Raw genomic sequence first — 113,363 nt, forward strand, 5'->3', positions numbered from 1 at the left:
GTCCCACCCGCTTCACCGACGAACTCGGCGGTCACCAGGCCCTGCTCCGCGCCCACCTGGGACTGTCGATCACCGAGGAGCAGCGCCTGCGCTGGATGGAACTGATGACCGGCGCCGTCGGGAGGGAACTGCCCGACGACGAGCTGTTGCGCCGCCGTGTCATCGAGTACTTCGAGTGGGGCACCCGGATCGCCCGCGACGTCTCCGCCGAGCCGGTGGGCGAGGACCTCGGCGACCCGGGGCCCACTCCCCGCTGGGGCTGGAACGGCCTGGTCAGAGCCGAGGACCGGCCCTGATCCGGAAACACGTGTGCTCCGCCCCGGGCCAGGCCGGGGGCGGAGCACACGTTTCGGTCGTCAGCTGTCGTCAGCTGTCGCTGGCTGTCGCTGGCTGTCGCTGGCTGTCGCTCAGCTGTCGCTCAGGTCAGCGACCGATCCGCTTCCAGTCGCGGACCACCACGTAGGCGAAGGCGAGCGTCGCCACGGAGTAGAGCGCCGCGTCGCCGTACTGCCCGGCGGCCGCCAGCGTCACGCTCTGGTAGCAGCCGTACAGGTCCAGCAGGGCGACCGTGCCGAGGGCGGCACGCTGGACGCGCGGGGATTTCAGCGGATTGCTCATTCGAACTTGTACCAGAGCCAGAGGATGCCCCACTGTACCCAGGACCAGAGCTGGTTGAGAAGCCATCTGGTCGGGCCCCACTTCATCATCCACTTGCCGGTGATGCCGCCGCCGAGCGCGCCCCAGAAGGCCGCACCGATGTAGGTCATCGGGTTGCCGCGGTTGCTGTCGGCGAAGAAGGCCGCGGAGAGAGCGCCGCCCACGGCGCCGCCGATGTATCCGCAGTAGGCGTCGAACCACTCCTCCTGGAAGAAGGTGGCGGCGCTGCCGCAGGTGCCGCCCACCAGGGAGCCGGCGGCCAGGCCGAACAGCTGCGACTTGTGCCGCTGGTACCAGTTGCAGGCCCACGACCACCAGCACTGGCCGTTGAGGTCGTAGCGGGTGATCGGGTTCTGCCCCGCGTAGTCGTAGGCGTTGGCGGGGCTGCCCGCGACCGGGTCGGTCTGCAGGAAGCGGCCCAGGGTCGGGTTGTACAGGCGCACGCCCATCTGGATGTCCCCGGTCGGGGTCTGCGCGGAGCGCTGGTCGCCGCCCAGCCAGCCGTAGCGGCCGGGGGTGGTGGCGGCGATCGGGTTGCCGTACTCGTCGGCGGCCTGGACGGTCACCGGCGTGTTGGCGTCGTTGGTCGGCAGGCTCATCGTGACGTCGCCGTGCAGGTCGGTGAGCTGCAGGACGACGTCGCCGTTGCCGGAGCTGTAGCTGGCTCCGAGCAGCCCGCCGAGATCGGTGATGTTGCGGGTGTACGCCTTGGTCGTGGTGTTCTCCACGATCCAGGCGGGCGAGTCGGTCGGGCCGTCGTAGTGGTTGAGCTGGGACGCGCTCTGGACCCAGTTCCCGGAGGAGCTGGTCTCCGTGGTGAAGCCGCGGACCCGGCCGGCCGGGTCGAGGCCCCAGGTGTCCCGGGTGTTGCCGTAGACCTGCTGGTAGGCGCGGTCGTTGGTGTAGTAGGAGGTGGTGGTGCCGTTCGGCTCGGCGGTGGTGCGGCCGAAGGCGTCGTAGCTGTAACCGGTGTCGACCAGGCGGTCGGCGGTGTCGTAGCTGTGGGTGGTGCTCTGGCCGCCGGAGCTCGGGCAGGTCGCGGCGTTGCCGCCGGTGGCGGTGGTGCCGGCGTTGGTGTTCAGGCTGGTCCGGTTGGAGTCCCGGTCGAAGCCGTAGCTGCGCACGGTGCAGGTCTGGTTCTGCCCCTGGATCACGGTCTCGGTGGTGGTCGCCAGCCGCTGGTCGGTGTCGTAGGCGTAGGCGTCGTTGATGCCCAGGCCGCCCGAGGTGGAGAGCTGACGGGCCGTCTCCAGGCCCTGGCCCGAGAAGCCGGCCTGGTCGGAGACCAGGATGTTGCCGGTGGAGTCGGTGTAGGTCCGCTGGGTGTTCTGGCCGGCCTCGTCGATCGTCTCGGCCATGGTGACCGAGCCGGGCAGGGACTCGGTGACCAGCCGGCCGTTGGCGTCGTAGGTCCCGCTGAACGTCCCGGCGTTGGAGTCGGTCTGGGAGGTGACCAGGCCGCGCGGGTCCTTGGTGGTGTCGTAGGTGTAGGTGATGGTGGACGGCGCCGAGTCGGTGGTCTGGGTCGGCCGGTCCAGCGCGTCGTACTGGGTCCGGGTGGTGTTGCCGTCGGGGTCGGCGTAGCTGATCTGCCGGCCGAGCGTGTCGTAGGTGGAGGTGAGGGTCGCCCCGTCCGGAGTGGAGGTGGTGGCCACCAGGCCGGTCGAGGGGTCGTAGCCGGTCGTGGTCGTCTGCACCGCCTGGCCGGCCCCGCCGGAGACCGCCACGGTCGACTTGCGGCCGGCGGCGTCGTACGTGGTCGTGGTGGTGCGGGTGCTGCCGTTGGCGGTCTCGGTCACCGTGGCCGGGGCGCCGTACAGGCTGTACGTCGTGGTGGTGGTGACCTTCTGCGACGGGTTGGACCCGCCGCCGGTGATCGCCGCGGCCGGCGCGGTCTGGCAGACCAGGTCGGCCCACTGCGGCTGGCCGCCGCACGGCGCCGAGCCGGTGGCCGTGTAGTAGGTGGTGGTGGTCGTGCCGGCGTCCGAGCCGTTGGAGGCGGCCTGGGAGGCCGAGGTGACCTGGCCGGCGGCGTTGTAGGCGGTCACCGAGGTGATCGCCAGACCGGCCGGGTCGGTCACGGTCTTGACCGGCTTGCCGAGCGTCCAGTTGTAGGCGGTCGTGCTGGTGCGGGTGTCGGCGTCGGCGGGGTAGCCGGTGATGCTGGTGCCGTCCACCGCGGTGGTGACCTCGTTGGACACGCTCGCCGAGCCGTCGGTGGGACGGTTCTCGTCGAAGGTGTTGTGGGTGTGCGCGCGGCCCACCACGGTGGCCCCGGCGGCGAGCGCGCCGGCCGTGCCGGAGGCGGCCACCGCGTGTTCGAGCGTCACCCGGTGCAGCGGACCGTAGGTGTCGGTCAGCCGCAGGCCGGTGGAGTCGTACACGTTCTGCGTGGACAGCAGGACGGCCCGCTGCGCGGTGCTGTCGGAGGCGATGCCGAGCGCCGTCAGCTCCTGGCTGCCGGAGAGCGCCAGTTCGCGGTTGGCGGCGGTCAGCTGGCGGACGATGTTGCCGTTGCCGTCCGACTCGGTGGTGGCGATGTGCCCGCCGGGGGTGGCGATGTTGGTCTCACGGCCGTTGACGTCCAGGTAGTGGACGGTCGCCCGGGTGTAGGAGCCGCTGGTCAGGTTGCCCGCGCCGGTGTTGGACGAGGGCACCTGGTCGGTGGGGAAGAGCGCGGTGGCGTCGGTGGGCACGTTGCTCTGCGCCCAGCCGGCCACGTCGGAGTTGCCCATGGCGTACGGGCCGCCGGAGCCGGTGGTCAGCGGGACGTCGTACACCACGCTGGTGGTCGCCGTGCCGTTGGTCTGGGTCGCCGAGCCGGGGGTGAGGGTGGCGCGGGAGACGTTCAGCAGGCGTCCGGCGTTGGTGTCACCGCTGGTGCCGGCCGTGCCGTAGGAGAAGTTCCACGGCTGCTGCCCGGGCGGGGTGAGGGAGGTGACCCGGCCGGCCGAGTCGTACGTGTAGGACGTCACCTGGGCCGGGCTGATCCGCGGGTCCCACTCCTGCCGCAGCAGGCCGGTGTTGTCGTAGGCGTACTGCGCGACCACCGTCGAGGTCTCGACACCCGTGGCGGGGTCGGTCAGCCAGAGCACGACCTGGTTGACCTGGCCGGTGAAGCTGCCGAAGGTGCCCGCCGTGGTGCCGGTGGCCGTGGTCGCGGAGGCGTAGTCGAGCTCCAGGACGCGGCAGCCGACGGCCGGGGTGGCCGGGGTGAGGCAGGAGGTCGCCAGGTTGGACACCGCGCTGGTGGGCGCCGCCAGGCGGGCCGGCCGGACCAGGGTGGTGCTGCCCGAGGTGACCGTGTCGAAGCGGTACTGGGTGCTGTTCCCGGTGCCGCTCGGGCTGGTCGACTGGACCGTCCAGACGCCCGCGCTGCTGCCCGAGTTGGCGAACACCGTCACGGTGCCGCTGGTGTCGGTCAGGGTGTACTGGTTCGCGGTGGCGTTGTAGCCGAGGGTGTACGCGGCCGCGCCGGGCTCGGGGGTCCAGGAGCCGTCGGCGTTCTCCGTGAAGAAGACCTGGCTGCCGTCGGCGAGCACCAGCTCCACCGAGGTGGTGGTGACCGGACGGATCTCGGTGTAACCGGCGGACGCGGTCGTGGCGATGCCGCCGACGCTCCACTGCGGACCGAACGGCGCGATCTGACCGCTTGGCGCACCGCCCGCGGGGTTGCGCGAGGAGGCGCTGCGGCTCAGTGCCAGGCCGAAGGCCGAAGCGTCGCTGGCCGAGAGCGCGAAGTCGCCCGAGGACAGGTTGACGTTGCCCGGGCCGACCTGTGCGGTGGCCGACAGCGAGGAGACCCGGTCGAGCGTGAGGGTGACCGACGAGGAGTCGTACACGTTCGAGGAGCTGTCGGTGAACTCACCGCGCACCTGCGCCGAACCGTCGTCGCCCAGCGTCGAGGCGACGTCCCAGACCAGCGAGGGCGAGGCGCCGCTGGTCAGGTTCACCGGCCAGGCCGACAGCGTGGTGCCGCCGTTGGTCACGTAGCCGACCGGGATGTCGGTCCAGGTGTCCGAACTGGCCCGCCGGTACTGGAACTTGACCGTCTGGGCGGTGCTCGGCCCGGATGCCGCGAGGGTGACCCGCTTGTCGGTGCGCTGACCGGTGGTCGGCGAGGTGACCGCGCCGCTGCCGGAGTCGAAGGCGTACGTGGCGGCCGCGGACAGGTTGCCCGCCAGGTCGCGGGTGTAGGCGGTGAGGGTGTGCGGGCCGTCGGCGGTGGGCGTGGCCGAGACGGTCACGGCCGAGCCGGTGGTCGCGGTGAAGGTCTGCGTGCTGTTGTCCAGCTGCCAGACGATTCCGGCCAGGTTGGCGCCACCCGAGGGCGGGGTGAGGGTGAAGGTGCCGGCCTGGCCCGCGCCCTTGGCCCAGCTCCCGCTCGGGTAGTCCGTCGAACCGACCGTCGGGGTGCCCGGGTTGTGCGCGAGCACGGTGAAGGTGAGACCGTTCGGCACGGTCTGCCGGGACCACAGCGTGCTGTCGTAGCCCCACGGCCAGGCGGTGTAGGTGTGGCCGTCCTGCAGCTTGCCGGCGGGCACGGTCGCGCTGGAGATGCCGCCGGAGGCGGTCCAGGAGCCGTTGAGGTTGGCGATGACCTGCGTGCCCGGTGAGCCGCTCGTGGTGTCGTAGACGTTCCACTGCGCCATCACGTTGCCGCCGTCGCCGTCGGTGACCGTGGCCTGCAGCTGCGGCGTGGTGCTGTTGCTGTAGAGCGTCGTCGTCGACCCCGAGACCGACGACACCCCCGGAGCGGTCGTGGGCGCGGAGACCATCGGGTACGACTTGTACGTCACCGACATGTACGGCACGTTGCTGGAGGCATTGGGCGAGTTGAACCGCTTCCAGCTGTTGGAGTCGGTCTCGCTGCTCGCCTTCAGGCCCACGTTCAGGTAGCTGTAGCCGTGGTCACCGGCGTACTGCAGGAACGACGACGGGTCGATCGAGACCCAGCCCGGGGCAATCGAGCCGCCGCAGGAGGACGGGTAGCCGGCGGTCGCGGTGCTGGTGGCGTACTTGGTGTTCCAGGTCGGCTGGTTGGTCCACACCGTGCCGGTGCCGGCCGGCTGGGTCTGCCACAGCTCCCACTGGTTCTGGACGCAGTTGGCGGACCAGTACTCCCACAGGTTCAGCGAGGCGGACTGGACCTTCGTGTTGTACAGCTTCGCGACCGGGAACTGCAGGAACGAGCGCGCCACGTCCCCACCGGCGTTGTACGTGCCCACCTTCAGGTCGGTGGAGGTGTACTGCGGCGTGCTGTAGCTGATCTGCGCGAAGGTGCTGAACACCGGGGACAGCGTGGTGGACGGGTCCACCGTGACCGGGTACTGCGTCGCCGGGTCGGACAGGAACGCCTGGTCCGGGGTGAGGGTCAGCAGCACGGTGTCGCCCTGCTGGGCGACGGACATCTTCACCGGTGCGCGGTGGGTGTGCTCCAGCGAGGTGGGGTCGACCTTGGCGTCCCACATCACCGGCGCCGGGATCGCGCCGGCCTGCTTGCCGGAGGCGTCCGTGAAGGCGACCGACCCGTCCGGGCTCTGCTTGGCGGTCAGGCCCTTGGCGGTGACCGGGATCGTCAGCCGGTAGCCGGCGGCGGGCTGTGACTTGAGGACCACGTTCTCCTCGAAGCCGGTGCGGGTCGCCTGCATCGTCACGTCCGCGCCCGGCGTGACGTCCTTGTAGGTGGCCGTGTCGCCCTGGAGCGACGGCGTCGGCAGGTCGCCCTGCCAGCCGATCGCCACCTGCTGACCGTTCGAGCCCTGCTCGGAGGCGAGCACCGGGTTGTGGCCGCTGCCGGTGAGCTTCAGGCCCTGCCCGTGCGCCTTGGGCGCCACGCTGCCGTCCGCCGTGGTCTGCAGCGTGGTGTCGATGTCGACCCACTGGCCGTTCCGCTGGAAGCGGACCGGCAGCGCGTAGGACTGGGTGGTGACGGTGCCGTCCGGGTTGGCGAAGACCTTCAGCTGCTCGGTGCCCATCCCGAGCACCTCGACCTTGGCCTTGCGCAGCCGCGCGGTCGCGACGGCCGACGGCAGATCGGGAGCACTGAGCGGCCCGGCCGGCGCCTTTGCCTGTGCCACGGGCGCAGGGGCCTTCGGCGGCGTGACGGCAACCGCCTGCCCGGAACCCAGCAGCAGAGCGGTTTCGGCAGCCATGACCAGCGCCACTGTGCCGGCTATCGCCCTGAATGCACTGCCGGCCGCGCTACGCGGCGAGGCCGGTGCTGACGGTGCTGACGCACGGCGCCAAATCCGTCTCATTCCTCGATTCACCGATGGTTCCTCCGTGAATGGCCGAGGCGTTGCTCGCCCCGACGATTCGGCACTTCTATCGCCTGTCACCGCGTGGGTCCAGTAGTGCCGATCATGGGTGCTGACCTGCAGGTACATCGGTGTTTTACTCGGATAACTGAGACAGTGTGAGTAAATTCCGGTCATCTCTTGGCTGTTGATCCGGGCGCACCGGACGTCGCGTCAGACGGCACATCCGATCCACTGGATCTCCACATCAATCCGCTGCGAAAACGTGATCAAGCGGCCGGGAAATCGGGATTTCCTCGGAAATGACAGGGAGTCAGCTGAATAAACGGTCTCGCTGCGAAACGATGTGTCAGCAAGGAACGGTGATTCCGTTTCCGGGTGTCTTGCGGACCGGTCCAGGTACGCCGCGTTCGGGGCCGGCGCTGTCACGCCGCTGTCCTGGTCGTGTCACAGCACGGGAACTGCCGGAACTGCCGGAACCGCCGGGGAGCGAACGGATGTCGGGACGGGTGGAGAAACTCTGGTCCGGAGGTAGGGAACTGATGCGAATTCACCAGCTCGTGACGGCGGTGGCGGCCGTTGCGACGGCCGGGGCCATGCTCACGGCGTGCGACCCCACGGGCTCGGCCGGTTCGGCCGGTTCGGCCGGTTCGGCCGGTTCCTCCGGGGCCGCCGCCGCAGTGCCGCCCTCCCACGTGACCACGGTCGCCCCCGTAGGTGCGGGCACCCCGACCGTGGCACCGCCGATCACCGGCGCTCCCACCGGCCGCAGCACCCACACCGGCAACCCGATAACCAGCACCGCCACCGCCACCGCCACCGCCACCGCTACCGCTACCGCCACCGCCACCACCAGCGCCCCACCCGGCAACCGCTGTCACAGTGCCGACCTCACCCTGTACGCCATCCTGGGCCCGCAGGAGCCCGAGCAGGGCACCGGCGACTTCTACATCGAACTCGTCAACACCTCCACCCGCACCTGCACCCTCTACGGCTACCCGGGCGTGGAACTGTTCGACCAGGCCACCGGCCGGCCGCTGGGCATGAAGAACGTGCGCAGCACCGAGAACGGCAAGCCGGTCGTCCAGACGCTCGCCCCGATGTCGAGCCCCGCCCCGGTGTTCCCGACCGTGAGCGCCGCCCACATCGCGTTCGACACCAAGTCGCCGGGCGCCACCGCCGGTTACCCGCGCGCGACCAAGGTCCAGGTGATCCCGCCGGACGAGACCCAGCCGCTGGTCGCGACCCTCAAGGACGTGGACAAGACCGTGGGCCTCAACGGCACGATCATGCTCACTTCCAGCACGCTCACCGTCGACCCCATGGACGGCGACGGCGTGCCGCACGGCTGCGGTGCGAGCTGCCAGTGACCGGCCAACCCTCGGGTGACGGGTTGGCACGGCCGCTCCCCGGGAGGCCGACGGCGGGGCCTTACAGCCAGCCCCGCTTGGCGGCTTTGATGCCGGCTTCGAAGCGGCTGGTGGCTTCCAGGCGGTTCATCAGGTCCTCCATGCGACGCCGGACCGTGCGCAGGGAGATGCCCAGCCGTTTCGCGGCGGCGGCGTCGGTCATCCCGGAGGCGATCATCTTGAGCAGTTCCTGCTCGGAGGTGGTGATCTTGCCAGGGTCCGGCTCGGCAGCGGGGTCGGCGGCCGCCAGATCGCCGGCGGCCTGCCAGTTCTGCTCGAAGAGCGCGATCAGGCTGGCCAGTACGCCGGGCTCCCGCAGAATCACGGCGCCACGGCTGGCGTCCTCGGGCTCGACGGGCACCACGGCGATCCGCCGGTCGATCAGGATCATGCGGGGCGGCACGACGGGTGCGGTGCGGATCTGCACGCCCAGTTCCCGCAGCCAGAGCGCATAGTTCAGGTTGAGCCGGTCCTTGCGCATGCTGTCCTGGTACAGGCTGCGCAGGATCAGCCCGCGGGAGGCGAGGTCCTGGTTGAGCTGGCGGGCCGCGGTCAGCGTCTCGGCGGGCAGCGGCCCGCCCGGCAGGACGTTCATGACCTCGGTGGCGGCGGCGGTCATCAGCTCCTCCAGCCGGGTCTGGATCGCGTCCAGGCCCAGCAGCCGCTCGATGCCCTGCTCCTGGGCGGGGGAGGGGGCCGCGTGCTGAGCCAGACGGTCCGCCACCGCCTGCCGGCCTGCCTCCAACCGTGCACGCCGTGCGTCGAGTTCGGTGGCCTGGCGCTCCAGCAGGATCGCCATCGCCCGTTGCTCGCTGACCGGCCGCAGCGCCCCGGTCCGCTCCCGGGAGGCGCGCAGGAGTGCCAGGTCACCCAGCACGTCCAGCCCGTTGCGCACCTGCTGCTCGGTCAGCAGCGTGGCCTCGGCGAGTTCCCGGACACCGACATCGGGAAAGGCGAGCAACGCCCGGTAGACCTTCTCCGCCGCAGGATCCAACCCCAGTGCTGACAGCACGTCCCCGACCCCCCGGTCAGCCCCTGATTCCCCCGTGAGATACCGCAGTGCCGATGATGTCAGACGAGCGGGCCGGCGGCCACAAGGTGTCAGGCCACTGGGTGCCACCCCCGCACGCTTCCGTGCGCCCCGCGCCGGCGGCCAGACTCTTCTCCAGCAGCCGGGACCACAGCTCAGCCAGCACACCGCCGAACGGGGATACCGCCATGTCTTCCTGCGCCCGCACCGCCGCGCTACGCACCGCCGCCGTCGTCCTCGCCCTGATCGGGGCGGCTTGCGGCGCGGCAGGCCCGGCAGCCGCGCAGACCCGGCCGGCGGCGACGGCCGTGATCACGCAGAACACCGACACGACCTCGGCCGCACCCCAGGGCTTGGCGTGCCCGGCGTGCTGGGGGTGACGGCATGGAGCTGGTCCTCATCCGGCTGACAGCCGGCGCGCAACCCTCCGGCACCGCGCCCGCCCCCGTGTCCCCGGAAGTCGTCGTGGACATCGTGTGGGCCAACGCCACCCCCGCGGACCGACTGGAGCACATCCGAGCCCGCCACGGCCCGGCCTCCACCGGCATCGAAGCCGGCATCGAGCTGGCCCTCTTCCACCGCGGCGGCTGCCCGAGTCCGCCCCAGACCTCGCTGCGCCTCATCGAGCGGGCGATCGCCACCTCCTCGCAGCTGACCCACTGGACGGCCGAACTGGTCACGTCCGCCGCACCCGTTGCCCTCGACACCTTGTTCGATCCCGCCGGCAACAACTGAACCCCGCGCGACCGGCTCCTTCACGGTCGGCGCAATGCCGCACGGGCGGTGGACCAGCCGGTCCGCCGCCCGTGCGGCATTTGCGCGCGGCCCGAGCGCCTGCCACTTCCTTTTGGGAAGTATGCGCCCTTGCAGGTAACCGCCGCCTCGGGGCTACGGTCGCAACCGCGACGGGACGAGCCCCGCGGATCAGGTCCCCGGGCCTCCGTCGCGCTATCCAACTGTTCGTTTCATGCAGGGAGATGACGCATGTCCACATCCACGATGCGCGCGGTGGTGCAGCACGGCTTCGGCGGCGCGGAGGTGCTGCGGGTGGCGCAGGTGGCCCGTCCGGTGCCGCTGCCGACCGAGGTCCTGGTGCGGGTGCACGCGGCCGGGATCAACCCGGTCGACTGGAAGACCCGCGGTGGTTCGGGCATGGCCGGGGTGCTGGGGGAGCCGCCGTTCACCCTGGGCTGGGACGTCTCCGGTGTCGTCGCGGAGGTCGGCTTCGGCGTGACCACCCTCAAGCCCGGTGACGAGGTCTACGGGATGCCGTGGTTCCCCCGCGCGGCCGGCGGCTACGCCGAGTACGTGACCGCGCCCGCCCGGCAGTTCGCCCGCAAGTCCGCGACCATCGACCACGAGCAGGCCGCCGCCGTGCCGTTGGCCGCCCTCACGGCCTGGCAGGCCCTGGTCGACACCGCCGACGTCCGCCCCGGCCAGCGCGTGCTGATCCACGCCGCCGCCGGTGGCGTCGGACACCTGGCCGTCCAGTTCGCCAAGCACCTGGGCGCCCACGTCATCGGCACCGCCCGCGGCGCTCGCCACGACTGGCTCACCGGGCTCGGCGCCGACGAGGTCGTCGACTACACCGCCGTCCGCTTCGAGGAAGCCGTCAAGGACATCGACGTGGTCATCGACCTGGTCGGCGACGGACACGAGAACACCAGCACCCGCTCGCTCGGCGTCCTGCGCCCCGGCGGTCTGCTCGTCGCCATCCCCGGCGCCGCACCCGAACTGGCCGAGGCGGCCCGCTCCCTGGGAGTGCGCTCGACGACCTTCCTGGTCGAGCCGGACGGCCTGGCGCTGACCCGGATCGCCGAACTCATCGACGCCGGCCGGGTGCGGGTGGAGGTCGAGGAGGTCTTCCCGCTGGAGCAGGCCGCCCAGGCCCACGCCCGGGTCGAGACCGGCCGCACCCGCGGCAAGCTCGTCCTGCGCGTCACCGCCTGAAGTACCCCCGGGAAAGGCTCACATCGCGCAAGGCGCGCACGCCACGCACGCCCACGCGTACCCACGCACGCACAGCTCAGAGAAGGCAGTCATGATCGACACACCCCTCATCAAGTCCACCTCCGCCGCCTCCGTCACCCTCGCCGCCGCCAACGCCCTGATCGACGCGGTGCGCAGCGCCGCGCAGGAGATCGGCTTCGAGGCCGCCGTCGCCGTCACCGACGCCGGTGGTCACCTCCGGGCCTTCCAGCGCACCGACGCCACGCCGTTCCTCGCCAGTGAGGTCGCGATCGACAAGGCCTGGACGTCGGCGGCCTTCGGCTACGCCACCCACACCTGGAACGACTACGTGGCAGACCCCAGGATCGCCCCCCTCGCCGGTCACCCCCGCCTGATGGCTGTCGGCGGTGGCTACCCGATCCTCGAGGACGGCAGGCTCATCGGCGGCCTCGGCATCTCCGGTGGCAGCGCCGAGCAGGACCAGCAGGCCGCCGAGACCGCCCTCACGGCACTCGGCTTCCAACTCCCCGCCTAGAGCCAGCCCGTCCGGCGGCTACTTCGACGCAGACGCCGAAGCCGACGCCTCCGTCCCCGGGCGGCTCGGCACACTCGCGACGGCGTCGATGTTCTCCTCGACCCAGGTCCGCAGCAGCCGCAGCGGTACGGCCGCGCTGAGGCCGAGATCCGTCAGGGCGTACTCCACATGCAGCGGCACCGCGGGGTAGACGGTGCGGTCCACGAGTCCCGCGTCCTCCAGGCGCCGTAGCGTCTGGGTGAGCACCTTGGGGCTGACACCCTGCAGGAGCCGTTGCAGGGCGCCGAAACGCAGCGGGCCTTCTTCCAGCGCTCCGATGGCCAGGGCCGACCACTTGTTCGCGAGCAGGTCCAGCATGGCCCGGCAGGGGCACTGGGCAGCGTAGACGTCGTGGTGGGTGTGCTGCCCGGTCAGGCAGTTGGTGGCCATCGACAAGCTCCTCAACAGGACACTTCCCGATGGGAAGTGAAATTCCGTTGATGATAACAACTGCTCCACACCGTCAGTTCGCGGGACTGCGGGCCGCTCACCGGTGGTAGGCGGCGGTGGCGAGCTGGACGAAGGAGCGGATCAGTGGATTCGTGTCGCCCTCGTTCCATGCCGCGACCAGCCGGCTCGGCGGCATGTCGGTCAGCGGCACCACGGCCAGCCCCGCCCCCGGCGCGTGGTCCAGGAGGGTCATGCCGACCGTGCCGTTCCACAGGACGGCCTGCCGGCATTCCTGGACGGCGCGCACCACCGGGCCCTCGCGGGGCTCCCCGCCGTGCCAGTACGCCTGCCAGATCGGGTCGGTGCCCTGCGGGAACCGGAACCAGCGGCGGTCGGCCAGGTCGGCGAGGCGCAGGCTGTCACGGCGGGCCAGCGGATCGTCCGCGCGCAGCAGGGCTCCCACCGGGTCGGCGCGCAAGGCGCGCACGGTCAGGCCGGTCTCGTCGAACGGCGCGTGGGTCAGGGCGATGTCGACCAGTCCGGCGTGCAGCCCGCAGGTGGGGTCGGTCAGGTCGGTCTCGCGGATCCGGACCTCGACGCCGGGGTGCCGGCGGCGGTAGGCGTCGGCGAGCCGGGTTGCGCCTGGGTCGGTGCTGTCGCCCAGGATGCCGACCGTGATCGTCGCGGTGCCCGCCGCCGCGGCCGTGCGCACGAGCACCCGGTCGGCGTGCTCGAGCAGCGCACGCGCCTCGTCCAGCAGCACCGCCCCGACCGGGGTGAGCGTCACGCCGGCGGAGGAGCGGTCGAACAGCGGGGCGCCGAGCTCGGTCTCCAGCTGCTTGATCGACCGGCTCAGCGGTGGCTGACTCATGTGCAGCCGGGCGGCGGCCCGGCCGAAGTGGAGTTCCTCGGCGACCGCCACGAAGTAGCGCAGCGTGCGTAGCTCCATGGCGCAACGATACCCGTGGGGTATCGGCCGCACAGAACAGGTCTTGGACGGCCGCCGCGCCCCGGCGGTGGAATCGAGGCATGAACGACGAACCGGAAACCACTGATCCGATGCCCGACCCCGCCGTCTCGGTGGTCGGTCCGCACGACGGCGAGACGATCGTGCTGGGCACCACCCGGCTGCGCATCCTCGAAGACGGCAGCAACACCGGGCACCGCCTCGGGCTCGCCGAGTCCGTCCTCGCGCCGCACACGCCCGGACCACCGCAGCACCGTCACGCCCAGCACGACGAGGGCTTCTACGTCATCTCCGGCACGGTGCGTTTCACGGTCGGCGAGCAGCACCACGACGCGACGGCCGGCACGCTGGTGATGGTCCCGCCCGGCGCTCCGCACACCTTCGCCAACCTGACCGACCAACCGGCCGTCATGCTCAGCACGTTCACACCCGATCTGTACGTGCAGTACTTCCGCGACCTGCAGGACATGATCGCCGGTGGTCAGGCGCTGACCCCGCAGGCGAGCATCCGGGCGATGAGCCGCTACGCCACCGAGCCCGCGACCGACTTCACCGCATCGTGAACGTCGCGTACTGGATCGTTGCCGGTCTGCTCGCCCTCTTCTACCTCTACGGGGGCGGGCTGAAGGTGGCCCGGAGCCGTGAACAGCTCCGGCCGATGATGGCCTGGGTGGACCACACCCCGATGCCGGCCGTCAGGGCCATCGGGGCCGTCGAACTGCTCGGCGCGATCGGGCTGCTGCTCCCGCCGCTGACCGGCATCGCGCCGTGGCTGGCCTTGGCCGCCGCCCTCGGATTCGTGGTCCTGCAGATCGCCGCGACCGGGGTTCACCTGCGGCTGGGCGACCGGCAGGTGGCCCTCAACGTCACGCTCGTGCTCGCCGCGGCCGTGACGGTCTGGTTGGCGACGGAGTGGATCTGACGTCCGCGTGAGGAGTCTGCTTCGGGGCGGGGCGGGGCCGTCTTGCCGATTCGGCAACGAATCTCGCCCTGCCCGCACGATGCTCGCGACGATCGTCAGTACGGGTCGCATCGGGCGGTATTGATGGGTTCGGGCTACGGGTTACGGGAGATCAAGATCCCAGGAGGATCCATGTCACAGCAGGTCACAGGTATCACCCACCGTTTGGTGCGCTCGCCCGCCGGCCGGATCCACCTGGTGGAGCAGGGCAGTGGACCGCTGGTCCTGCTCGTGCACGGGTTCCCGGAGTCCTGGTACTCCTGGCGCCGCCAGCTGCCGGCACTGGCCGCAGCCGGGTATCGCGCGGTCGCCATCGATGTTCGTGGGTACGGGCGCTCCTCCAGGCCCGGGGATGCGACCGGGTACCGGATGCTCGACCTGATCGAGGACAACGCGGCGGTCGTGCGCGCCCTGGGCGAGGAGTCCGCGGTGGTCGTCGGCCACGACTGGGGCTCGGTCATCGCCGCCAACTCCGCCCTGGTCCGGCCGGACGTCTTCCGCGCGGTGGGACTGCTGAGCGTCCCCTACAACCCGCGTGGCGGACCGAGGCCCAGCGAGATCTTCGCGCGGATGGGCGGGGAGGAGGAGATCTACGTCTCCTACTTCCAGGACCCGGGCCGGGCCGAAGCCGAGATCGAACCGGACGTGCGCGGCTGGCTCGCGGGCTTCTACGCCGCCTTCTCCGCCGGCACCATGCCCGCAGCGGGTGCGCCGGATCCGCACTTCGTCGGCCGGGGCGGGTCACTGCGTGACCGGTTTCCCACGGCACGGCCCGACTGGCTCACCGACCACGACCTCGACGTCTACGCCGGTGAGTTCGAGCGCACCGGCCTGACCGGGGCACTCAACCGTTACCGGAACATGGACCGCGACTGGGAGGACCTCGCCGCCTTCGACGGCGCCCCCATCGCCCAGCCCTCCCTGTTCATCGGGGGAGCTCTGGACGCCTCCACCACCTGGCTGGCCGACGCGATCGCGGCCTACCCCGCGACCCTGCCCGGCCTGCTCTCCTGCCACATCCTCGACGGCTGCGGGCACTGGATCCAGCAGGAACGCCCCACCGAGGTCAACCGGCTCCTGATCGACTGGCTCGGATCCCTGCCCTCCTGATCAGCGCAGAGAGCGTCAGCTGCCCGGGTGGGAGGCCGCCCAGCCGTGTTCGAGCAGGGCGAAGGCCTCGTCGGCGGCTCGGCGCGGGTCGGCGTGCCGCAGGATGAGGCCGCGGGCCTCCAGCGCGAACCGGGCCAGGGCGGCGCAGCCGACGTCGCCGTCGGGCGCGCCGACAGCTTCGGCGATGGCCCGCGCCAGGGCCGCCTCGTGGCGCGTCCACATGCGGTGGGCGTAGTCGCGCAGCGCGGGGGTCTCCTGCACCATGCGCGTGAAGTCGGCGAACCGCGGGTCCGTGGCATGGACGGCGAACCGGGTCTGCGTCAGCAGGATGTGCTCGCGCAAGGCCTGCGGGATCGACTGGCCCGGGACGCGCTCGCGCACGGCGGCGACGAGTGCTGCTTCGAGGTCGTCCTCCTGGTCGAAGACCAGGGCTTCCTTGCCGGAGAAGTGCTTGAACAGGGTGGTCACCGAGACGTCGGCGGAGTCGGCGACGTCCTTGACGCCGACCTGGTCGTAGCCGCGCTCGAGGAAGAGCTCGAGCGCGGCGTCGGCCAGGGACTGGCGGGTCTGGGCCTTTTTGCGCTCGCGGCGCCCGGTCGGTTCGGTCACTCGCCCACCATAGCCTGAGGTGCATCGGATTCGAAAGTGTAGTCATTGCACTTATTTAGCGAGTGTGCTTTCGTGGTGACGCCGGACAGCGGACGCTGGCCGCCGGCTCCTCACCCACCTCCCGAAGGGCACTCCCATGAACTCTGCTCGTGATCCCCGCATCGCGATCGTCGGCGCCGGCCTCGGCGGCCTCACCTGCGCCCGGGTCCTGCAGCAACACGGCCGCTCCGTCACCGTCTTCGAACGCGAGGCCTCCGCCGACGCCCGCCCGCAGGGCGGCACCCTCGACATGCATCCCGACACCGGACAGGCCGCGCTGCGTTCGGCGGGGCTCCTGGACCGATTCCACGCCCTCGCCCGCCCCGAAGGAGACGAGTGGCGCGTGCTCGACTTCGCCACCGCCGCCCTCCTGGCGCAGCACGGGCCGTCCGCCACCGGCGGCCGGCCTGAGATCGACCGGGGCCAACTGCGCGGCCTGCTGCTGGACTCGCTCGCCGAGGGCACGGTGCGGTGGAACCGCGCGGTCACCGGGGTCACCCCACTGCCGGACGGCACCTGCCGGCTGCTCTTCGGCGACGGCACCGCCGAGGACTTCGACCTGGTGGTCGGCGCCGACGGCGCCTGGTCACGCGTCCGTCCGGCCCTGTCGCCCGCCGCACCGGGCTACACCGGCGTCTCCTTCGTCGAGACCGGATTCGACCAGTGCGACACCCGCCATCCCGAGCTCGCGCGGCTGGTCGGCAACGGATCGCTGCTGGTGAAGGACGCCGGCAGGTCCCTGGTCGCCCAGCGCAACAGCAACGGCCACATCCGCGCATACCTCGCGCTCCGCGCACCGGAGGACTGGCACGTGGCCGCCGGCATCGACCTCGCCGACCAGCAGGCCGTGCGGACGCACCTGCTGAGGACGTTCGCCGGTTGGGACGAGAGCCTGCGCTACGTCGTGAGCAACGGCGACACCGGCTTCGTCAACCGCTCCCTCTTCGTCCTGCCCACCCCGCACACCTGGGAGCACGTTCCCGGCGTCACACTGCTCGGCGATGCCGCACACCTGATGCCCCCGGTCGGGCTCGGCGCCAACCTCGCCATGCTCGACGGCTCCGACCTCGCCCACGCCCTCGTCACCGAAGCCGGCGTCGACGCCGCCGTCCGCGCCTACGAGAGCATCATGCTGCCGCGCTCGATCGAGGCCGCGACGGGCAGCGCACAGGGACTCGACCACCTCGTCCCCGCGACGGCGTCCTGATCCGGCCTCAAAATCAGGTCATGACGCGTGGATCCGATCACTATGGTGTGAGGCCAGACGAGTTCGAGCCCGCAGCACGATGTCTGTCACGGAGTTGCCATGCCCCTCCAGATGAAGCTGACCGCGATAACACTCGACTGCGCCGATCCCGAGGCGCTGGCCGCGTTCTATCGGCAAGCCACCGGCTTCGAGCTTCACCCGAAGTCCGACGGTGACTTCGCCGGCCTCACCCGCGAGGACGGGCTCTTCATCGGCTTCCAGCGGGTTGACGACTACCGGCCCCCACACTGGCCGCACCAGAGCGCGGCGCAGCAAATGCACCTCGACTTCGCGGTCGACGACCTCGACGAGGCCGAGGCTCTGCTGCTGGAGCTGGGCGCGGTCAAGCCGGAGTACCAACCGGGCGGCGACAGGTGGCGGGTTCTCGCCGACCCGGCCGGGCATCCCTTCTGCCTGACCAGGAGTCGTGCCGTGCCGTAGCCCACGCTCAAGGACGTGGCGCAGGCACGGCTCGGTCACATGTCCAGGACCACGTCGGCCGGGGGTGTCGAACAGCAGATGAGCGCGCTTCCTCCGGCGGGAGGCTCCAGGGGCTGTGGGGCGTACTCGACGTGGCCGGAGAGAAGCGCGGTCTCGCAGGTGTGACAGATTCCGGTGCGGCAGGACCAGCGCACGGGTACGTCGCAGGCCTCGGCGAGCTCGAGCAGCGTTCCGTAGTCAGGGTGCCAGGGGACGACCAGCCCGCTGCGTGCGAAGGCTACGGATACGGCGACGGAGGGGTCCGGGCGGGCGTCGGGAGGAGCGGCCGGCTGGTGCGGTGCCCGGGCGGATCCGGTCACCACGCCGGGGGTGATGGCGGAGGTGGCCCCGAAGACCTCGGTGTGGATCCGGGAGGGCGGCAGGCCGCAGGCCTCCAGGGCTCCGGTCATGTCCCGCATGAAGGCGTTCGGCCCGCAGATGTAGGCGTCTGCGTCCGGAGGCGGGGCCAGACTGCGGATCCGCTCGGGACTGAGACGCCCACTGACCGTGTAGTCGGTGCCCGGGCGGTCGGCGCCGGACGGATGGCTGTAGGCGACGAACGACCGGCCTGCGGGCAACTGGGAGAGCAGTGCGCGCACTTCGTCGGCGAACGGGTGGTTCTCGCCGTCCCGGGCCGCGTGCAGCCACCACACCACGCGCTGCGAGCCCTGCGCGGCCAGAGCGTGCAGCATGGCCAGGACCGGGGTGGCACCGACACCGGCGGACAGCAGCAGGACCGGCGTGTCCGCGTCCGCGAGCAGGAACGTGCCGCGCGGAGCAGCGACGTCGAGAACGTCACCCGCCTTCACGCGCTGACGCAGGTAGACGCTGGCGAGGCCGTGTGGCTCCTGCTTGACGCTGATGCGGTACGTTTCGGCGCCCGGTCGGCCGGAGAGCGAGTAGCTGCGGATGACCGGGGAGGTCTGTGGGTCCGGCTGCAGGCGGACGGTGAGGAACTGCCCCGGCAGCGCGGCCGGGAGCGGCTCACCGTCGGCTGCCGCCAGAGTGAGCGAGAAGATGCTCGCGCTCTCCGGCTCGACGCGGGCGACTTCGAGCCGGCGGAACCCGGGCCAGGCCGGCGGCGGGCTGCTGGTGGTCAGCCCGCGGTTTCCGCCGGTGGCGCCGGAGTCGCGATCCGCGTCGTCGAGCAGTGCTTGCAGCGACGTCTTCCAGCCGGGGCTCAACGCGGGGATGCGCAGGGCCCGTTCGAGCTGCGGCCGGGCGTGGCCGGGCAGGTAGAGCAGAGCGTCGATCTCCGCGACGGTCATCTCCTCGGGGCCCGAGGCGATCTTCACGATCTCGTCCCCGGCCCGCACCAGCCCCTCGGACAGCACCCGCATGTAGAAGCCCGGGCGGTGATGGGACACCAGCAGGGCGGCCATCTGCGGCTCGCCGAGCCGCAACCCCACGCGGTAGCAGGTCACCCGGGGTTGGGTGACCTCGAAGACCGCACCGCCGATCCCGTAGCGGTCGCCGATGCACACCTCGTCGTCGGCGAGTCCGTCCACGGTGAGGTTCTCGCCGAACTGGCCGTACGTGAAGTCGTCCCGCTTCAGATGCTCCTGCCAGTGGCGATAGGAGCTCAACTGGTAGACCAGCACGGCACGCTGCTCGCCGCCGTGCCCGGCGAGGTCGCCCTGCCCGTCGCCGTCCAGGTCGAGCCGGCGCGCCATCACGGGCCCGGCGACGGGGTGCTTCCAGATGCCGGTGTGGGTGGTCCTGCCGCGCCAGGGGACGTCCTTGGGCATGCCGACGTTCACGGCGATCAGAGCGGCCATGAGCGGTACTCCTCCCGCGCTCGACAGGCCGGTGCCTCCAGCGTCGTACGGCCGGTGGCCGACCGCACCCCGTACGGCTCCGGGCGGCGCCGGGCTGCGGTGACACGTAGAGTGGGAGCCGGTGGGCGCCGTCGCCGCGCGCGGCGACCCGAGCCGGGCCCGGTACCGGTGCGCAGCTCGTCGAGCGGGCGCTTGGGGCTTCCGGTGGGGCCTTCTGAGAACGGGGATCGGGAGTGTGATCGACCCATGCGCACTCGCAAGCAGCTGACTCCGCTCGGCGCCGTCGGTGCGGGGCTGGCGGCAGGAGCGATCGGCACCGTCTGCATGGACACCGTGCGGTTCCTGCGCCAGCGCCGGGACGGTGGCGAACGCAACGCCCTGCACTGGGAGTTCGCCCCGGTCCGCAGTTGGCAGGAGGCGCCGGATCCAGGGCAGGTCGGCAAGCGCCTGGTCGAGGCCTTCACCCGGCGCGAGCTGCCGGACAGCGCGGCGTTCCCCGTCAGCACGTTCATGCACTGGGCCTATGGAGTGGGCAACGCGGCCTGCTACGGCATCGTCAGTGCCTCGCTGCGCAAACCCCACGTCCTGTACGGGCTCCCGTACGGTGCGCTCGTGTGGCTCAGTGGATACGTGGTGCTTCCGATCGCGGGACTCTACGAACCCATCTGGACGTACGACGCCAAGACGCTGGGTGATGATCTCACCGCCCACCTCGCCTACGGCATCGGCACGAGCAGCGCTTTCTGGTTGCTGAGCAGGGGGCGGTGGGGGTGCGTCCGCCCAGGTGAACTCCCGGGCGGCCGCCGTCGTTGAACGGGGTGCTGCTCAGAGGCCGAAGCGGCTGCGCTGGGCCTCGGGCACCAGGTCTACGTACTCCGGGTGCTTGGTCAGCCAGCCCCTGATGAAGGGGCAGTAGGGGAGCACGTCCGCGCCCTGCTCCCGGGCGGCGTCGAGCGCGGCGCGGGCCAGGACCCCGGCGAGGCCGCGGCCCGCGAAGGCGGGGTCGATCTCGGTGTGGATGAAGGCGATCTCGTTCTCGTGCCGGAAGTACTCGGCGAAGCCGGCGAGTTCACCGTCGTCCGTGATCTCGAACCGGGAGCGGTCGGGGTTGTCCGTCACGGTGGTCGTCATCGTTCCTCCTGGTGCTGGGCGGCGGGCGGTCGGCCTGCTGCCCAGTTAGTTTATCATTCAACGATCTTCGGCTCAAGAGAGCGAACTCTAGCCGATCAGGATCGTCGAATTGCAGACTTCTGCAATTCTCAAAACCGTGTGCTCTGCGGCGTCCTACGGTCGGGGCATGGCAGAGACAGAGATCGCATTGAAGGAAGCCATGATGATCGAGGGTGCCCTGGGTGTGGCACTCGTCGACTACGGAAGCGGCATGGCGTTGGGCACCCTCGGCGGCGGGCGCGACTTCGACCTCATGGTCGCGGCGGCCGGCAACACCGACCTGGTGCGGGCGAAGCTGCGCACCATGGAGATGCTCGGCCTGACCGGCGGCATCGAGGACATCCTGGTGACGCTGACCAACCAGTACCACCTGATCCGGCTGCTGAACTCGCGCAGTGGCCAGGGGCTGTTCCTCTACCTCGTCCTGGACCGGAGCCGGGCGAACCTGGCGATGGCCAGGCACCGGCTGAAGCAGGTCGAGAGCACGCTGGAGCTCTGATGCAACAGCCGCTCTACCAGGTCAAGGCGGAGTTCTTCCGGATGCTGGGCCACCCGGTGCGGATCAGGGTGCTGGAGCTCCTCCAGGGCGGCCCGCTCCCGGTGCGCGATCTGCTGGCCGACCTCCGGATCGAGCCGTCCAGCCTCTCCCAGCAACTCGCGGTGCTCAAACGCTCGGGCCTCGTGATCGCCACCCGGGAGCGGGGCGTGGTGCTGTACGCGCTGGCCGGTGCGGACGTCTCCGAGCTGCTCAAGTCGGCCCGCCGGATCCTGACCGTCCTGCTCACCGACCGCGAGGCAGTCCTGGAGCAACTACGCAGGGCGGAACAGGAGTCGGAGGCGGTGGCGGCCTCGCCGGACAGCGAACCCGCCGGACAGTGAACCCGCCGGACAGTGAACCCGCCGGACAGTGAAGCCGTGGGGGCCGGCCGCGCGCCGGCCCCCACCGGTGCGACCAGGCCGCTCAGTGCTCGCCGAAGAAGATCTCCTTCACCTCGCGCACCGCGTAGTAGACGAGCACGAAGCCGGCCAGCGGATCGGCCCACCACCACCCGAGCGTGCTGTTCAGGACCAGGCCCACCAGCACCGCGGCGGCGAGCAGCCCGTCGATCAGGGTGACCCGGCCCTCGGTCTTCAGTACCGGGTTGTCCAGCGCCGCGCCGGTACGCGCCTTGCCGGCGGCCAGGGCGAACATCACCACGGCGGTGACGGCGGTCCAGACGATGCCCCGCGGCGAGTGGTGCGGGTGGAAGCCGCTGGCCAGCACCCACGTGGACTGCGCCAGCAGGTATCCGGCCAGCAGCGCGAAGCCCACGCCGATCAGGCGCAGCGCGCGACGCTGCCGCTCCTCACCGGTGCCGCTCAGCTCCCACACCACGACGGTCGAGGCGCCGATCTCGATCAGCGAGTCCAGCCCGAACCCGGCCAGCGCCACGGACCGCGCGGAGATCGCGGCCACGGCAAGGACCACGATGCCCACGACGTTCCACGCCAGCGTCGTGTATTCCAGGGCGAACCCCCGGCGGAGCAGGGTCGCGCGAGCAGCATCGTTCGAGGTAGTCACCGGGCGAGTGTCGCAGACGGACATAACGGACCCGTCACACCTGGGCCATCGACCTGTCATACCGCCGGCTCTGCACGGCGACGTACCGTCCGTATCGGGACCCACCAACCGGTTCGGCCCGCTGCCGGACGGATGTGGTCAGCGGCGGCCGAAGGAGCGGACGAAGTCCGCTGTGGGGGAGCCGATCCCGGTCACGTCGTCGTAGCCGGGTGTGGTCTTCAGCGAGGTGTCCTGGTCGAGGGTGAGCAGCCAGGGCGAGTAGCCGCTCGGGGCGGAGTAGTCGCGCTCCCACTGGACCGCCATCGGGGCCGGGCCGGCCGGGGCGGGCAGGACGTCGTGGATCGCCGGGGTGCCGCTGAGCGAGTAGAGCAGCGGGTTGGCGAAGCCGAGGGCGCGGCCGCGGGCCTGGGCCGCGTCCACCTCCAGGCCGGCCACCAGGGGCGCCGAGCCGCTGGTGCCGGCCTCGGTGACCTCGCTGTAGGTGCCGCCGGCGCTGTAGCCGATCAGCCACCCGGTCACGCCGTCGCCGTCGGCGGCGATGTCCGGCACCTCGCGGTGCGCCGGGGCGGTGCCGTCGGCCGTCGCCAGGGACTGCGGCACGACGCCCTTCTGGTACCAGGGCTGGGCGTAGAGCGCGCTGCGGCCGCCCGTGGAGCCCTCGTCGAAGCGGCCGGGCGGCGGGGTCAGGTAGCCGGTGCCGTCCGCGGTCAGCTTGGTCTGGTCGTGGCCCCAGCCGAGTTCGCCGACCACCTCGCCCTGCCGGCCGATCTGCAGGGTGGTGCCGCCCACCGCGGTCGCCCACGGGTCCGAGGCGGGGAAGCTGACGGCGGCCGGGATGCCGAACTGCGGGTAGGCCGCGTCGCCGCCGTCGCCGGAGTCGAAGTTGAAGCCGATGCCCTCCAGCGCGCCCTGCTGGAACATCTGATCCCAGGCCGCGACGACGCTCGCCGGGCTGCCGCCCTCGGTGGTGCTGAACGAGTCGGTCGCCACGTCGGCGAGGTGCTGGTCCACGATCCGGGTCTCGGCGTCCAGGAACGGCAGGTTGCCGCCGCCGCGCTGGCCCGTGGTGCAGTCGGCGCCCACGTAGACCACCTTGGCGTCCGGTGCGGTGATGTGGATCGACTCGACGTCCAGCGGCTCCTCCGGCAGGTCGGCGTAACCCTGGCAGCTGGCCGCGAAGTTGGGGCCGAAGTTCTCGCTGTACTGGCCGGGCGCGAAGCCCGGCAGGCCGTGGGCGGCGAAGAAGCGGTTCGCGTCCGCCGCCATGGTGGGCAGCGCGCCGTCCAGCACCACGGCCACGGTGCGGCCCTTGCCGGTGTACGGGCCGTCCGTCACGCCGTAGGCGTCGCGCAGCTGCTGGGGGGTGTAGCCGCAGATCGCGTCGACGGCGCTCGTCTGTCCGTTGACGGGCGGGATCGCCGAGCTGTGCTGTCCCCACCACTGCGAGCACGTCGCCGGGGCGGGGGTGGAAGCGGGGGTGGGGGTGGCTGTGGGTGCGGCTTGGGCATGGGAGGCGGCCGTGGCGCCCGGCCGGATGTCGAGCCCGATCACCGTGCTGATGTCGCGGCCCAGCGCCTTCGGCACCGAGATCCCGCTCACGGGTGCGACGCCTGGGCCGGCCGGATCCGACTTCCAGTCGAAGGCGTGCAGCGAGGTGGCGAAGGCCTTCTGCGCCTCGGCCACGCTCGCGCTGACGGTCAGGTAGTGGGCGTTCGCATCCGTGACGCTCATGCCGAAGCCGGTCAGCCAGGAGCGCACGGTGGCGCTCTGCGCCGCGTCGGTGCCGAAGCGGTCGGTGAACTGGGCGGGCGTCAGGTAGTGGGCGTAGCCGGAGTCGCCGGGCGTCGAGACCCGCCGGGCCGCCGCGACCATGCCCACCGGGTCCTTCCCCGCCAGGTAGACCCGCAGCGACAGGCTCCGGTCGGCGGGTGCGGCTCCCAGGTCCTGGATGTAGGTCGGATCGCTGCTCCAGGCCGGCAGCGGGGACGGCAGGTCGGCGCGGCTCGCCGTCGCCGCACTCGCGGTCGGCACCGACACCCCCACCAGCAGAGCGGCCGCGGCGGCCGCGGCGCCCAGCACGGCCCCCCGCCCGGACCGCCCGGACCGGCCAGACCGGCGGCCTCCCGCGTCGGCGTCGCCCGAGAAGAACATCTGTCGAGTCAAGATCCCACACTCCGTCAACTTGTCGGCATCGCAAGGGCCCTCCCGGGATCGCCCGGATCGGCGACCCGCCCCTGCGCACTACTCAGGACGGGTCGGGGCGCCGATCCGGTCGCTGCGGCCCGCCGACCCGCCGGGGGCCGTTCGCCCCTGGCGTGTCCGTCACCGGCGCGCGTCGGCTCCGGCGCGTTCGCCCCGCAGGGTTCACCCCCGGCGTGCGGAACGATGTGCGGGTTTCCCTGTCGTCACCCCCTGACGCCCTGTTACCTGGTGTAGAGCAGTAGTGGACATCCGGCTGACCGGCCGACAGAAGGAGGACTCATGGGGATGCGGACAGGCACGTCGGGCGACCGCCACGGGAAGGCCGTGGTGATCGGCGGCGGGTACGCCGGTCTGGTGACGGCCCGGGTGCTGACCGACCATTTCCGCGAAGTCGTCATCCTGGAACGGGATCCGATCGACGGGGACACCGGTGCCCATCCGCATGCGCCGCAGGGGTATCACGCCCACGCCATGCTGGCCAAGGGCGCGCAGGTCCTCGAGACGCTCTTCCCCGGCCTGCGTGCCGAACTGCACGAGCTCGGTGCGCCGGTCTTCGACTACGGCGAGCGGGTCAGCTTCCTGCAGCCCGCCGGGTACGCCCCGCGCGCCCGCACGGGTGTGCTGATCCAGTCGTTCACCCGGGACGAGCTGGAACGCCGCCTGCGGCAGCGGGTGCTGGCCCTGCCCGGCGTGACGCCGGTGGCCTCCGCGCGGTGTGAGGCCCTTGTGATGGGGCGGGCCGGGGTCGTGACCGGGGTGGTGTACCGCGCGGACGGCGCCGAGGAGCCCGTCCGGCTGGAGGCGGACCTGGTGGTCGACGCCTCGGGGCGCACCAGCGGCCTGGACGGCTGGCTCGGTGAGCTGGGCGTGTCCGTGCCCGCGCGGCGCGTGGTGAAAGCGAAGATCACGTACACCTCGATGGCCTTCGCCCGTCCGGAGCAGGACGAGGTGGACTTCGACGGCGCCTACCAGATGACGTCCGCGCCCGACGTCCCCCGGGGCGGCGTGATCCTGGCCGTCGAGCGCAACCGCTGGATGTGCTCACTGATCGGCTTCGGCGACCAGGCGCCGCCGGTCGACGACCAGGGCTATCTGGACTTCGCCAAGGGCCTGGGGAACCCGCTGCTGGGCGAGCTGATCGAGCGCCGTACCGATGCGGAACCCACCCGCCGCTACGTCAACGTCAACAACCAGTGGAACCAGTACCACAAGGTCAAGGCCTGGCCGGAGCGCTTGGTCGCGGTCGGCGACTCGGTCTGCGTGTTCAACCCGGTGTACGGCCAGGGGCTGACCGTGGCGGCGCTGGAGGCCGACCTGCTCCACCGGATGCTGGCCGTGTCGCGAACGGCGGGCGGCGGACTCGACGGACTGAGCGGCAGGTTCCAGCGCCGGGTCGCGCGCGTGCTGCTGGTCCCGTGGACGCTGTCGAGCAACTCGGACCTCATGTGGAACCCCCACGGCCGGCCGCTCGGGGCCAGGATCGCCCACTGGTACAACAAGCAGATCTTCGCCGTCTCCGTTCACGACGCGCAGGTCTGGTCCCGTTTCGCCAGGGTCGCCAACATGGTGGCTCCGCCCAGCGTGCTCTTCCACCCCTCGGTGCTGCGGAAGGTCATCGGCGCCGCGCTCTCCCAGCGCCGCGCCTCCCCGGCGCCCCGCTCGGGCGGCCCGCTGCCGGCGCACACCGCCTCCGCCGCGGCCCGGGGAAGCGATACCGCCTGATCAGGCGGGATCACCCGGTGCGCGGTCACCTGCGGATCGCGGCGACGACCCCGGCGAACCGATGGGTGAAGGCCCGCCAGGTGGCCGACGACACCGGCTCGTCGGCCACCGCCCGCTCGTACATCCGATCCGGGTCGAAGCCCTGCGCACCCAGCCGCTCCCGGTCCCAGGAGCGGATCCGTTCGGCCGGCGCCTCCGGGTGGAACTGCACGCCCCAGGCGCGTTCCCCCACCCGGAACGCCTGGTGCGGGCACCGTTCGCTCTCCGCCAGCCACACCGCGGCCGGCGGGAGCTCGGTGACGGCGTCCACGTGGTTCTCGATGGCGGGCACCACCGCCGGCAGCGCCCCGAAGAGCGGATCCTCCTGCGCAGCGGCACGCAGCCGGATCGGCGTGCTCCCGTACTCGGGCTCGCCGTAGCCGTCCTTCACGGTGCCGCCCGCGACGTGTGCCAGCAGCTGGCCGCCCAGACAGATGCCCAGCACGGGATTGCCGTCCCGCAGTGCCTGCCCGGTGAGATCGCGTACGCCGGCGAGCCAGGGTGCGCGGGCGTCCTCCCAGGGCAGGAAGCCCCCGCCGAGCACCACCAGCGCCCGGCCCCCCAGCACCGCGGGCAGCGGCTCGCCCTGGTACGCGTGCACCACCGCCGCCCCGAGCCCGGCCTCCCGCAACCAGCCGGCCACCCGGCCGGGACCACTGGAGGCCGAGTTCTGCACGACGAGCACGGCCTCGTCCTCCGCCCCCTCCCCCCACCGCGAGCCGGGGCCCTGCACCCTGACCTCACCCTCCGGCACACATGCCCGATCGACAGCGAAACGCACCTCCCGGCAGTTTCCCAGCAGCACGGACTCCCCGCTCGGCAACCCGCCCGCCGCCGTCGCGGCCGGCCTCGCACCCACCCGTCAGCTGCACGACGGCGAGACCGGCCCGCACACCGAACCCGCCGGCCCTCGTGGGCTACGATCAGGGCCTTTCGACCAGCGATCAGGAGCGCGCCCATGCGGGTGGACCGATTCCGTGGGCCCCGCCGACTCCGGGCCCGGCACGGGGGTTGGCGGGCCGTGGCGGCGCTGGCGGCCGTGGCCGGCGCGGCGGCCGGCTGCGGACCCAACACGGACGCCTACGCGGCTCTGCAGAACGTGATGAAGTCGCACATCACCACGCACGACAAGCGGCCGGTCGCCTCCGTCTCGTGCACCCCGCACGTCCACGACACCGAGCGCGGCGCGACCGCCCACCTGCGCTGCCTGGTGACGTTCACCAACGGGACCTCGTACACCGCCAACGCGGCCATCCACAACGAGAACTCCGGCGGCGCGCACAACCTGCCCGACTCCTACTCCTGGGACAGCCCACCCCCGAGCTGACCCCGGCGCCGCAGCCGGCGGACCGCGACCGACCCGGCCGTCGGGCGGCGCGCGGCGCGTGGCTTGGATGTGGGCGTGGGCGCTACTCCTCGACCTCGGTGTGGTAGACGCGCAGGCCCCTGCGCGTGTAGTTGAGGAGCGCGCTCGGGTGGTCGTCGGAGTTGGTGTGCAGCCACACCCTGCGGACGGCCGCTGCCTCCAGTGGTTCGGTCGCCCATGCCTGATGCAGCGCCAGCGTCAGCGCATGCCCGCCGAGTCCCCGGCCGACGTACTCCGGCAGGAGTCCGAAGGTGCGGATCTCCACGTCCCCGCCGGGCTGGGGTTCCAACGCGGCGATCCCGGCCGTCTCGCTCGCGAGCCGGATCAGCCAGTACTGGCGATGCGGGTGCGCCAGCGCCAGTTCCCGCCACTCCTGGTCGGAGCGCGTCGAACTGCGCCATCCGTAGGCCGCACCGACCCGGGCCTGCACCGAGCAGGCGAGCGCCGACAGCCCCTCCTCGCGTCGAAGCTCCAACGCGGGCTCGGGCCGGCCCGGCTTCAGCTCTCCGGGCCCGGTCATCTCCAGATACGTGACAGTCTTTCCCATCCCGGCACGCTACCCGAGGCCACCGACACCAGCCCGATCGCCCGACCGCCCGACCGGCACCGTCGCATCTGAGCTGATCGGAGAGCCTGGCCGTGCTGAAGTATCTGCCGTGAGCGACCGCGAGCCCTGCAAGAGCGAAGCCCTCGGCCTGCACTGGGACGACGTCCACCTCGACGACAGCGCCCTGTGCCGTCGGTACAGCGGTGGACGCCGAGGGCGAGGGCCGGATGACGTTGGTGCCGCGAAGGCGCGAGCAGGCCCAACGGTTCGTGGCCGACTGGGAGTTGTCGGAGCCTGGTATCGCTCCCGTGATGGCCTGGCGCCCGGACGGTGAACCGGCGGTGAATCCTGAGGCCGCCTTCTACTGGGCCGCCGTGGCGCGGAGGAGTTGACCTATCTTGTGACCCATGGCAGCTTCAAGTCCCGATCCGCTGGCGAAAGTTCTCTCCCGGTCGGCTGACGGCTGGTGGCGGCTGGAGTTCGTGCCCGACCGGGGGGCCGAGGTGCACGCCATGCTCAAGAGGAGCAGCGTGCTGCCGATCCAGCTGGCGATCGGCTTCCTGCCGGCTATTCTGGTGATGGGCGTTCTCCTCCGGCTGCTGCCCGTCGGGGGTGCTCTGCTGGCGCTGGTCCTGATCCTCCTGGTCGGTCTGATCGTCCTGCTGGTGAGAGTGCTCATCACCGCCGACGCCGAGATGGTGCGGTGGATCGATTTCTGTCCGCCGGACTTTCCGGATCGGATGGTGCTCGGCCGGATGCGGGAGAAGAAGATCGAGACCGTAGGCGAGCTGCGCGGGGTCTCCGTGGTCGAGAAGTTGAGGCTGGGGGACCGGAAGTCGATCAAAGTGGTGCTCCACGCGCACCGGACGGTGGAGTGCGTGCCTACTGTGCAGTCCCCGATGGCCCGGGTCGACGCACCGGCGCTCATCGCCTGGTTGACCGAGCAGCTCGCCCCGTTCGAGATCCCGGTGGAGTATCTGACCGATATCGACAGGAACTTCGAATGTCCGGAGGAGTGGTGGCCGGGGCGCGAAATCGCCCAGTTGATCTGGCGGGTGCCTGAGCAGGAGTTCGAGCAGCTGGCCGCAGAGCACGGCCTCGAGGGGTATCTCTTCACCTTTCCCAATGAGGGGAAGAACACTCCCGAGCCGGTCCTGCTCTACAACCCGGGTGTGGCCCACGACCTGATCGAGGCGGTCCGCGCGAGCCGAAACTGACCGTCTCTCAGAGGACGGCGTGTGACGTGATGTCGCTTCTGTCGTCACCGGATCCTGTGGCACCGATGAGCGCTGGGCCCTGATCGATCCCGTCATCGCCTCCTGGAAGGCCCAGCACCCCTCCGTCAGCGGCCACCGGGGCAACTATGAGATGCGGGAGATCGTCAACGCCCTGCTCTACTCCCTTCCCGCGCTACCGCTGCCACGTCCCGCCATGGTCAGCCCCGGATCCAGGCGATCGCCTTCGACGAGCCGAACCCCCCGATGATGGCCGCCGAGACCGCTATGCCGAGCAGGCCCGGCACCACCCCGCCGAGCAGTGTGAGGACCACGCCGCTCAGGATGTTCACCACCTGCAGCGTGATCACGGTGACCCGCGCCCAGTTCCGGCGCATCGCCGTCCCCACCGCACAGGCCGCCAGGAGCACCGCCGTCCCCATCGTCACCCACGCGAACGCGACGGCCAGGCCGCTGCCGTCGGTGTAGCCGTGGTCGATGTCGGTCTGGTTCGCATGGAACATGACTATGGCTACCACGAAGTTGACGACCGCCTGGAGCCAGACCACCACCAGCGCGCCCTTGAGACCACCCGGCATCCGGTCGGTCGAGTACGACTGCACCATCTCTCCACCCCCTGCTCGGCTTCCCACCCCGCTGCGAGGTGGGTCGGCGGACGCCGCGGCGGTGTCCGTGCTCCAGGTCACTCCACGTCCCCCTCCTCGGCGCTGCCTGGGTTCAGCAAGAAGGCCGTGATCCGGTGGACTTGGGTCTGCAACTGCAGGCCCATGACGGCGGCGGCCAGCACGCCGGCCAGTGATTTCCGCAGGGCGCCCCAACCGCCCGTCCTCAGCCCGAAGTACGCCCCGCTCGACGAGGTCGACGATCACGGCGTCCACCATGCCGCCCGGTCCGCCGGCGAGTAGACCCAGCAGTGCCAGGGTCCAGTCCGTCCCGCCTGTGTCGTGGGCCCGAGCAACGCGTCAGCTCAAATTAATTCACGTACCGCCTTCATTCACAATGACTTTGACTAGTCATCAGTTGGGGACGGCACGGGGGTGCCGTCGGTTGTCCGTGGCGTGCTGATGTCGGACGGCCTCCAGCGCTGCGGTGATGATGTGAGGCCGCCCGCCATGTGCCGGCCGGTCCAAGGCCTCCGCCACAGCCGACGGGCCGGATCGTACGACCTCAGGGGGATTGATTCCTCCTCAGGCGCACGACGGGCCTGTCGGCCAGTGCCTGCTGGACGCGGGCTGCCAGCTCGTCGGCCGGAGGCATGCCGGGCGGGGCGGTCCAGGGCCCGTCGGGGCAGTCCAGCGAGGTCGGCGGTGGTACCCGTGGTGGCAGGTCCTCACGACGGGCGGCACAGCACAGTGAGTACCGGACGTAGGAGAGGTAGGCAGCCACCTCGGCGGGCAGCTCGCCGACGTCCTCCTGACCACTGCGGGTATATCCCCAGGCCAGCAGCAGTCGGCGCAGCACCCGGCAGCGGGACGTGAGTTCCGCATCGCCCAGCAGTCTGACCAGGGAACCGTCGAAGAACAGCTGTCCGGTGCCGGGTGGCTCGGCGGGGGCGGCCGCCAGCAGGAGCGACAGGCTGCGGCGGGCCTCCGGATCGCTCACGTCACCGAGCAGAGCGCCGTCCCAGGGAATCCTCGGAGTGCTGGACCGGCCGTGAAAGGAGAGCGCGATCGGCTCGCCGGGCGCGCCGACGCGCGCCAGCTGTGCCAACAGGACCGAGACGGCGTATCGGGCGACCGTGCCGTCCGCGAACTGCTCGGCGACCATCCTCACCGCGTAGGGTTCGTACACCGTCACGCCCACGTCATAGGCATGACCGCTGCTGATGGTGGAACGGCGAACGTGCAGGCGCAGCGCGAGAGCCAGGGTGTCAGCGGTTGAGAGGTTCCAGGTCTCGGCGACCTGTTCGACACGCCACCAGGATTTGCGCTCCTGCTCGATCCGGGGGCGACTACGAGCGGAGTACTCGGTCCGCCTTCCCGCGGTGATGCCGCTGGGCAGGAGCGCGTCCAACTCGTCGCCTGCCGCCTGCAGGCTGGTCTGCAGATGGCGCGGGGATGTCACCGAACCACGCCCGGTGCGGAGTCGGACCTCCACACCGACGGAGCGCTCAGGCTCCGGATCGCACTCGTCGTAGGGCGTCTCGACGTGCTCGACGACTGTGGCCTCCCGCAGTTCCCCGATGGGTATGCGGCTGCTCCCGACCATCCGGACGATCCTCAGATCGGTAGGCCGGCCCGCGGGGAGGAACTCGACCCGGTGAACGTCGTGGCGGCGTCCCACGGCGCGGGCGAAGCCGACAGTGAGGCCGAGCACGACGAACAGGAAGACATCGATCAACGCGCCGGTCGTGAGAGCATCCCGGCCGGCGACTCCCAACAGCCCCACCAGTGGAAGCGTGAGAACCCCGAGCGTCAGAGCACCCGTCAGTCCGGCCCACACGGGGGAGCCGAGGTAACCCGGACGGCTCTGCGGTACGAGTACCAGACGGGATGATCGAGGCGCTCGTGCCGAATCCGTCGTCATAGCTGCCACCGTAGGACGGCCACCGATCCCTGGATACCCCACGGATGCACCGGCTGACCACCGACGTCAACGACGTCACCCTCCGCAAGACCTCGCGCTCCCGGCGGGGGTCGTCGTCGAGCCGATCGCCACGTCGGCCGGCCCTGCCGGGCCGTTCCTCCCGATCGGGAGGAACGGCCTCACTCGGCCGAGTACACCAACGCACCCCCCGTATAGGTCTGGAGGACCCGGGCCGCGCAGATCTCCTCCACCGGTGCGGCGAAGATGTCGCGGTCGAGCACCACCAGGTCCGCCAGCAGGCCGGTGCGCAGGCTCCCGGCGTCGTCGAGTCCGTTGACGTGGGCCGAGCCGGCCGTGTAGGCGGCGAGGGCGGTGGCCAGGTCGAGGCGCTGCTCGGGCAGGAAGATCCGGCCGTCGGTGGATTCGGGCTCCATCCGGTTGACCGCGACGTGCAGGCCCGCGATCGGGTCGGGGCTGCTGACCGGCCAGTCGCTGCCGGCCGCGAGCGTGGCACCGGCCCGCAGCAGTGAGCCGAACGGGTACTGCCAGGCGGCGCGTTCGGGGCCGAGGAAGGGGATGGTCAGTTCGTCCATCTGCGGCTCGTGGGCGGCCCACAGCGGCTGGATGTTGGCGATCGCACCGACCCGGGCGAAGCGTGGCACGTCATCGGGGTGGACCACCTGCAGATGGGCGAGATGGTGGCGGGTGGCCCGCCGGCCGTTGGCGGCCCGAGCCGCCTCGACGGCGTCCAGCGCCTCGCGCACCGCGCGGTCGCCGAGCGCGTGGAAGTGCACCTGGAAGTCGAGCCGGTCCAGTTCGGTCACATGGGACCGCAGCGCCATCGGATCGACGAAGCTCAGACCGGAGTTGGCGGTGGCGCAGCCGCAGGCGTCCAGGTACGGACTGCCCAGGGCCGCGGTGAAGTTCTCCGCGATTCCGTCCTGCATGATCTTGACCGAGTCCGCCCGGAAGCGGCCGTGGCGCAGCGCCGCCCGCCGGGCGACCAGCTCGGGGATCTGCTCGGCGCCCCGGTCGCGTTCCCACCAGAGGGCGCCGTTGACCCTGGCGGTGAGGGAGCCGTCGCGGGCGGCGGCGAGGTAGGCGTCCGAGGGGTCGGGCTGGCCGTTGAACTCGCCGAGCAGGGCGTCCTGCCAGCCGGTGATGCCGAGCGAGTGCAGCAGCGCCTGGGCCCGCAACAGCCCGGCCAGCCGGTCGGCCGTGCTCGTCGGCGGGACGAGCCGGGCGACCAGGCCGGTGGCGCCCTCCTGGAGGACGCCGCTGGGCGTGCCGTCGTGCTCGCGCTCGATCCGGCCGTCGGCCGGGTCGAGGCTGTGCCGGGTGAGACCGGCGAGTTCGAGCGCGCGGGTGTTGGCCCAGGCGCCGTGGTGGTCGCGGTTCATGAGGTAGACCGGGCGGTCCGGGACCACGGAGTCGAGCAACTGGCGGGTGGGCAGGCCACCGTCGAAGCTCTCCATCGACCAGCCGCCACCGGTGATCCACGCCCGCTCGGGGTGGCCGGCGGCGAACTCGCGGATCCGGCGCAGGTATTCGTCCACGCCGGTGGTGCCGGTGAGATCGCACTGGGCGAGCTCCACGCCGCCGTAGACGGCGTGGATGTGCGCGTCCTGGAATCCCGGAAGCAGCAACTTGCCGCGCAGGTCGATGACTTCGGTCCTCGGGCCGATCAGCTCCCGTACCTCGTCGTGGCCGACGGCCGTGATCCGTGCTCCCGTCACGGCCAGACTGCTCGCACGGGTTCGGGCGGCGTCCGTGGTGTGGACGGGACCGTTGGTGAATACCAGGTCGGCCTGGTGCATGGTCGGGCTCCAACAGGGTCGGCGGGACTTCAGGGATCGGGGATTGCGGGGGAGGGGCGGCGCGGGCTGCGCGCCGCCCGTCAGACAGTGTGCGGCGAACTGCCGGTGCCAGGCGCGGTGTCGGCGGTGAAGTACGGTGAGTGGCGGTGCCAGCGGGCCCAGGCGGCGGCCAGCAGGCCGGAGGCGATCATCAGCACCGGGATGAGCAGTTCGAACCAGCCGTTGTCCGCCGAGAGTTCGAAGTGGTCGGCCGAGTCGTAGAAGCTCCAGGCGAGGTATCCGCCGACGGCGAGCAGGGTGGCAGCGCCGAGCAGCGGGGCGACGACCGCCCGCAGCGCCTCGAGCGGCGAGGTCCGCAGCAGGGAGCGGAAGCGGACGGCGGCGGCGACGGCCGTGAGGGCGTAGTAGAGGGCGACGACGATGCCGATCGCGTTGACGGTCGCGGAGATCAGCGAGCTGACGGTGGGTATGACCAGCGACAGCAGCGCGAGGACGATCGCGAGCGCCGTGACCAGCAAGGTGCCCGCGGCGGGGGTCTGGTGGCGGGGGTGCAGGCGGGTCCAGACGGGTCCGAGCGTGCCGTCGCGTCCCATGGCGAACATGCCGCGCGCGGTGGGCACGACGGAGGCCTGCAGCGAGGCCGCGGCCGAGAAGGTCAGGGCGATCAGCGGCAGTGCGGCGAGCGGCTGGCGGGCGAGCCGGTTGCCGAAGTACGTCAGGCCCTGTGCCCCGTTGCCGACCAACTCGTCGATGGGGAGCACGCGTTGGAAGGCGGTGCCGGCGAGGACGAAGAGCAGCATCATCACCGTGAGGGCGATGAAGCCGCCGCGGGAGGCGTCGCGCGGCTCGCGGACCTCCTCGCCCACGCTGAAGACCGACTCGAAGCCCCAGTAGCAGAACACCGCGAGCACCATGCCCTGGGCGACGGCGTGGAAGGAGGGGATGCCGAGCGGATCGAACCAGTCGAGCGAGAAGGGCTGGTCGCCGGCGAACAGACCGTATCCGCAGAAGCCGAGCAGGACGGCGTACTCGAAGACCAGCAGGTACTTCTGCAGCCGGGCGGCGAGCTCGACCCCGCGTACCGCGACCAGCGCCGAGGCGACCAGGACGACCATGCCGATGGCGGTGCACTGGAGCGTGGAGTCCGGACTCAGGGACAGGCCCGCGACCCGGTGCACGCCGGCCGCGCCGAGCAACTGGATCACCGCCGAGCCGGTCACCGTGGTGGTGTAGGCCATGAACACGACCGTGCCGAGGATGTTGACCCAGCCGGTCAGGAAGCCCAGCCAGGGGTTGAGGGTCGCGCCCACCCACCGGTAGCTGCTGCCGGCGTCGGGGTCGACCCGGTTGAGCCGCCCGTAGCCGCCCGCGATGGCGAGGACGGGCAGGAAGGCCAGCAGCATGATCGCCGGCAGGTGCAGGCCGACGACGCCTGCCATCAGACCGAGCCCGATGCCGATACTGCTGGTGGCCGCCGTACTCGAGGCGGCGAGTGCCACGGCGCCGCCGAGGCCGAGCGATCGGTGCAGCGCGGGGCCGGTGGCCCCGGTGGTTCCGGTGGCCCCGGTGCTCCCCGTCGTCTCGGTGGTTCCAGTCGTCTCGGTGGTTCCGGTGGTTCCGGTGGTCCGGGTTCTCGGTCCGGAGCCTTCGTTGTCGAGCGTGTCTGCCAACGCGTCACCGCCGTCTTCGTGGGGGTTCCGGCCGAGGGGGCGGCCGGTGGCTGGCCATGCAACCCGCAAGCTCTTCACACGTCAATGCTGTTGTCATAAGGTCGCCCCATGGCCGAGCGAGTGATCCCCGAGCCGCAGCGACGGCGCAGAAGGCCCACCAAGCAGGGCACGGTCCTGTCCGAACGCGTCATCGTCGACACCGCGCTCCGGCTGGTCGGCCTGCACGGTGCGCAGGCGCTCACGGTCCGGCGCCTCGGCGCCGCACTCGGCGCCGACCCGAGCGCGATCTACCGGTACTTCCACAGCACCGACGACCTGCTGCTCGCCATCGCCGACGAACTGATCGGCCACGCACAGCACGGCTGGCGGCCCACCGGCGACTGGCGGGCCGACCTTCGCGACATCGGCCTGCGCATTCACGCCGCCTACCAGGCGCACCCCCAGGCGGCCATGCTGGCGGCCCACCGGACCACGGGACGCGACAACGAGACCCGAGCCGTCGAGGCGATCCTGGGCGTGCTGCGTTCGGCCGGCTTCCCGGACCGGGAGGCGGTGCGGGCCTACCACGCCCTGGTGGACCAGGGCCTCGCGTTCGCGGCCCTCGACGCGGCCGCCCTGGCCCTGCCCGCCCCCGCCCTGGCCGCCGACCTGAACGTCTGGCAGGCCCGCTACGCCCGTCTGGACCCCGAAACCCACCCCAACATCGCCGCCACCGCCGCACTGCTGGCCGCCGACATGCGGCTGAGCGGCTACCCGTTCGCGCTGGACCTGCTGCTGGAGGCGATCGCCGCCCGACTGCCCCACCACAGCGCGGGGCAGCGCCATGCCTGATCCCGTCCGCCGCCATGATCCCGTCCGCGACCACCACGACGCGCGCCGGCCCCACCCGCTGCGCAGCGGGTGGGGCCGGCCGTGTTGCCGCTTGGCGGTGGACGGTGTCTACCAGGTCGTGCTGGTGTTCGCGTAGTAGAAGTAGGGCTGCGGACCCCACCAGTGCCACCAGACCCCGTAGCGGAAGTTCACCCACATCGTGCGGGGCAGGTACTGCCGGGGGATGACCTGCCGGAGGATCCCGGCGACGTAGTTGCCGGCCCAGGAGCAGATCGGTTTGGCCACCCCGTCGGTGAAGTAGTTGCAGGCCTGGGTGAAGATGGCGCCACCCGCCTTGGCCAGCACGTTCACCATCTGCTGCCGGCTCATGCCGACGGAGAGACCGCCCCCGCCGCCGCAGAAGCTGGCGTACGCGGCAACCGTGTAGCACCAGTTCCCGGTCGTGTCGGCGTTGGTGAGCGGGTTCTGGTCGCCGTAGTCGTAGGCGTTCGCGCTGCCGCCGGCGACCGGGTCGGTCTGCAGGAAGCGGCCGGTGTTCGGGTTGTAGCCGCGGACGCCCATGAGCAGCGTGCCGCCGGGGCCGGTGGTCGAGCGCTGGTCCCCGCCGAGCCAGCCGTAGCGACCCGGGGCGCCGGTCTCCACGGAGCCGAACTCGCTGTAGGTGAACGTCGCGGTGGGGGCCGCCGCGCCGGTGGGCGCGGTGGTGGCCAGCACGTCGCCGTGCAGGCTGGTCAGGCAGAGCGTGCCGCCCGCCGGTGTGAAGGATCCCGCCAACTGGCCGTCGAGGCCGGGCACGTAGCGGCTCCAGCCGCCACTGCTGTCGCCCGACCAGCTCGGACTGTCCGAGCCGCCGGTGTAGTGGTCGGTGGTGGTCAGGCCGGTGACGCTGTCGGTCGTGGTGCGCACGCGGTTCTGCTGCGGGTCGAGCGTGTAGGTCTGGACATCCGTGCCCTGGGTCTGACCGGCGGTCAGGCCGTTGGCGAAGTAGCTCGTGGCGAGGTCACCGGCGCCGCCCGCGTCGGCGGAGGGCGTGGTGGTGGTGCGGCCGAGCGCGTCGTAGGCGTAACCGGTGTTGATCAGCCGATCCGCGCTGTCGTAACTGCTGGCGACCGTGGTGCCGTTGGCGCTCTGGCAGGCGCCGGTGGCGGTCGGCGGGGCGGTCGTCACCGAGGTGCGGTTGCTGTCCACGTCGTAGCCGTAGCTGCGCGTGGTGCACTGGCTGCTCTGACTGCCCTGGCTGCCCTGACTACCCTGGCCGCTCTGACCGCTCTGACCGCTCTGGCTGTCCGTGACGCCGACCAGCCGGTCGGCCGCGTCGTAGCCGTACGTCTGGGAGCTGTTGAGCGTGGCCCGTGAAGCCCAGTCGCCATGTGCGCTGGGCACCACCGAGTCCACCAGCGGGCCGGACCAGCCGGAGTTGGTGTAGCCGAGCCGGACGGCCTGCCCGGTCGCGTCGTAGCCGTGGGTGCCGGTGGTGCCGTCGGGGTAGGTCTGGGTGGCCAGTTGGCCGTTGGCGTCGTAGCTGCCGCTGAAGGTGCCGGCCTGGGTGTCGGACTCTCCGGTGGCCAGGCCGCGGTGCTCACCGCCGCCGTTGTAGGTCAGCGTGGTGGTGCCCTTGCCGTCGGAGCGGCTGACCAGCCGGCCCGCGACGTCGTAGCCGGTGCCGGAGACCGCGCCGTCGGCGTCGGTGTAGGAGACGCCCTGGCCCCAGTCGTCGTAGCCGGCCTTGGTGTCGGCCGTAACGTTGTTGTTCGCGTCCACCGACTCGACGTCGGTGATCAGGCCGGTGGCGGGGGAGTACACCGTGACCGTGTCCGGAACCGGCGCGCCCATGCCGCTGCCGGTCGTGGTGATCGAGGTGCGGACCGACCGGCCGGCCGAGTCGAAGGAGGTGCTGGTGGTCCGGGTGTTGCCCGATCCGAAGTCCTCGGTCTTGCTCATCGTCTCCAGGTACGCGTTGTACGTGTACGTGGTCACGGGGAGGTTCGGCAGGCCGGCCGTCCCGGGCTGTGCGGTCGGCTCGGTCCTGCAGATCTGGTTGGCCCAGTTCGGCTGGCCGCCGCAGGCCGGGTCGATGGTGTTCGCGCCGGCGGTGTAGTAGACCACCTTCTGGGTCCCGGCCCCGCTGCCCGCCGTGTCCGAGGGCTGGGAGCTCGACAGCGAGAGTGGATCGCCGCCGTACTGCGCCGGGTCGGTGTTGTAGTGGGTCGTCTTGGTGATGGCGAGGCCGGTCGGGTCCGTGATCGTCTGCAGCGGGGTCCGCAGGGTCCAGCCGGAGGTGTCCGACCCGATCGCGTAGGCGTTCTTCGTCGTCCGCGCGTCGGTGTCCGAGGTGCCGGGCACCGCACCGCCGAGGCTCGCCGACTCGGTCACCGTGGTGGCCAGCCGGTACGGGTTGCCGTTGGCGTCCTTGTCCGCGCCGGGCGCGCCCTCGTCGTACGCGTAGTGCGTGTGTGTGCGGGCCTGCTGCGGGGCGGTGTATCCGGCCACGGACACCGAGCGCATCGGACCGTAGGTGTCCAGCAGCTCCATCCCGTCCGCCGAGTAACTGCTCTCCGTGTCAAGCTGCTTGGCGATCGCGGCGGTGTTCACGCCCGCGCGCAGGGTCACCACCGCGGCCATCCACGCGTGGGTGGCGGTGCCGGTCGCGGCGTAGCCGCCGGCCGTCGAGACGGTCCGGTACCCGGTCGCGAGCTGGTCGCTGGAGACCAGCAGCGTGGGCAGCGCGGTGAAGCCGCCGGTCCACGAGGTGGTCGGGCCGCCCTGGATGCCGGCCACGCCGAACACCAGCTCGTTCGCCGAGGTGGTGGCCGGGGTCGTGCCGGAGTTGAAGGCGGTTCCGGCGGCTCCCGTCGCCGCGGACTTCACGTCCACGCCGCTGGCGCCCGTGATCTCGTCGACGGCGGCGTGGTACTCGGCGGTCGAGGGGAAGGTGAGGGTCACCGTGTCGGAGGTGGACAGCGCGTGCGCGCCGAAGGCGGCCAGCAGCAGCGTCCGGTCCTTGGCGGAGCCGTCGTTGACGTCGGAGACCACGGCGAAGGTGTCGCCCTGGCTGTCGGTGGCGGTGACGTTGCCGGGCACCGTGTTGCTCACGCTGTCGGTCAGCATCGCCGACACCAGCAGGGCGTCGCCCGCCTTGACGGCGGCCGTGACCGGGACGGTGACCGAGGTCAGCCCGGTGCCGGTGCCGGTCTTGGAGCCGGCGCGGCCGACGTAGCCCGGCGGCGCCGTCGACGGGCCCGAGGCAAGTGCGCTCTCGCGGTCGGCGGCGGTCAGCTGGCGGACGGCGTTGCCGTTGCCGTCGTACTCGGTGGTGGCGATGTGCCAACCGTTGCCGTACGTGGCCGTGTTGGTCTCGCGGCCGTTGGTGTCGTAGTAGTGCAGCGTCGCCCAGGTGTAGTCGACGGGCGAGCCCGGCGTGTGGTCGGCCGGGAACTCCGCGACCGCGGAGACCGGCGTGTCGCTCTGGCCCCAGGTGGCGACGGTGGCCGCGTCCATGTCGAGCGGTCCGCCCGCCGCCTTGGTGACCGGCACGTGGTACAGCACGGACTGCACCGCCGCCGTGCCGTCGCCGTGCGTGCGGGTGACGTTGAGCAGCTTGCCGTAGTCGACGTCGCCGGCGGTGTTGTCGTAGGTGAAGGTGTACGGCTTGAGGTTGCCGGTGGCGGGGTCCTGGGCCGGGGTGACGGAGGCGAGGCGTCCGTTGCCGTCGTAGCCGTACTGGTTCTTCAACGCCGGGCTGGTGCGCGGGTCCCACTCGGCGACCAGCCGGCCGGAGCCGTCGTAGGCGTAGTCGGCGACGGCGACCTGCTGGAAGCCCACCGAGTTGCAGACCCCGACGAAGTCGACCTCGGCCAGGTTGCCGGTGGTCGCGTCGTAGCGCAGCGCCAGGCCGCGGCAGCCGCCGGACCAGGACGTCGCGGTGACGGGGTACGGGCAGGCCGCGGTCGTCGCGCTGTTGTTGCTGACCACCGGGTCGGGCGCGGTGACCAGGACGAGTTTGCCGTTGGCATAGGTGAAGCTGACCGACTTGTCGGCGCCCGACTCGGTCACCAGGGACGGCGCGTAGACGGTCGGCTTGGTGGCGTCCGGGGCGGTGAAGTTCACCAGGGTGGCGGAGCCGTCCACCAGCAGGAAGCCGTTGGCGGATTTGGTGAGCACGAGGCCGGAGGTGGCGGTCACGCCCTGCCCGGTGTAGGAGGTGATGCCGTTGCTGGTGCTGCCGGCCAGGAAGGTCCGTACGGCGCCGTCGGCGCCGGTCAGTTGGGCGTAGCTGCCGTCGTCCACCAGCCCGGACCAGGCCGCCGAGGTGCCGAGCACCGGCAGCGATGCCGTCCAGCCCGGCCCGAAGATCGACGGGGTGTTCGGTGCAAGGGAGTTGAAGGTGCGGGAGACGCCGAGACCGGCCTGGTAGGAGGCGATCGACACGTCGGTGGCCGACAGCGAGGCGTTGCCCGACTGCAGGCCGACGGTCACCGGGCCGAGCGTGCTGGAGGCGAAGTCCGAGCCGACGCCGTTGCGTTGCAGGGTGACCGTCACCGCGGGCGTCGTGGTGCCGCCGGCGAACACGGCCTGGAGCTGTAGCGGGCCGTCGCCGGGGAGCGTGCTGGTGGCCTTCCAGAGGAGTTCGGGGGAGGTCACCCCGCCACTGGTCGCGGTGGTCGCCACCGGCCAGCTGACGGCGGCGCCGGCGTTGCTGACGTCACCCGCCGGAACCGTGGTGAACGTGCCGCTGGTCCCGATCCGGTACTGGAAGGTGACCCCGGTGGCGCCGCTCGGGGCGGTGGCCCTGAGGTTGAACGTCGAGGAGCCGGTGGACCCGTCGGCGGGCTCGGCGATGCCGGAGGTGCCCACGCCGAAGGTGTAGGAGGTGATCCCGGAGCGGTTGCCGGAGCCGTTCTGCGCCTGCGCGTAGAGCGTGTGCAGCCCTGGGCCCGGGTTCAGCGTGACCGAGGGCGCGGTCGTGTAGCCGGACGGCGGGTTCTGGTCCAGGCCGTAGACGTATCCGGTCACGCCCGAGGAGGTGTCGGCGAAGCCGAACGAGGCGCCGGCGGGGTTCTGGGCGGTCCAGCTGTTCGCCGGGTAGCCGGCCGAGGAGACGGTCGGCGCGGCGGCGATGTCGGTGTCGACGGTGAACGCCTGCGCCGCCGACCAGGGCCCGTAGTCCGTGCCGTCATAGGCGCGGGCCTGCCAGGTGTAGGCGCCGTTGGCCAGCGAGGACGTGGTCCAGGAGGCCGTGCCGCCCGAGGCGACCGGGGAGGCGGTGCCGGTGGCGACGACGGTGCTGCCGGACAGCACCTGGAAGGTGTCCGTCAGGGTCCCGCCGTCGGCGTCGGTGTCGGTGGCCGACAGGGTCGGCGTCGGCGTGTTGCTGTACAGCGTGCCGCCGGTGGTGACCGAGGGGCTGACCGTCTGTGAGGTCGGCGTGCCCGGATAGGAGTTGTAGGTCACCGAGATCGACGGGTTGTTGTCGAACCACTTCCACTGCGTGGAGTCGGTCTCGCTGGGCGCCCGTAGCGCCATCGTCCCGACCGCCGTACTGGCGGTCGCCCAGCCCTGCACCTCGCTCGTGACGTCCCAGGGGACGTTGGCGGCGGGGCAGGTGGAGTCGTATCCGCTGGCGATGGTCTGGCTGCCCAGCCTGGTGTTCCAGGCCGGCTGGTTCGACCAGTTGGAGGCGGAGGTGAACGACCCCGTGTCCCACAGCTCCACGGGAGTGGCGGCGCAGGTCCACGCGTGCGTCTCGTTGGTGTTGAGCGTCGCCGACAGGACGTGCTTGCCCCACAGCGAGGTCGGGTCGAACGAGAAGAACGACCGGTAGACGTGGGTGCCGCCGTCAGGGGTGCCGACGTCCGCATTGTCGTCGGAGTCGAAGTAGGTGCGCGTGGGTTCGTAGCCGGAGGCGAGCAGCCAGTGGTTGCGGCCCAGCGAGGCGGCCGGATCGACGGTCACCGGATACTGGGCCCGGGCGAGGAACCCGGCGTCCGGGGTGTAGCTGAGGTAGGTGACATCACCCCTGGAGACCGCGGAGAGCGACACCGCGGCCGTGTGGGCCGGCATCCCGGTGCTGCGGTCGATCTGGCTGTCCCACATGGTCGGCGCCGGCATCGAACCGGCGATCTGCCCCGAGCCGTCGCGGAAGTCCACGCCACCGTTCTTGTCGTCCACCGCCTTGAGTCCCTTGGTACTCAGCGGGAGGGTGAAGTCGAACGCGCCGCTCGGTGGCGAGCGCAGCACGAGGAAGGTCTCGAATCCCGTGCGAGTGGCCTGGATCTTCAGATCGACGCCGGGCAGCGCGTCGGCGTAGCTTGCGGTGTCGCCGGAGAGCGTGGGCTTGGGCAGCCTGCCGTGCCAGGACAGGGTGACCGCCGAGCTGCCGGTGCCGAGCGTCACCAGCGCCTGGTCGCCGTCCTTCCCCGAGCCCCCGGACAGCTTGAGCCCGGCCGGCTGCGCGGTGGGGGAGACGCTCCCGTCGGGATTGGCGACGAGCGTGGTGTTGACCGGCACCCAGCCGGAGGCCGTCCTGACGCGGACCGGCTGCTCCGACTGCTCCATGGTGAAGGTGCCGTCGGGGTTGGCGAAGGTCGTCGTCGTCTCGGTGCGGTCGCCGGTGACCTCGACGCGGTGGTGCTGCTCGCGCGCGGCCATCGCGGCGGAGAACGCGTCGGGGCGGTCGACGATGGGAGCCGCCGGTCTGGCCGTGGACGGTGCGGCGGCGGCTGCCGGGCCGGCGAGGGCGCCGGCGCCGATGCTGGTGGCGACTATGCCGGCCAGGGCGAGCGGCACGGCTCGCCGTAGCAGCGTTCGGTGATGCCTGCCGCCGAACGGACTGACTGATGCCACGTGAGTCCCTCTCTGTGGAGGTCAGACGACCCACGCGAAAGGGCGCGGGCCGACCGGTCCGAGCGGCGTCGCTTGCCCGTGCTCGGAACCGGGGCGATCAGGCGGCATGATCGGTCCCCCTCCTGATCACCAGCGCTCACAGTGGCGCCCAACCGGGTGGGCCCGGGCGTCAAGCTCCGCTCCAGCGCGGCATAAGGCAACATTCACCTCGTCTTTACGTGTCGTCCAACAGCCGAACCGGCGATCGTGGCGCAGTCCCGCGCCGGTGCCCCGATCAGTTACCGCCGCCTTCGGCGAGGGTATGGGCGACGAGGGCGTTGGCGTGCCCGTGGCCGAGGCCGTGCTCGGACTTGAGCCAGGCGACGAGCTCCATGTGCTTGGTCAGGGGTGAGGTGCCGATCAGCTCCTTCCACTGCTCGATCGGGCGGCCGTACTTCTTCTCGATCGACGGGAAGTAGCTGGCGGGGCCTTTCACCGGTGTGGTCATGACGTGGCGTCCTGTCTGTCTGAGTGCGATGGTCTCGGGTTGTTGCCGGGTGCGGAGCACCCGCTGCGCCCGACTCCGGCACGATAAAACGGGGGTACGACACACCGGGCGCTCCAGTTCGCGGGGCAGCGGATCAATCGGGTGAGGTTCGCGGCCAGGACGGAGTGTCCCGGGATGCCGTTGCGGGGCGTCACTAGCCTGTGGCAGCGGGCCCCGAGGGCTGTTTCCGTAACAAGGCGGCTGGGAGGCCCGGCCGTCCGAAGCCTCGTGCCTGTGGTGGCCCTCCTACCCGTGGTGGCGAAAGGGATGGTCTTGGATCTCAGCTCCCCGACTGCGGTCACGCCGACCGCAGTCACATCGACCGGGTCGACGCGCAGGACGGTGCTCCGGGCGCTGGTGGCAGGTGGGTTGGTGCTCGGGCCGGGCTCCTGGCCATCGTCGGCGCGAGCAGCGGGTGCAGCGCGAGCGGTGGGTGCGGCCGACGGATGGCAGTCGTTCGCCGACCAGGTGAAGGCCGAGTTCGCCGCGATGGGCCTGGTCGGCGCGGCAGTTGCCGTGGTCAGCAGCGACCGCGTGCTGCTCACCCTGCCTCTCGGCGTACGCGACACGGGCACCGGCGCCCCGGTCACGCCCTCGACACGGTTCCTGGTCGCCTCGACGACCAAGTCCATGACCTCGCTGCTCGTGGCAACCCATGTCGACCAGGGACGACTGGCGTGGGACCAGCGGGTCATCGACGCCTGGCCGGGCTTCCGGGCACCCACCGACGAGCTGACACACACCCTGAGGGTCCGCGACCTCCTGGGCATGGCGACCGGGATCGCCGAGCCCCCGGCGTTGTCCGGCCTCCACGAAGGCGACCCGACAGCCCCTCAGCTGCTCCAGTCCCTGGCCACGCTCCCGGTCGCGGCTCCTCCCGACACCACGTTCATCTACAACAACACCGTGTACTCCGCCGCCGGTTACCTGCCGCTGCTCGGCTCGGGCGGGTCCGGTGACGGACTGACCGCGGCGTTCGCCAACGACCTGCGGGACCGGGTGTACGGGCCGGTCGGCATGGCCGGCGCCAGGATCGCCGACGATCCCCGCGGGCTGGTCACCGACTTCATGCGGGGCTACGGGCCCGACCTCACCGGCACGAACGCACCGCTCGCCTACGGGCCGGTCGGCAGCTACGCCCCCGCCGGCGGCACCCTCGCCTCACTCGACGACATGGCTGCCTACGTCCGCCTGCAGCTGCGGCGCGGCGTCTCCGTGAACGGCCACCGGGTGGTGTCGGCCGGGAACCTCGCCGAGTGCTGGAAACCGCACATCCCGGTCCCCGTCTCACCGGAACTCGACCCCGACGCCACCGAATCCGGGTACGCGATGGGCTGGATCCACAACCGGTACTGCGACGGCACCTCGCTGATCTGGCACAACGGCGGCATCGACGGCTTCACCTCGTTCATCGGCTTCCTTCCGGAGCACGACCTCGGGCTGGTCGTGCTCAACGCGATGAACCCGTCCCCGACCGGCACGTTCTTCTACCTCTACGTCCTCAACCTGCTGCTCGGCGAGAGGCTCGGCCTCAACAAGGGTGTCCCGGCCAAGGCCCACGCCCAGTACCTGGCCGCCGTCGAGGCCCTGCGCGCCCTCGGCGGCCGGACCCGCCCGACCGACCCCACGACCACCGCGCCGTACCTGGGCTGCTACGAAGGCGGCTACCGACTGACCCAGGACGGCCCCACCCTCAACCTCCGCCTCGGCCCACGCACCATGCCCCTGGGCGTCCTCCCGGACGGCACCTACGTGATGACCGGCGGCCTGCTGGTGCAGAACACGGTCCGCCTGACCCGGGACGCGGACGACACGCCACGCATCGAGGTGGTCCAGTTCGAGACCGTCCGCCGGACGGTCGGGCTACCGTAACCGGCCCTCACGGCGTCATGTGTGCCCCCGTGCCCCGTGCCGTCAGAGCGCGCGTAGCAGCCAGGTCAACCCCAACTCACGGGCGGTCAGACCGGCCGCCTCGCGGAGCTGGTCGGCTTCGGCTCCGGGCGGCAGTTCGCCGGCGAGGGTGAGGGCCGCCGCGGCCGTCTGTGGACGGGCGCCGAGGGACGCCCGCAGGTGGTAGGACCGGCGAAGGTGGGCGATGCCCTGCTCGCGGTCCTGCTCCAGCAGGTGGTCGCCGATGTGGCGTGCGGCGTAGGACTCCAGCAGTGCGTCCCCCTGCTCCCGGGCGTGCTCCAAGGCCTGCTGGTAGGCCGCACCCGCGGCGTGGGGGTCCTCGTCGATGTTGTCGGCGAGCACGCCGAGCCAGAAGGCGGCCCAGCCCGCCAGCCGCGCGTCGGCCCCGGCGGCGGCGAAGCCCTGGCGGGCCCGCTGGAGGTCGTCGGGGAGCGGGCTCAGATCGAACAGCAGCCGGGTGTAGCGGATTTGCGCGCCGAGGTACCCCGCGAGGACCGGCTCGGACTGCAGCAGCGCGCCGACGGCTTCCTCGGCCGCCGCGGCGCCGTTCAGCCGCCACCAGAAGCTGTCCACCGAGATCTCGGCCCGCTCCGCCACGGCGTCCGCCGGCAGCGCGGCGAGTGCCTCGTCCCACCGGCCCGCGCAGTGCAGCATTCGCGCGACGGCCGTTCCGCGGTCCATCATGTAGGTGGCATCAGTAGTCATGATGCCTACTCTCCAGGTCGAACAGGTAGGTGGTCAAGTGCGTTACATCGACTACATCGGGAACCTCGCCCGAGTCGCGGTCGAGATCGTGAACGGCGACGGCCCGAGCGAGCTGCGCCGGGAGATGTTCCGCCAGCACCGGATCGCCGAGCCGGGCGCCAAGCAGCTCGCCGCGTTCCTGCCCCACCTGCGCGCCGCGGTGGAGGCCGCCTCGCAGGGCGGTCCGATCGGTCCCGTCAACGCCCTGCTGGAGCAGTACCCTGCGCTGGTCCGGGTCGACGACCACGACGGTGAGGGGGCGCCCCACCTGCACTTCGCTCCGAACGGTGAGGACGCCGTGAGCTGGCTCGGGCGCAGCTGCTCCGCTGCACTCGCCCATGTCGTCTGCGGCGACCCGGCGGTCACCATCGGCCGCTGCCACGCCGTCGGCTGCGAACGCTTCTACGTCGACGACTCCCGCAACCGCACCCGGCGGTTCTGCTCCAACGCCTGCGCCAGCCGGACCACCGTCGCCGCCTACCGCGCCCGTCGCAAGGCAACGGACTGACCCACGGCTGCGCGTGCGCGGCCGGCTGGACGGCACGGCTCGGGGGTGCGGATATCCGCTCGTCCTCGGATCGGGACGGCCGCTACGGTGGGCAGTCGATCAGATGAACGAGGAGTGCATGATGGTGCAGGTGTCTTCGACGACGCTGTGGCGTCCGACCGGCCCGGAGGAGCTCGCGCTGGTCGAGGCGTCCGGGTGGCGGGCCTGGCCGCCGCGCCTGCCCGAGCAGCCCATCTTCCGGCCGCCGGCGTGAACACGGCCACGACGCCGGTTCTCCTGACGTCGGCTCAGCCGACCAGCACGACCGTGCTGCTTGCCGAAGCCGCCGCGCGCCGTGGCCTGGAGGTCGCGACGCTGGACGGGCAGCTGCTCCCGGGGTCGCTGGCCGGCCGACACGTGCACTGGTACGGCGGGCCGTTCGCCGCCGACCGGATCCGTGGCCGGCTGGATCTGGCGTTGCTGGAGCCCGCCGACGACTGGCTCGTCGGGCTGGCGGAGGAGTTCACCGGCCGGCGCATCGAGCTGACCACGTTGTCGGAAGCCTGGAGCGTGCGCCGCCCGCTGTTCGCGAAGCCGCCCAGCGACAAGCAGTTCCCCGCCGCGGTCTACGCCGACGGCAGCCGGATTCCCCGAGCGGGCGACCGGATCGGCCCCGACACGTCGGTGCTGCTCTCCGAGGTGGTGACGTTCGCCGCTGAGTACCGGTTGTTCGTGCTGGACGGGCGGATCGCCACCGGCAGCCGCTATGCCAGGTACGGCCGGCTGGACACCGCCCGGCTGGACGGGGATCGCAACGAGACCCAGGTGCGCGCCTTCGCCGAGACGCTGCTGGCCGAGGCGCGCGATTCGTTGCCGAGTGCCGTGGCCGTCGACGTCGGGCTCATCCAGGACCCGGACACCGGACGGGAGCAGTGGGCGGTCGTGGAGGCGAACATGCCGTGGTTCGCCCACAGCTACGCCGCCGACCCGGACGCGGTCCTCGATGTCGTCCTGCGCGCGACCGGGCCACACGGTCAAGTCGCCGCACGTGACCGTCAGTTCATCAGGCGGCAGGGAGCGTTCGGTGGCGGGCACGAGACCGGATCTCTGACCTGACGCTGTGGCAGTGGCTGCTCGTCACTCACCTCATGCTCGCCCGCGGAAGTGACGCACGTCACCGGAACCCGTGCCCGGTGCCGGACAGCCAACAGGAGTGACCACAGAAATGCGAACCCGGGTACGGGCCGGGGACCCTCACGTCTTCGCGGAGCTGTTCGACCTCTACGCCCGGACCGTCTACAACCACGCCTTCCACCTGACCGCGGACTGGTCGGTCGCCGAAGACGTCATGTCGGCGACCTTCATGGAGGCATGGCGGCTGCGCGGCAAGGTGACCCCCGAAGGAGGTTCACTGCGGCCGTGGTTGCTGGGCATCGCCACCAACCTCGCCCGCAACCACTGCCGCAGCAACCGCCGCTACCGTGCCGCGGCCGCGGCCCTGGCCGCGACGGGGCCCTCGGCGATGGAAGCGCCGGACCACGCCGAGGAAGTGGCCGGCCAGGTGGACGACCGGCGCCGGATCGCCGCCGCGCTCGCCGCCATGGGCTCGCTGCGCCGGCCCGAACGCGAGGTCCTGGTGTTGTGCCTGTGGGAGGGCTTCGAGTACGCCGAGGCGGCCGAGGCCCTCGGCATTCCGCTCGGTACCGTCCGCTCCCGGCTGTCCCGGGCCCGTACGAGGCTGCGCAAGCTCGCGAGTGCGCAACTGGCGGCGGACGGACGGGAACTCGCGCGCCGCCCCCGACAGATAAACGGCGACCGCGCAATCGCGGTCCGGTCCGCACAGGAAGGAAACCGATGAACGCCAGCCCCTTCCAGCCGCACCCGGCTGAGTGGCAGGAGACCGAGAAGCTCCAGCCGACCGTGGAGCGGGATCTGCCGGCGGGCCGCCACCAGTTCCACAAGGAGCGCCTGATGGCCCAGATCCACAACGACCTCGACAACTCCGTCCCCGTCTCCAGCTCCGTCCCCGTCCCTGTCCCCGTCTCCGGCTCGGCCCGCGCCCGTGCCGCCGGGCCGCGCAACCCGTTCCTGCGCCGCGCGATCGTCCTGCCGGTGGCGGCGTGCGCCCTGGCGGCCGCCGGCCTGGCCGGAGTCCGGCTGATCGGCGGCTCGGACCACGGCACCGGCCTGGCCACCGGCCCCGCCCTGACCACCTCGATCGGTGCCGCCGACGTACACGGAGTCACCCAGCTGCTGGACCGGATCTCGCTGGCCGCCCAGGAGACTCCCGCCCCGCAGGCGAGTGCGGGACAGTTCATCTACATCGAGTCGACGACCGCCAACACCTACGTGCGCACGGTCGGCGACAAGAGCTCGGTGGTCAGCGAGGCCCTGCACACCCGCCAGGCCTGGCAGTCACCCGACGGCCACAAGGGCTGGCTGATCGACGCGGGTGACTCCAAGGGCACGTCCCTGGACTCGAAGGTCGAGCCGTACCTCAACGCACCGTCGTACGACTACCTGGCCACTCTGCCCACCGACCCCGACACCCTGCTGAAGAAGATCTACACGGAGACCGCGGGCCACGGCTCCGGCCCGGACGCGGAGGCGTTCACCACGATCGGCGACCTGCTGAGCCAGAGCTACCCCTCCGCCCAGCTCTCGTCCGCGCTCTACCGGGCCGCGGCCAAGATCCCCGGCGTGGTCAAGGTGGACGACGCGGTCGACGCCGCGAGCCGCCACGGGGTCGCGGTGGCCCGGCTCGACGAGACCACCGGTCAGCGCACCGAGTGGATCTTCGACAACAAGTCGTTCACCTTCCTCGGCGAGCGCACCGTCCAGGTCCAGGGCACCTCCGGTGACCAGGGCCTGATCAAGCCCGGCATGATCGTCGACACCGAGGCCATCACGGCGCGCGCGATCGTCAACGGCATGAAGCAGACCCCTTCCTCCGCCCGCCCGGCCTGAACGGCCCGATGGCACCTGCCATCGAGGTTCTTCGGGCGACACCGCCCGGGACGTCCCGGGCGACTTCGGTGAGTAGCCGGCCGGGGGAGTCCCGGGAACCCGCGGCTTCGCACGGGCGAGGTCGCCGGTGATCCCCTGGTTGCCACCGCCGTCCGGGGGCGGATCCAGCACCCGCCGGCACGGAAGGCGATGGGCGGCGGCCGGCAGCACGGCCGCCGCCCACGGCGCGGGATCGCCGGTGCCCGCCGGCGCCACCAGACGGCTTCACGACCGCCGACCCCGTATGGCCATTGCGGGCAACGACTTCTGACGCCGCCGCACATCGAGACGCACTCCGACGAGATGTCGCTTGCGTACGCCCGGAGATCCGCCGGGCATCCCGGCCCGCTCAGCAGGTGCCGCCCAGTGCCGCGCCCACGGCGGCGTGCAACTGTGCGTAGGTGGGCGCGAGGTCCCGCAGCTGCGCTGCCGCGGCCCGGTCGTCGCCGTGCACCGGCGGATACTGCAGGCCGCCCAGGTGCCGCATTGCCTCGGCGACCGGGATCACACCAGCCATACCAAGATCATGACAGGCGAAGATCGCGCCCTTCCCCAGGCCGGGAAGCCTCCAGGGCTGGGGGAAGGTTCGCGCTCGTGTAGGCGTCAGAGATGCTGAATGCACTCGCGCAAGCCGGGCACTCGGCACGGCCGAAGAGGTGCCTGATGCCCTCCGCTAGGCGTTGTTGCCCGTACCGGACTGCCGTGGCGTGCATCCAGCGGCCAGGGTCGTGAAGCTCCTCGGCCGGGGCAGGCAGCAGCTCACGCCGCTCGACGTCGCCCGCATCCCAGTCGCGGATGGCCGAGTAGAAGCCGTAGTCCCCGATCGCGATGGTCACCTCTACCCCGCAGTGCGGGCAGGACACCGTGTAGAAGTCGTCGGTGAAGCCCTCCAGTGCGGCGCTCCAGTGGTACTGCCCAGCGAGCGCGAGCAGATCACCGAAGACCCGGTCGTACTCGGCAGGGTGGCTCCGCAGTTGCTGGTCCACCAGGTCCCGCAGTCGGCGGAGCACGTCCGGACAGCCCGCGAGCAGGACTTCGCCGTCTGGGTGCTGCAAGGTACCGCGCACAATGGCGCCGGCCAGTTCAAGGGCCTGGGCAGTCGTGGCGGCCAGGACCACCAGCCGCGGCAGAGCGGCAAGGCTTGCCGGAGAGACGGTCTCACCGTGCAGGCACAGACGGTCCCAAAGCTCCTCCCACACTTCGGGAGCTTCCTCGCGCTCGACCAAATCAAGGAGCACCGGCACTCGCTCAGTCTCCCTGTGGGTGTCCGCCACCTGCGTCCAGTCCGTCACCGCGGAATTTAACCGCCCCCGGGGCGCCGGCGCCAACCAGCTGGAGGACGGAGCCGCCGGGTTCCTTGATTGCGGGACAGCCCTTAGTCTGCGGCCGAGCAGGAAAAGCGATCGCGAGCGCCATGCCGGGATCAAGGTCTGAACAGCTTCGGGTCATCAGCGTCACCGCCGCCCACCTGGCAGTGCGCATGACCGATCGGCCTGGTGGCGCTGGTGACCGATCCACACGCCCGCCTGCTGCTGCTCCTGCCGTTGTTGGGCGACACCGGGGCACCGGCGGAAGCCGTGGACGTGGTCGTCGAAGCTCTGCTCGCTCAGGGTGCTCCTGAAGAGTGCGAGCCACTGGCCCGGCGCCTGGTGGAAGGCCACCCGATGTGGGGTGCTCGGCCGTGGTCCTTCGACACGGACGGGCGGAGCTGGATCTGCGACGGCGAGCACAGTCCGCGACAGAGCCCGCTCGGTGACCACTTGCCCCGTGACCTGCGAGCCGTGCTGGATGCCTGCCTCACCCCTGTGGACCTGGATGCCTGAAGCGTCCGCCGCCGGCCCCACGTTGACCGGGAGCGACACGGCACGGGCCGCCTGACGCAGCCCCTGCGACCACACCAACAGGTGCCGCTGCGACCGATCGCCTCCTGAACGAGAGGCTCCGCGCACGCTCGGCCGCAGGCACCCGGACTCACTACGGCACTGCCAACTGTTATCCCGCTCCCGCCGCGTGGCTGGGGAGCATCGGATACTGACTGTCGTGATCACCCAAGCCCCACAACCACCCGTCAATGACCCAGCCGACTTCGGGACCCGTCTGGCCGCGGCCGAGGACTGGACCCACGCCGCCCTGGAAGCTCAGCAGGAGGGCCTGTGGGTACTGACCGAGACGGAACACCGGATCCTGGCTGACGTGGTGGCGGCGACCAATCCTCTGCACGGCGGCCACCTGCCACCGCACAACTCCGAGTCGGTGTACGTGCGGCTCGGACGCATCAGGAACTGGGCTGGTGTGCTGCGGCTTGCGGCGCTGGCCGGGGCCTGGGAACTTCGCCCTGTCGTAGGCGAGGATCCCTCGTCCCTCACCCGCCCCATCGGCATGGTCGACCTGCTCTCCGGCATCTACGCGCTCGCCGAGCAGGGCGAGCGCTGGCAGCAGCTGATGCTCGCGACCATCGCCGACCTCAACGCCACGGCCCGCGAGCAGCCCGCGCAGCAGCGCCAGGACCTCGAGCAGGCGCTCGCCGAGCGCGAGCCCCGATTCGCGATGAACCTAGCCGCCGCTGAGAGGTTCTTCGGCGGACCCGGCTCGCTGGAAGACCTGTCCCACTTCTTCTACTGACCCGTATCCGGAGGGAGCATCCCCACGCGCCAGCGGCCACGGCAGCCGTGAGCCGGTAGCTGGCCCGGCCCGGTCGGGCCTGTCCCGTCTCAGTGGATCTTGCCGGTAGCCGAGCCTGTGACCAGGAGTGATGCAAGGTCGGGTGAGACATGCCTTCGGCGGAGTCTCACTTGACGTTGCCTCTCAGCAACACCGCCGCATGGCAGTCTCAGTTGATGTCGCCGGTCGGCTTCCGAACACGACGACGGATTCTCACGTCTGATTCGCCGTGGTTGGTTCGTCGTACCGCAGCCATGCGAGCGCTTCCTCTCGCTCCATGCGGGGTGCCCCCATGAGCCACTCCTCGCGGGGGTCCCACACTCTGGTCGCCGCCCAGTCGAGCATTCGCTGTACGGGCTCCGTATCGCCCGGGTTGGGCACCGCGAGGGAGCTGATGCCGGTCTCCCAGGTCGTCCCGAGCACGGCGACGGTGCTGTCCAAGGAGAGCATTGCGAACTCCGGGCGTCCGGCACGTGAGCCGAGCAGGTGCTCGGGGTAGCCGTGCTCGCTCATCCCCAAGCGGATCGCGCAAGCGGCGCCCATGATGTCCCAGTCGTCGAGCAGGCGGACCCGGCGCCAGACAGAACGCCGGTGTCGGGAGGCCGCCTTCGCGCTGTAGAGGTTGGCAGGCAGGGCGAGCAGGAACTCGCGGTCGGTGCCGAAGAGGCCGGAGGACATGGCCAGCTCGTACCAGGCCTGGTTGGCATGCTCGATGAGGTTCGGGGTGTCGTAGTCGAAGTAGGCGTCCCGCCGACCCGTCTCAGGGCCGCAGCTGATTGCCGTGCCCACCACGAACGCCGGCAGTTGAGTCTCCGGAACCCCTCCCTCAAGCACCTTCAGGCCTGCGCTCCGCAGCGGCGCATATACCTTGCGTCGCATCTCCTGCCTGCCCAACTACCACTCCCACTCTGCCGCTCGACCGTTGGTCGAGTCTATGGCCGGTCCGCAGGCGGCCCACCCCCAGGAGAGAGCCAAGGCGATCGGGCTGGCTACAAGGTCGCTGGTCAACGGTCATGGAAGGCTGATCGGCGGCGGTGATCGGCCTGCCGACAGCGCCCCGAGCAGAAGCGAGCGTCGGCACGACGCTCCAACCCCGCCAGCCAGGTGACCCCGCAGACCGGACACTCCCTCGTCTGCATCCGGGAGGCCGCATCACGGTGCGCGCGGTCGGACGTCGAACACTGATGGCCGGCCCCCTCGCGCTGGGATCGCGAGGGGGCCGGCCATCAACCTATGTGGGTGGAGGAGGCTGGTGACCGAAGGTCAGCAGGCACGGTGGTCCTCACATGACTCGGCTGAATCACGGGTCTGGATCTTCGTAGCGGTGCGGCCGCCGATCGCCGTGCACGGCACCGCTGGATCAGGTGGGCCACCAAGCTGCCACCGCCGACGAGCGTGCCCAGCGCTGCCAGGACTTGGGGCGACAGATACAGGCTGAGGTCCATGTGATTGCCGATCTGGATGCGAAGGCACGTGTTGCTCCTGCGCGGAGACGAAGGTGAACTGCTCGTGCGATGCGTGCTCATGGAAGGCTCCGAAGGCTGAAGAAGTACGGCTTGGACGGCGGGGCGTCCCCCGCCAGCGAGCTCGATTCGGATCCTGCCGTCGCCTGCAGTCACTCCCAACCCCCGGTTTTCCGGCTTGCGGTTCCCACCCACAGCGGCCTGGACACCAACCGACGGCAGCCGGGGAAAGAGGGGGTTGGGTGGTGGTTCCCCCTATGCTAGGTCGGCGGCTGGCAAGGGCATCAGCCTGCGCGAGCAGTTGGCCGTGAATGTGAGCTCGAAGGGCTTCGCCGTACCGGAAGCCGGTGTCAGGCTGGGGGAGCTCTCCCGTTGACTTCCTGGAGCCGTGTTGTGAACGAGCCGTCCCGCATCGCCCGCCGCGTGGTGTGGACCGCCGTCGCGGTGGTGAGTGTGGCTGCCGCGGCCGTGGGCTGGATCGTGCTGGACAGCCCACGCACGACGCAAGCGCCGGTGCCGGGCGATCTCCTGCTCGGCGCCGACGGTCGGCAGCTGACGGCAGCGGTCTCCTGGACCTCCTGCGAGGACCGGCCCCAGCTGGTCATCCACGAAGACACCCAGGGCGTCACCGTCGCCCTGGCCCGCACCCGGCACGCCGACGCCGGCAGCGTCTGCGACGGCTGGCAGGACCACCTTGTCACCGCCACCCTCCACACGCCCCTCGGCGGACGCACGGTCAGCGACGCGGTCACCAAGGCCACCATCACGCCCTTCGACGCCCGCGTCGTGCGCACGGCCCAGAACCTGCCGGCCGGCTATACGCCGGCCGACGTCCCGCTCGTCGCCGACCACAGCTTGTCGCCGTACACCCGCGGCCGGGCCCCGGCCTGGACGACCACCTACATTCGCAACCCCGACACCGGCGGTGACGCCGGCTCCGTCAGCATCACCCAGACCGTCGGCGAACAGCCCGCCCCCTCACCCGCACCGGTCACCGTCGGAGATCACCCCGCCGCCCTCACCCTCGCCCCGGGCAACCGCTACACACTCACCTGGTCCGCTGACGGCTCCACCTTCACCCTGCACACAGCCGACCGTCTGATGAACCAGAGCGACGTCCTGCACATCGCGGAACAACTGCACACGTGACACGGACCGTCGCGAGCAGCTAACGCCGTGGGGGCCGCGCGCCGGCCTCCGGCGCGGGCGGTCCGGGCCTGCGAGAGGCCGATCCGTTGCACCGTGGGAGTGCCCTGCCCGGCCTGGTGCTGTCAGAGAAGGAAGTCGTGGACGGGAACCGTGCCGTGGGCGGTGGCGGCGAGGTAGAGGGGCCAGGCGAGGGCCAGGTCCTGCCAGGGCAGGCCGATGGGCGCGTACACGGTCGGCCGGTCGCCCGTGCGGGCGGGACGGGCATCGAGGAGGACGTCGGTCAGGGTCGCGTCGGTGTCGTCGGCGTGGAGCCCGGCGTTGTGCAGTACGCCGGACTGCGCGGCGAGGACGGCGTCGTCCACGACGAGACGGGCCGCGCGCAGCAGCGCGGGGGAGAGTTCCGCCTTGCCCGGCTCGTCCGAGCCGAGGCTGGTGATGTGCAGGCCGGGGCGAAGGTCGCCGCTGTCGAGGAGTGGTGTGCGCGCCCAGGTCGCCATGAGGACGATGTCGGCGGCGCGGGCGGCGGCGGCCGCGCTGGGCAGCCAGGCTTCCGCGAAGGCAGGCGGAGCCGGGTGCCCGGAGAGGCCCTCGGGCCGGCAACCGGAGGCCGCCGGCCCCCGCCCGGCAGCGGCGACCGCGACTTGCCAGCCGAGCCGGGCCCGTCGCGCACCCACGCCTTCGGCTGGCCTTGACGTCAACGTCAAGGCGTAGCTTCGGGAAAGCCGCTGCCGCACACCCGTGGCAGTCGCCCCCTCACGGAGCGGACGGACCATACGATCATGCCCACATTGACCGACTCCCGTGATCGCGCGGCCCTGGTCGAGCACGACCAGCGCTTCTTCGACGCCCTGGTCGCCGCCGACACCGCCGCCCTGGGCGAGCTGCTGGCAGACGACTTCATCCTGGTCAGCGTCGAGGACGGTTCGGTCGTCTCCCGGTCCACGCTGCTCGACGCGCTCTCCTGCGGGATCGTCTCCTTCCCCGCCATCCGGTCCTTCCCCGAGGAGACCGTTGTCCGCCGCTTCGGCGATGTCGGCATCGTCGTCGGGCGGACCAGCATGAATGTCGTCAACTCCGATGGCACCACCTTCGCTGCCGGAAGCCGCTACACCCACGTCTTCACGGCGGACTCCGCCACCGGATGGCGCCTCGTCTCCGCCCAGGGCACCCGGATCACGCTCGCCGACCAGTGAAAGCGCACCGGCGGCCGGCCCGGCTCTGGACGTCGCCGACCCTCGCATCTCCTCGTCGTGCCGACCCAGGCGGTTTGCCGCCGGGCGGGGTCCGCTCGAACCCCGCCCGCTCGACCGTCAGTGCCGGTCGGGGACCACCGAGAGAAGCAGGTCGACCAGTCGCTCGGCCGCGTCCGGGCGGCCGTGGGCGCGGGCCTGGTGCGCCATGGCGTGGCGCCGGGCGGGGTCGGTGAGCAGCGGGGCCACGGCCTCCTGGAGATGGGCGGGGCTGACCTCGCCGAGCAGCGCGACGGCGGCTCCGGCCTCCTCCAGGTGGCGGGCGTTGTGCGCCTGCTCGTTGCCGGCCGAGGAGGCCAGCGGGACGAAGACGGCGGCCTTGCCCAGCGCGGTCAGTTCGGCGATCGTGCCGGCCCCGCTGCGGGCGATCACCAGCTCCGCGAGGTCGAGGACGTCCGGCAGTTCGGGGCCGACGAAACCGGCCACCAGGTACCGCTGTGCCAGCTGCCAGGGCAGCGAGGCTGCGGCCTGGCGCAGGTCCGCCTCGTGGTTCGGCCCGCACTGGTGGATCACGTTGGCGCGTTGCAGCAGCCAGGGCAGGATCCCGCGCACCAGGTCGTTGATCTGCTGGCTGCCCTGGGCGCCGCCGGTCACGTAGACGGTCGGCAGCGAGCGGTCGAACTGCCACAGCCCGAGCGCCGCGACCGCCTTCTCCGCCTGACCGGCCAGCACCTCGGGACGTACCGGGTTGCCGGTCACCACCGCGGCCGGGCGCACCGACTCGGCCAGCAGCGGCAGCGTCGAGTCGGAGGAGACCGCGATCCGCGTCGCGCGCCCGGCGAGCGTGCGGTTGGCGAGCCCCAGGCGGACCGTCTGCTCGTGGATGACCAGCGGACGCCGGCACATGCTCGCCGCCACGCCTACCGGCACCGCGACGTAGCCGCCGGTGGCCAGCACCACATCGGGGGCGAAGCCCTTGACCAGCCGCCGGGCCTGGAGGATGCCCAGCGGCACCCGCGCCATGTCCTTGATGTTCGCCGGCGAGAGCATCTTCAACGGGTTGGCGCTGCGACGGATCTTGCCGGTGGCCACGGTGGTGAACGCGATGCCCTCGTTGGCCGCGACCTTGGCCTCCAGCCCGGCGGCGGTGCCGACCCACAGGACGTCCAGCGCCTGCCCGTGCGCCGCCAGCCTGGCCCGCAGGGTACGGATCGCGGTGAGCGCGGGATAGGTGTGGCCGCCGGTGCCACCACCGGTGACCATCAGCCGCAGGGGCCGATCCGGAACGCTGGTGCCGATGTTCACCGAGGTAACTCCCAACCTGGCAAAGCCGATGAGCCCCCGTCAGCGAGGGGCGAGCCCTACGCTCCCGAGGGCAGTGGAACCATAGCAGGAGATGATCAATGCCGACATTCAGGCATTTGCCCGCCGGTAACGGTGGCCGGCCGCTCCGGGCGGCGACGGTGGCCGTCAGGGGTTCATCAGGGAACGGCGATGGCGCGTCTCGGACGCGTCAAGAAGTGGGGGAGGCCCGTTCCGGCAGGGTTCCATGGATCAGCGGGACGGAAGACCACGAGTCGACTGTTTCAAAGGTCCAGTTCGCAGTGCGCCTGGAAAGCGAAGGCCCCTCCTGGGGCCTGAAGATCGAGGAAGTGGCAGCACCATGGCCGAGACCAGCCGGGTTGTCGTCGGAGTCAGTGGATCGAAGCGGAGCGCGGCGGTCCTGCGGCGCGCCCTGGACGAGGCGACCAGGCTCGGTGCCGTCCTCGTCCCCGTCATCGCCTGGACCCCGGTCGGCGGGGAGCGGGCCCACCCCTGCCCGCCGCTGGAGGCGCTCTGGGAGCAGACGGCCCGAACCCGTCTCGAGGACGCCCTCACCGACGCCCTCGGCGGCCACCCCGCAGGTCTGCGGATCGAACCGGTGGTGATCCGCGGCGAGGCCGGCCCCGCCCTCCTGCGGATCGCCGACCGTCCGGGCGACGTCCTCGTGGTCGGCGCCGGCCGCCGGGGGCCGCTGCCCCGGCTGCTGCACGGCATGGTCAGCCGCCACTGCGTCGCCCGCGCCCTGTGCACCGTGATCGCGGTGCCGTCCACCGCGGTCGTCGCGAGCGTGGCACCTGCGTCTGCCGACTCGCCGAGGCTGATCGCCGCGTAGCGCCAGGAGGCCGAGTCCGGCTGCCGGCGGCGGCTGACGGGCCCGTCAGCCGCCGCCCCGACGGACCGACTGCGCTGGCAACCACAGGACCCCGGAAAAAAGGTCAGTCCTGTGCGCGGCTCAGGATCCAGACGCCGTAGGCGTCGTTCGCGGGATGCAGCTGATAGGTGCCCGCCCGTAGGTCGACCCGCAGTCCGGCGGCGGCCAGGTCGGCTTCGAACTCCGCCACCGGGTAGCTCCGGGCGTGTGGCGGCGCGTCCTGAAGGTGGAAGCCGACCAGGATCCGGCCGTTCTCCCCGAGCACCTCGCGCATCACGCCCAGCGCCTGGCGCTCCGTGCCCTCGGCCAGGTAGAGGAGGACGTTGCCCACGCAGACGACCAGGTCGAACGGCCCGTCGCCGGGGCCGAGGTCGAGGAGGTCACGCTCCTCGATCGGCAGCCCGGGGTAGGTCTCCCGCGCCTGCCGGACCAGTGCCTCGTCGGGCTCGATCGCCACCACGTCGTGCCCTCGCCCGACGAGCGCCGCGGTCACCCGTCCCATGCCGGCGCCGGCATCGAGCACCCGAGCACCGCGCGGCAGGAGCGTGTCGGCGAGCCGGGCCTCACCGTCGACGTCCTCGCCGGCGGCGATGAGCTCGGCGAACCGCTTGCCGAAGTTCCCGCCCTGTCCCGCCTCCTGCCAGCGGGTTCGCCGCTTTGTCGTCGGTGTGAGCTCTCCACGAGGCAGCATGATCCCGTCCATGTCCTGCATCCTAGGCATCGCCGACTGTTACAGGTCACACCCGGTGGGATCGCTGGGGCGGGATGGTCGGGACGCGGGGGTGTTCGCAGCAGCATCCTGACGCGTTCCGGTGCTGCGGGTCACCTTGGAGCACCACCCCGGTTTCGTCCGAGGCCGCTTCACCACCCGCCGGTGACCGGCCGTTCGGCGCGGGAGGTCGGGCGGGCCGGGCGGGCCGGGCGGGCCGCGGCTCAGACGATCAGGACCCGGCGCCCCCGGGTGTGGCCGGCGCGGCTGTCCGTGTGTGCCGCGGCTGCCTCGGTGAGTGGGTACGACTTCTCGACCGGGATGTGGAGCCTGCCCCGGGAGATGAGGTCGACGGCCTCGGCGAGCGCGTCCGGCACGCTTCCGGCCACGCCGGAGAACCGCACGCCCAGCTGCGGCGCACCGAGGTCGGCGATGGAGACGACCCGGCGCGGATCCCCGGTCAGCTCGACGAGTTCGCGGATCACGCCCGAGCCGGCCAGGTCGAGGGCCGCGTCGACCCGGCCCAGGTGCCGCACCCGTTCGACCCAGCCCTCGTGGTAGGTCGTGGCGAGGGCGCCCAGGCCGCGCAGGTAGTCCTGGTTCGCCGCCCCGGCGGTGCCGATCACCGTGATGCCGCGCGCGCGGGCGATCTGCAGCACCGCCGACCCGACGCCGCCGGACGCACCGCTGACCAGCAGCGTCTGCCCGGGCCGCACGCCGACCTCGCGGATGATGCGCAGCGCGGTCTCCACCACCGACGGGTACCCGGCCGCCTCCTCGAAGGACAGTCCCTCGGGCATCCGGGTCCAGGCCGACAGCACGGCGAATTCGGCGTACGTGTCGGCGCCTTCGCCGAACACGCGGTCGCCGATCTTGACCCCCTCGACGCCCTCGCCGACCTCGTCCACCACCCCGGCGGCGTCCTGTCCGACCCCGGCGGGCAGCTCGACCGGATGGGCTCCCAGGACCTGGCCCTCCCGGATCCTCCAGTCGACGGGGTTGACACCCGCAGCCCTTACGGCGATGCGTATGTGACCGGGGCCTGCGTGGGGCTGCTCGGCTTCCACCAGTTGCAGGACCTCGGGACCGCCGAACTCGGCGAAACTGATTTTCCTCATGCGGCCGAAGATAGGCCTAACCGTTAGTGTTTTGCAACGGTTAGGTATTCATACCTGGTAGTGTCAGGGCATGACCGAGCCGTCCGGACGCCGCGAACGCAAGAAGGCCGCGACCCGTCAGAAGATCGCCGACACCGCACTGAGCCTCTTCCTGGAGCGCGGGTACGACGCCGTGGGCATCCGTGACGTGGCAGCCGAGGCCGACGTGGCCGTCACCACCGTCTTCGCCCACTTCGCCTCGAAGGAGGCCCTGGTGTTCGAGCGCGACCAGGACTTCGAGCAGCGCCTCACGCGGGCGGTGACCGACCGGCCTCCGCACGAGCCGCTCATCCCGGCGCTGCACCGCGAGGTCCAGGCCCTGGTGCGGCACTGCACGGCGGAGGGCAGTGCCCCCGTCCGGCGCATGATCGAGGAATCACCCGCCCTGCGGGAATACGAGGAGTCGATGAGCCTGCGTCACGCGCAGGCGCTGGCAGCGGCGCTGGCCGCCGACTCCCACCTGGCCCGGAGCGCGACGGCCTGCCGGGCGACCGCGCGGTTCACCATCGACGCCTACGCGCTGGCCTGCCGGGCGGACGATCCCGGGGCCACGGTGGACGAGGTCTTCCGGATGATCGAGGCGGCCTGGGAAGCCACCGCGCCCTGAGCCCGGGGATGCCGGCGCGCTGCGGCCGGCGAGGCCACCAGCACCTTGTGGTCGCGTGTACCCGCGCTGACGGGCAGGAGCAGGCAGGTCGGGCGGCTGGCCGGGAGTCGCACCGGTGCTCCGAGGCGCCGACAATGGAGGCAGTCTGCCGGCACGACCAGGAGCACCCTCGGGAGGACTCCATGACCTCTGTTGCCGCCTACGCCGCACCCGCCGCCAAGGCCCCGCTGGAGCGGACGACCATCGAGCGCCGCACGGTCGGTGAGCGAGATGTGCAGATCGACATCGCGTTCGTGGGTATCTGCCATTCCGACATCCACCAGGTCCGCGAGGGCTGGGGCAAGGCGATCTTCCCGATGGTGCCCGGCCACGAGATCGCGGGGGTGGTCTCCGCGGTCGGGCCCGGGGTGAGCGGGTTCCAGGTGGGGGATCGGGTGGGCGTGGGCTGCATGGTCGATTCCTGCCGCGAGTGTGACAACTGCAAGGCGGGCCTGGAGCAGTACTGCGCCGACGGCCCGATCTGGACCTACAACGCGGTCGGCAAGGACGGGCAGCCCACCTACGGTGGCTACTCGCAGCAGGTCGTCGTCGACGAGAACTACGTCGTCCGCATCCCGCAGGGCCTGTCCCTGGACGTGGCCGCCCCGTTGCTCTGTGCCGGCATCACCACCTACTCACCGTTGCGGCACTGGAACGCCGGCCCCGGCACGAGGGTCGCGATCGTCGGACTCGGCGGCCTGGGGCACTTGGGCGTGCGGATCGCGCACGAGCTCGGTGCCGAGGTCACCGTCCTGTCCCAGTCCCTGCGCAAGAAGAGTGACGGCCTGCGGCTGGGCGCCGACCATTACCACGCCACCAGCGACCCGGGGACCTTCGAGGAGCTGGCGGGCAGGTTCGACATCATCCTCAACACCGTCTCCGCCCCGCTGGACTTCGCCGCCTACACCTCACTGCTGCGCACCGACGGGACCATGGTGAACCTCGGTCTTCCGGAGGAGCCGGTGCAGATCGTGCTCCAGTCGCTGTTCGGCGACCGGCGCAGCATGAGCAGTTCGGGGATCGGCGGCATCGCGGAGACCCAGGAGATGCTGGACTTCTGCGCCGAGCACACCGTGGCGGCCGAGATCGAGCTGATCCGCGCGGACGAGATCAACGACGCCTACGAGCGGGTCCTCGCGAGCGACGTCCGCTACCGATTCGTCATCGACACGGCCACTCTGTGACATCGGTGTGGTGCCGCTGGTTGCATGCTTTGCATGCTATCTTGTGATGCATGGTACCTGGCATCGCAAGCCATAAGGGCGGCGCCGACGGCGCTGCGGATGGGCCGGTGGCGACGCAACTTCGCAAGGGCGTACTGGAGTACTGCGTGCTCGCGCTGCTGCGCGACGAGCCGCGGTACGGCGTCGAGTTGTTGCAGGAGCTCGGGCGGTTCCCGGCGCTGGCGACCAGTCAGGGCACGATCTACCCGCTGCTGTCGCGGCTGCGGCGGGCCGGGCTCGCCGACACGTTCCTGCGCGACTCGGCCAGTGGGCCGTCTCGCCGTTACTACACCCTCACCGACGCCGGGCACAGCGCGCTCAAGGAGTTCGCCACGCTGTGGCCCGCCTTCCGCGAAACCGTCGATCACGTACTCGCCCCGGGAGACACCCCGTGAACAACCCCACCGAGCACCCCCTGGTCCGTGCCCACCTCGACGCCGTCGAGCGGTACACCGCGCCGCTGCCCGCCGAACGCCGACGCGAACTGCTCGCCGACCTGCGTGAGCACGTCGAGGTCGCGCTCGCCGAGAGCGAGAGCGACGCAGCCGACGCAGCCGACGCAGCCGACGCAGCCGACGGCGCCGACGACGACGCCGTCCGCCGCGTCCTCGAAGAGCTCGGCAGCCCCCGGCGGATCGCCGACGCCGCGCTCGCCGAGGAGGGTCGCGCCCGGCCCGAGCCGCAGACCGGCCGCCACACCACGACGACCCTGGCCCTCGCCGTCCTGGCGATGCCGTTGCTCCTCGTCCCGGCGGTCGGGCCCGGCCTCGCGCTGTTCAGCGCCGTCGTCGCGGCCGTCCGGCTCGCGAAGTCCCCGCAGTGGACCGGACGGGAGAAGAAGCAGGCCACGCTGCTCCTGCTCAGCCCGATCCTGCTCACGCCCCTGGCGGCCCTCGCCGTCGCCTCCTCCGCGGGGCTGACCCCGGCCGGCCTCCTCGTGGCCTGCGCGATCGGGTTCTGCCCGACACTCCTCGCCGCGTTCCGCCTCGCCCGCTCCGCCGCCCGGCTGCGCTCCGCCGCTTCGGCCGCCTGAGCCGCGACGGCCGTCGCGCAGCGGAGGCCGTCGCATGGACGGCGGTCAGCCGCTGGGCGTGGGGGTGTTCTCGCCTTGGGTGCACACGATGCGGATGGTGAGGTTCGCGGGCCTGGACTCGCCGCCCCGCGGCGGGGTGTCGTTCTTGCGCACGGTGATGATCCAGCCGGTGGCGTCCTCGTTGGCGCGGCTCTCCAGCAGGTCGGCCGGCTCTCGGTCAAAAATCCTTCCTGCAGCGGGAGTTACCGAGAAGCCACCGCTGAGGACGTTCTCGTCGGGCGGGCAGAGCAGCAGGTGGGGCTTGCCGTCGGCGCCGCCCTCGATGACGGGACTGGTCACGGTCTGAGGCTGGACGGCGCGCGGGGCCGCCAGGGCGGTGCCGCTCGTGGTCGCGAGGATCGTGGCTCCCGCCGCGGCGGCCACGGCGATCCGGGTCTTGCTGAGCACGTGTCACTCCTGTTGCTCCGGTGGGGATTCCCGGCTACTTGGCGTCACCCGCGTCGACGCCTTCCTCCCCGTCCCCGGCCGGGACGACCCGAACGGCGGCCAGCACTGGTACTGGGTCTTCCACGAGGACCAGTACCGCGTCATCATGGTCGCCCACGGCGGGGACCACCAGGACGACCTGCTCCGGGAGGACCGCCCGACCGCCGTCTGGTCCCGCCAGGCGGCCACCGGCTGACCCTCACCGCCTGAAGGCTGTTATAGAAGGCTGTGGGCGACGGCCTGCACCGTGTGGTGCGGGCCGTCGCCGGGCTATGACGCCGACCGCTACGAGGAGAGTGCGGGCCTACAGCCAGCGGTCGTACCAGGCGCGGATGCGCCGGAGGGCGTCGAGTTGATGGGCGCGCTCGTGGAGCCCGTGGCCCTCTCGGGGGTAGACGACGAACTCCTGCTCGACGCCGAAGTGTCGCAGTGCGCGATGGAAGTGGACCGCCTGGCCGAGTGGGACGTTGGTGTCCTCCTCGCCGTGCAGGATCAGGATCGGGGTGCGGATCCGGGGCACGTAGGAGATCGGGCTGTTCCGGTCGTGGAGGTGCGGTCCCGGCCCGTCCCAGCCGGTGCTGCCGCCGAGTGCCGCGTCCATGATTCCCCACGCGCCGGTCCCGGCCTGCATGCCCCAGTCGCTGATGCCGGCGCCCATCACTGCGGCCTTGAACCGCTCGGTCCGGCCGATGGCCCAGGCCGCCATGAAACCGCCGTGGCTCCAGCCGGAGATGCCCAGGCGTTCGGGATCGGCGACTCCCTCGGCGACCAGCAGGTCGATCCCGGCGAGGATGTCGGTCCACTCGTCGCCGCCCACCGCGCCCGCCACCACGGCGGCGAATTCGTGGCCGTGGCCCGATCCGCCCCGGGGATTGGCCAGGAAGACCGCGTATCCGGCGGTCGCCAGCCACTGGCCGCAGTCGACCACAGTGAGCGTGAACTCGTCGGCATGGCGGAAGTAAGGGCCGCCGTGGACCAGGGTGACGAGCGGGAACGGACCTTCGTCCCGAGTCCGCCCGGCCGGCAGGATCAGCAGGCCGTCCAACTGGAGCCCGTCGGCCGTCTGGTAGCTGAGCCGCTCCTGAACACCCCAGCGGATCCTGCGCAGTTCGGGAGAGGTGTCGCTGAGCCGGAGCAGTGGCCCGCCGGTGGGTCCCGCGTGGACGTTCCTGGGCTCGCGCGCGGTGCTCATCAGCACGGCGAGGGTCTCTCCGGAGTGGCTCGCAGTGAGCCCGGCGAGCATGCCGGGCGTGCAGGACAGCCGGTGGAACCGCAGTGACTGTGGATCGAGCCGGTGCAGCGCGGTGTCCAGCCCGTCGGCGAACAGCGCCAGCGGCGGCCCGTCGGCGACCTGCACCAGTTCGGTGGGGCAGGCGGACATGCCGAGCGTGAGGTTGCGCTGTTCGACGGCCGGGCCGGTCGCCGGTGGGACCGTGTCGATCACGGCGAGCGCGCCCACCAAGTGCCCAGGGGTCACCGCCAGATGGGCCAGATGCCAGTCACCGTCGTGATTCCACCAGACCGGGGACTGGGCCTCGACTCCGACCGGGCCCAGGTCCTGGATGGCTCCCGTCTCCGGGGCGACCAGATGCAGTCCTGCCGTCGTGACGCCGGGGTCGAGCTCGGGGGTGGCCCAGCTCAGCACGGCCAGCGGGCCGCCGTCCGGACGCTGGGTCACCTCCACGACATGGCGGTCCCCGAGGCCGTCCACGGTGCGGACCACGCCGGTCGCCAGGTCGAGCAGGCGCAGCCGGGTGACCGGGAGGTGTCGGCCCCAGACCTTCGCGTCGTCGCCTTCGGCCTCCCGGCGTTCGTCCTCCGCGGTGGGCTCGTCCTCGGCGAGCAGCGCGACGGTGCGGCCGTCGGCGAGCGGGTAGTGGTCGCCGATGCCCCCGCGCCAGCTGGTCAGGGACTCTGCCTCGGTGATGTCCTCGCTGCCGTCCAGGGGGATCCGCCGGAGTTGAGCGGTGCCCGGCTCCTCGCGGTCGGAGCTGAAAAACTCGGAGCTGAAAAACAGCGAAGCCGAGTCCGGCGCCCACTTCGGGGCGGCGTCGCGGGCGGTGCCGTCGGTCAGCCTGCGCGGGGCTGCGCTGCCATCGGCGGCGGCGACCCAGATGGAGCTGTGCGGACGTCCGTTTCTTCCGCTGTTCGCGACCACGCCATAGGCGACCAGGCGACCGTCCGGCGAGATGGCCGGCGTGACGGGGGCGGCCACGTCCGCCACCAGTTCCGCGGTGAGCAGGTCGGTCGAGTCGGGAATCGGTCGCGGTGCAGGGTGCGGCATGCGGACTGCCTTTCACTCGCCTGGACGACAGACGGACATCGTGTCGCACTGACGAGCCTGTGTCAGTCGGGTTTCGGAGACTTACCGGGCCGACTTGGCCGCGGTGCCGGGATCGTGGACGTGCTGAGTGAGGAAGAGGGCTGCGCGGTCCAGCGCTTGGTCTGCCTCGTCGAGCACGCCGGCGAAGGACTGGAACACGTGGGGTACGTCGGCGGTGATGTCGAGGATCACGTCCACTCCGGCCGCGCGGGCGCGGGTGGCCATGCGGGTGGAGTCGTCCAGGAGCATTTCGTCGGTGCCCGCCTGGAGGAGCATCGGCGGGAAGCCTGTCAGGTCGGCGAGGAGGGCGGGGCTGAGCATGGGCTGGTGCGGGTCGGCTCCCGCCAGGTACATGGCCCCGGTGCGTCCCAGGCCCTCGTGGGTGAAGAACGGGTCGATGCCGGCCTTGGTGTCCATGCTCTCGCCCGTCCGGGTGGCGTCGAGGCCGGGGGAGAAGGCCACGATCGCGGCGGGCATCGGGAGACCGGCCTCGCGTGCCGCGAGGCAGGTGGTGACGCTGAGGCCGCCGCCGGCGGAGTCCCCGGCGAACGCGATGGTCGAAGGGTCCTCGCCGCTGTCGAGGAGGGCGCGGTAGGCGCTCAGCGCGTCCTCGATCGCGGCCGGGAACGGGTGCTCGGGGGCGAGCCGGTAGTCCAGCGAGTACGCCGTGAACCCGGTCCTGGCCACGAGGTTGCCCGTCAGCGACAGCGCGGTCTCGGGGGAGCCGAACACCCAGCCGCCGCCGTGGAAGTACAGGATCGTCCCGTTGCGCGTTCCGTTGCGCGTTCCGTTGCCCGGCTCGACGTACAGCGCCGGTCGGCCGCCGAGCGCCGTCTCGGTGGTGCGGAGGCCGTCCGGGACGATCATCTGCGCCATCATCGCCTTGAATCCGGCTCGGATCGCCTCGACCGACTGCGGGCCGTCGGGCCGGGGCTGCCGCAGCATCGCGCTGAGCTGCGTGCGCTGTTCCCTGCTCATGAAGTGTGCTCCTGTCGCAAGTAGCTTCTTCGGAACTATATGCCGTGGCATCTAACGTAGACTATATGCCATGGCATCCAAAGTGAGCGGTGAGACGGTCGACCTCCCGAGCTTCTTCGCCGACCTCGTCCGATGCGAGACGCGGCTGTACAACGCCCTCAACGACCGTCTTCGCGAGCGGCACGGGATCGTCACCTCGCAGTTCGAGTTCCTGCGCCACCTCCGCGACCACCCCGGGGCCCGGGTGGCGGATCTGGCGGCCGAGTTCGCTATCGGCATCGGGGCCACCAGCAAGGGGGTCGATCGCCTGGAGCGGCAGGGATGGGTCACCCGCATGCCGAACCCGTCGGACCGCCGGTCGTCACTGCTGGAACTGACCGACGACGGCCTGCAGTTGGTCAACGCGGCAGAAGGGACCTTTACCGAGCGGCTGGCCGAGCTGATCGTAGGCGCACTCGAGGCGTCCCCCATGGCGGCCGCCGCGCAGGCCCTCTCGGACCTGCGTTCCGTCCTGGAGCGCGACCAGATCGGCACACCCACGGGCTGACGCGCGGCCAGTATTTAGGCAAGGCTAAGCTAATATCTCGACGTGAACGCTCCGACTCCCCACCACTGCTGCGCTGACGCCGACCCCCTGCAGAGAACCATCTGGCGTGTTGCCGCGGTCTGCATCGGCTGGTACGCCGTCATCCTCGCGTCCAGGCACATGAATCCCGGGCCGGGCGCTCGAGCGGTGGCGCTCGACGTCCACCTCCTGAGCCTGGCGGTCGGATTCGGCGCGGTGCTCGCCGTGGACGGGATGGGCCTCGCGGTACTGGCGGGCCGCACCAGGCTGTCGACCCTGCTCGCGTTCTCCGCCCGTGCGGAGTGGCTGATCTGGACCGGATTCCTCGGCCTCGCTGTCTCCGGCACGGCCCTGCAGCCGGACTTCAGCGACCGATGGACGGATGTCAACCTGACCGCGGCTCTGGTCGCGGCACTGAACGGCGTCTTCGCCAACCGGCTGCGCAACACGCTCCCCGCTGTGACCACGGCGAGCCGCTGGCGGGACCTGCCCATGTCCTACCTGTGGCGGGCCGGCTGCGCAGCGATCGTGTCACAGGTCGCCTGGTGGACCTCGATCCTGATAGGGACGTTCACGAGCTGACGCCGTTGCCCGTTCCAGTGACCTTGCGCCTCGACAGAGCCGGATGATTCCCTACCGGCCGATCGCCGCGAGGACCGTGTTGCGTGTCGGATTGGGGGAGTCGTCGCGTTCGGCGAAGACGGCATCGAGGTCCGACAGCGGCGCGAAGGCTGCCAAGGCACGGGCGCCGAAGACCGCGGACTCGGCCAGGAGGACTCGCCGGCCGGCTGAGCGGAACAGCCGGCGGCGTAACTCCGCCTCGGCGAGGTCGTCGACCGTCAGTCCTGCGTCGGGATCGGCACCGGCGCAGTCCACGAACACCGTGTCCACCCGGACGCTCGTCAGTGCTCCGATGGCGATCGGCCCGGCGAGCAGCCCGCCTCGTCCGCGCTGACCACCGCTCAGGATCAGCTTGGGCGAGGTGCGGCTCGTGCTGTGGAGGAGGGCGGCGACTCCGAGTGAATTGGTCACCACGGTGATGCCCTGGTGCTCCGTCAGTTCGGCTGCCAGCAGTTCTATCGCCGGTCCGCCGCACAGGGCCACGGTCATGCCCGGTCGTACGGTGCCCGCCGCCGCGACCGCGATCGCCCGCAGTCCCGCGCGCTGTTCGCCGGCTCGATCGGGGACCGGTTGCGGCGCGTGCGCCGCAACCGGCCCCTTGAGCGCTCCGCCGTGCACCCGCGCCGCGTGCCCTGCGGCCTCCAGGGCAGTCAGGTCGCGGCGGATCGTCACGATCGAGACGTCCCACCGAGTGCTCAACTCCATGCTGCGGACCGCACCGGAGGACTGTAGCTCGGCGCGGATGAGGTCCCGGCGCTCCCGCGTGAGCATCGCGGCATCAGGTGCTTGACGGGGCATCGTGCCTCCTGCTCCTCGGGTCGATCGATCGGTGCCCGGCACCATGGGCCGGGGCGGCTACTTGACGGCGCCGGCGGTCAGGCCCTTGCGCCAGAACCGCTGGAGGCTGATGAAGGCGACGAGCAGGGGGATCAGCGACAGGAAGGCACCGGTGATCGGCAGCAGCGGTGGCACGCCGTTGGCGAACTCCGACCGCCACTGCACCAGGCCGACCGTCACCGGCAGTCGCGAGGCGGAGTTGAGCATGAGTGAAGGCAGCAGGTAGTTGTTCCAGATGGCGACGAACTGGAACAGGAAGACGGTCACCAGCGCCGGGGCCATCAGCGGCAGCGCGATCCTGAAGAAGGTGCGCGCCTCGCCCGCTCCGTCGATCCGCGCGGCTTCCAGCAGTTCGTCCGGGACGGACGACCCGGCGAAGGTCCGGCACAGGTAGACGCCGAACGGGCTGACGCAGCTGGGGAGCAGCACCGACCAGTAGGAGTCGGTGAGGTTGAGCTTGGCCATGAGCAGGAACAGCGGCAGGGCGAACATCGGCGCCGGTATGAGGACCGAGGCGAGGATGACGTTGAAGACGCCCTCGCGGCCGCGGAAGCTGAACTTGGTCAGCGCGTAGCCGGCCATCGCGGACAGCAGGGTGCTGACGGTCGCGCCGACGAGGCTGTACAGCGCGCTGTTGGCGAGCCAGGTGGAGAAGACGCCGCCGTCGAAACTCAGCACGCTCCTGATGTTGGTGATCAGGTCGAAGTGGGAGAACCACAGTGGCGTACCGGTGTAGAGGTAACCCGAGCCCCTGGTCGCGGAGACGAACAGCCACCACAGCGGGATCAGCGTGTAGAGGGCCATCAGGCCGAGCACGCCGTTGACGACGACCCTGCTCGCGGTCTCGCTGCCGCGGCGGGCCGGTCGAGCCGGTCGGGCGGGTCGGGTCGATCGGGCCGGTCGGCTGCCCAGGACCACGCTCATGCCATCGCTCCCTTGCGCTGGTTGTACTTCAGGAATCCGAACGAGAGCACGAGGGTGACCAGGGCGAGCACGACGGACTCGGCGGCGGCCAGGTTCTGGCCGCCCACGTCCATGCCCAGGGTGGTGTTCATGATCGGGGAGAACTTCGGCGAGACGCCCGGAATGCGCGCGCCGACCAGCACCGCCGGCTCGGTGTACAGCTGCGCCGTCCCGATGATGGAGAAGATCGTGGTCATCACCAGCGCAGGGCGCACCAGCGGGATCTTCACGTGCCACGCCAGGCGCCATCCGGTGCAGCCGTCGAGCGCGGCGGCCTCCACCACCTCGCCGGGGACCGTCTGCAGCGCGGAGTAGATGATCAGCATGTTGTAGCCGGTCCAGCCCCAGGTGATCATGTTCCCGATCGAGACCGGGACCCATGACGGTGACAGGAAGTCGGTGGAGATCCCGATGTGGGACAGCGGGCCGGTGAACGGCGAAAGGCTCTTCACCAGGAGGAAGGACCACATCACCGCGGCGATCGCCCCCGGCAGCGCGTACGGCAGGAAGTAGACGAACCGGAAGGTCTTCCGCAGCCGGGCCGAGTGGGAGTCCAGCAGCAGCGCGAGCAGCAGGGCCAGGCCGAGCATGACCGGGACCTGGACGCAGCCCAGCAGCACGACCCGGACGATCGACGCCATGAAGTCGTGGTCGCGGAAGGCCGCGAGGTAGTTGGACAGTCCCGCGAACCGGGTGGACTGCGTGCCGCCGAACAGCCCGGCGCGCTTGACGGTGAAGAAGCTCTCGTAGACCGCGTAGCCGATCGGCGCGACCATCATGGTGAGGAACAGCGCCGCGAACGGCGCCAGGAACCCGGACGCGGTCAGCGCGGCGGGGCGGCGGCCGGCGCGCCGGGGCCGGCCGGCCGGGGAGGCGCCGCGGGGGACTACGGCCACCGGCTGTGGCGGCGACGCGGTCCGGGCGCTGCTGGTACTGCTCATGGAAACCTCGCTGGGCGGTTCGTCGGCGGTTCGTCGGCGGTTCTTCGTCAGGGGGGCGGGTTCCCGCGGCGCCCGGTGCGGGCGGCCGCGGGAACCCTTCGGGGCGGCTGGAGTTCCGCTGCCTCAGCCTCCGGTCACCGACAGGCCGAGCTGCTTGATCGCGGCGACGGTCGATGTCTGGACCTTGCTGACGGCGTCCGGGATGCTGCCCTGGCCCATGGCGGCGGTGAAGTCCGTTTCGACCTGCTGGTAGGTCGGGCCATTGGTCCAGCCGGTGGGGATCTGCGCGGCGGAGGACTTGTAGACGTCGCTGACGTTCTTGCCGCCGAAGTACGGGTCACCCGCCGCGAGGGACGGGTCGTCCTGCCCGGCGGTCGAGGCCGGGTAGATGCCGCCGACGGTGATGCCCGTGTTCACGGCCTGGGGGTCGGTGGACAGGAACGCGGCGAACTGCTCGGCCTCGCGGGGGGTCTTGCACCCGGTCATCACCGAGGTGGCCGAGCCGCCGTTGCTGGAGGTCTTGGTGTCGCCGGCGCCCCAGGTCGGCATCGGGGCGACCGCCCACTTGCCGGACTGGTCCTTCAGGTCGTCCTTCAGGCCGCCGGCGGCCCAGGCCGCGTTGACGAAGGTCACCACCTTGTCGGATTCGGCGGCCTTGTCGAACTGCGGGTCCCAGGCGTTGTCGTTGTTCATCACCAGGCCCTTGTCCTTCAGGCCCTGCCAGTAGGCGGCGACCTTCTGCGTGCCGGGGTTGTCGACGGAGACGGTCCAGCTGTTCCCGCTGGTCGAGTACCAGGACTGCCCGGTCTGGAGGGTGAACGCCGCCATCTCGTTGCCGTCGGTGGGGGCGGTGCCGAACTTCACGCTCGGGTCGACGGCGGCGACCTTCTGGGCGTCGGCCTGGTACTCGTCCCAGGTGGCCGGCGGCTTGGTGATGCCGTACTTGGTGAACAGGTCCGCGCGGTAGAACAGGACCATCGGGCCGACGTCCACCGGGACTCCGTAGATCTTGCCGCCGATGCTGGTGGCCGAGACGGCCGACGGGACGTACTTGGCCATGTCGGCGCTCGCGTACTGGGTGATGTCCATGACCGTGTTCTTCACGAGCATCGACGGGATGGTGCCGTACTCGATCTGGGCCAGACACGGGCCCTTGCCGGCGGTGATCGCATCGGCGATCTGGGTGTAGCCGCCCTTGCCGCCCGACGGGATCTTCTTGAAGGTGACCTTGACGTTCGGGTGGGCGGTGTTCCACTCGTCGGCGATCTTGTCGTAGCCGGGCGCCCAGCCCCAGAACTCCATGCTCACCGGGCCGTTCTGGCTCGGCTCGGCGGCGGGGCCGGCGGAGGAGCTGCTGCTGCAGGCGCTGACGCCGGCCGCGAGGACCGCCACGGTGGCGAACGCGAGGAATCTGCGGGTGCGTATGGTGCTGCTGTCCATGTGCGGGAACCTCTTGCTGACGGTGGGTGGGGGGCCTTGCTGGATCGCTGCCGGGCGGGCGGGCTGCGACCGCCTACCAGTCGGTGCTGAACTCGACGGCGAATGCGGTCGGGACCGCTGCCAGGACGGACGCGGCCGAGGGGCCCGGTCCGCAGGCCGCGCTGCCCAGGCCGTGGTGCGCCTGGTCCAGGTGGAGATGGAGCCTGTCGCCGGGTACCAGTTCGTGCTGGTGGGTCGCGGCGGTCAGGGCCTCGGTGCTCCAGGGGCGCACGGTCAGGTCGATGACCGGGTCGCCGGTGATGAGCAGGGCGCCGCCCGGGGCCGTGATCCGGGCGTGGCGGACGTGGTGGCGGTTGCCGTTCTCCTGCGGGCGGACGTAAGGGGTCTGCATGGCCGAGACGGTCGACCGGTACCGGCCGACGCGCGCCGCGGCCCGCGAGTCGCGGTAGGCCTCACCAGGACCGGGGCCGAACCACTCGACCTCGGCGTCGGCGCCGGGCAGCGACATCGTGACGCCCAGGCGGGGCAGCGGCACCGACCAGGCGCCGTCGGGCGTGACGGTGGTCTCCAGCCGGAGCCGGGCCCGGTCCGCGACCGGTCCCTCGCAGGCCGTCCAGCGGTAGACCACGTCGAGTCCGGAGGAGGACCCGGCGGCGGCGAGCCGGGCGGTGACCGTGAGTCCCGAGGCGTCGGGCTCGATGGCCAGGACCTCGTGGCGCATCCGGTGCAGTCCGGCGGCGAGCCAGGCAGGGATCTGCGGCTCACCGAAGGCGTTGAGCAGGTCGTTGTCGATCGGGGCGCGCCAGACGTCGAGCCTCGGGCCGTCGAGTTCCACGGCGCCGAGCCGGACGAGCGCGCCGGTGTGGATGTCGAACCGCGCGGGACCCAGCGCGAGGTACCCGTCGTGGGCGGTCGCCGACGCCGGCGTGAAGGGGATGAGCGAGCGGGCCGGAACCACCAGCCCCTGGCCCCAGGCGATCTCGTGGCCAGCCGCGGCCCAGGTCTCATCGGTGGCGAGCGCCGCGGTCACGGTCAGCCACACCTCGTGGCCGGAGCCGTTCTTGCGCGCAGAATCGAGCGCGGCGGCCAGCTCGGCGGGCCATGCGACGGCTGTCGTCCCGCCCGGTGCGACCGCAGGCACGGTCAGGCTGCCGGTGCCCACCGGCTCGCCGTCGTCCTCGACGCTCCACCGGAAGTCCAGGTGAGCGCTGTCGCGGACGTGGTGCAGGTTGTGCACGGTGATCTGCTGTGCCGCCGGGTCGATGTGGATCCGGACCGGCTCGATGACCTTCTTGTACTCGACCAGGCCCGGCGACGGCGTGCGGTCGGGGAAGAGCAGCCCGTCGGCGACGAAGTTGCCGTCGTGGACCTCCTCTCCGAAGTCGCCGCCGTAGGCGTAGAAGGAGCGGGGGGCCTCGTCCTCGGTGATCCGGGCGATCCCGTGGTCGATCCACTCCCAGATGAAGCCACCGGCCAGGCGCGGGTGCGTCTCGATGACCTGCTGGTACTCGGACAGGCCGCCGGGGCCGTTGCCCATGGCGTGTCCGTACTCGCACAGCACGGCCGGCAGGGAACGGCGGTGGGCGTCGTCGGCCGGATCGGCGGTCGGGGCCTCCTGGCCGCGCCCCACGGCGGCCAGCTCGTCCACGCCGATGTACATGCGGGAGTACAGGTCCACGTAGGAGCAGCTCGCCCAGTCGCCTTCGTAGTGGATCAGGCGGCTGTCGTCGCGCTGCCGGATCCATGCGGCCGCGGCGGCGAGGTTCGCCCCGGTGCCGGACTCGTTGCCCAGCGACCAGACGATGACGGAGGGGTGGTTCTTGTCCCGTTCCACGAGCCGCGCGGTCCGGTCCAGGTAGGCCTCGCGCCATGCGGGGTCGTCGCTGGGATTGCGCCGCCAGCCGCCGGGCTCGAAGCCGTGCGTCTCGAGGTCGCCCTCGCAGAACACCCACAGTCCGTGCTCGTCGCACAGGTCCAGGAAGCGGTGGTCGGGCGGGTAGTGGCTGGTGCGCACCGCGTTGATGTTGTGCTGCTTCATGAGCAGCACGTCGGCCACCATGGTGTCCTCGGTCAGGGTCCGCCCCGTCAGCGGGTGCCATTCGTGGCGGTTGACGCCCCGCAGGGAGATCGGCCGGCCGTTGACGGTCAGGACCCCGTCCACGACCGCCACGGTGCGGAAGCCGATGCGCAGCGGGATCCGCTCCCCGGCCTCCGAGACGAGTTCCCCCGAGTACAGGCGCGGGTTCTCGTCCGACCAGGGCTCGACGCCGTCGATCACGTGCGGTCCGGCCGGGTCGGCGGCGGTGATGCCGAGCTCGGGCACCGACAGCGACACCCGGGTCGGGGCGGTGACGTCGATGGCCAGGCTGCCCCGGCCCGTGGTGTGGTCGTAGGCGGTGTGGACGAAGAAGTCCTCGACACCGCGGGCGGCCACGGACACCGACCGGAAGATCCCGGACAGCCACCACATGTCCTGGTCTTCCAGGTAGCTGCCGGACGACCACTGGTGCACGCGGACCGCGAGCACGTTCCGGCCCGGCCGCAGAGCGGCGCCGGCGTCGAACTCACTCGTCAGCCGGCTGCCCTTGCCGTCGCCGAGCCGGACGCCGTTGAGCCAGACCGCGAACGCGGAGTCGACCCCCTCGAACCGGAGCACTGCGGCCGCCGCCGGGAACCCGTCCGGAACCTCGAACTCGCGACGGTACTCGCCGGTCGGGTTCTGCCGGGGCACCCGCGGCGGGTCGACCGGGAACGGGTAGAGGATGTTGGTGTAGGCCGGGGTGCCGTAGCGCGGCTCGCCGGGCAGGCCGGTCATCTGCCAGCAGGACGGCACGGCGAGCATGTCCCAGCCGGCGTCGTCGAAGTCCGGTGTGGCGAAGTCCCCGGTGAGGTCGTCCAGCCCTGACGCCAGGCGGAATCTCCAGTCGCCGTCGAGCGCGATCGCGGGCAGGTCGGAGGCGAACGCGGCGCGCGGCCGCAGCCGTCCGGTGCCCGGTGACCGGTCTTCGACGTAGGCGTCGGGGTCGGGGTCGTTCATCGGTGAGAGTCCTCTCGGAAGTCGTCGAGGTGACGGGGGAGGGCACAGCGGAGCCTGCCGCCGGCTCCCTGGATCACGTGCGGGTCGAGCGGCTTCGGGTGCTGGGGGCCTGCCCGGCAGGATCCGCCGGACAGGCGCCAGGTGCTAGGCGCTAGGCGGTTGCTCGGGGCGGGGCGCTGCTGGCCCGGACCGTCAGGGTCGGGCGCAGCAGCGAGATGACGTTGGTCGGCGGCCGGCCGGAGTCGACGGCGCGCAGCAGCAGTTCGACGGCCTGCTGGGCCATCTCGCGCTTCGGGAAGGTGACCGTGGTCAGCGCCGGGTCGATGCGTCCGACCACCGCGATGTCGTCGAAGCCGACGACACTGACGTCCTCGGGGACCCGCCGCCCGGACCGGACCACCGCCTCGATGGCGCCGACGGCCAGGACGTCGTGGGTGGCGAAGAGCGCCGTCAGTTCCGGGTCGGCGTCCAGTGCCGCGCAGGCTGCGTCGTACCCGCCGGCCGCGTCGTCGCTGGTACGGGTGAACACCTGGTGGTCGTCGATGGCCAGCCCGTCGGCGGCGAACGCCCGGCGCAACCCGGCGACGCGCAGCGTGTGGGCGGGGAGGTCGGCGATCACCGCGACGTTCCGGTGGCCGAGCTCGCGCAGGTGGCGCCCGGCCAGGAAGCCGGCGTGCTCGTAGTCGATGGACACCACCGGGAGCGTGGTCGGCGGGTCGCCCTCCCAGGCGAACAGTGCGACCGGGAAGGCGGCCGCGTTGAGCATCGGCAGCTGCTGCTCGACGCCCTTGTCCCCGGCGACCAGCAGTGCGTCCACCGAGCGCGCGGCGAGGTTCTCCAGGTGGGCCCGGGTGTAGTCGGGATCGTCGCGCGTCGTGGCCAGCAGCAGGTTGTACCCGTGGCCGACCAGGACGTTCTCCACCTCCTCGACCACCTCCGAGTAGAACGGATTGGCCACCGACGGCACGAAAAGCCCCACGGTCGAGGTGCTGCCGGTGCGCAGCGAGCGCGCCACCAGGTTCGGCTTGTAGCCGAGCTCGGCGATCGCCGTGTTCACCTTCGCCAGGGTCTCCGGCCGCACCTTCTTGCCGGCCACCACGTTGGAGACGGTCTGCTTGGTGACTCCTGCCCGAGCGGCCACCTCCGCCATTGTCACCATGACTGCTCCCGAACTTTTATCGATCCACGAATTGGCGTCAGCGTAGGATCACGCGCCGCACCAGGGCAAGGCGTTGCCGGAAGACCGTGATGCAGCCGTTACGTGAACTCCGGGCAACACTGCACGTCGTACACGGTCCCACGTGCGGGGAGCGCGCGGACCGTTGACGTCCCGGGAAACGCGCCATTAACATCCCGGCCACACCGGTCGCGTGGATCGGTCAACGCTGTGGACCGTCCAGGTGAGTGCCCGAAGGGACCTGGAACGGTCCAGTCCTGAGGAGAGACCAGCATGATCCGACCGGCCGGCGACGAAGCCGACTCGAACCCCACTCCGGCGCGGGGCGCCTCGCGCGTCAACCGCGTCATCGCAGCCACCGTCGGCGCCGCCGTCACGGTGGCGAGCCTCCTGCTCACCGGCGCCGTCTCCGCACACGCCGCCACCCCTGTCACGGTCCACACCTACGCACCGTCGGGCGTGGGCGGCGGGACGACGGCGTCGCCGGATGTGGCGTCCGGCAAGTACCAGGTGCAGGTCGCCAGTGCACCCGTCCAGGCCGTGCAGTACACCCAGAACGGCCACAACTTCGACATCGCGCGGTTCGCGTCGAGCTCCCGGACGCCGACGATCACGGTCACGCTGCCCAGCACCACGGTCAACACGGTGAACGTCTACCCGGCGCGCTACTACCCCGCCGGCAGCGTGTCGGTGAGCCCGGACAAGCACACCCTGACGTTCCGGATGGCGTCGGGCGCCGGATTGAACGAGGCGATCGTGATGGTCAACGGCGACTCGACCAACGCCGCCGGTCAGCCCTATCTGGCGGTCGTCAACGACCCGATCGAGGACCCGTCGCAGCGGCCGGACACCACGGACGCGCCGGACGGTTCGGGCGTCAACCCGCAGACCGGGGTCCTCAACTTCCAGGAGTTCGCCGCCAAGTACCTCGCGGCGCACCCGAACAGCGCGGCCCAGACCGCTCCGGCCGCGACGACCAGCTCCATGGCGGGACGCACCGTCGACGGCACCGCCATCGCGGCCGGCCAGGTCACTTCGGCGGGCAGCCTTGTGAGCGCTAACACCGCCAACGTGCGCTACCCGAACGAGCGGGTGATGGCCGCCGGCGACCAGACCTTCGCCCTGCAGGCCGCGATCCGGACCATCCAGGCCGACCCCACGCAGCTCGACACCCTCTACTTCCCGAACGGCACCTACCTGTGGTCGGGCCTGCAGGTCAACGGTGTGGACGGCAGCAAGCTCAAGGGCGGCAAGCTGAAGATCGACACCGACGAAGGGGCCCTGCTGGTCAACCGGGTCCAGGCGTACATGGAGGCCTTCGAGCCGGCGATCGGAATCGTCAGCTCGAACAACGTCGAGATCGACGGCCGCGGCGTCTTCGACGTCAACGGAGTGGCGAACTACAACTCCTCCGGTGGCGGTGACCTGCACGACGCCTACCGCAGCCAGCACCAGGGCGGCGTCATGGTCATGCACTCGTCGAACATCACCTTCAACGACACCTACGAGCGCAACGCGAAGCAGTGGAACTTCGAAACCCACACCGCCAGCAGCGTCACGTTCAACAACATCAAGGCCCTCACCCCGTACGCCCAGCCGTGGGTGGACGGCACGGACTTCGCGAGCGGCCGGGACATCACCGCCAACGGCGTCTTCACCCTCGGCAACGACGACGCGTTCGCGTCCGGCCACTACAACCCCAGTAACGGGTTCACCCCGCTCGGCTCCGGCGTCTGGAACAACTTCCAGCTCGGCACCCCGAGCGCCGACGTCCAGGGCTACGTCAACGCGATCGGCGCCTACGACGCCGTCGCCAACCAGCTCGGGTTCGACTCCAACCACTGGGACGAGCAGGACTCGAACAACATCTCGGTCAGCAACACCCTGAACTGGGCCGTCAATGCCGGCAACGCGATCCGCCTCGGCTACCAGACCAACGGCCACCAGATCGGCAACTACACGTTCGACAACTTCAACTCGGTGTCGCCCCTGGTCGGCGGCATCACCGTGATGAGCGGTTCCAACACGTACCCGCGCCTCCTGAGCCTCGTGGTGAAGAACAGCTCGATCGACTCGTCCCGGTTCGGTTCGGGATCGATCAGCGTGAACGGCGGCAACGGAACCACCCAGACCGTCACCGCCGACCAGCAGGCCAACTACGGGTACGCCCCCAACCCCGACGGGTCCGGAAACACCTACACATACGTCAAGTCCCCCATCCCCACCGTCAACCTCGACGACGTGTGGTTCTCGAAGCAGACCACGAACAACATGACCGGCGTCACGAACGCGACGCTGAACAACCTCCACGTCGCGGGGCAGCCCGTCGAGTACACCGGCCAGCTCCCGCTCACCACGAGCGGCGTCGGCACCCTGACCAGCACCTACACGGACGCGAACGGCCAGACCCAGAACGTCAGGGCCGGCGCCGTCACCAGCGGCGACACCTGGGTGGGTGCGTGGGCCGGCGACCAGAGCACGAACAACTCCGCGGACCTGACCCTCGTCACCCGCAACACCGGTGACGGCCTGATGGGCGAGCAGTACACCACGGGATCCGGGGACGGGAAGCTCTCCTACCTCCAGTTCCCGCTCGGCGGCCTCACCAGGGCACCGAGCCAGGCGACCCTCCACCTCACCTACGTCGGCCACCGCTACACCACGGTTGCGCCGACCGACACCGACCAGCTGCTCGTGCAGCCCGTCAGCGACACCACGTGCACCGGCGGCGGCACGTCCTGCCCGGTCGGCACGATGACCTGGCCGAACCGGCCGAGCTTCACCGCCACGACCTCCTCCGTCGCCCGGTCGGCCACCTTCGCCCTGGGTTCGACCGTCATCCCCGAGGGCGGCGGGACCCACCAGGGCAACGCCATCGACGGCCGCGACATCACCGTCGACATCACCCCCTTCGTCCAGAACGCCTTCGCGGCCAAGCAGTCCACGCTCCTGCTCGCCGTCGGCGACACGGGCACCGGCCACGAGCTGCGCTTCGTCAGCTCCGAAGGCGCCACCGGCTCCGGGAAGCTCACCAACGCGAGCGCTGACATGGTGCCCGCGCTGACCGTGACCCCGTAGGCCGCCGCACCCACCGCCAGGCATCGGACAACGGAGTCGCATCGTGAATCTGCCCGACCGCCCCCTGGACCGCCGGCACTTCCTCACCGCCGCCGCGCTGACCGCCGGCGCCACGACCCTGCCCGGGCTCGTGGGTGCCCAGCAGGCCGCCGCGGCCGTCCCGCCGCAGGCCACGCTCCCGCCCCAGGTCAGCCTCCCGGACCGCGGCATGTGGGACAGCGCCACCGCCTCGGCCTGGACCGACGGTTTCCTGAGCGGCAACGGCGAGTACGGCACCGTGTACTACGGAGCTCCCACGCTCGAGAAGATGGTCTTCAACCACCACCGGTTCGTGCTGCCCAACGGCACCCGGAGCACGATGCCCCCGGACCTGACCGCCGTACTGGAGCCGGCCCGGAACAAGGCGCTGGCGGGCGACTACGCCGGGGCCGCCTCGACCTTCGCCAACGGCTGGAACCTGAAGTGGACGCAGACGTTCCACCCCGGCTACGAGCTGCAGCTCAGCACCCCGGGCATGACCACGGTCAACGACTACGCCCGGATCACCGACTTCCGTACCGGCGAGGTCACCCACACCTGGACCGACTCCTTCGGCACCTGGAAGCGTCACGTCTTCGTCTCCCGCGCCGACCAGGTCATCGTGCACGAGCTGCTGCCCGCCACCGGCCGCACCGTCGACACCACCCTCGGCGTCAACACCGCGCTGGACTCCGCGCCGACCAGCGTCTCCTACGCCACCACCGCCACCGTCTCCAGCGGCGACGGCTACCTGAACCTGCGCGGCACCTACCCCGCCGGCCAGGGCGCCTTCGGCTACGAGGGCGTCACCCGGGTCGTCGTCTCCGGAGCCGGCGCCTCGATCACGGCCAGCGGAAGCACCCTCGTGGTCGCCAAGGCCACCAAGGTGCTGCTGCTGACCAAGCTCGGCCGGTACGAGACCTCCACCGGCTGGGACGCCAAGCCGCTGCAGACCGCGCTGGCCTCGCTGACCGCCGACTACGCCACCCTGCTGGCCCGGCACGCTCCCGAGCACCAGGCGATGTACGACCGTTCCAGCATCGACCTGAACGTCTCCACCGCCGACCGGCAACTGGCCACCAGCGACCTCATCGCCCGCCAGAAGGCCAACAGCGGCGCGGTCGACATCGCGCTGCTGGAGCGCATGTACGACTCCGGCCGCTATCTCTTCGTCAGCTCGACCGGCGTCCTGCCGCCCCGACTGCCCGGCATCTGGACCGGCACCTGGGCCGGCTCCTGGGCCGATGACTTCACCACCGACGCCAACATCAACCTCCAGGTCTCCGGCGGCAACATCCTCGACCTCAGCGACGCCATGCAGGGGTACTTCGACCTCGTCCTCGGCCAGTTGGCGCACTGGCGCGACAACGCCGCCCGGCTCTACGGTGCCCGCGGCTTCATGGCCCCCTCCCGCACCGACGGTGAGTACGGGCACATGCTGCACTTCAACAACGCCGGCTTCCCCGGCCAGGCATGGACCGGCGGCGCCGACTGGATGCTCTACCCCCTGTTGGAGTACTACCAGGTCACCGGTGACGCCGCCTTCCTGAGGGACAAGCTCGGCCCCGCCCTGATGGAACTCGCCCTGTTCTACGAGGACTTCCTCACCCGCACCGACTCCGACGGCAAGGCCGTCTTCGTCCCCTCCTTCTCCATGGAGAACACCCCGACCAGCACGGGCCAGGCCTTCTCCATCAACGCCACCGGCGACATCATGGCCGGCCGGCACGCCCTGCACGCCGCCATCGACGCCGCCGACCAACTCGGTCTCGAACAGGGCAGCGGCCAGGGCGTCGCCCGCTGGACCGCCCTGCTCGCCAAGCTCCCCGACTGCACCGTCAACAGCGACGGGGCGCTGGCCGAATGGTCCTGGCCGGGCCTGACCGACCACTACGACCACCGGCACGTGCAGCACATGTACGGCGCCTGGCCACTGCACGAGATCAACCCCGAGGAGAAGCCCGATCTCGTCAGGTACGCGGCCAGGGCCCTGGACCTGCGCACCGACGCGAACTTCTCGGCCCACGGCAGCCTGCACCGCGCCCTGTCCCGCGCCCGCCTCAAGGACGGCCCCGGCGTCTACGCCAACCTGCTGAAGATCTACGGCAAGAACATGGTCTGGCGCTCGCTCATGACCTCCCACAACCCCGACCTGGACATCTACAACTGCGACGCGGCCAACACCATCCCCGCCGTCCTGGCCGAGGCACTGCTCTACAGCCGCCCCGGCGTCCTGGAGATCCTCCCCGCCCTCCCCGACCAGCTGGCCCAGGGCACCATCAAGGGCGTCCGCAGCCGCAACCGCATCAGCGTCCAGTCCCTGACCTGGGACACCGCGGCCCGTACCGCCACCGTCGAGCTCACCTCGGACATCGACCAGGACGTCACCTTCATCTGCCGACGCGGCATCACGTCCGTCAGCACCGCCGCCACGGTGACCACGTCCCCGCTGGGCAACCACGCCCGAACCGTGTCGCTGACCGCCGGCACCAGCACCACGATCACCATCGGCCTGCTCACCGGAGTCTTCAAACTGGTCAACCGCAGGAGCGGCAAGGCCATCGACGTCTCCGGTGCCTCCACAGCCGACGGCGGCGCCGCGATCCAGTTCACCTGGTCCGGCAGCGCCAACCAGAAGTGGCAGCTGCTCCCCGACCACGACGGCTCGTACCGCCTGTCCAACGTCAACAGCGGCAAGGTGCTCGACAACCCCGGCGGCTCCACCACCAACGGCACGGCGCTCGACCAGTGGTCGGACACCAACGGCGTCAACCAGTGGTGGAAGCTCGTACCGACGTCCGGTGGCTACTACCGCCTGATCAACGTCAGGAGCGGCCTGTGCGTGGACGTGAACGGCGGCTCGACCGACGACGGCGCCAAGATCATCCAGTGGCCCGCCGCCGGCGGCACCAACCAGGAGTGGCAGCCCGTCGGAGTGTGACGGCCCCGACCGAACGCCGGTGTTCAGCGATGGGGTGGTGATCGCTCTACTGTGCGGGTGGACCGAACCCGCCCTGTCGCCAGACGACGTCGAGCGTGACCTTCTGGAATCGCCATCTAGCCGGGCTACGGACTGCGATGCCCGCCAGCACGCCGCCGGCGAGGAACAGGTTGTCGTCATCCGCTGTGCCGTCGTCCTTCAGGACGGTGTGCGTGACGTGGGTGTTGGCCTGGAACGCGGCCCGGCCGTCATCGATGTCGACGAGCGTGTTGGTGAAGAGGTGCTGCGTGGGCCGAAGGGCCGCATCACGTCCTCGTGGAAGTCGTCCATGCCTTCGAGGCCGTGATGACCGCCCGGAGGCAGCTCGATCTCGCCGTCCGGCACGAACAGCGTCGGCAGCATCACAGTGAAGGAGCGGTCGTCGAACACCTTCGCGTACCTGTCCACGAGCTCGCGGACCGCGGCGCAGTCGGTCAGGATCTGCAGTGCCAGTCCTTGATTCTCAGGTGTCATCATGTCGCCGATGTTAGCCAATATGTACCGATTCACCCCGAATCGGCGATTCGCTGCGATGGGGCCAGGAAGGCTGATTTTCAGCTGATCGAGTGAAGGCTGACGGCTTTTCGTGCGGGGGGCGATCGTCGGCTGGACAGTGAGGAGGCTGCGGGAGGCCCGAGCGTCGAACGGCAGGCGGAGGCCATGAGCTCCCTCCACCGCAGGGAGCGGGGGTTCTCGCGGTGGATGGCGAGGTCAGGTTCGGCGGGCGGAGGTGGTGAGCCGGTCGGCGAGCGCGATGACGAGGTCCCGGAGTTCGTCCGGTCGCTCGATGACGAACGGCCGGTCGAGCGAGGCGAGTACGGGAGGCAGCCAGTCGAGCCGCTCTGCCCGCAGTTCGACGTGGTGCCACCGCTCGGTGTGCGGATCCGTGCCTTCGGCGGGCGCGGGATCCGCCACGCTCGCGATGCTGGCGGGGAGTCGGGTGCGGATCTGTTCGAGCGTCCCGTGGATCCGCAGGGTCACTTCGTGCCGGTACGCGGCCTTGGCGAGCCCTGACAGGACGCGCTGTGCCGGATCGAGTCCGGCGGGCGGCTCGAACGAGCCCGGCAGCGTCCTCGCGTCCGCGATGCGATCGAGCCGGAACGTCCGGTCCTGGCCGATCCCGGGATCGGTGCCCGTCACGTACCACCGGCCCGCATGGGTGACGATCCCGTAGGGGTGCAGCGTGCGTTCGCTCCGTCGGCCGTCCCGGGTGGTGTACCTGATCGAGATCGGTCGGCGATGACGCACCGCGTCGGCGACGGCGAGCAGGACCCCGGTCTCCGGGGTGGCCGACTCGCCGGGCGGCGCCGTGAAGGCGAGGGATTCCATGACGGCGTCGAGCCGGCGGGCCAGACGCTCGGGCAGGGCCCGGCGGATCTTGGCCGCCGCCGTCTCGCCCGCGGTCTCGGTCGCCGTCAGCAGCCCCGTCCTGCGGCCCGCGACGAGCCCGAGCAGCACGGCGAGCGCCTCGTCGTCGTTGAGCATGAGCGGAGGCAGGCGGTACCCGGGGGCGAGCCGGTACCCGCCGTAGCGGCCACGGACCGCCTCGACGGGGATGTCGAGATCGACCAGGTGGTCCACGTACCGCCGCACGGTGCGCCCGTCGACGCCGAGCCGGTCGGCGAGTTCGGCCACCGTTCTGATCCCGCCCGACTGCAGGAGTTCCAGGAGGGTGAGCACGCGGCTGGTGGGTCGAGCCATGTCCAGAAGCCTAGCGTCGATACCGGACCGATTCTGTCCACTATTGGCTCTAGCGTCGGAGGTGCAACGGCTTCACCAGCCGCTTCACCAGCGGCTTCACCGACCTGAGGAGAGCACCATGGACTTCGTTTCGACCCGGATCATCACCGGCGACATCGCGCGCCTTGTCGACTTCTACGAGCGGGCCACCGGAGTGCGGGCCGATTGGTCCACCGAGGACTTCGCCGAGCTGCGGACCGCCGGAGCGACCCTCGCGATCGGCAGCACCCGCACCGTGGCTCTGTTCGCCCCCGGCTCCGCCCGTCCGGCCGAGAACAACAGCGTGATCATCGAGTTCCTCGTCGCCGACGTGGACGGTGTGTACCGGAACCTGGTCGATGTCGTCGCCGACTTCGTGACCGAGCCCACCACGATGCCCTGGGGCAACCGGTCGCTGCTGCTCCGGGACCCTGACGGCAACCTCGTCAACTTCTTCACGCCTGTCACGCCGGCGGCCATCGAGAAGTTCGCTCGCTGACGACAATGCGGCCGCCCGAGTGGGATCACGGGTCGTCGGCGGTCATCGCGGCTGCTGTTCCGCGATGACCGCCCAGTCGTCCGCCCCACGGCCGTCGGCGATGGCCTGATCGAAGACGGTCCGGAGCAGTTCACCGATCGGGAGCGTCATGTCGTGGTCGTTCGCCGCGTCGAGCGCGAGGTGGAGGTCCTTGCGGCCCAGGGCTGTGGTGAACCCGGCCGGCTGGTAGCGCCGTTCGGCGATCGCCGACCCGTAGCCGGTGTAGACGGCTCCCGGGAAGAGCGTCGAGGTCAGCAATTCGACGAACTGCCCGGAGTCGACACCGGCGCCTTCCGCGAGACTGACCGCCTCGCCCAGCGACTGGATCGCGCAGGCGATCAGGTAGTTCCCGAGGATCTTCACGGTGTTGGCCTGCTCCGGACGATCGCCGAGTCGCCAGGTTCGCGAGCCGATCACGTCGAAGAGCGGCTGCACGCGGTCGATCAGCCCCTGCTCACCGGCCGCGAGGATGTTGAGTGCTCCGGCTTCGGCGACCGGAACACGGCCGAAGACCGGTGCCGCGACGTACCCGACACCGTGCTCGGCGTGCGCTGCGCCGGCCTGGCGGGCCAGCCCGGCGCTCACCGTCGCGAGGTTGACGTGAACGGTTCCGCGTGGGGTCCGGGCGAGGACACCGGAGTCGATGAACGTCTCGGTGACGGCCCGGTCGTCGGCCAGGACCGAGAAGACCACCGGCGAGTGCATGGCTTCCGCGACCGACGCGGATCGGCGGGCACCGGCTGCGACGAGTTCGTCCGCAGGCCCGTCGGAGCGGTTCCACACCACGACGTCGTGCCCGGCCTTCAGGAGGTTGCGTGCGATGGGGCTCCCCATCGCTCCCAGACCGATGACCGCGATTTCGCCCATCCGAAGAACCCTCTCTCTTGAACCGTCCAAGACGGTTCAATGATGGCATAGGGTTACCATCCTGTGGAACCGGCTGAGAAGGTTTACGGAGGTGTTGTCGCCGACTGCGGAGGTTGGAGTGGCCGAGGAGATACGCCGTCTCTTCCGGATGGACAACGAGGTCCTCGCGTTCCGGTTCACTGCCACCGTCAGCGATCGAGCCGGCGTGGCGCCGCGAGAGCGGCTGACCGATCCCGCACGACTGAAAGCCTGGCTGCGGGCAACAGGGCTCGAGGTCACGGACGTTTCGCCGGCCGATCTGAAGAACGCCGTCGAGCTCCGTGAGGCGATCCATCGCATCGGGTCGGCGATCGCCGCAGGTGAACAGCCCGATTCGAAGGCCGTCCGCATCCTCAACACGGTTGCGGCCGCCGGGCACGCGAAGCCCGCGCTCGAACACGGCCTCGCGGCATGGCACCTGACCGAGATCACGCCTGCCGCTGACGCCCTCGGGGTCCTGGCCGCGGATGCCATCCACGTCCTCGGAGGCCCCGACCGCGGCCGCATCAAGAACTGCGAAGGCCCCGGATGCGCGGGGCTTTTCCTCGACACCAGCCGTGGAGCCAACCGCCGGTGGTGTTCCATGAACACCTGCGGCAACAAGGTCAAGAAGATGCGATTCGCCGGGCCCTGACCCGACAGCCGTACTCAATGGGTGCAGGCGGCAGGGAAAACCAGGTGCCCCGGCCGCCACCCGTCCCTACGCTTTCCCGCCATGGACAGCACCGGGGCCGAGCGCCTCCTGAACGTCGTGGACGTCGAAGCCACCTGCTGGGCCGGCGGCCAACCACCGGGCGCGGTCAGCGAGATCATCGAGATCGGGCTGACCGTCGTCGACCTGGCCACCGCGGAGCGCCTCGCCCGGCATCGGATCCTGGTGCGTCCCGCCCGGTCCACGGTCAGCGAGTTCTGCACCGAGTTGACCGGCCTCACGCAACACGAGGTGGACGGAGGAGTCAGCTTCGCCGAGGCGTGCCGGCTGCTGGCGGCCGACCACCACGCCGGGTCCCGCCCGTGGGCCAGTTGGGGCGACTACGACCGCAACCAGTTCACCCGGCAGTGCCAGGCCGCCGGGACGCCGTATCCCTTCGGCCGGCACCACACCAACGCCAAAGCAGCCTTCACCGAGGCGTACGGCCTGCGCAAACGCCCCGGCATGGCGCGGGCCCTGGAGATCGCCGGGCGGCCGCTCGAAGGCCGTCACCACCGTGGCGAGGACGACGCCTGGAACATCGCCGGCCTCGTTCTCCACCTGTCCGAGCGGGGCGTCTGGCCGGATCCGTGCTGACCGGGCCTGGCATCCCTGCGCGTCGTCACTCGAAGGGTGCCGGGTCGCCGGCCCCAACCCGGACGATCTGCGCCCCGTCACCGGAGAAGTCGACGACCGTCGTCGGCTCCGTACCGCAGTCGCCGGAGTCCACCACGGCGTCCAGCACGTGGTCGAGTCGCTCCTTGATCTCCCACCCCTGGGTCATCGGCTCGTCCTCGCCGGGCAGGAGCAGGGTGCTGGAGAGGAGGGGCTCGCCGAGTTCGGCGAGCAGGGTCCGCGTGACGACGTGGTCGGGGATCCTGACCCCCACCGTCTTCTTCTTCGGGTGCATCAGACGGCGCGGCACCTCCTTGGTGGCGGGGAGGATGAAGGTGTAGCTGCCCGGCGTCGCCGCCTTGATCGTGCGGAAGACGGCGTTGTCGATGTGGACGAACTGCCCCAGCTGGGCGAAGTTCTCGCACATCAGGGTGAAGTGGTGGCGGTCGTCGAGACGCCGGATCGACCGGATCCGTTCGAGGCCCTCGGGGTTGCCCATACGGCAGCCCAGAGCGAAGCAGGAGTCGGTCGGGTACGCGATGAGGGCACCGGAGCGGAGGCTGTCGGCCACGGTGCGGATGGTGCGGGCTTGGGGAGTCTGCGGGTGCACGTCGAAGTACTTGGCCATTGGCCGACTCTACGGGATCCACCCGGCCCATCCAGGGCTGGTCCGGGGGCGCTGCCTGGGCAGTCACCGCTTCTCGTGTGACTGAGCGCCTCAGTAGGCGAGTTGAGCACCTTGCTCGGACGGCATGGCGGGCAGTGGCCGCCAATCGGCGGGCATGTCGCGCATGACCAGAACGCAGTCCAGGGTCGCGCTCCCCGGCGGGAAGCGGTCCGGATCGTCGAAGAAGGACGACCTGACGGAGCGAGCCAGGCCGGCCTCCACGTGCCAGGCGTCGGTCCGCAGTTCCATACCGTCCAGATGACGGCCGGAGCCGGTGGCCGAGAAGCCCTTCGCCCCGTCCTGGAAGAAACGGGAAGCCTCGGCAAGGTCGGCGAAGAGCTCGCTGCCCCGTAGCTCGTCGGACAGCTCGACGGTGACATCCACCCGGGTGGCGCCATCCGACGTCGCCAGTGCGACGCGCATCCGGCGGGGGGTCTCGTGCACCTCGAAGGCGGCGCGGCGGTGTTCCCCCGGGAAGATGCGGCCTCCGGCCCAGACGTTGAGCCGCGAGGCGGTGTCGCGCCGGGGGATGTAGACGCCGGTCTCGACGCCGCCCGGTCCATCCCATTCGACGGCGATCCGGTGTGCCGCGTTCTCGCTCCGCAGCCCGAACGCCTTGGGTGCCCAGCTGGGCCGGACGCTTCCCAGGCGCAGCAGGCAGATGCCCGCGACCGCGTAGCCGTGCACGAGTTGCGGGCGCAGTGGCCGGGGGAGCAGGCGTGCTGCGGCGTCCGGGGCGACTCGGTAGTTCACCAGTAGCCGTCGTTCGACGACGCTGGACAGTCGCGGCTGCCTCATGACCCCTCGCTCTGCGCCCCGGGGCGCCATTTGGTGTGGCGAAGCACGATCTGCTCGGGACAGACGGCGCTGAGGAAGCGGCCGATGCACGTGGCGAGTCGATCCTCGGCCAGCGCGTAGAGGATCCGGTTGCCTTCGCGTCGGTCGGTGACCAGTCCGGCGCTTTTGAGCACGCTGAGATGTCGCGAGATGGAGGGCGCGCTGATCGCGAACCTGGCGGCGATCTCGCCGGCCGCGAGCTCACCGCCTCTGAGGTCCTCGAGGATCTGGCGCCTCGTCGGATCGGCGAGAGCACGGAAGGCTCCCGCCTCGTCCTGAGCTTCTGTCATATCTGATATTTAGCACTTTGGCTAAGTATCTAACAAGGGTCAGGCGGCGCAGCCCCGAAACCGCGGCTGACCGGTTCGGGCGCAACCGCGTCATCTGCTCCTCGATCGTGGCAGCGGGGATCGGCCTCTGAGCCTCTGAGCCTCGGGCGGGTCCGGTCGCCCTTCGACCGGACCCGCCCACCGCCATGACCGTCCGTCAGCCGGTGGCGCTCAGAGTGCCGTCGAAGGTCCGGGCGGCCAGGCCGAAGGAGAGCGTCATGCCGACGCCCGAGGTGACCGTGACGGCCCGTACGCCGGGAGCCAGGTCGCGGACCAGTAGCGGCCCGCGACCGCTGCTGGCATAGACGCCCTGCCACCGCTCGGTCACCTCCAGGCGCTCGGTGCCCAGCAGGCCCGCGACTGCGCCGAGCAGCAGGTCGTAGGTGCGCTCGTCGATGAACGGCGGTGTGGTCGCGTCGTAGTCGTGCGAGTCACCGACCAGCAGGGTGTCGTCCGGCAGTCGGGCGAACATCACGTTGGCCCCGATGCCGAGCAGGTCCGCGCTGTGGGCGGTGACCTCCTCGCGCAGGCGGACGGCGGACGGCTGCGCGGTGAAGGCCTCGTAGCGCAGCATCGAGGTGGCGGTCAGCACCGCCGAGTCGGTCCGCAGGCCGGCCGGGGCCTTCACCCGGGCCATCGAGAGGCGGCAGCGCTGCACGCCGTGGTCCTCGGTGACGGCGGGGACCAGGTGGTCGAGGTCGTGTCCGACGCAGACCAGGATCCGCTCGCCGTGCACCGGGCCGCGCGTGGTGTGCACGGTGCCGGGCTCGACGCCGGTGACGGCGGTGCCCCAGAGGATCTCGGCGCCCGGCTGCTCGGCGATCCAGCGGGCCAGGCCCGGGGCGGCCTCGCGCGGGTTCACCCGCAGGTCGTCGGGGAGGAACGCCGCCCCGACGATGTCGCCCGAGGCACGTGGGGCGCCCAGCTCGACCGGCTCGCCCGGTACGGTGTCCGGCCCGTCCGCTGCCAGGCCGAGGGCCGAGACGGCCTGGGACCGGGTGCGCAGCTGGACCGTCCTGTCGCCGCGCGCGTCGCGCAGCTCCTCCAGGACCGCCATCTCGGTGGCGGACCTGGCCACCACCAGCGCACCGGCCTCGGGGGCCCACAGCCCGGCCGAGGCGGCGGCCCGCAGCCAGCCGGCCCTGGAGCGGTAGGCGATGTCCAGCAGGTCGCCGTCCTGCGCGGTGACGCAGCAGTGGCCGAAGTTGCGAACGGAGGCGCCCACCGGCTGCCAGTCGCGCTCCACGATGGTGACGGAGAGTCCGTTGCCGAGCGCCTCGAAGGCGTGGGCGAGGCCGACGATACCGGCTCCGACGATGACGAGGTCGCTTCGGTCGGCCGGTATCGGCCTGGGGGCGGCCGCCACCGGGGCGGGGGATGTAGTGCTCATGGCCCCAGCGTCGCGGTTCGGACCCGTCCAGGTCAAGACATGTATGTACAAGCCGCCGTCCGTACATCGAGCCTTCGCCTGCCGACACCATGCTGTTGCCCTCGACGCCGCCGATCCTACCTTGAGGTTTACCGCCCCGGGATGTCATAGTCATCTTGTGAAGACAAGTATGGACGGCCCGCTCCATCAGCGACTGGGCGCCGAGTTCCTGCGCCGCATCGCGACCGGCGAGTGGCCCGAAGGACAACCGGTGCCCAGCGAGTCCCAGCTCTGCGCGGAGTTCGGCACCTCCCGAGGACCGGTCCGCCAGGCGCTGGCCATGCTGCGCCGCGAGGGCAACCTGATCGGCGGGCAGGGCAAGCCGCCCGTCGCCCGTCGCACTGCGCCCACCCAGCCGTTCGCCTCCTTCCTCTCCTTCACCCAGTGGGCGCACACCGTCGGGCGGGAGCCGGGACAGCGGACGATCGAGGTGGCCCGGCGCCGCGCCTCGATCGAGGCCGCCGCCCGACTCGGCCTCGCCGAGGGCGAGTTCGTGGTCGAACTCGTCCGCCTGCGGCTGCTGGACGGCGTCCCGGCGATGATCGAGCGCTCCAGCTTCGTCACCGAGGTCGGCCGCTACCTGTTCGACTTCGACCCGGACGCGGGCTCGGTCTACGCCGAGCTGCTGCGCCGCGAGGTCGACCTGCACCACGCCCGCCACACCATCGACGCCATCGCCGCCGACGCCGCCGACTCCGGCCTGCTGGAGATCACGGTCGGCGACCCGCTGCTGCGGATCCGGCGACTGACCTCCTCCCACCAGGGCGAGCCGCTGGAGTACGGAGACGACCGGTACCTGCCGGCCATGGCCACCTTCACCATCGAGAACACCATCGAAGGCCGCACCGTCGTCGGCCGCTACCACACCGAAGAGGACTGACCCGTGATCGAACTCGCCGTTCTGGACATGGCCGGCACCACCATCGACGAGGCCGGCGCGGTCTACCTGGCCCTGCGCACCGCCGTCGAGCGGACCGGGGCGACGGTGGCCGAGGCCGATCTGCAGACCTGGATGGGCACCGACAAGCGCGAAGCCATCGACGCCCTGGTCCGCCTCGGCGGCGGGACCCCCACCCCGGAGCTGGTCGAGGAGGGCTACCAGGTCTTCGCCGCGATGCTGCACGATGCCTACCGCGCCACACCCCCGCAGCCGCTGCCCGGCGTGGAGCAGGCCCTCGCCGAGCTGCGCGCCCGAGGTATCAAGGTCGCCCTCTCCACCGGCTTCAGCGACGACGTCGCCGGACCGCTGCTGGCGTCCATCGGCTGGTCGGCCGGTCCGGACGGCAACCTGGACGCTGTCGTCACCTCCGACGAGGTCGGCCGTGGCCGCCCCGCACCGTACATGATCCACCGGGCCATGGAGAAGACCGGCGTCGTCGACGTCCGCAAGGTGCTGGCCGTCGGGGACACCGTGGTCGACCTCCAGGCCGGGACCAACGCCGGAGCCGGGGTGGTGATCGGCGTGCTGACCGGCAAGGTCGACCGCGCCCACCTGGAGGCCCAGCCGCACACCTACGTGCTGGACAGCGCCGCCGAGATCCCGGCCCTCGCCGAGACCCAGGCCCCGAACGCCGCCTGACGGCAGCCTTCCTCGGCACCTCGGACGGCCTGGCCACCAGGCCGTCCGAGATCGCGTCGCGCTCAGTCAGGCAGGCTTCCACAACTCCGGCCGATGCCCTCGGGGATCAGTGACCCGGCCGGACGGCCGACGCCCGCCACATCCTGAGTCCCGTCGGCCACCTCCGCTCCCTTGGCACGCAGTTGTGCAAGCTCCGCCTCCAAAACCCGGACCCGGAGGGTCTGAAATCCGGCGGGCAGCTGGTTCACCGGCGGGGAGCTGACGAGGCTCGCGGACGCGCTCGGGCACCCCGTGCGCCGGGTGCGCCGGGTGCGTGCTCACCTCTGACGGCGTGCTGGTGGTTCGCGGTACCGGGCGTCGACAGCTGCTCGACCATGCCCATTCTTGACGATCAGAAAGCGAAGAACGGGCACACGGCAGGTGACAGGTTTCCTAGACTCGGGCGGGGGAGCGAGCGGCCGGCGGGGCTGGCCGGGTCTGGGGGGACCATGGGGACGGACACGGATGTAACCGGTGACACGGCTGACGGCGGCGTGTTCGCGCTGCTCGGGCCGCTGCAAGTGGTTGACGGCAGTGGGCGGGTGTTGCCGGTCGCCTCGGCGCGGCAGCGGGAGCTGTTGGCGGCGCTGCTGCTGCGGGCCAACCAGATCGTGCCCGCCGAGGAGTTGGCGGAGCTGCTGTGGCCCGGGGGCGGTGAGCCGGTCCGGGCGACGCTGCGCAGCTACGTGATGCGGCTGCGGCGCAGCCTCGGCAGCCTCGGCGGGCGGCTGGAGACGGCCTCACCCGGGTACCGGCTGGTGGTGAACGGGGCGGTGACGCTGGACCTCGGCGACTTCCTCGAGTGCTGCCGCGCCGGGCGGCGGGCGGCGCGGCAGGGTGACTGGCCCGGCGCGCTGGCCGCGCTCGACGCGGCGCTCGCGCTCTGGCGGGACGAGCCGCTGGTGGACGTCCCGTGCGAACCGCTGCGTGAACGGGCGTTGCCCGCCTTGGTCGAGGCCCGGCGGCAGGCCCGTGAACTGCGGTGCGAGGCGCTGGTGGAGTCCGGCCGGCCCGCCGAGGCGGTCACCGAGCTGCGGGTGCTGATCCGCGAGGAGCCGCTGCGCGAGCACGCCTATGCGGTGCTGATGCGGGCGCTGGCACGGCTGAACCGGCGGGCCGAGGCGCTGGACGTCTTCCGCGAGCTGCGCGCGGTGCTGCGCGAGGAACTGGGCGTCGAGCCGGGGAGTTCGCTGCAGCAGCTGCACCGGGAGCTCCTGTCGGCGCAGAACGGCCGGTCCGGGGCGACGGGCTCCCCGGCGACTGCGGTGCCGGTCGCGCCTGTTGCCCCTGCTCCTGCCCCTGCCCCTGCCCCTGCCCCTGCCCCTGCCCCTGCTCCCGCTCCCGCTCCCGCCAGGACCCTGCCCTTCGGGAACACCTTCTTCACCGGCCGCGAGGCCGAACTGGAGCGGATGCTCGACCTGTTCGCCCCGGCCCGGGGTGCCGCAATATCGGCAGCGTCGGCAACGCCGGCTCAGCCCGTGCTGGTCGTGATCTCGGGGATGGGCGGAACCGGCAAGACCTCGCTGGCGGTGCAGGTGGCCCGGCTGACCCGGGACCGGTTCCCGGACGGCCAGGTGTACCTGAACCTGCGCGGCTCGTCCGAGGCCGTGGCCGCGGAGCGCGCCGTCGGCCCGGAGCAGCACCACCTCGGGGCGCTGCTGCACCAACTGGGCTGCACCGCCGCCGAGATGCCCGCGGATCCGGCCGCCCGGCTGGAGCTGCTGCGCGCCCGGCTGGCGGACCAGCGGCTGCTGCTGATCCTGGACGACGTCCGCGATGCCGGACAGCTCCGGGCAATGCTCCCGGCGCTGGCGGTCGGCTCGGTGATCGCGACCAGCCGCAAGCACCTCGCCGGGCTGCCGGGTGCCGCCCACGTGGCGCTCGACGGGATGGATCGCGCCGCCTCGCGGCGACTGCTCGCCCGGCTGGTCGGTGCGCCGCGGCTGGCCGCGGAGGAGACGGCGGCCGAGGAACTGATGGAGCTCTGCGCGGACCTACCGCTGGCGCTGCGGCTGGCCGGCGCCCGGCTGGCCACCCGGCCGCGCTGGGCGGTGGCCGACCTGTGCGACAGCATCCGCTCCGCCCGGTCTCGGCTCGACCAGCTCAGCTTCGGCGACGAGAGCGTGCGCGCGGCCTTCGAGGTCGCCTATCTGCGGCTGGGACGGGCGGAGTTGCGGCAGCTGTTCTGCCTCGTGGGCCTGGCCGCCGGGGCGGAGCTGGGCCTGCCGGCGGTGGGGGCGCTCACCGGGCGCGACCCGGCGCAGGCCGAGGCCGACCTGGAGTTCCTGGTCGACGCCTGCCTGCTGCAGTCCTCGGCACCGGCCCGCTATGGCGCGCACGACCTGCTGCGCGACTACGCGGCCGAGCGGTCGGAGACCGACCTGCCCGCCGAGGAGCGCACCGCCGCCCTGGTCCGGCTGCTCGGCTGGTACGCGCGGGCGGCGCTCGACGTCTCCGATGTGCTGCGGCCCTCGCGCGTGGTCGGCATGGTGCCGCTGGACGACATTCCGGACGGGCTGCCCGCCGGGCCACACCTCGCCGAGGTGACCGACGCGGTGGCCTGGATGCAGACCGAGATGCCCAACATCCGGGCGGCGGTCCGGCTGGGTGCGGCCGGCAGCGAGCCGCGGCTGCAGCGGCTGTGCTGGCAGCTCGCCCGGGCGTGCACGGTGTTCCTGATGATCCAGCGCGAGACCGCGACCATGATCGAGCTGCTGACCGTCGGCGCGGACGCGGCGGCGCGGCTCGGCGATCTGGAGGCCGAGGCGCTGCAGCGCGCCGACGTGGCGATCGCGATGCTGCAGTCGGGCGCCTTCGCCCAAGCCGTCGAGGTACTGGAGCGGTGCGTCGAGGTGCAGGTGGCGCTGGACCGGCCGGAGAACGCGGACAGTGCGCGGGCCAATCTGGGCATCGCCTTCGCCGAACTGGGCCGACTGGACGCGGCGACCGTCCAGTTCGAGCTGGTGCTGGCCTATCGCCAGGAACACGGCACCCTGGCCGGTCAGTTCGAGGTGTGGTCCAACCTCGCCCGGCTGCGGCTGATGACCGGTGACCTCGCCGGCTCGCTCGCCGCCTGCGCGGGTGCCGAGGAGGTCGCCGAGGTGGCCGGCGGCCTGGTTCCGCACTGGGAGGCGTACCTGCACGTGAAGGCGACCTGCCTGCAAGCGGCCGGCAAGTTGGCCCAGGCCGCGGAGGCGGCGGAGGAGTCCGCCCGGCTGCGGCGCGAGCAGGGCGACCGGCAGGGTCTGGCGCAACTACTGAGACTGCACGGGGAGTTGCTCGCGGAGCTCGGTCATCCGCGAGCGGCCGCAGTGCTGGCGGAGGCCGAGGCACTGGAGGGCGAGCTCATGGCACCGGTCGGCTGAGGCGCCGGAGCGCGAGCCCATGGCAACGGTCAGGTGAACCGCGCCGCGAGCTCCCGCTCCCGCCGGCGCCCCGCGCGGCCTCGCCGCCAGCCACGCAACAGCAGTGCGATCAGCAGCAGTTGAGCGCCGCCCTCGAAGACCAGCACCGCCAGGCCGTCGAGCACCCGGGCCGGCTGCCCCGAGGCGACCTCGGCCACGCCCCGGACCAGCAGGGTGACGGCGATCGGCAGCGCGTAGCCGAGCGCCACGGCGATCAGCGCCACCGCCCCGGCGACCAGGAACCCCGTGTAGAGCCGCACCGGGCGGCGCTCGTGCGCGGGGAGGGCCAGCACCGGGTCCGGGCGGTCGACGTACCCGGCCACCCGGCGGTCCAGGCGGCACAGCAGGCGGCTGCGCGCGGCGAGGTAGCGAGCGTGCTCCAGCGCGTCACCGTAGAGGTTGCGGCAGCGGAGCAGATCCTGCACCACCAGGTAGCCGTCGGTGCGCACGCAGAACATGAACTGCCCGGCGACGGCCCACAGTTGCATCAGCAGGGCGGATCCGGCCAGCGCCGCCGGCAGGCTTCCGGGGCGGGTCTGGGCCAGCACCGTGGCGCTGCCGGCCGCCAGCACCAGATCGCAGCCCGCGCCGGCCAGTTGGAACCGCAGCCGGGTGCGGCGGTCGGCGAGCCAGAGCAGCGGCGCCGAGGTCTGCGGGGTGATCATCACCAGGCGGGTGCCCATGCTCAGCCGTGCGGGCACCTCCGCCGCCCGGGCGGCTGCCAGGTGGCAGAACTCGTGCAGCGTGACGCCGAACACCAGGACCACGGTGTTCCAGGCCGTGCTCAACCCGGCCGAGTGGAGGGCGAAGTAGCTCTGGTAGCCGAGCCGGAACCGGTGCAGCAGGGTCAGCCGAGCGAACGCCGCCAGCACGAACACCGCCGCGCCGGTCAGCGTCACCGGATGGAAGAGCAGCCGGGCCCAGGAGGGCCGCAGCCACGGCAGGCTTGATCCGGGCCCGGCCTCGGCCTCCTGAGGGCCATTCGGGTCCAGGTCGACCCCCGTGGCGACCTGGACCGCGAAATCCAGGGTGAGCAGCGTGCGGACGAAATCCGGCACGTCCGGACGGACGCCGTGCTCCTGCTCGGCCCGGGCGGCGGCCTCCGCCAGGGTCACGCCGTCGGCCAGCGCCCGCAGCACGGTCACCGCGATCCCGGGGAGGTCCACCACCTCGCCGGTGTCCGCGCAACCCACGGTCCAGGTGTCGTTCCCCTGGCGGTAGTCCAGGCGGCGCAGCCGCACCCGGGCGTCCGGGCCCAGCTCCTGGTCGCCGGTCGTTTCGGTGGTCATCGGGCCGGGACGTCCAGCAGCGCGCCGCAGCCGATGGGACAGTCGGCCAGCGGCTTTCCCTCGAAGACGTGGTGGTGGCCGAGGTCGAGCAGGTTGACGTGGATCTCCCGGCCGGCCGCCTGCACCGGCATGCCGAGCAGGAACCGGATGCCCTCCAGGGCCAGTTGGTTCCCGGCGATCTGGGCGGAGGGCGCGATCACCGAGTTGTGGTCCAGGTTGACCAACTCCGGGAACCATTCGCCGCGTTCGCGCTTCTGCTCCCGCTGCGGGCCGCTGATGCAGCGGTAGCAGCAGGTCCGGCCGGGGATCAGGGTGGCCATGGTGACCAGCGCGCTGGCGTATCCGGCGGTCAGCCAGGGCTTGCCCGCCGCGAAGCAGGCGTCGTTGATCCAGTCCCGCACCTCGGCCGGGCTGTCCGCACAGCACAGCACCAGGTCGGCGTCGCGCACGGTCTCCGCCAGGTCGGCCGGGGCGGTGATCCGGGTCTGTTCGGTGCTGATGGCCAGCCGGGAGTCCAGGGCGTGCAGCCGCTCCGCCACCGCCTCGGTCTTCGGCCGGCCGAGGTCCGCCTCGGTGAAGAGCAGTTGGCGGCTCAGGTTGGAGAGCTCCACGGTGTCGAAGTCGAGCAGGTGGAGCCGGCCGACGCCGGTCGCCGCCAGGGCGGCCGCGGCGGCGGAGCCGACCCCGCCGAGGCCGAGCACCGCGACCGAGGCGCGGCGCAGAGCGGCGAGCAGCTCGTAGTGGTTCGCCCGGGGCGCCGCGTCGATGTCTGTGAGGAAGTTCAGGGTGCGGGTGTGCCGGGCCACGTCGGCCGGGTCCAGCTCGGGCGGCGGCGTCGCTGCCGCGTCCAGCAGCCAGCCGTGCGCCTGGAGCACATCGAGGATCTGCTGGACCTGCTCCTGGGTCGCCCCGTGCTCGTCGGCCATCCGGGCGGCGATCTCGGGGACCGGATGGCGGCCGTCGAGCAGTCGGCAGAGCGGCCAGACCAGGCCGGAGGAATCGGTCAGCTCGGAGACCAGCCCGTAGAGCCACGGGCCGATCAGGATCGTCCCGTCCGGCCGCCTGGTGGGCAGGTGCCCGGGCTTGAGCATGGGCAGGTGCATCGGCGTTGGCTTCCCTCTCCGCGCTGGTGGTCGGACACGTCCTCCCGGACGGCGCACGAGCGCCGTCCGGGAGGTACCGGGAGTTCCGGCTACGCGGGTCTCACGTGTGCAGGGCCGGGATGGACCAGGAGCCGGTCGCCTCGACCTTGTCCAGCTTGCGGACCTCGATCTTGACCTCGGCGACCTTCTCCGCGACGGCCTTGACGGTCTTCTCGTTCTTCTTGGTCTCCATGTCCCCTCCTTCTGTCGTCTCATCGGATCACCCGGCGGTTCGGCCGGACATGACGACAATCCGTCGCCGCCGTGGCAGCGGCGTGGCACCGGCGTGGCACCCGGGCGGTCTCGATGTGCCGGAAACGTCAGGAGTGGCTGCCCGGGTGGATCGCCGGGCACGAGGAACCGATGGCTCTGCTCGGCGACCTGGCCAAGCGCGAGGTCACCCGCACCCGTGTACGGGCGCGGACTGCCATCACCGTCCAGGCGCGAGAGCAGGGCCGCTACGGGGTGGTGTCGGGCAGTCAGATCTCCGGCTGTGGACGCCGCTCTGGTCGGGCGCCGGGGTGCGACTGTCCGGCCAGGTGCTCCGCGCGTCAGTTGCAGATCGGTTGGCTGTGCTGTGGAGGAAAAGCCGCCACTTGCTCCACCACGCGCGGCTCGGGGCCGGCAGCTCCTTCGGCGGTTCGGAGGGTACGCCATGCGCGCGGGGGGACCCCGTAGGCGGCGCGGAAGGCCCGGCTGAAGTGGGCCGGGTTGACGAATCCCCACCGCTGGGCGACCGCTGACACCGTGGGCGACGTACGGCTGTGCCGGGCGAGGTCGCGGGCACAGGCCTCCAGGCGGCACTGCTGGATGAGCCGGCTCACCGTGACCCCTTCCCCTTCGAAGAGGCGGTGCAGGTAGCGCACCGAGATGTGATGGGCGTTGGCGATGGTCTCCGGTGAGAGTTCCGGGTCGCCCAGGTGGTGGTCGATGTACTCACGTACCCGTTGGACGAGGTGGCTGCTCGAGGTGTGCGGGTCGGTGGCCGCCGCCCCGGTGAGCTGGGCGACCAGTGCACCGAGCAGATCGGTGACGCTGCCGGCCAGCCGGTCGCCGACGGAGGCGGGGTAGGAATGCGCGCCGGCGGCGAGCGTGTCGAGGAAGGGCAGCAGGACGGCTCCGAACCCCTCGGCGGAGGTGACGGCCCTCCCGGCCACCTGCCGGATGTCGCGCTCCGCCACCCCCAGCAGCCTGCGCGGTACCTGGAGCAGGTGGGTGCTGAAGCGCTCCGGGTAGTCGAAGGAGTACGGCCGCGCGGTGTCGTACAGCACGAGGCTGCCTGCCGGTACCGGCGCCCGGCGCCCGTCCTGCGCCAGTACGGCGCGGCCGGACACCTGGACCGCCACCCCGACCTGGGCCTCGGCCTGCGGGGACCGTGCGATCAGTGCGGCCGTGCGGGTCACCCGCGTCGCGTCCGCCTCCAGTGTGGACACCCGCAGGTATCCCAGCCGGTGCGACACCAGCCGGCCGTCGAACGGCCGGTCGGTCAGGGGCACCACCTCGACCGGTACCAGTGTCCGCGACATCGCCTCTCCCCAGAATTCCGCCTTCTCGTCATCCGGGACGGAATCGGTCCCCACCGGCAAGCTCACCTGACTGCCCCTCTCGGCTGTACCCCTGCGGAGTCAGCCTGGTCTGCAGGTCTTCCGGTGCTCTAAGTCATCTGACTGTCGGTCGGCGGGGTGGGGGCGGGTGTGCGCTGTCGGACCGGACGCAGTGCACGGGCAGGACAGGAATCGCCGGACGCCTTCGGTTTCAGGAGGCGTGGAGGGCGTGGGCGAGAGCGGCCCGCGAGGTGATGCCGAGCTTGGGAAAGATCTTGTAGAGGTGTGCCGCGACGGTGCGCGGCGACAGCCGGAGGGCTTGGCCGATCTCCTTGTTGCTCAGGCCGGTGGCGGCGAGCCTGGCGATACGCAGCTCCTGGGCGGTCAGCTCCGCGAGCGAGCTGCGTGGTGCCGGGGCCACCGGGTTTCCCGCCGCCCGCAGTTCCTCCTCGGCGCGCTGCGCCCAGGGATCGGCCTGGAGCCTGCGGAAGGCGTGGTGTGCCGCGCGCAGGACGTTCCGGGCCTCGGCGCGCTGGCGGCGGCGCAGGCACGAGCCGTGGGCCAGCCGCAGGCGGGCGAGTTCGAAGACCCACTGCTCGGCTCCGGGTACGGCGTACGCCGCGCGGTAGGCGGCGTCGGCTTCGTCGTCGGCGGCGACCAAGGCGGCGGCCGCGGCCAGCAGGAAGGCGTGGCGGCCGGATGTCTCCACGGGCCGTTCGGCCCGTACGGCAGCGACGTGCGCCTGTGCCTGGCGGTGCCGACCCGTGTGCACGGCGGCCTCTGCCAGGTCGAAGACCAGGGTGTGCAGCCAGGGCAGGCCCCTGGACGGACGGCCGGGCGGTATGAGCTCGGCGAAGTGCGCGTACGCCTGCTCGTGGTGCCCGTGGGCCAGGGCGACCAGGCCCTGCAGGTGGGTCAGCCGCTCCAGCACGAACCGCATGCGGGCCTGCGCGGCCGCCGGCCTGACGAGCCGCTCGATCTCACGGAACCCCGCCTCGTCGCCGCGGCCGGCGAGGACGTGGGCGTAGTAGTGGCGGAACACCAGTGCGTTGCAGTGGTAGCCGAGTTCCTCCGCCGCCTCGGCCTCGCGCAGGCAGACGGATGCCAGGTCCCAGCGGCCGCGCAGGAAGTCCTGATGGCACTTGGCCTTTGCCACCGAGCCCTGGGTGGCGTAGCCGTGCAGCCCGGTGAAACGGCGCCACAGCTCGTCGTCGGCGCTGTCGATCGCCGAGGTGGTCCACAGCAGGAGCCAGGCAGCTCCCGCCTCCTGCTCCTCGTTCATCCCGTCGACCACGGCGCGCAGCTCCCCGGCCAGGACGGCGGTCGGCTCGGTCCAGGCCCGGTAGCAGAGCCGGCCGGCGTCGGAGGTGTTCTCCCGGTGCCATTCCAGGGCCGCCCAGGCGCGGGGGTCGTCGGTGTAGGTGGCGGCGAGCAGGAGTTTGAAGTAGACCTGCTCGGCCAGTCCGCCGAAGGACGGTGCGCCGGGTGCTGCCAGGGCGTCGAGGGCCGCCGGCAGCAGAGCAGCGGAGGACTCGAAGTCGATTCGGTGGCTCTGGTCGACGTACACCACCGCGTACGTGAACAGCGGGGCGATGTCCGGCGGCACCGGCGAGCGCTTGAGTTCTTCCACCAAGGCCGCGGTGTGGCGCAGTTGGCCGCCGCGGGCCGCCATCACGGCGGCCCAGGTGAGCCTTCGGGCCCGCTCGGCGGGGTCGGCGCTGAGCGCGGCGGCCCGGTCGAGCAGGAGCGCTCCTTCCGCATCGCCGCCGCGCCGGGCGAGCCGGCTGCCGGCCTCCTGCAGGCGGCCCGCGAGTGCCTCGTCCAGCAGCAGGGCGGCCGATGACTCATGGACCAGCCGACGGGGGTCGTCCGGCGCGAGGAACCCGGCCAGGACGCGGTGGGCCTCACGCCGCGCGGACTCCGATGCGGTCGAGATCACGGCTGTACGAACCAGCGGGTGCCGGAAGACCAGCCGCCCGGCCGGGTCCAGCCGGGCGAGGCCATCGGCCTCGATGCTGTCCAGGGCCTCCTCCGCCTCGTCGCCGACCGCTTCGCACAGCCATGCCCCGCTGCCACCGTCGGTGCCGGTGGCGAGCGCCGCCAGCAGGAGGAGGCGACTGGCCGCAGGAGTCAGTGATTCCAGTCGTTCGGCGAACATCCGCTCCAACCGCCGCCCCAGGGGCAGACGGTCGGGCAGCGGGACGATGCCCCGCTGCTGCTCACCGGGCAGCTGGCGCGGCAGTTCCACGAGTGCCAGCGGGTTGCCCGCCGCCTCGTCGAGGAGCCGGTCGGCTGCGGTCGTGGCCAGCTCCGGGAAGCGGTGCAGCAGCAGTGCCGCCGCGTCCGGGCGGGACAGCGCTCGGAGTTCGACAGGCTCCGTCGGCCACGCCTCCGCCGCCGCACCCTCCGGACGGCTCGCGCCGATGATCACCAGCGGCAGCTCCGCGCAGCGCCGGCGGAGGAAGGCGAACACGGTCGCGCTCGACGAGTCGATCCAGTGCAGATCGTCCAGGACGAGCAGCAGCGGGCTGGTGCGCGCCGCCTCGTCGAGCAGCGCGAGCGTGGCCGCCCCGACGGCGAATCCGCTCGGCGGGGTTCCGGCGTGGCCGCCGAAAGCGCTCTCCAACGCGTCCCGCTGGTGGGACGTCAGGGCTGTGGAACGTTGCAGCAGAGGCCAGAGGGCCTGGTGCAGGGCGCCGAAGGCGAACTCCGTCTCCGCTTCGGCGCCGACCACCCGCAGTACGGCGAAGCCGCGCTCACGCGCGCGGTGCCCGGCCCACTCCAGCAGCGCGCTCTTGCCGATGCCTGCCTCGCCGCGCAACAGGACGGCCGAGCCGCCCCCGCCGTCCGCGGCCCGCTCGATGGCTGCCTCCAGCAGGCCTGTCTCCCGCTGCCGCCCGAGCAGGGCAGACCCCTGCGTGTCGCGCTGCATCCTCGTCCTCCGGGTCAGCCAACTTCCCGGAAGCGGTCCGCACCCGCTCTCCGGACGCTGTCACACGGTGCTCGGTGGAGCTCGTTCGTCCAGCAGACGCCCGTCACCGGGCACCACGTAGGTTATCGCCCGGCGGGACCGTGTGCCGCCGCCCTGGCCCGCAGGGTGGCGGCGTCGGGGTGGCCGAGGCCGGTCAGCAGGTCCGCCGCGCGCTGCCAGGCAGCCCGGGCCCCGGCCGGGTCGCCGAGGGCGAGCCGGGTGTCCGCGAGGTGGTCGAGCACCTCGGCCTCGTTCAGCTGGTCGCTCGCCTCCCGGTAGCCGTCGAGTGCGTGCTCGAAGCATGCGACGGCTCGTCGGAAGTGACGGAGGTGGTGGTGCGCGTAGCCGAGGCTGTCCCAGGTGGCGGCCTCGGCTCGGTGATTGGCGGTCGCCTGGAGGAGTGGCAGGGCCTGCTCGCAGCTCTGGACGGCCTGCTCGTACTCGCCGAGCAGCGCGTGGTACCAGCCGACCGCGTTGAGCTCCCGGGCGATGTGGTTGTCGCTGCCCAGGGTCCGGTAGACGGCCAGCGCCTGCCGGGCGTACTCCAGGGCTTCCCGGTGGCGTCCCTGGCGGCCCCGCACCCAGCCGGCGCTGCGCAGGACGGTGGCCTGCAGCGTCGCCGGAAGGGCGGGTACCTCGGCCAGGAGTGGGATCAGCAGCTCGTCGGCCTGGGCGAAGCGGCCGGTCTGGGCGTAGGCGCGGGCCAGGCCGAGCCGCCCCTCGAGGACCTCGCGGACCGGGGCCACGGTGGCGGGTGCGCCGAGCGCGATCCGCAGGATCTCGATCTCGTCCTGTGACCAGCCCTGCTGGTAGGCGTAGAGGTAGCCGGCGTAGGCCAGGCTCCAGAGCCGGCGCAGCTGGCCCGTGTCCTGAACCGAGCGGAGCAGCGTCAGGATGGTGCGGTACTCGGCCGCGTACCAGGCCATGCCGGTCGGCCGGTCCGCGAACTCGAGCACCACGGCGCCCGGCAGCGCTGCCTGCAGTTCCCTGAGCTCCGGCCGGGTGGAGATCGCTTGGCCTGCGGCGACGGCGCTGTGTCCGAAGTGGTCGAGGAGTCGGCCCAGTGCCGAGCGGCGGCCGTCGGCGGGCTCGGCGGGTAGCTCGGCGGCGAAGGCGCGCAGCAGGTCGTGCAGGGTGTAGCGGTCGCGGGCGTGCTCGGTCAGCATGTTGGCTTCGCAGAGCTCCTGGGCCAGCGCGCGGGTCCGGGCCGGCGAACGGCCCGCCGCGCTGGCGGCGGAGGCGAGCGAGATCTCCGGGCCCGGATGGACGGCGAGCAGCCGGAAGAGCCGAGCCGACGAAGGGCTCAGCGCCCGGTAGGACCAGGCGAAGACCGACCGCAGGTCGGTGTCCGGATCGCCCAGTTCCAGCGCGGCCAGCCGTCGGCCCGCGAGGTCGCCGGCCACGTCGGCGAGCGTCAGCGCCGGGCTGATGGCCAGTCGGGCCGCGGCTATCGACAAGGCAAGGGGCAGACCGCCGCAGGCCGCCAGAACGGATTCCACCGTCGGGTTCGGCCGTGAGCCGCTGCGGGCCGAGGCGGTTGGCCAGCAGCTCGCGGGCCTGTGCCGGTGCCAGCCGGTCCACGGTGACCACCCGGGCGCCTTCGCGTACCACCAGTGAGCTCAGCCGGTTGCGGCTGGTCACCAGCACCAGGCAATCGGGGGCGCCCGGGAGCAGCCAGCGGACCTGCTCGGCGTCGCGGGCGTTGTCCAGCACCAGCAGCAGTCGCCGCCCGGCCACCGCGGCACGGAACCTGGCGGCCCGCAGCGGGAGATCCTCCGCCGACTCCTCGGCCGGTTCTCCGAGCGCGACCAGCAGCATCGCCAGCGCTTCGCCGGGATCCACCGGCCGAGCGCCCGGATCGAAGCCGCGCAGGTTCAGGTAGAGGCGCCCGTCCGGGAACCGCCCGGCCACCCGGCGCGCCCAGTGCACGGCCAGTGCGGTCTTGCCCACGCCGCCCATCCCGGCCAGGGCCGTGAGCACCACCGTCGTACCGGGGCCGACGTCGGCCAGGGCCTGCTCCAACGCGTCGGTCAGTTGCGGGCGTTCGGTGAAGCCGGCGACCGGTAGCGGCAGCGTGTCGGGTCCGTCGGTCGGCGCGGGCGGCGGCGGACCGGCGGGAGCCTCCGGCTCGCGCAGCGCCCATTCGTACGCGGCGCGGAGTACCTCGGACGGGTCGACGCCCAGCTCCTCGGCCAGTCGGACGCGGATCTCCTCGAACAGCGTCAGCGCCTCGGCCCGGCGCCCCGCCGCGACCAGTCCCCGGACCAGGGCCGCGTGCAGGGGCTCGTCCCAGGGGGCGTCCGCCGCGACCTCACGGACGGCGGCCAGCACCGAGGCGGCGTCACCCGCCGCGGTGGCCGCGGCCATCGCCTCCGCCGCGGCGGCGATCCGGGCCCGCTCCATGGCCGCGAAAGGGGGTCGCGTCAACGCCGCCGGATCCAACCCGGCCAGCAGCGGCCGGCGGACCAGCTCCGCGAGGTCGCGCCAACAGGCGGGCGCATGCGGCCCGCCGGCTCGGCCGCGCGTCAGGAGGTCGTCGAAGAGCGCGGCCTCGCTCTCGGCGGCCGAGGTGTCGAGCCGGTAGCCGGAGGGAGCGGCCAGCAGCCGGTTCCCCGCCGTGCGCGGGGCCAGGGCAGGTTCCAGGAGCCGGCGCAGGTTGCCGATGTGGCGGTGCAGCTGGTTCACGGCGGTGGACGGCGGGTGCTCGCCCCACACGGCGTCGACCAGCGCGGACGTGCCGAGGGTGGCGCCCCGGGCCACCACGAGGGCCGCCAGCACCGTGTGCCGGTGCGGCGGGCCCACGGTCACCTCCGTGCCGTCCCGCCAGAGTCGAAGCCCCCCGAAGATCTGAAGCCGTACCTGCCCGTCCATTGGGTGCACGCTATAGGTCGGGTACGCCCGCAGCCAAAGGCGTCGGCGTCGGCCGGCTCGCCGATCGTCACGCCGCGGTCGCCATCAGTGAGGCGAGCTGCGCCCGGGAGGTGACGTCGAGCTTGGGGAAGACGCGGTGGAGGTGCCAGCCGACGGTGCGGGGCGAGAGCACCAGCCGTTCGCCGATCTCACGGTTGGTCAGCCCGGTGGCGGCCAGCCGGGCGATCGTCAGTTCCTGGGCCGACAGCTGCTCGACCAGGTGACCGCTTGCGGTGCCCCGGTCGACCCCCGCCGCCCGCAGCTCCCGGCTGGTGATCTCCACCCAGGCTGTGGCCCCGAGCAGCTCGAAGGTGTGCAGCGCCTCGCGCAGTGGCACCCGCGCCTGGCCCGGGCGGCGGTCGCGTCGCAGCCACATGCCGTACGCCAGCTCGATCCGGGCGCGCGGCCACGGCCACTGCCGGGGGGTGAGGTCCAGGGCCTGTGCGAAGTGCTGCTCGGCGTCCGGGCCGTCCGCCAGCAGCGCCCTGGCGTGGGCGAGGTTGACGGCGGTCAGCAGGGGCAGCCAGTCGCCGTCGCCGAACCCCGCGATCAGCCCCCTCGCGTCCTCGGCCTCGCCGGCGCGCAGCGCCGTTTCGGCCAGGAGGGTGAGGGTGCTGATCCGGGCCGCACGGTGCTGGGGAAGTGAGCCGGGCGCAAAGAGCGGACGCAGGGTCTGGTAGGCGGCGCTCGGGTCGTCCGAGCTGAACAGTGCCACGCTGCGGGCCAGGCGCAGCGCGGCCTGCACCGGGCCGCTCCGACGGCCGACGGCGGTCCGCTCCGCCGAGGCGATGTCCGCGGCCGAGCCGGCCGGGTCGCCGCGGAACGCGCGGAGCAGCGCGCGGGTGGCCCGGGCCCGGATCGACCACAACTCCTGGCCGCCGGCTTCCGCCAGGACGAGCGCCTCCTCGTTCGCCGCCTGGGCGAGGTCCCAGTCCCCGACGAGCACCCCGGCCTGCGCGTGCAGGGCCTGCACCTGGGCGAGCAGGCCGTCGCGGCCGTCGGACCGGAGCAGCCGGGCGGCGCGGGCCAGCAGGTCGCCCGCCCGGCCCGGTTCGCCGACGGCCAGCGCGGCGGCGCCGAGCAGCCGGAGCTCCTCGGCCCCGGTGGGGTCCGTGCCGACGATCACCGGTCGCGCCGCATGAGGCGACACCGTCGCCTGGGCGAGCACCCAGCGCGGATCGCTGCGCGCGTCAGCCAGTGCGGTGAGGCAGTCGGCCATCGCCGCGCGGGCCTGCGGGTCGGGGTCGGTCCAGGTCGCCGCCTCGGCCGCGCCCGCCAGGACGTCAAGTGCGGCCGAGCGGCGGCCGGCCCGGGCCAGGCGCGAGGACAGCAGGCAGTGCTCGGTGACGGACGGGGAACCGCGCTCGGGCCGGGCGGTGAACCGGCACCAGGCGGTGTCGCTGAGGGCCTGCTGCTCCTCGTCGAGGCCCAGCTGTTCGGCCTGGTCGAGAAGGTGCTCGGCGAGGTCGGGACGGCCGAGCTCGAAGGCCCCGCGGCCGGCCCGCACCAGGCGGCGGGCCCGATCGCCGGCGCCGGGCGTCAGGTGGGCCGCGCTCTCCAAGCGGCGCAGTGCCTCGACGGGGTCGCGGCGGCGCTCCGCCTCGGTGGCCGAGGACTCCAGCCCGTGGGCCAACTGCTCGTCCCGGTGGACCGCTCCCTGGGCGGCGTGCCAGATCGAGCGGTACGGATCCTCGATGGCGCGCGCGAGGGCGGCGTGGGCGGCGAGCAGCTCGGGCTCGCTCGCGCGCTGCCGGACGGCGGCGCGCACCAGGACGGAGCGGAAGCGGATCCGCCCCTGGTCGAGCGTGAGCAGGCCGCAGGTGAGGGCCGGGCCCAGGACGTCCACGGTGACCTGATGGCCGATCAGGAGCTCTGCCGACGCGAGGACGTCACCGGCGCACTCGCCCAGATGCACGGCGGCGAGCAGGACGACGGCGCTGGTGTCCGCCGGCAGCTGCTCCAGACCCGGCGCGACCGAGCGGCACAGGCGTTCCGTCAGCGGCGGGCAGCGGAGCAGCAGATCGCTGCCGGGGAACTCCGCCGTGCGCCAGGAGATCGCGAGCTCCCGCAGCGCGAGCGGACTGCCGCCCGCCTCGCGGATGATCCGCCGGCGCAGGCCGGCGCCGTGGACGCCCGCGTGCCGCAGCAGGGTGTCGGCCTGCACGTCGCCGATGGGCGGCGGGCTCGACTCCGACGCCAGGACCGCGGTGATGGCGCCCGACACGCCTTCCTTGCCGACTGCTGTACCCACTGTGACCTCCCGTTTCTTCCCCCGAAAGGGAGTCTAGGAGGACCCTGGTGACTTCTGAGTGACCGTCGATGACAGCACCTGCCACCAGTCGCGGGCCTGGAACCGGCCCGCGACCTCGGTGTAGCCCGTCGGGTCCTGCATCCAGCTGCTGGCGGATCCGGGTGTCCGCGAGGACCTGGTTGAGTCGCCGGCAGGAGTAGAGCCGCACACCGCTACCGAGCCGGGGCGATCGGGGGCTCGTTGCCCCCGGCTCGGGCGCGCCACTCGCGGGGCGTGACGCCGTAGGCGGCGCGGAAGACGCGGCTGAAGTGGGTCGGACTGACGAACCCCCAGCGTCGGGCCACGGACGACACGGTCGGTGCGGCGAAGGCGCGCCGGGACAGGTCATGTGCGCACATCTCCAGTCGGCGGCGCTGGATCCAGCGGGCCACCGTGGTCTCCTCACCCTGGAAGAGCTTGTGGAGGTAGCGGACGGAGACGTGGTGCGCGGTGGCGAGCTGCTCGGGGGAGAGCGACGAGTCGCCGAGGTGGCACATCGCGTAGTCCTTGATCCGCGCGAGCATGGCCGATGCCGTTTCCGGCGCCGCCGGGTTCAGGGTGCCGCTGTGCTCCTGGATGACCAGGGCGAGCAGATCGATGGCCGTGTCGGCGAGCCTCCTCCCCGTGCCGGGGTCGAACTCCGCGGCTCCCGAGGCCAGCTTCCGCAGGTAGGTGCTGACGAGTCCGACCGATCCGGAGTCGGGGTCGAACACGGTGGCAGTGGCCGCCCTGAGATCCTCGTCGCGCACGGGCAGGGCGTTTCGCGGCAGGTGGAACGCCGTGAAGCCGAACTCGGTGGGCAGTTCCTTGGCGAAGGGGCGACTCGAGTCGGAGATCGCGAACTCGCCCGGGCCGAAGACGACGTCCCGCCCGTCCTGGGTGAGCCGTGCGCAACCCCGGTGCTGCATCGCGAGCGTGATCCAGCCCTCGCCGTCGGCCGCGATCGCGCGCCTGGTGCGGGTGACCACTTGCGGTCCGGCCTCCACCCGGGAGATCTGCACGGCTCCCAGCTGATCACTGCTGATGGCTCCGGCGGAGGGGTGCTCCTCCAGGAGGCTGACCTGAAGCGGTATGAAGGCCTGGGAGACGGCCTCGTGCCACAACTCGGCTCGTTCGGAGGGGGACAGCGGTTCGGTGGACAGTGTGGTCGGCACAAGGGTTCCCTTCGCCTGAGGCGAGGTCTGTTCTCGGAGGTGCTGCCGTGCCCGCCTCGGGGGCGGGGGTACGGCCGGTCGTGGGCCGGCCTGGATTCACCTTGCCGGCCTGGCACCAGCTTGGGCTCGGCCCGGCTGATCGCGCTTCTGTCAGATGACCGGTCCTGCTGCGTGGAAGAAGTTCGACATCACCGCGCGGGCCGTCGACCGGCGCGGCGCGGCGCGGCGCGGTTCGCGTTCCCGCCCGCGAGCGGCGCGGTGAGTGCGCGCAGAGAGCAGAGGAGGGGCGCCGTCGGGCAACGCGTCCCCGGCGAGCGGTCCTACGGTGACGCTCGTGCCCCGGGACGCCGGGGCCGGCCTGGGGACATCGGCCGGCCCCGCCGGGGCGAAACCACGCGCACCTCTGAGGAGACGACATGACGCACGACTTCCAGCCGGTCCAGCCCGTACTGGAGACGGCGGCCGCCGCGTTCGCGCAGGCCACGGCCGAGCCCCCGTACCTGTTCGACCTGCCCGCCGCGGAGGGCCGCAAGGCCGTCGACGAGGTGCAGTCGGGCGAGGTGGAGCTGCTCGCGGTGGACGAGGAGTGGGTCACGGTCGAGGGCGGCCCGACCGGCAGCGTCCGGGCCCGGATCGTGCGCCCGGCCGGGTCCACCGGACCCCTGCCGGTGGTCCTCTACATCCACGGTGCGGGCTGGGTGTTCGGCAACGCGCACACCCACGACCGGCTGGTGCGCGAGCTGGCGGTCGGCGCGGGCGCGGCGGTGGTCTTCCCCGAGTACGCCCTGTCGCCCGAGGCTCGCTACCCGGTGGCCATCGAGCAGAACTACGCCGTCGCCCAGTGGATCGTGCGGGAGGGCGCCGGCAAGGGGCTGGACGGTACGCGGCTGGCGGTGGCGGGCGACTCGGTGGGCGGCAACATGAGTGCCGCGCTGACGCTGATGGCCAAGGAGCGCGGGGATGTCGTGCTCGTCCAGCAGGTGCTCTTCTACCCGGTGACCGACGCGGCCTTCGAGACCGACTCGTACCACCAGTTCGCGACCGGCTACTTCCTGCGCCGCGACGGCATGCAGTGGTTCTGGGACCAGTACACGACCGACCCGGCCCAGCGCGCCGAGATCACCGCCTCGCCGCTGCGCGCCACCACCGAGCAGCTCGCCGGCCTGCCCGCCGCCCTGGTCATCACCGGCGAGGCCGACGTGCTGCGCGACGAGGGCGAGGCGTACGCCAACAAGCTGCGCGCGGCCGGCGTCGCCGTGACCGCGGTGCGCTACCAGGGCGTCATCCACGACTTCGTGATGCTCAACGCCCTGCGCGGGACCCACGCGGCCCAGGCCGCGATCACCTTGGCCGCGCAGACGCTGCGCGACGCCCTGCACACCGCCTGACACCCGCCCACACTTGCTCAAGGAGTCCCACATGACCACCGCCCCGACAGTCGTGCTGGTGCACGGCGCGTTCGCTGACGCCTCCAGCTACGCCCAGGTGATTCCGGAACTGCTCGCCGCCGGCCTGGACGTGGTGGCCCCCGCGGTCCCCAACCGGAGCCTGATCGGTGACAGCGCCTACATCGCCTCGGTGGTGCGGCAGATCCCCGGCCCGGTCGTCCTGGTCGGCCACTCCTACGGCGGCGCCGTCATCACGGTGGCGGGCGTCGAGGAGAACGTGAAGGCGCTGGTCTACCTCGCCGGTTACGCGCTGGAGGAGGGCGAAAGCCTCGGCGAGCTGCAGGGCCGGTTCCCGGACTCCGATCTCGCCGCCGCGCTCGTCTACACCCCGTTCCCCCTCGACGGCCAGGCCGGGACCGGCACCGACGTGTCCGTGGAGATCGACAGGTTCCCCGCCATCTTCGCCGCCGACGTCGACCCGGACCTGGCGCGCGTCCTGGCGGTGTCCCAACGCCCGCTGGCCGCCCAGGCCTTCTCCGAGGCCGCACCGGCGGCGGCCTGGAAGACCAAGCCCTCCTGGGGTCTGGTGGCCACCGCCGACCACACCATCAACCCCGACGTGGAGCGCTACGGCTACCAGCGGGCCGACATGACCACGGTCGAGGTCCGCTCCTCGCACCTGGTGATGCTGGCCCACCCGAAGAAGGTCGCCGAGCTGATCGTCAACGCCGTCCGGGCCACGACGACCTGACCGGCCCGGCGCCCGCTGCGCCCCGCCGCCGGTGGCCGAACCGGCGGCGGGGCGTGGGCGCGGCGGAGGGGCCCACTTCGAACGAACCCATGAGGAACACCGTGAACCCGCCTCTCTCCCGCCGCACCGTGACCGCTTCACTCCTGGCCGGTGCCGCCGTTCTGGGCACCGGTGGTGCCGCGTCCGCTGCCCCCCGCTCGGCCGCGACCGGTCGGGATTGTCCGTCACGGTGGTCGTCATCGGTCCTCCTGGTTCGGGCGGCGGCCGATGCCGAGCGCGGCCAGTTGCTTCTCGAACGGGACGACCGTGTCGGCCGCGGCGCGCGCGGGCACCGGCCGGCCGGTCATGAGGTCGGCCAACTCGGCTGCAGCACGGGCGATCCGGGCGGCGAGGCCGCCGCTCGCGTCCCCCGTCGAACCCCAGTCCTCGGTGGCCGCGAAGACGGCGGTGGGCGCCACCGTGGTCCGCAGATCGGCGAAGAGCGGCCGCATGGCGTGCTCCAGGGCCAAGGAGTGCCGGGCGGTCCCGCCGGTGGCGGCGATGAGCACCGGGCAGCCGGTGAGCGCGTCCTTGTCGACCACGTCGATGAAGGACTTGAACAGTCCGCTGTACGAGGCGCTGAAGATCGGCGTCACGGCGATCAGTCCGTCAGCCGCGGTGAGTGCCTCGATCGCCTCGCGCAGCTGTGCCGCCGGGAAGCCGGTGACCAGATTGTCGGCGATCTCCCGTGCCAGATCGCGCAGTTCGATCACGCGGAGATCCACCAGCGCTCCGCTGTCGTGCAGTTGACGGACGGTGGCGTCGGTGAGCCGATCGGCCAGCAGCCTGGTCGACGACGGGACGGAGAGGCCCGCCGTGATCACCACGAGACGCAGGGCGCTGTCGCTCACTTGGTCGCCGCCACGGTCCCGGCGCCCGCGGCGACCCGGGCGGCGTGGGTGGGACCGTCCGGGACGGTGACGGGCCGGCCGGCGGCGAACTCCTTGCGCAGCACCGGGACGACCTCTTCGCCGAGCAGGTCGAGCTGCTCCAGGACGGTCTTCAGCGGCAGGCCGGCATGATCCATCAGGAAGAGCTGGCGCTGGTAGTCACCGAAGGTCTCCCGGAAGGTCAGCGTCTTCTCGATGACCTCCTGCGGGCTGCCCACGGTGAGCGGGGTCTGCTCGGTGAACTCCTCCAGCGACGGTCCGTGCCCGTAGACCGGCGCGTTGTCGAAGTACGGCCTGAACTCCCGCACGGCGTCCTGGGAGTTGCGGCGCATGAAGACCTGCCCGCCGAGGCCGACGATCGCCTGCTCGGGGGTGCCGTGGCCGTAGTGGGCGTAGCGCTCGCGGTAGAGGCCGATCAGCTTCTGGAAGTGCTCCTTCGGCCAGAAGATGTGGTTGGCGAAGAAGCCGTCCCCGTAGAAGGCGGCCTGCTCGGCGATCTCGGGCGAGCGGATCGAGCCGTGCCAGACGAACGGCGGGGTGTCGTCCAGCGGGCGCGGGGCGGCGGTGAAGGACTGCAGCGGGGTCCGGAAGCGGCCCGACCAGTCCACCGTCTCCTCGCGCCAGAGCTCGTGCAGCAGCGCGTAGTTCTCGATGGCGAGCGGGATGCCCTGGCGGATGTCCTGGCCGAACCACGGATACACCGGCCCGGTGTTGCCCCGGCCGAGCATCAGGTCGACCCGGCCGTCGGCCAGGTGCTGGAGCATGGCGAAGTCCTCGGCGATCTTCACCGGATCGTTGGTGGTGATCAGCGTGGTCGAGGTCGAGAGGATCAACCGCTCGGTGCGGGCGGCGATCCAGCCGAGCATGGTGGTCGGTGAGGACGGCACGAAGGGCGGGTTGTGGTGCTCCCCGGTCGCGAAGACGTCCAGACCCACCTCCTCGGCCTTGAGCGCGATCGCCACCATCGCCTTGATCCGCTCGTGCTCGCTCGGCGTCCGCCCGGTGGTGGGGTCGGCGGTCACGTCCCCGACGCTGAAGATCCCGAACTGCACCTGTCATCACCCTCTGTGCTCTGTATCCGCGTGCCCTGGCTGTTCGAGGGCCCGTCGGTGCCGACTGTAGGACCGGCCCGGCCGGCCGTCGTGCCTGGTTGTGCACCATCTCCCGACTGGGAGGGCCCGGTTGGTTCTGTCTGTGCGCGGATACCCGGGCCTGCCCAGCCGGTGCGGGAACGGTCGGTTCAGGACCGGGGGCCCGCGTCGTGGATCTCGGCGATGTAGCCACCGGGGAACTGCACCATCGCGCTGTCGCCGCCGGCGGAGGCGGACGGCCCCGTCAGCACGGTCGCGCCGGCGGATGGTCATGGCGGGGTTCCTTCCAGGGGCCGGGTGACGGTCGAGTCCGTCACCGCACGGTAGGACCGGCCGGCGAGCACGTGTTGACCGACCGTGCACGGCCTGGTGTCGACAGTGAATAGCCCGGGCGCGGTCGTGCATCGGCAGGACGGCGTGCACGCAGGGAACATTTCGTCCCACCGCGCACCCCTAGCGTGAGGCGATCCGTCCGCCGGGGCTCCGGGCCTCGCGCGACACCGCCCCTGGTGCTCGCGGTGGACCCATCCGCACTGGAGGACTGCCCATGGCTCGTCAGCAACCCGCCCGTGTACCTGCCACAGCCTCGCCGCCCGTGCGATCGCCGCTGCGGGAGCGG

At 71.5% G+C, this 113,363-nt stretch carries 100 protein-coding genes and 2 pseudogenes (2 of these 102 cut by a window edge); 48 read left to right on the forward strand and 54 right to left on the reverse strand.

The annotated features are described in order from the left end of the window. Positions 1–296, forward strand: the 3' portion of a protein-coding gene (locus tag AC060L_RS13760; protein WP_483798985.1) for a group II truncated hemoglobin. The gene continues 178 nt to the left of window position 1, outside the view; 296 of the gene's 474 nt are visible here — the last part of the coding sequence; the start codon falls outside the window, past its left edge; the stop codon is at positions 294–296. A gap of 127 nt (positions 297–423) precedes the next feature. On the opposite strand, the gene AC060L_RS13765 is transcribed toward AC060L_RS13760, so the two are convergent. Together AC060L_RS13765 and AC060L_RS13770 are read right to left on the reverse strand one after the other, a co-directional pair. After that, on the reverse strand, positions 424–618 hold the full coding sequence (locus AC060L_RS13765; protein WP_483798986.1) for a hypothetical protein: 195 nt from the start codon (positions 616–618) through the stop codon (positions 424–426). Then, positions 615–6,737 carry an RHS repeat-associated core domain-containing protein gene (locus AC060L_RS13770; RefSeq protein ID WP_483798987.1) on the reverse strand — a complete coding sequence of 2,041 codons (6,123 nt, stop codon included), beginning with the start codon at positions 6,735–6,737 and terminating at the stop codon, positions 615–617. Before AC060L_RS13770 ends, AC060L_RS13765 begins: the two co-directional genes overlap by 4 nt. Positions 6,738–7,459: 722 nt before the next feature. Here AC060L_RS13770 and AC060L_RS13775 point away from each other — a divergent pair. After that, positions 7,460–8,287, forward strand: a complete 828-nt coding sequence (locus tag AC060L_RS13775) for a DUF4232 domain-containing protein (RefSeq protein ID WP_483798988.1) — start codon at positions 7,460–7,462, stop codon at positions 8,285–8,287. A gap of 61 nt (positions 8,288–8,348) precedes the next feature. Here AC060L_RS13775 and AC060L_RS13780 read toward each other — a convergent pair whose 3' ends face one another. Further along, positions 8,349–9,338 carry a helix-turn-helix transcriptional regulator gene (locus AC060L_RS13780; RefSeq protein ID WP_483798989.1) on the reverse strand — a complete coding sequence of 330 codons (990 nt, stop codon included), beginning with the start codon at positions 9,336–9,338 and terminating at the stop codon, positions 8,349–8,351. Positions 9,339–9,544: 206 nt separating this feature from the next. Between AC060L_RS13780 and AC060L_RS13785 the strand changes: the two genes are divergently transcribed. The 4 genes from AC060L_RS13785 to AC060L_RS13800 all read left to right on the forward strand — a co-directional run bounded on the left by AC060L_RS13785 (position 9,545) and on the right by AC060L_RS13800 (position 11,841). After that, the gene (locus tag AC060L_RS13785) at positions 9,545–9,736 is read left to right on the forward strand and encodes a hypothetical protein (protein ID WP_483798990.1); all 192 of its coding nucleotides are present in this window, start codon (positions 9,545–9,547) and stop codon (positions 9,734–9,736) included. Positions 9,737–9,740: 4 nt separating this feature from the next. Next, complete coding sequence (locus AC060L_RS13790; RefSeq protein WP_483798991.1) at positions 9,741–10,091, forward strand: hypothetical protein; 351 nt, start codon at positions 9,741–9,743, stop codon at positions 10,089–10,091. Positions 10,092–10,340: 249 nt separating this feature from the next. Then, positions 10,341–11,306, forward strand: coding sequence for an NADP-dependent oxidoreductase (locus tag AC060L_RS13795; protein WP_483798992.1), 966 nt, complete (start codon positions 10,341–10,343; stop codon positions 11,304–11,306). A gap of 91 nt (positions 11,307–11,397) precedes the next feature. After that, on the forward strand, positions 11,398–11,841 hold the full coding sequence (locus AC060L_RS13800) for a GlcG/HbpS family heme-binding protein (RefSeq protein WP_483798993.1): 444 nt from the start codon (positions 11,398–11,400) through the stop codon (positions 11,839–11,841). A gap of 18 nt (positions 11,842–11,859) precedes the next feature. On the opposite strand, the gene AC060L_RS13805 is transcribed toward AC060L_RS13800, so the two are convergent. Together AC060L_RS13805 and AC060L_RS13810 are read right to left on the reverse strand one after the other, a co-directional pair. Then, positions 11,860–12,270 (reverse strand): winged helix-turn-helix transcriptional regulator, encoded by a 411-nt coding sequence (locus AC060L_RS13805; RefSeq protein ID WP_483798994.1) that lies wholly within the window; start codon positions 12,268–12,270, stop codon positions 11,860–11,862. Between the two features lie 97 nt (positions 12,271–12,367). Continuing rightward, positions 12,368–13,219, reverse strand: a complete 852-nt coding sequence (locus tag AC060L_RS13810; protein WP_483798995.1) for a LysR family transcriptional regulator — start codon at positions 13,217–13,219, stop codon at positions 12,368–12,370. Between the two features lie 80 nt (positions 13,220–13,299). Between AC060L_RS13810 and AC060L_RS13815 the strand changes: the two genes are divergently transcribed. The 3 genes from AC060L_RS13815 (at position 13,300) to AC060L_RS13825 (ending at position 15,308) form a co-directional block, all read left to right on the forward strand. After that, entirely contained in the window at positions 13,300–13,800 is a 501-nt protein-coding gene (locus AC060L_RS13815) for a cupin domain-containing protein (RefSeq protein WP_483798996.1), read from the forward strand. After that, positions 13,797–14,159: a DoxX family protein gene (locus AC060L_RS13820; RefSeq protein ID WP_483798997.1), complete on the forward strand. Its 363-nt coding sequence runs from the start codon at positions 13,797–13,799 to the stop codon at positions 14,157–14,159. Before AC060L_RS13815 ends, AC060L_RS13820 begins: the two co-directional genes overlap by 4 nt. Positions 14,160–14,330: 171 nt before the next feature. Next, a complete protein-coding gene (locus tag AC060L_RS13825) occupies positions 14,331–15,308 on the forward strand; it encodes an alpha/beta fold hydrolase (RefSeq protein WP_483798998.1) in 978 nt (325 codons plus the stop codon). A 15-nt stretch (positions 15,309–15,323) separates the two neighbouring features. Here AC060L_RS13825 and AC060L_RS13830 read toward each other — a convergent pair whose 3' ends face one another. Then, a complete protein-coding gene (locus AC060L_RS13830) occupies positions 15,324–15,917 on the reverse strand; it encodes a TetR/AcrR family transcriptional regulator (RefSeq protein ID WP_483798999.1) in 594 nt (197 codons plus the stop codon). Positions 15,918–16,053: 136 nt separating this feature from the next. Between AC060L_RS13830 and AC060L_RS13835 the strand changes: the two genes are divergently transcribed. Together AC060L_RS13835 and AC060L_RS13840 are read left to right on the forward strand one after the other, a co-directional pair. Beyond that, entirely contained in the window at positions 16,054–17,163 is a 1,110-nt protein-coding gene (locus tag AC060L_RS13835; RefSeq protein ID WP_483799000.1) for an FAD-dependent oxidoreductase, read from the forward strand. A gap of 99 nt (positions 17,164–17,262) precedes the next feature. Further along, positions 17,263–17,643 (forward strand): VOC family protein, encoded by a 381-nt coding sequence (locus tag AC060L_RS13840; RefSeq protein WP_483799001.1) that lies wholly within the window; start codon positions 17,263–17,265, stop codon positions 17,641–17,643. Positions 17,644–17,678: 35 nt separating this feature from the next. Here AC060L_RS13840 and AC060L_RS13845 read toward each other — a convergent pair whose 3' ends face one another. After that, a complete protein-coding gene (locus tag AC060L_RS13845; protein WP_483799002.1) occupies positions 17,679–19,460 on the reverse strand; it encodes an MOSC domain-containing protein in 1,782 nt (593 codons plus the stop codon). A 246-nt stretch (positions 19,461–19,706) separates the two neighbouring features. Here AC060L_RS13845 and AC060L_RS13850 point away from each other — a divergent pair, with 246 nt between their 5' ends. Beyond that, positions 19,707–20,273 (forward strand): hypothetical protein, encoded by a 567-nt coding sequence (locus AC060L_RS13850; protein WP_483799003.1) that lies wholly within the window; start codon positions 19,707–19,709, stop codon positions 20,271–20,273. Between the two features lie 12 nt (positions 20,274–20,285). On the opposite strand, the gene AC060L_RS13855 is transcribed toward AC060L_RS13850, so the two are convergent. Continuing rightward, positions 20,286–20,591 (reverse strand): GNAT family N-acetyltransferase, encoded by a 306-nt coding sequence (locus AC060L_RS13855; protein WP_483799004.1) that lies wholly within the window; start codon positions 20,589–20,591, stop codon positions 20,286–20,288. 166 nt (positions 20,592–20,757) lie between these two features. On the opposite strand from AC060L_RS13855, the gene AC060L_RS13860 reads away from it, so the two are divergent. Together AC060L_RS13860 and AC060L_RS13865 are read left to right on the forward strand one after the other, a co-directional pair. After that, positions 20,758–21,129: a hypothetical protein gene (locus tag AC060L_RS13860; protein WP_483799005.1), complete on the forward strand. Its 372-nt coding sequence runs from the start codon at positions 20,758–20,760 to the stop codon at positions 21,127–21,129. Then, positions 21,129–21,509 carry an ArsR/SmtB family transcription factor gene (locus AC060L_RS13865; protein WP_483799006.1) on the forward strand — a complete coding sequence of 127 codons (381 nt, stop codon included), beginning with the start codon at positions 21,129–21,131 and terminating at the stop codon, positions 21,507–21,509. Before AC060L_RS13860 ends, AC060L_RS13865 begins: the two co-directional genes overlap by 1 nt. Before the next feature lie 82 nt (positions 21,510–21,591). Here AC060L_RS13865 and AC060L_RS13870 read toward each other — a convergent pair whose 3' ends face one another. Together AC060L_RS13870 and AC060L_RS13875 are read right to left on the reverse strand one after the other, a co-directional pair. After that, positions 21,592–22,191, reverse strand: coding sequence for a cation efflux transmembrane domain-containing protein (locus tag AC060L_RS13870; protein ID WP_483799007.1), 600 nt, complete (start codon positions 22,189–22,191; stop codon positions 21,592–21,594). A 138-nt stretch (positions 22,192–22,329) separates the two neighbouring features. Next, on the reverse strand, positions 22,330–24,354 hold the full coding sequence (locus tag AC060L_RS13875) for a S53 family peptidase (RefSeq protein WP_483799008.1): 2,025 nt from the start codon (positions 24,352–24,354) through the stop codon (positions 22,330–22,332). Between the two features lie 318 nt (positions 24,355–24,672). Between AC060L_RS13875 and AC060L_RS13880 the strand changes: the two genes are divergently transcribed. After that, positions 24,673–26,115 carry an FAD-dependent oxidoreductase gene (locus tag AC060L_RS13880; protein ID WP_483799009.1) on the forward strand — a complete coding sequence of 481 codons (1,443 nt, stop codon included), beginning with the start codon at positions 24,673–24,675 and terminating at the stop codon, positions 26,113–26,115. 25 nt (positions 26,116–26,140) lie between these two features. On the opposite strand, the gene AC060L_RS13885 is transcribed toward AC060L_RS13880, so the two are convergent. Next, positions 26,141–26,839, reverse strand: a complete 699-nt coding sequence (locus AC060L_RS13885; RefSeq protein WP_483799010.1) for a type 1 glutamine amidotransferase — start codon at positions 26,837–26,839, stop codon at positions 26,141–26,143. Positions 26,840–27,112: 273 nt separating this feature from the next. On the opposite strand from AC060L_RS13885, the gene AC060L_RS13890 reads away from it, so the two are divergent. Continuing rightward, complete coding sequence (locus AC060L_RS13890) at positions 27,113–27,481, forward strand: hypothetical protein (protein ID WP_483799011.1); 369 nt, start codon at positions 27,113–27,115, stop codon at positions 27,479–27,481. Positions 27,482–27,563: 82 nt separating this feature from the next. Here the strand turns inward: AC060L_RS13890 and AC060L_RS13895 are convergent, their stop codons facing one another. Beyond that, positions 27,564–28,067, reverse strand: coding sequence for a GNAT family N-acetyltransferase (locus AC060L_RS13895; protein ID WP_483799012.1), 504 nt, complete (start codon positions 28,065–28,067; stop codon positions 27,564–27,566). 170 nt (positions 28,068–28,237) lie between these two features. On the opposite strand from AC060L_RS13895, the pseudogene AC060L_RS13900 reads away from it, so the two are divergent. Together AC060L_RS13900 and AC060L_RS13905 are read left to right on the forward strand one after the other, a co-directional pair. Then, a pseudogene (locus AC060L_RS13900) lies at positions 28,238–28,459 on the forward strand (SAM-dependent methyltransferase); the annotation flags it as partial. 15 nt (positions 28,460–28,474) lie between these two features. Further along, positions 28,475–29,284: a hypothetical protein gene (locus AC060L_RS13905; protein ID WP_483799013.1), complete on the forward strand. Its 810-nt coding sequence runs from the start codon at positions 28,475–28,477 to the stop codon at positions 29,282–29,284. A 218-nt stretch (positions 29,285–29,502) separates the two neighbouring features. Here the strand turns inward: AC060L_RS13905 and AC060L_RS13910 are convergent, their stop codons facing one another. The 4 genes from AC060L_RS13910 to AC060L_RS13925 all read right to left on the reverse strand — a co-directional run bounded on the left by AC060L_RS13910 (position 29,503) and on the right by AC060L_RS13925 (position 35,174). Next, the gene (locus AC060L_RS13910; protein WP_483799014.1) at positions 29,503–29,907 is read right to left on the reverse strand and encodes a hypothetical protein; all 405 of its coding nucleotides are present in this window, start codon (positions 29,905–29,907) and stop codon (positions 29,503–29,505) included. Between the two features lie 562 nt (positions 29,908–30,469). Continuing rightward, entirely contained in the window at positions 30,470–31,828 is a 1,359-nt protein-coding gene (locus AC060L_RS13915) for a hypothetical protein (RefSeq protein ID WP_483799015.1), read from the reverse strand. A gap of 179 nt (positions 31,829–32,007) precedes the next feature. Beyond that, positions 32,008–33,645 carry an amidohydrolase gene (locus tag AC060L_RS13920; protein WP_483799016.1) on the reverse strand — a complete coding sequence of 546 codons (1,638 nt, stop codon included), beginning with the start codon at positions 33,643–33,645 and terminating at the stop codon, positions 32,008–32,010. Positions 33,646–33,725: 80 nt separating this feature from the next. After that, the gene (locus AC060L_RS13925; protein WP_483799150.1) at positions 33,726–35,174 is read right to left on the reverse strand and encodes an APC family permease; all 1,449 of its coding nucleotides are present in this window, start codon (positions 35,172–35,174) and stop codon (positions 33,726–33,728) included. Positions 35,175–35,423: 249 nt separating this feature from the next. Here AC060L_RS13925 and AC060L_RS13930 point away from each other — a divergent pair, with 249 nt between their 5' ends. Then, a complete protein-coding gene (locus AC060L_RS13930; RefSeq protein ID WP_483799017.1) occupies positions 35,424–36,146 on the forward strand; it encodes a TetR/AcrR family transcriptional regulator in 723 nt (240 codons plus the stop codon). Between the two features lie 108 nt (positions 36,147–36,254). Here AC060L_RS13930 and AC060L_RS13935 read toward each other — a convergent pair whose 3' ends face one another. Both AC060L_RS13935 and AC060L_RS13940 read right to left on the reverse strand, forming a co-directional pair. Continuing rightward, a complete protein-coding gene (locus AC060L_RS13935; protein ID WP_483799018.1) occupies positions 36,255–42,932 on the reverse strand; it encodes an RHS repeat-associated core domain-containing protein in 6,678 nt (2,225 codons plus the stop codon). A gap of 331 nt (positions 42,933–43,263) precedes the next feature. Continuing rightward, positions 43,264–43,476, reverse strand: coding sequence for a DUF4287 domain-containing protein (locus AC060L_RS13940; protein WP_483799019.1), 213 nt, complete (start codon positions 43,474–43,476; stop codon positions 43,264–43,266). 468 nt (positions 43,477–43,944) lie between these two features. Here AC060L_RS13940 and AC060L_RS13945 point away from each other — a divergent pair, with 468 nt between their 5' ends. Continuing rightward, on the forward strand, positions 43,945–45,387 hold the full coding sequence (locus AC060L_RS13945; RefSeq protein WP_483799020.1) for a serine hydrolase domain-containing protein: 1,443 nt from the start codon (positions 43,945–43,947) through the stop codon (positions 45,385–45,387). Between the two features lie 42 nt (positions 45,388–45,429). Here the strand turns inward: AC060L_RS13945 and AC060L_RS13950 are convergent, their stop codons facing one another. Further along, a complete protein-coding gene (locus AC060L_RS13950) occupies positions 45,430–46,131 on the reverse strand; it encodes a hypothetical protein (protein WP_483799021.1) in 702 nt (233 codons plus the stop codon). A 37-nt stretch (positions 46,132–46,168) separates the two neighbouring features. On the opposite strand from AC060L_RS13950, the gene AC060L_RS13955 reads away from it, so the two are divergent. The 5 genes from AC060L_RS13955 (at position 46,169) to AC060L_RS13975 (ending at position 49,624) form a co-directional block, all read left to right on the forward strand. Continuing rightward, a complete protein-coding gene (locus AC060L_RS13955; RefSeq protein WP_483799022.1) occupies positions 46,169–46,678 on the forward strand; it encodes a CGNR zinc finger domain-containing protein in 510 nt (169 codons plus the stop codon). Between the two features lie 130 nt (positions 46,679–46,808). Further along, complete coding sequence (locus AC060L_RS13960; RefSeq protein WP_483799158.1) at positions 46,809–46,931, forward strand: hypothetical protein; 123 nt, start codon at positions 46,809–46,811, stop codon at positions 46,929–46,931. Beyond that, positions 46,928–47,773: an ATP-grasp domain-containing protein gene (locus AC060L_RS13965; RefSeq protein WP_483799023.1), complete on the forward strand. Its 846-nt coding sequence runs from the start codon at positions 46,928–46,930 to the stop codon at positions 47,771–47,773. The genes AC060L_RS13960 and AC060L_RS13965 overlap by 4 nt, the downstream gene beginning before the upstream one ends. Positions 47,774–47,882: 109 nt before the next feature. Next, entirely contained in the window at positions 47,883–48,515 is a 633-nt protein-coding gene (locus tag AC060L_RS13970; RefSeq protein ID WP_483799024.1) for an RNA polymerase sigma factor, read from the forward strand. Further along, a complete protein-coding gene (locus AC060L_RS13975) occupies positions 48,512–49,624 on the forward strand; it encodes a CU044_5270 family protein (RefSeq protein ID WP_483799025.1) in 1,113 nt (370 codons plus the stop codon). Before AC060L_RS13970 ends, AC060L_RS13975 begins: the two co-directional genes overlap by 4 nt. A gap of 388 nt (positions 49,625–50,012) precedes the next feature. Here AC060L_RS13975 and AC060L_RS13980 read toward each other — a convergent pair whose 3' ends face one another. Further along, a complete protein-coding gene (locus AC060L_RS13980; RefSeq protein ID WP_483799026.1) occupies positions 50,013–50,180 on the reverse strand; it encodes a hypothetical protein in 168 nt (55 codons plus the stop codon). Between the two features lie 7 nt (positions 50,181–50,187). Beyond that, complete coding sequence (locus AC060L_RS13985) at positions 50,188–50,907, reverse strand: hypothetical protein (protein WP_483799027.1); 720 nt, start codon at positions 50,905–50,907, stop codon at positions 50,188–50,190. 252 nt (positions 50,908–51,159) lie between these two features. On the opposite strand from AC060L_RS13985, the gene AC060L_RS13990 reads away from it, so the two are divergent. Both AC060L_RS13990 and AC060L_RS13995 read left to right on the forward strand, forming a co-directional pair. Then, a complete protein-coding gene (locus AC060L_RS13990) occupies positions 51,160–51,486 on the forward strand; it encodes a hypothetical protein (protein WP_483799028.1) in 327 nt (108 codons plus the stop codon). A 217-nt stretch (positions 51,487–51,703) separates the two neighbouring features. Next, positions 51,704–52,285, forward strand: a complete 582-nt coding sequence (locus AC060L_RS13995) for a hypothetical protein (RefSeq protein WP_483799029.1) — start codon at positions 51,704–51,706, stop codon at positions 52,283–52,285. A gap of 252 nt (positions 52,286–52,537) precedes the next feature. On the opposite strand, the gene AC060L_RS14000 is transcribed toward AC060L_RS13995, so the two are convergent. Continuing rightward, positions 52,538–53,218, reverse strand: a complete 681-nt coding sequence (locus tag AC060L_RS14000) for a hypothetical protein (protein ID WP_483799030.1) — start codon at positions 53,216–53,218, stop codon at positions 52,538–52,540. A gap of 962 nt (positions 53,219–54,180) precedes the next feature. Between AC060L_RS14000 and AC060L_RS14005 the strand changes: the two genes are divergently transcribed. Further along, complete coding sequence (locus tag AC060L_RS14005) at positions 54,181–54,936, forward strand: hypothetical protein (protein WP_483799031.1); 756 nt, start codon at positions 54,181–54,183, stop codon at positions 54,934–54,936. 122 nt (positions 54,937–55,058) lie between these two features. Here AC060L_RS14005 and AC060L_RS14010 read toward each other — a convergent pair whose 3' ends face one another. Then, the gene (locus AC060L_RS14010; protein WP_483799032.1) at positions 55,059–55,610 is read right to left on the reverse strand and encodes a hypothetical protein; all 552 of its coding nucleotides are present in this window, start codon (positions 55,608–55,610) and stop codon (positions 55,059–55,061) included. Positions 55,611–55,715: 105 nt separating this feature from the next. On the opposite strand from AC060L_RS14010, the gene AC060L_RS14015 reads away from it, so the two are divergent. Beyond that, complete coding sequence (locus AC060L_RS14015; protein ID WP_483799033.1) at positions 55,716–56,129, forward strand: YybH family protein; 414 nt, start codon at positions 55,716–55,718, stop codon at positions 56,127–56,129. A 117-nt stretch (positions 56,130–56,246) separates the two neighbouring features. Here AC060L_RS14015 and AC060L_RS14020 read toward each other — a convergent pair whose 3' ends face one another. Further along, positions 56,247–57,389: a UDP-N-acetylglucosamine--N-acetylmuramyl-(pentapeptide) pyrophosphoryl-undecaprenol N-acetylglucosamine transferase gene (locus AC060L_RS14020; RefSeq protein WP_483799151.1), complete on the reverse strand. Its 1,143-nt coding sequence runs from the start codon at positions 57,387–57,389 to the stop codon at positions 56,247–56,249. Positions 57,390–57,789: 400 nt separating this feature from the next. Between AC060L_RS14020 and AC060L_RS14025 the strand changes: the two genes are divergently transcribed. Then, a complete protein-coding gene (locus AC060L_RS14025; protein ID WP_483799034.1) occupies positions 57,790–58,281 on the forward strand; it encodes a universal stress protein in 492 nt (163 codons plus the stop codon). Between the two features lie 103 nt (positions 58,282–58,384). Here AC060L_RS14025 and AC060L_RS14030 read toward each other — a convergent pair whose 3' ends face one another. Then, positions 58,385–59,023, reverse strand: a complete 639-nt coding sequence (locus AC060L_RS14030) for a class I SAM-dependent methyltransferase (RefSeq protein ID WP_483799035.1) — start codon at positions 59,021–59,023, stop codon at positions 58,385–58,387. Positions 59,024–59,253: 230 nt separating this feature from the next. Then, positions 59,254–60,147 carry an NADP-dependent oxidoreductase gene (locus AC060L_RS14035; RefSeq protein ID WP_483799036.1) on the reverse strand — a complete coding sequence of 298 codons (894 nt, stop codon included), beginning with the start codon at positions 60,145–60,147 and terminating at the stop codon, positions 59,254–59,256. A gap of 70 nt (positions 60,148–60,217) precedes the next feature. On the opposite strand from AC060L_RS14035, the gene AC060L_RS14040 reads away from it, so the two are divergent. From AC060L_RS14040 to AC060L_RS14055, 4 genes are all read left to right on the forward strand, one after another. Beyond that, on the forward strand, positions 60,218–60,793 hold the full coding sequence (locus tag AC060L_RS14040) for a TetR/AcrR family transcriptional regulator (protein WP_483799037.1): 576 nt from the start codon (positions 60,218–60,220) through the stop codon (positions 60,791–60,793). Between the two features lie 182 nt (positions 60,794–60,975). Beyond that, positions 60,976–62,016, forward strand: coding sequence for an NAD(P)-dependent alcohol dehydrogenase (locus AC060L_RS14045; protein WP_483799038.1), 1,041 nt, complete (start codon positions 60,976–60,978; stop codon positions 62,014–62,016). Between the two features lie 50 nt (positions 62,017–62,066). Further along, positions 62,067–62,450, forward strand: a complete 384-nt coding sequence (locus AC060L_RS14050; RefSeq protein ID WP_483799039.1) for a PadR family transcriptional regulator — start codon at positions 62,067–62,069, stop codon at positions 62,448–62,450. Beyond that, entirely contained in the window at positions 62,447–63,088 is a 642-nt protein-coding gene (locus tag AC060L_RS14055) for a DUF1700 domain-containing protein (protein WP_483799040.1), read from the forward strand. The genes AC060L_RS14050 and AC060L_RS14055 overlap by 4 nt, the downstream gene beginning before the upstream one ends. Positions 63,089–63,133: 45 nt before the next feature. Here AC060L_RS14055 and AC060L_RS14060 read toward each other — a convergent pair whose 3' ends face one another. Next, a complete protein-coding gene (locus AC060L_RS14060; protein ID WP_483799041.1) occupies positions 63,134–63,535 on the reverse strand; it encodes a hypothetical protein in 402 nt (133 codons plus the stop codon). Between AC060L_RS14060 and AC060L_RS14065 the strand changes: the two genes are divergently transcribed. Beyond that, positions 63,525–63,770 (forward strand): hypothetical protein, encoded by a 246-nt coding sequence (locus AC060L_RS14065; RefSeq protein WP_483799042.1) that lies wholly within the window; start codon positions 63,525–63,527, stop codon positions 63,768–63,770. The two genes, AC060L_RS14060 and AC060L_RS14065, sit on opposite strands and share 11 nt — an antisense overlap. Positions 63,771–63,878: 108 nt before the next feature. Here the strand turns inward: AC060L_RS14065 and AC060L_RS14070 are convergent, their stop codons facing one another. After that, the gene (locus tag AC060L_RS14070) at positions 63,879–65,858 is read right to left on the reverse strand and encodes a prolyl oligopeptidase family serine peptidase (protein WP_483799043.1); all 1,980 of its coding nucleotides are present in this window, start codon (positions 65,856–65,858) and stop codon (positions 63,879–63,881) included. Between the two features lie 81 nt (positions 65,859–65,939). After that, positions 65,940–66,875: an alpha/beta hydrolase gene (locus tag AC060L_RS14075; protein WP_483799044.1), complete on the reverse strand. Its 936-nt coding sequence runs from the start codon at positions 66,873–66,875 to the stop codon at positions 65,940–65,942. A 70-nt stretch (positions 66,876–66,945) separates the two neighbouring features. Between AC060L_RS14075 and AC060L_RS14080 the strand changes: the two genes are divergently transcribed. Both AC060L_RS14080 and AC060L_RS14085 read left to right on the forward strand, forming a co-directional pair. Continuing rightward, positions 66,946–67,422, forward strand: coding sequence for a MarR family winged helix-turn-helix transcriptional regulator (locus AC060L_RS14080; RefSeq protein ID WP_483799045.1), 477 nt, complete (start codon positions 66,946–66,948; stop codon positions 67,420–67,422). Between the two features lie 186 nt (positions 67,423–67,608). Next, positions 67,609–68,022: a hypothetical protein gene (locus AC060L_RS14085; RefSeq protein ID WP_483799046.1), complete on the forward strand. Its 414-nt coding sequence runs from the start codon at positions 67,609–67,611 to the stop codon at positions 68,020–68,022. 51 nt (positions 68,023–68,073) lie between these two features. Here the strand turns inward: AC060L_RS14085 and AC060L_RS14090 are convergent, their stop codons facing one another. The 6 genes from AC060L_RS14090 to AC060L_RS14115 all read right to left on the reverse strand — a co-directional run bounded on the left by AC060L_RS14090 (position 68,074) and on the right by AC060L_RS14115 (position 76,438). Then, the gene (locus AC060L_RS14090) at positions 68,074–68,904 is read right to left on the reverse strand and encodes a DeoR/GlpR family DNA-binding transcription regulator (RefSeq protein ID WP_483799047.1); all 831 of its coding nucleotides are present in this window, start codon (positions 68,902–68,904) and stop codon (positions 68,074–68,076) included. A 12-nt stretch (positions 68,905–68,916) separates the two neighbouring features. Then, a complete protein-coding gene (locus AC060L_RS14095; RefSeq protein ID WP_483799048.1) occupies positions 68,917–69,822 on the reverse strand; it encodes a carbohydrate ABC transporter permease in 906 nt (301 codons plus the stop codon). Continuing rightward, complete coding sequence (locus AC060L_RS14100; RefSeq protein WP_483799049.1) at positions 69,819–70,802, reverse strand: carbohydrate ABC transporter permease; 984 nt, start codon at positions 70,800–70,802, stop codon at positions 69,819–69,821. Before AC060L_RS14100 ends, AC060L_RS14095 begins: the two co-directional genes overlap by 4 nt. A gap of 123 nt (positions 70,803–70,925) precedes the next feature. After that, the gene (locus AC060L_RS14105) at positions 70,926–72,242 is read right to left on the reverse strand and encodes an ABC transporter substrate-binding protein (protein WP_483799050.1); all 1,317 of its coding nucleotides are present in this window, start codon (positions 72,240–72,242) and stop codon (positions 70,926–70,928) included. Positions 72,243–72,315: 73 nt separating this feature from the next. Beyond that, positions 72,316–75,279, reverse strand: a complete 2,964-nt coding sequence (locus AC060L_RS14110; protein WP_483799051.1) for a glycoside hydrolase family 2 TIM barrel-domain containing protein — start codon at positions 75,277–75,279, stop codon at positions 72,316–72,318. 151 nt (positions 75,280–75,430) lie between these two features. Then, entirely contained in the window at positions 75,431–76,438 is a 1,008-nt protein-coding gene (locus tag AC060L_RS14115) for a LacI family DNA-binding transcriptional regulator (RefSeq protein ID WP_483799052.1), read from the reverse strand. A 291-nt stretch (positions 76,439–76,729) separates the two neighbouring features. Here AC060L_RS14115 and AC060L_RS14120 point away from each other — a divergent pair, with 291 nt between their 5' ends. Beyond that, on the forward strand, positions 76,730–79,534 hold the full coding sequence (locus tag AC060L_RS14120; protein WP_483799053.1) for a glycosyl hydrolase family 28 protein: 2,805 nt from the start codon (positions 76,730–76,732) through the stop codon (positions 79,532–79,534). A 43-nt stretch (positions 79,535–79,577) separates the two neighbouring features. Then, the gene (locus AC060L_RS14125; RefSeq protein ID WP_483799054.1) at positions 79,578–82,493 is read left to right on the forward strand and encodes a glycosyl hydrolase family 95 catalytic domain-containing protein; all 2,916 of its coding nucleotides are present in this window, start codon (positions 79,578–79,580) and stop codon (positions 82,491–82,493) included. 46 nt (positions 82,494–82,539) lie between these two features. Here the strand turns inward: AC060L_RS14125 and AC060L_RS14130 are convergent, their stop codons facing one another. The 3 genes from AC060L_RS14130 to AC060L_RS14140 form a co-directional block, all read right to left on the reverse strand. Further along, complete coding sequence (locus tag AC060L_RS14130) at positions 82,540–82,749, reverse strand: hypothetical protein (RefSeq protein ID WP_483799152.1); 210 nt, start codon at positions 82,747–82,749, stop codon at positions 82,540–82,542. Next, a complete protein-coding gene (locus AC060L_RS14135; RefSeq protein WP_483799055.1) occupies positions 82,692–83,009 on the reverse strand; it encodes a nuclear transport factor 2 family protein in 318 nt (105 codons plus the stop codon). The genes AC060L_RS14130 and AC060L_RS14135 overlap by 58 nt, the downstream gene beginning before the upstream one ends. A gap of 234 nt (positions 83,010–83,243) precedes the next feature. Then, entirely contained in the window at positions 83,244–84,233 is a 990-nt protein-coding gene (locus tag AC060L_RS14140) for a helix-turn-helix transcriptional regulator (RefSeq protein WP_483799056.1), read from the reverse strand. Positions 84,234–84,351: 118 nt separating this feature from the next. Between AC060L_RS14140 and AC060L_RS14145 the strand changes: the two genes are divergently transcribed. Further along, the gene (locus AC060L_RS14145; protein WP_483799057.1) at positions 84,352–84,750 is read left to right on the forward strand and encodes a VOC family protein; all 399 of its coding nucleotides are present in this window, start codon (positions 84,352–84,354) and stop codon (positions 84,748–84,750) included. 42 nt (positions 84,751–84,792) lie between these two features. On the opposite strand, the gene AC060L_RS14150 is transcribed toward AC060L_RS14145, so the two are convergent. Then, positions 84,793–85,656 carry an NAD(P)-dependent oxidoreductase gene (locus AC060L_RS14150; RefSeq protein WP_483799058.1) on the reverse strand — a complete coding sequence of 288 codons (864 nt, stop codon included), beginning with the start codon at positions 85,654–85,656 and terminating at the stop codon, positions 84,793–84,795. A 118-nt stretch (positions 85,657–85,774) separates the two neighbouring features. Here AC060L_RS14150 and AC060L_RS14155 point away from each other — a divergent pair, with 118 nt between their 5' ends. Together AC060L_RS14155 and AC060L_RS14160 are read left to right on the forward strand one after the other, a co-directional pair. After that, a complete protein-coding gene (locus AC060L_RS14155; protein WP_483799059.1) occupies positions 85,775–86,329 on the forward strand; it encodes a CGNR zinc finger domain-containing protein in 555 nt (184 codons plus the stop codon). A gap of 81 nt (positions 86,330–86,410) precedes the next feature. Next, on the forward strand, positions 86,411–86,983 hold the full coding sequence (locus tag AC060L_RS14160) for a 3'-5' exonuclease (RefSeq protein ID WP_483799060.1): 573 nt from the start codon (positions 86,411–86,413) through the stop codon (positions 86,981–86,983). Positions 86,984–87,008: 25 nt separating this feature from the next. Here AC060L_RS14160 and AC060L_RS14165 read toward each other — a convergent pair whose 3' ends face one another. The 4 genes from AC060L_RS14165 to AC060L_RS14180 all read right to left on the reverse strand — a co-directional run bounded on the left by AC060L_RS14165 (position 87,009) and on the right by AC060L_RS14180 (position 90,224). Then, entirely contained in the window at positions 87,009–87,629 is a 621-nt protein-coding gene (locus AC060L_RS14165) for an L-threonylcarbamoyladenylate synthase (protein WP_483799061.1), read from the reverse strand. A gap of 90 nt (positions 87,630–87,719) precedes the next feature. Further along, on the reverse strand, positions 87,720–88,466 hold the full coding sequence (locus AC060L_RS14170) for a DUF2071 domain-containing protein (RefSeq protein ID WP_483799062.1): 747 nt from the start codon (positions 88,464–88,466) through the stop codon (positions 87,720–87,722). Beyond that, positions 88,463–88,795, reverse strand: coding sequence for a metalloregulator ArsR/SmtB family transcription factor (locus AC060L_RS14175; RefSeq protein WP_483799063.1), 333 nt, complete (start codon positions 88,793–88,795; stop codon positions 88,463–88,465). Before AC060L_RS14175 ends, AC060L_RS14170 begins: the two co-directional genes overlap by 4 nt. Before the next feature lie 196 nt (positions 88,796–88,991). After that, entirely contained in the window at positions 88,992–90,224 is a 1,233-nt protein-coding gene (locus AC060L_RS14180) for a TIGR03364 family FAD-dependent oxidoreductase (protein WP_483799064.1), read from the reverse strand. A gap of 157 nt (positions 90,225–90,381) precedes the next feature. On the opposite strand from AC060L_RS14180, the gene AC060L_RS14185 reads away from it, so the two are divergent. From AC060L_RS14185 to AC060L_RS14195, 3 genes are all read left to right on the forward strand, one after another. Beyond that, entirely contained in the window at positions 90,382–91,143 is a 762-nt protein-coding gene (locus tag AC060L_RS14185) for a GntR family transcriptional regulator (RefSeq protein ID WP_483799065.1), read from the forward strand. 3 nt (positions 91,144–91,146) lie between these two features. Further along, positions 91,147–91,842 carry a phosphonatase-like hydrolase gene (locus AC060L_RS14190; RefSeq protein WP_483799066.1) on the forward strand — a complete coding sequence of 232 codons (696 nt, stop codon included), beginning with the start codon at positions 91,147–91,149 and terminating at the stop codon, positions 91,840–91,842. Between the two features lie 488 nt (positions 91,843–92,330). After that, on the forward strand, positions 92,331–95,246 hold the full coding sequence (locus AC060L_RS14195) for an AfsR/SARP family transcriptional regulator (RefSeq protein WP_483799067.1): 2,916 nt from the start codon (positions 92,331–92,333) through the stop codon (positions 95,244–95,246). A gap of 29 nt (positions 95,247–95,275) precedes the next feature. On the opposite strand, the gene AC060L_RS14200 is transcribed toward AC060L_RS14195, so the two are convergent. From AC060L_RS14200 to AC060L_RS14240, 9 genes and pseudogenes are all read right to left on the reverse strand, one after another. Next, positions 95,276–96,574 (reverse strand): hypothetical protein, encoded by a 1,299-nt coding sequence (locus AC060L_RS14200; RefSeq protein ID WP_483799068.1) that lies wholly within the window; start codon positions 96,572–96,574, stop codon positions 95,276–95,278. Beyond that, positions 96,571–97,677 carry a ThiF family adenylyltransferase gene (locus AC060L_RS14205; RefSeq protein WP_483799069.1) on the reverse strand — a complete coding sequence of 369 codons (1,107 nt, stop codon included), beginning with the start codon at positions 97,675–97,677 and terminating at the stop codon, positions 96,571–96,573. Before AC060L_RS14205 ends, AC060L_RS14200 begins: the two co-directional genes overlap by 4 nt. 100 nt (positions 97,678–97,777) lie before the next feature. After that, the gene (locus AC060L_RS14210; protein ID WP_483799070.1) at positions 97,778–97,909 is read right to left on the reverse strand and encodes a hypothetical protein; all 132 of its coding nucleotides are present in this window, start codon (positions 97,907–97,909) and stop codon (positions 97,778–97,780) included. A gap of 358 nt (positions 97,910–98,267) precedes the next feature. After that, entirely contained in the window at positions 98,268–99,308 is a 1,041-nt protein-coding gene (locus AC060L_RS14215) for an AraC-like ligand-binding domain-containing protein (RefSeq protein ID WP_483799071.1), read from the reverse strand. Positions 99,309–99,471: 163 nt separating this feature from the next. Further along, positions 99,472–102,192 (reverse strand): BREX system ATP-binding domain-containing protein, encoded by a 2,721-nt coding sequence (locus AC060L_RS14220; RefSeq protein ID WP_483799072.1) that lies wholly within the window; start codon positions 102,190–102,192, stop codon positions 99,472–99,474. Positions 102,193–102,314: 122 nt separating this feature from the next. Further along, positions 102,315–103,688 (reverse strand): tetratricopeptide repeat protein, encoded by a 1,374-nt coding sequence (locus tag AC060L_RS14225; protein ID WP_483799073.1) that lies wholly within the window; start codon positions 103,686–103,688, stop codon positions 102,315–102,317. A 76-nt stretch (positions 103,689–103,764) separates the two neighbouring features. After that, positions 103,765–105,102, reverse strand: a pseudogene (locus AC060L_RS14230) (AfsR/SARP family transcriptional regulator); the annotation flags it as partial. A 67-nt stretch (positions 105,103–105,169) separates the two neighbouring features. Next, positions 105,170–107,392, reverse strand: a complete 2,223-nt coding sequence (locus AC060L_RS14235; RefSeq protein WP_483799074.1) for a helix-turn-helix transcriptional regulator — start codon at positions 107,390–107,392, stop codon at positions 105,170–105,172. A 212-nt stretch (positions 107,393–107,604) separates the two neighbouring features. Continuing rightward, on the reverse strand, positions 107,605–108,585 hold the full coding sequence (locus tag AC060L_RS14240) for an AraC-like ligand-binding domain-containing protein (RefSeq protein WP_483799075.1): 981 nt from the start codon (positions 108,583–108,585) through the stop codon (positions 107,605–107,607). A gap of 416 nt (positions 108,586–109,001) precedes the next feature. Here AC060L_RS14240 and AC060L_RS14245 point away from each other — a divergent pair, with 416 nt between their 5' ends. Both AC060L_RS14245 and AC060L_RS14250 read left to right on the forward strand, forming a co-directional pair. Then, a complete protein-coding gene (locus tag AC060L_RS14245) occupies positions 109,002–109,973 on the forward strand; it encodes an alpha/beta hydrolase (protein ID WP_483799076.1) in 972 nt (323 codons plus the stop codon). 31 nt (positions 109,974–110,004) lie between these two features. Then, positions 110,005–110,724, forward strand: coding sequence for an alpha/beta fold hydrolase (locus AC060L_RS14250; protein WP_483799077.1), 720 nt, complete (start codon positions 110,005–110,007; stop codon positions 110,722–110,724). A gap of 236 nt (positions 110,725–110,960) precedes the next feature. Here AC060L_RS14250 and AC060L_RS14255 read toward each other — a convergent pair whose 3' ends face one another. Continuing rightward, a complete protein-coding gene (locus AC060L_RS14255; protein ID WP_483799078.1) occupies positions 110,961–111,614 on the reverse strand; it encodes an FMN reductase in 654 nt (217 codons plus the stop codon). Further along, entirely contained in the window at positions 111,611–112,705 is a 1,095-nt protein-coding gene (locus AC060L_RS14260; RefSeq protein ID WP_483799079.1) for an LLM class flavin-dependent oxidoreductase, read from the reverse strand. Before AC060L_RS14260 ends, AC060L_RS14255 begins: the two co-directional genes overlap by 4 nt. A 634-nt stretch (positions 112,706–113,339) precedes the next feature. Between AC060L_RS14260 and AC060L_RS14265 the strand changes: the two genes are divergently transcribed. Beyond that, positions 113,340–113,363, forward strand: the beginning of a protein-coding gene (locus AC060L_RS14265; RefSeq protein WP_483799080.1) for an MFS transporter. It continues 1,536 nt past the right edge of the window; only the first 24 of its 1,560 coding nucleotides appear in the window; its start codon is at positions 113,340–113,342; the stop codon falls past the right edge of the window.

The organism is Kitasatospora sp. NEAU-69 (assembly GCF_057158765.1).

Excerpts from the sequence above, each read along its gene's own strand:
- AC060L_RS14180 (WP_483799064.1), bottom strand. The coding sequence starts at position 90,224 with ATGAGCACTACATCCCCCGCCCCGGTGGCGGCCGCCCCCAGGCCGATA.
- AC060L_RS14160 (WP_483799060.1), top strand. The coding sequence starts at position 86,411 with ATGGACAGCACCGGGGCCGAGCGCCTCCTGAACGTCGTGGACGTCGAA.
- AC060L_RS13855 (WP_483799004.1), bottom strand. The coding sequence starts at position 20,591 with ATGACGACCACCGTGACGGACAACCCCGACCGCTCCCGGTTCGAGATC.
- AC060L_RS13795 (WP_483798992.1), top strand. The coding sequence starts at position 10,341 with ATGTCCACATCCACGATGCGCGCGGTGGTGCAGCACGGCTTCGGCGGC.
- AC060L_RS14135 (WP_483799055.1), bottom strand. The coding sequence starts at position 83,009 with ATGATGACACCTGAGAATCAAGGACTGGCACTGCAGATCCTGACCGAC.
- AC060L_RS14025 (WP_483799034.1), top strand. The coding sequence starts at position 57,790 with ATGGCCGAGACCAGCCGGGTTGTCGTCGGAGTCAGTGGATCGAAGCGG.
- AC060L_RS14110 (WP_483799051.1), bottom strand. The coding sequence starts at position 75,279 with ATGAACGACCCCGACCCCGACGCCTACGTCGAAGACCGGTCACCGGGC.
- AC060L_RS14115 (WP_483799052.1), bottom strand. The coding sequence starts at position 76,438 with ATGGTGACAATGGCGGAGGTGGCCGCTCGGGCAGGAGTCACCAAGCAG.
- AC060L_RS13850 (WP_483799003.1), top strand. The coding sequence starts at position 19,707 with ATGCGCACTCGCAAGCAGCTGACTCCGCTCGGCGCCGTCGGTGCGGGG.
- AC060L_RS13785 (WP_483798990.1), top strand. The coding sequence starts at position 9,545 with ATGTCTTCCTGCGCCCGCACCGCCGCGCTACGCACCGCCGCCGTCGTC.
- AC060L_RS13950 (WP_483799021.1), bottom strand. The coding sequence starts at position 46,131 with ATGACTACTGATGCCACCTACATGATGGACCGCGGAACGGCCGTCGCG.
- AC060L_RS14150 (WP_483799058.1), bottom strand. The coding sequence starts at position 85,656 with ATGGGCGAAATCGCGGTCATCGGTCTGGGAGCGATGGGGAGCCCCATC.
- AC060L_RS14080 (WP_483799045.1), top strand. The coding sequence starts at position 66,946 with ATGGCATCCAAAGTGAGCGGTGAGACGGTCGACCTCCCGAGCTTCTTC.
- AC060L_RS13840 (WP_483799001.1), top strand. The coding sequence starts at position 17,263 with ATGCCCCTCCAGATGAAGCTGACCGCGATAACACTCGACTGCGCCGAT.
- AC060L_RS13790 (WP_483798991.1), top strand. The coding sequence starts at position 9,741 with ATGGAGCTGGTCCTCATCCGGCTGACAGCCGGCGCGCAACCCTCCGGC.
- AC060L_RS13895 (WP_483799012.1), bottom strand. The coding sequence starts at position 28,067 with ATGGGAAAGACTGTCACGTATCTGGAGATGACCGGGCCCGGAGAGCTG.
- AC060L_RS14100 (WP_483799049.1), bottom strand. The coding sequence starts at position 70,802 with ATGAGCAGTACCAGCAGCGCCCGGACCGCGTCGCCGCCACAGCCGGTG.
- AC060L_RS13775 (WP_483798988.1), top strand. The coding sequence starts at position 7,460 with ATGCGAATTCACCAGCTCGTGACGGCGGTGGCGGCCGTTGCGACGGCC.
- AC060L_RS14120 (WP_483799053.1), top strand. The coding sequence starts at position 76,730 with ATGATCCGACCGGCCGGCGACGAAGCCGACTCGAACCCCACTCCGGCG.
- AC060L_RS14075 (WP_483799044.1), bottom strand. The coding sequence starts at position 66,875 with ATGAGCAGGGAACAGCGCACGCAGCTCAGCGCGATGCTGCGGCAGCCC.
- AC060L_RS13810 (WP_483798995.1), bottom strand. The coding sequence starts at position 13,219 with ATGGAGCTACGCACGCTGCGCTACTTCGTGGCGGTCGCCGAGGAACTC.
- AC060L_RS14165 (WP_483799061.1), bottom strand. The coding sequence starts at position 87,629 with ATGGCCAAGTACTTCGACGTGCACCCGCAGACTCCCCAAGCCCGCACC.
- AC060L_RS14175 (WP_483799063.1), bottom strand. The coding sequence starts at position 88,795 with ATGACAGAAGCTCAGGACGAGGCGGGAGCCTTCCGTGCTCTCGCCGAT.
- AC060L_RS14245 (WP_483799076.1), top strand. The coding sequence starts at position 109,002 with ATGACGCACGACTTCCAGCCGGTCCAGCCCGTACTGGAGACGGCGGCC.
- AC060L_RS14195 (WP_483799067.1), top strand. The coding sequence starts at position 92,331 with ATGGGGACGGACACGGATGTAACCGGTGACACGGCTGACGGCGGCGTG.
- AC060L_RS14205 (WP_483799069.1), bottom strand. The coding sequence starts at position 97,677 with ATGCACCTGCCCATGCTCAAGCCCGGGCACCTGCCCACCAGGCGGCCG.
- AC060L_RS14035 (WP_483799036.1), bottom strand. The coding sequence starts at position 60,147 with ATGAGGAAAATCAGTTTCGCCGAGTTCGGCGGTCCCGAGGTCCTGCAA.
- AC060L_RS13980 (WP_483799026.1), bottom strand. The coding sequence starts at position 50,180 with ATGGCTGGTGTGATCCCGGTCGCCGAGGCAATGCGGCACCTGGGCGGC.
- AC060L_RS13930 (WP_483799017.1), top strand. The coding sequence starts at position 35,424 with ATGGCCGAGCGAGTGATCCCCGAGCCGCAGCGACGGCGCAGAAGGCCC.
- AC060L_RS13860 (WP_483799005.1), top strand. The coding sequence starts at position 20,758 with ATGGCAGAGACAGAGATCGCATTGAAGGAAGCCATGATGATCGAGGGT.
- AC060L_RS13890 (WP_483799011.1), top strand. The coding sequence starts at position 27,113 with ATGCGGGTGGACCGATTCCGTGGGCCCCGCCGACTCCGGGCCCGGCAC.
- AC060L_RS14200 (WP_483799068.1), bottom strand. The coding sequence starts at position 96,574 with ATGACCACCGAAACGACCGGCGACCAGGAGCTGGGCCCGGACGCCCGG.
- AC060L_RS13865 (WP_483799006.1), top strand. The coding sequence starts at position 21,129 with ATGCAACAGCCGCTCTACCAGGTCAAGGCGGAGTTCTTCCGGATGCTG.
- AC060L_RS13920 (WP_483799016.1), bottom strand. The coding sequence starts at position 33,645 with ATGCACCAGGCCGACCTGGTATTCACCAACGGTCCCGTCCACACCACG.
- AC060L_RS14105 (WP_483799050.1), bottom strand. The coding sequence starts at position 72,242 with ATGGACAGCAGCACCATACGCACCCGCAGATTCCTCGCGTTCGCCACC.
- AC060L_RS14090 (WP_483799047.1), bottom strand. The coding sequence starts at position 68,904 with ATGGTGCCGGGCACCGATCGATCGACCCGAGGAGCAGGAGGCACGATG.
- AC060L_RS13940 (WP_483799019.1), bottom strand. The coding sequence starts at position 43,476 with ATGACCACACCGGTGAAAGGCCCCGCCAGCTACTTCCCGTCGATCGAG.
- AC060L_RS14045 (WP_483799038.1), top strand. The coding sequence starts at position 60,976 with ATGACCTCTGTTGCCGCCTACGCCGCACCCGCCGCCAAGGCCCCGCTG.
- AC060L_RS14020 (WP_483799151.1), bottom strand. The coding sequence starts at position 57,389 with ATGGTCACCGGTGGTGGCACCGGCGGCCACACCTATCCCGCGCTCACC.
- AC060L_RS13805 (WP_483798994.1), bottom strand. The coding sequence starts at position 12,270 with ATGGCCACCAACTGCCTGACCGGGCAGCACACCCACCACGACGTCTAC.
- AC060L_RS13815 (WP_483798996.1), top strand. The coding sequence starts at position 13,300 with ATGAACGACGAACCGGAAACCACTGATCCGATGCCCGACCCCGCCGTC.
- AC060L_RS13910 (WP_483799014.1), bottom strand. The coding sequence starts at position 29,907 with ATGGTGCAGTCGTACTCGACCGACCGGATGCCGGGTGGTCTCAAGGGC.
- AC060L_RS13800 (WP_483798993.1), top strand. The coding sequence starts at position 11,398 with ATGATCGACACACCCCTCATCAAGTCCACCTCCGCCGCCTCCGTCACC.
- AC060L_RS13835 (WP_483799000.1), top strand. The coding sequence starts at position 16,054 with ATGAACTCTGCTCGTGATCCCCGCATCGCGATCGTCGGCGCCGGCCTC.
- AC060L_RS13970 (WP_483799024.1), top strand. The coding sequence starts at position 47,883 with ATGCGAACCCGGGTACGGGCCGGGGACCCTCACGTCTTCGCGGAGCTG.
- AC060L_RS14250 (WP_483799077.1), top strand. The coding sequence starts at position 110,005 with ATGACCACCGCCCCGACAGTCGTGCTGGTGCACGGCGCGTTCGCTGAC.
- AC060L_RS13765 (WP_483798986.1), bottom strand. The coding sequence starts at position 618 with ATGAGCAATCCGCTGAAATCCCCGCGCGTCCAGCGTGCCGCCCTCGGC.
- AC060L_RS14095 (WP_483799048.1), bottom strand. The coding sequence starts at position 69,822 with ATGAGCGTGGTCCTGGGCAGCCGACCGGCCCGATCGACCCGACCCGCC.
- AC060L_RS13845 (WP_483799002.1), bottom strand. The coding sequence starts at position 19,460 with ATGGCCGCTCTGATCGCCGTGAACGTCGGCATGCCCAAGGACGTCCCC.
- AC060L_RS14170 (WP_483799062.1), bottom strand. The coding sequence starts at position 88,466 with ATGAGGCAGCCGCGACTGTCCAGCGTCGTCGAACGACGGCTACTGGTG.
- AC060L_RS14220 (WP_483799072.1), bottom strand. The coding sequence starts at position 102,192 with ATGCAGCGCGACACGCAGGGGTCTGCCCTGCTCGGGCGGCAGCGGGAG.
- AC060L_RS14140 (WP_483799056.1), bottom strand. The coding sequence starts at position 84,233 with ATGGCTCGACCCACCAGCCGCGTGCTCACCCTCCTGGAACTCCTGCAG.
- AC060L_RS14070 (WP_483799043.1), bottom strand. The coding sequence starts at position 65,858 with ATGCCGCACCCTGCACCGCGACCGATTCCCGACTCGACCGACCTGCTC.
- AC060L_RS13880 (WP_483799009.1), top strand. The coding sequence starts at position 24,673 with ATGGGGATGCGGACAGGCACGTCGGGCGACCGCCACGGGAAGGCCGTG.
- AC060L_RS14210 (WP_483799070.1), bottom strand. The coding sequence starts at position 97,909 with ATGGAGACCAAGAAGAACGAGAAGACCGTCAAGGCCGTCGCGGAGAAG.
- AC060L_RS14030 (WP_483799035.1), bottom strand. The coding sequence starts at position 59,023 with ATGGACGGGATCATGCTGCCTCGTGGAGAGCTCACACCGACGACAAAG.
- AC060L_RS14050 (WP_483799039.1), top strand. The coding sequence starts at position 62,067 with ATGGTACCTGGCATCGCAAGCCATAAGGGCGGCGCCGACGGCGCTGCG.
- AC060L_RS14145 (WP_483799057.1), top strand. The coding sequence starts at position 84,352 with ATGGACTTCGTTTCGACCCGGATCATCACCGGCGACATCGCGCGCCTT.
- AC060L_RS14040 (WP_483799037.1), top strand. The coding sequence starts at position 60,218 with ATGACCGAGCCGTCCGGACGCCGCGAACGCAAGAAGGCCGCGACCCGT.
- AC060L_RS13975 (WP_483799025.1), top strand. The coding sequence starts at position 48,512 with ATGAACGCCAGCCCCTTCCAGCCGCACCCGGCTGAGTGGCAGGAGACC.
- AC060L_RS14015 (WP_483799033.1), top strand. The coding sequence starts at position 55,716 with ATGCCCACATTGACCGACTCCCGTGATCGCGCGGCCCTGGTCGAGCAC.
- AC060L_RS13825 (WP_483798998.1), top strand. The coding sequence starts at position 14,331 with ATGTCACAGCAGGTCACAGGTATCACCCACCGTTTGGTGCGCTCGCCC.
- AC060L_RS13915 (WP_483799015.1), bottom strand. The coding sequence starts at position 31,828 with ATGACGACGGATTCGGCACGAGCGCCTCGATCATCCCGTCTGGTACTC.
- AC060L_RS13905 (WP_483799013.1), top strand. The coding sequence starts at position 28,475 with ATGGCAGCTTCAAGTCCCGATCCGCTGGCGAAAGTTCTCTCCCGGTCG.